Origin of the sequence: Acidocella sp., assembly GCF_035535915.1 — a bacterium.
Classification (GTDB): domain Bacteria; phylum Pseudomonadota; class Alphaproteobacteria; order Acetobacterales; family Acetobacteraceae; genus Acidocella.
This window is the reverse complement of record NZ_DATLPB010000088.1, coordinates 1-97,964: the sequence shown is the minus strand read 5'-3', so window position 1 is coordinate 97,964 and position 97,964 is coordinate 1. Positions and strand designations below refer to the sequence as shown.

The 97,964-nt window shown below is 63.3% G+C and carries 102 protein-coding genes and 2 pseudogenes; 24 read left to right on the top strand and 80 right to left on the bottom strand.

From position 1 onward, the window contains the following. Positions 1 to 214: 214 nt before the first annotated feature. From rplQ to rplK, 36 genes are all read right to left on the bottom strand, one after another. On the bottom strand, positions 215 to 640 hold the full coding sequence (rplQ, locus tag VNC39_RS11555) for a 50S ribosomal protein L17 (protein WP_325399321.1): 426 nt from the start codon (positions 638 to 640) through the stop codon (positions 215 to 217). A 21-nt stretch (positions 641 to 661) separates the two neighbouring features. Continuing rightward, positions 662 to 1,681 carry a DNA-directed RNA polymerase subunit alpha gene (locus VNC39_RS11550; protein WP_325399331.1) on the bottom strand — a complete coding sequence of 340 codons (1,020 nt, stop codon included), beginning with the start codon at positions 1,679 to 1,681 and terminating at the stop codon, positions 662 to 664. Positions 1,682 to 1,761: 80 nt separating this feature from the next. Beyond that, a complete protein-coding gene (gene rpsK, locus VNC39_RS11545) occupies positions 1,762 to 2,151 on the bottom strand; it encodes a 30S ribosomal protein S11 (RefSeq protein WP_325399319.1) in 390 nt (129 codons plus the stop codon). 39 nt (positions 2,152 to 2,190) lie between these two features. After that, the gene (gene rpsM / locus VNC39_RS11540) at positions 2,191 to 2,568 is read right to left on the bottom strand and encodes a 30S ribosomal protein S13 (RefSeq protein WP_325399317.1); all 378 of its coding nucleotides are present in this window, start codon (positions 2,566 to 2,568) and stop codon (positions 2,191 to 2,193) included. Between the two features lie 135 nt (positions 2,569 to 2,703). Further along, on the bottom strand, positions 2,704 to 3,372 hold the full coding sequence (locus VNC39_RS11535; protein WP_325399315.1) for an adenylate kinase: 669 nt from the start codon (positions 3,370 to 3,372) through the stop codon (positions 2,704 to 2,706). A gap of 11 nt (positions 3,373 to 3,383) precedes the next feature. Next, positions 3,384 to 4,721, bottom strand: a complete 1,338-nt coding sequence (gene secY, locus VNC39_RS11530) for a preprotein translocase subunit SecY (protein WP_325399313.1) — start codon at positions 4,719 to 4,721, stop codon at positions 3,384 to 3,386. A gap of 123 nt (positions 4,722 to 4,844) precedes the next feature. Continuing rightward, positions 4,845 to 5,330 (bottom strand): 50S ribosomal protein L15, encoded by a 486-nt coding sequence (rplO, locus tag VNC39_RS11525; RefSeq protein ID WP_325399311.1) that lies wholly within the window; start codon positions 5,328 to 5,330, stop codon positions 4,845 to 4,847. A 23-nt stretch (positions 5,331 to 5,353) separates the two neighbouring features. Beyond that, positions 5,354 to 5,542 (bottom strand): 50S ribosomal protein L30, encoded by a 189-nt coding sequence (gene rpmD, locus VNC39_RS11520; RefSeq protein ID WP_325399309.1) that lies wholly within the window; start codon positions 5,540 to 5,542, stop codon positions 5,354 to 5,356. Further along, positions 5,535 to 6,131, bottom strand: a complete 597-nt coding sequence (gene rpsE, locus VNC39_RS11515; protein ID WP_325399307.1) for a 30S ribosomal protein S5 — start codon at positions 6,129 to 6,131, stop codon at positions 5,535 to 5,537. The genes rpmD and rpsE overlap by 8 nt, the downstream gene beginning before the upstream one ends. 10 nt (positions 6,132 to 6,141) lie before the next feature. After that, positions 6,142 to 6,504 carry a 50S ribosomal protein L18 gene (gene rplR, locus VNC39_RS11510; protein WP_325399305.1) on the bottom strand — a complete coding sequence of 121 codons (363 nt, stop codon included), beginning with the start codon at positions 6,502 to 6,504 and terminating at the stop codon, positions 6,142 to 6,144. After that, complete coding sequence (gene rplF, locus VNC39_RS11505; RefSeq protein WP_325399303.1) at positions 6,504 to 7,037, bottom strand: 50S ribosomal protein L6; 534 nt, start codon at positions 7,035 to 7,037, stop codon at positions 6,504 to 6,506. Before rplF ends, rplR begins: the two co-directional genes overlap by 1 nt. Positions 7,038 to 7,050: 13 nt before the next feature. Further along, entirely contained in the window at positions 7,051 to 7,449 is a 399-nt protein-coding gene (gene rpsH / locus VNC39_RS11500; protein ID WP_325399301.1) for a 30S ribosomal protein S8, read from the bottom strand. 17 nt (positions 7,450 to 7,466) lie between these two features. Further along, positions 7,467 to 7,772 carry a 30S ribosomal protein S14 gene (rpsN, locus tag VNC39_RS11495; RefSeq protein ID WP_325399299.1) on the bottom strand — a complete coding sequence of 102 codons (306 nt, stop codon included), beginning with the start codon at positions 7,770 to 7,772 and terminating at the stop codon, positions 7,467 to 7,469. A gap of 69 nt (positions 7,773 to 7,841) precedes the next feature. After that, on the bottom strand, positions 7,842 to 8,402 hold the full coding sequence (gene rplE, locus VNC39_RS11490; protein WP_325399297.1) for a 50S ribosomal protein L5: 561 nt from the start codon (positions 8,400 to 8,402) through the stop codon (positions 7,842 to 7,844). Between the two features lie 10 nt (positions 8,403 to 8,412). Further along, positions 8,413 to 8,733 (bottom strand): 50S ribosomal protein L24, encoded by a 321-nt coding sequence (gene rplX / locus VNC39_RS11485; RefSeq protein WP_325399295.1) that lies wholly within the window; start codon positions 8,731 to 8,733, stop codon positions 8,413 to 8,415. A 1-nt stretch (position 8,734) separates the two neighbouring features. Continuing rightward, positions 8,735 to 9,103 (bottom strand): 50S ribosomal protein L14, encoded by a 369-nt coding sequence (gene rplN / locus VNC39_RS11480; protein ID WP_325399293.1) that lies wholly within the window; start codon positions 9,101 to 9,103, stop codon positions 8,735 to 8,737. Positions 9,104 to 9,119: 16 nt separating this feature from the next. Continuing rightward, positions 9,120 to 9,383: a 30S ribosomal protein S17 gene (gene rpsQ / locus VNC39_RS11475; RefSeq protein WP_325399292.1), complete on the bottom strand. Its 264-nt coding sequence runs from the start codon at positions 9,381 to 9,383 to the stop codon at positions 9,120 to 9,122. Between the two features lie 9 nt (positions 9,384 to 9,392). Further along, positions 9,393 to 9,599: a 50S ribosomal protein L29 gene (rpmC, locus tag VNC39_RS11470; protein ID WP_325399329.1), complete on the bottom strand. Its 207-nt coding sequence runs from the start codon at positions 9,597 to 9,599 to the stop codon at positions 9,393 to 9,395. A 1-nt stretch (position 9,600) separates the two neighbouring features. After that, positions 9,601 to 10,017, bottom strand: a complete 417-nt coding sequence (gene rplP, locus VNC39_RS11465) for a 50S ribosomal protein L16 (RefSeq protein WP_325399290.1) — start codon at positions 10,015 to 10,017, stop codon at positions 9,601 to 9,603. 13 nt (positions 10,018 to 10,030) lie between these two features. Next, positions 10,031 to 10,708: a 30S ribosomal protein S3 gene (gene rpsC, locus VNC39_RS11460; protein WP_325399288.1), complete on the bottom strand. Its 678-nt coding sequence runs from the start codon at positions 10,706 to 10,708 to the stop codon at positions 10,031 to 10,033. 1 nt (position 10,709) lies between these two features. Next, positions 10,710 to 11,159 (bottom strand): 50S ribosomal protein L22, encoded by a 450-nt coding sequence (gene rplV / locus VNC39_RS11455; RefSeq protein WP_325399286.1) that lies wholly within the window; start codon positions 11,157 to 11,159, stop codon positions 10,710 to 10,712. Between the two features lie 2 nt (positions 11,160 to 11,161). After that, the gene (gene rpsS / locus VNC39_RS11450) at positions 11,162 to 11,440 is read right to left on the bottom strand and encodes a 30S ribosomal protein S19 (protein WP_325399284.1); all 279 of its coding nucleotides are present in this window, start codon (positions 11,438 to 11,440) and stop codon (positions 11,162 to 11,164) included. Positions 11,441 to 11,443: 3 nt separating this feature from the next. Then, positions 11,444 to 12,277, bottom strand: coding sequence for a 50S ribosomal protein L2 (rplB, locus tag VNC39_RS11445; RefSeq protein ID WP_325399282.1), 834 nt, complete (start codon positions 12,275 to 12,277; stop codon positions 11,444 to 11,446). Between the two features lie 12 nt (positions 12,278 to 12,289). Continuing rightward, the gene (locus tag VNC39_RS11440) at positions 12,290 to 12,586 is read right to left on the bottom strand and encodes a 50S ribosomal protein L23 (protein WP_413788789.1); all 297 of its coding nucleotides are present in this window, start codon (positions 12,584 to 12,586) and stop codon (positions 12,290 to 12,292) included. A gap of 14 nt (positions 12,587 to 12,600) precedes the next feature. After that, the gene (gene rplD / locus VNC39_RS11435) at positions 12,601 to 13,215 is read right to left on the bottom strand and encodes a 50S ribosomal protein L4 (RefSeq protein WP_325399278.1); all 615 of its coding nucleotides are present in this window, start codon (positions 13,213 to 13,215) and stop codon (positions 12,601 to 12,603) included. A gap of 4 nt (positions 13,216 to 13,219) precedes the next feature. Beyond that, positions 13,220 to 13,894: a 50S ribosomal protein L3 gene (gene rplC / locus VNC39_RS11430; RefSeq protein WP_325399276.1), complete on the bottom strand. Its 675-nt coding sequence runs from the start codon at positions 13,892 to 13,894 to the stop codon at positions 13,220 to 13,222. Between the two features lie 8 nt (positions 13,895 to 13,902). Continuing rightward, positions 13,903 to 14,211: a 30S ribosomal protein S10 gene (rpsJ, locus tag VNC39_RS11425; RefSeq protein ID WP_048878633.1), complete on the bottom strand. Its 309-nt coding sequence runs from the start codon at positions 14,209 to 14,211 to the stop codon at positions 13,903 to 13,905. Positions 14,212 to 14,250: 39 nt separating this feature from the next. Then, positions 14,251 to 15,438 carry an elongation factor Tu gene (gene tuf / locus VNC39_RS11420; protein ID WP_325399272.1) on the bottom strand — a complete coding sequence of 396 codons (1,188 nt, stop codon included), beginning with the start codon at positions 15,436 to 15,438 and terminating at the stop codon, positions 14,251 to 14,253. 40 nt (positions 15,439 to 15,478) lie between these two features. After that, positions 15,479 to 15,955 carry a 30S ribosomal protein S7 gene (gene rpsG / locus VNC39_RS11415; protein ID WP_325399270.1) on the bottom strand — a complete coding sequence of 159 codons (477 nt, stop codon included), beginning with the start codon at positions 15,953 to 15,955 and terminating at the stop codon, positions 15,479 to 15,481. Between the two features lie 14 nt (positions 15,956 to 15,969). Continuing rightward, positions 15,970 to 16,341, bottom strand: a complete 372-nt coding sequence (gene rpsL / locus VNC39_RS11410) for a 30S ribosomal protein S12 (RefSeq protein ID WP_183265836.1) — start codon at positions 16,339 to 16,341, stop codon at positions 15,970 to 15,972. A 503-nt stretch (positions 16,342 to 16,844) separates the two neighbouring features. Further along, complete coding sequence (rpoC, locus tag VNC39_RS11405; protein ID WP_325399265.1) at positions 16,845 to 21,005, bottom strand: DNA-directed RNA polymerase subunit beta'; 4,161 nt, start codon at positions 21,003 to 21,005, stop codon at positions 16,845 to 16,847. 58 nt (positions 21,006 to 21,063) lie between these two features. After that, entirely contained in the window at positions 21,064 to 25,251 is a 4,188-nt protein-coding gene (gene rpoB, locus VNC39_RS11400) for a DNA-directed RNA polymerase subunit beta (RefSeq protein WP_325399263.1), read from the bottom strand. Positions 25,252 to 25,383: 132 nt separating this feature from the next. Beyond that, positions 25,384 to 25,767 carry a 50S ribosomal protein L7/L12 gene (gene rplL / locus VNC39_RS11395; protein ID WP_325399261.1) on the bottom strand — a complete coding sequence of 128 codons (384 nt, stop codon included), beginning with the start codon at positions 25,765 to 25,767 and terminating at the stop codon, positions 25,384 to 25,386. Between the two features lie 93 nt (positions 25,768 to 25,860). After that, positions 25,861 to 26,385: a 50S ribosomal protein L10 gene (gene rplJ, locus VNC39_RS11390; RefSeq protein WP_325399259.1), complete on the bottom strand. Its 525-nt coding sequence runs from the start codon at positions 26,383 to 26,385 to the stop codon at positions 25,861 to 25,863. Between the two features lie 297 nt (positions 26,386 to 26,682). After that, positions 26,683 to 27,375 carry a 50S ribosomal protein L1 gene (gene rplA / locus VNC39_RS11385; protein ID WP_325399257.1) on the bottom strand — a complete coding sequence of 231 codons (693 nt, stop codon included), beginning with the start codon at positions 27,373 to 27,375 and terminating at the stop codon, positions 26,683 to 26,685. Between the two features lie 4 nt (positions 27,376 to 27,379). Beyond that, positions 27,380 to 27,814 (bottom strand): 50S ribosomal protein L11, encoded by a 435-nt coding sequence (gene rplK, locus VNC39_RS11380; RefSeq protein ID WP_325399255.1) that lies wholly within the window; start codon positions 27,812 to 27,814, stop codon positions 27,380 to 27,382. Between the two features lie 160 nt (positions 27,815 to 27,974). Here rplK and pncA point away from each other — a divergent pair, with 160 nt between their 5' ends. Then, the gene (gene pncA / locus VNC39_RS11375; RefSeq protein ID WP_325399253.1) at positions 27,975 to 28,592 is read left to right on the top strand and encodes a bifunctional nicotinamidase/pyrazinamidase; all 618 of its coding nucleotides are present in this window, start codon (positions 27,975 to 27,977) and stop codon (positions 28,590 to 28,592) included. A 146-nt stretch (positions 28,593 to 28,738) separates the two neighbouring features. Here pncA and VNC39_RS11370 read toward each other — a convergent pair whose 3' ends face one another. Both VNC39_RS11370 and VNC39_RS11365 read right to left on the bottom strand, forming a co-directional pair. After that, positions 28,739 to 29,290 (bottom strand): cold-shock protein, encoded by a 552-nt coding sequence (locus VNC39_RS11370; protein WP_325399251.1) that lies wholly within the window; start codon positions 29,288 to 29,290, stop codon positions 28,739 to 28,741. A gap of 233 nt (positions 29,291 to 29,523) precedes the next feature. Continuing rightward, positions 29,524 to 30,000: a hypothetical protein gene (locus tag VNC39_RS11365; RefSeq protein WP_325399249.1), complete on the bottom strand. Its 477-nt coding sequence runs from the start codon at positions 29,998 to 30,000 to the stop codon at positions 29,524 to 29,526. Between the two features lie 135 nt (positions 30,001 to 30,135). On the opposite strand from VNC39_RS11365, the gene VNC39_RS11360 reads away from it, so the two are divergent. Continuing rightward, positions 30,136 to 31,869, top strand: a complete 1,734-nt coding sequence (locus tag VNC39_RS11360) for a DEAD/DEAH box helicase (protein ID WP_325399247.1) — start codon at positions 30,136 to 30,138, stop codon at positions 31,867 to 31,869. Positions 31,870 to 32,018: 149 nt separating this feature from the next. Here the strand turns inward: VNC39_RS11360 and lexA are convergent, their stop codons facing one another. From lexA to VNC39_RS11320, 8 genes are all read right to left on the bottom strand, one after another. Further along, positions 32,019 to 32,717: a transcriptional repressor LexA gene (gene lexA / locus VNC39_RS11355; protein WP_325399245.1), complete on the bottom strand. Its 699-nt coding sequence runs from the start codon at positions 32,715 to 32,717 to the stop codon at positions 32,019 to 32,021. A 253-nt stretch (positions 32,718 to 32,970) separates the two neighbouring features. Further along, positions 32,971 to 34,158 (bottom strand): gephyrin-like molybdotransferase Glp, encoded by a 1,188-nt coding sequence (gene glp, locus VNC39_RS11350; protein WP_325399243.1) that lies wholly within the window; start codon positions 34,156 to 34,158, stop codon positions 32,971 to 32,973. Continuing rightward, complete coding sequence (gene moaC, locus VNC39_RS11345; RefSeq protein WP_325399241.1) at positions 34,155 to 34,625, bottom strand: cyclic pyranopterin monophosphate synthase MoaC; 471 nt, start codon at positions 34,623 to 34,625, stop codon at positions 34,155 to 34,157. Before moaC ends, glp begins: the two co-directional genes overlap by 4 nt. 13 nt (positions 34,626 to 34,638) lie before the next feature. Beyond that, positions 34,639 to 35,445: an indole-3-glycerol phosphate synthase TrpC gene (gene trpC / locus VNC39_RS11340; RefSeq protein WP_325399239.1), complete on the bottom strand. Its 807-nt coding sequence runs from the start codon at positions 35,443 to 35,445 to the stop codon at positions 34,639 to 34,641. Between the two features lie 9 nt (positions 35,446 to 35,454). Then, the gene (trpD, locus tag VNC39_RS11335) at positions 35,455 to 36,468 is read right to left on the bottom strand and encodes an anthranilate phosphoribosyltransferase (protein WP_325399237.1); all 1,014 of its coding nucleotides are present in this window, start codon (positions 36,466 to 36,468) and stop codon (positions 35,455 to 35,457) included. Continuing rightward, on the bottom strand, positions 36,465 to 37,061 hold the full coding sequence (locus VNC39_RS11330; RefSeq protein WP_325399235.1) for an anthranilate synthase component II: 597 nt from the start codon (positions 37,059 to 37,061) through the stop codon (positions 36,465 to 36,467). The genes trpD and VNC39_RS11330 overlap by 4 nt, the downstream gene beginning before the upstream one ends. Further along, positions 37,061 to 38,566: an anthranilate synthase component I gene (trpE, locus tag VNC39_RS11325; RefSeq protein ID WP_325399233.1), complete on the bottom strand. Its 1,506-nt coding sequence runs from the start codon at positions 38,564 to 38,566 to the stop codon at positions 37,061 to 37,063. Before trpE ends, VNC39_RS11330 begins: the two co-directional genes overlap by 1 nt. A gap of 13 nt (positions 38,567 to 38,579) precedes the next feature. After that, on the bottom strand, positions 38,580 to 40,457 hold the full coding sequence (locus VNC39_RS11320) for a peptidylprolyl isomerase (protein ID WP_325399231.1): 1,878 nt from the start codon (positions 40,455 to 40,457) through the stop codon (positions 38,580 to 38,582). Between the two features lie 81 nt (positions 40,458 to 40,538). Here VNC39_RS11320 and VNC39_RS11315 point away from each other — a divergent pair, with 81 nt between their 5' ends. The 5 genes from VNC39_RS11315 to kdsA all read left to right on the top strand — a co-directional run bounded on the left by VNC39_RS11315 (position 40,539) and on the right by kdsA (position 44,803). Then, a complete protein-coding gene (locus VNC39_RS11315) occupies positions 40,539 to 40,907 on the top strand; it encodes a hypothetical protein (RefSeq protein ID WP_325399229.1) in 369 nt (122 codons plus the stop codon). A 200-nt stretch (positions 40,908 to 41,107) separates the two neighbouring features. Then, positions 41,108 to 41,839, top strand: coding sequence for a triose-phosphate isomerase (tpiA, locus tag VNC39_RS11310; protein WP_325399227.1), 732 nt, complete (start codon positions 41,108 to 41,110; stop codon positions 41,837 to 41,839). A gap of 36 nt (positions 41,840 to 41,875) precedes the next feature. Then, the gene (gene secG, locus VNC39_RS11305; RefSeq protein WP_325399225.1) at positions 41,876 to 42,304 is read left to right on the top strand and encodes a preprotein translocase subunit SecG; all 429 of its coding nucleotides are present in this window, start codon (positions 41,876 to 41,878) and stop codon (positions 42,302 to 42,304) included. A 52-nt stretch (positions 42,305 to 42,356) separates the two neighbouring features. Then, positions 42,357 to 43,988, top strand: a complete 1,632-nt coding sequence (locus tag VNC39_RS11300; RefSeq protein WP_325399223.1) for a CTP synthase — start codon at positions 42,357 to 42,359, stop codon at positions 43,986 to 43,988. Then, positions 43,985 to 44,803 carry a 3-deoxy-8-phosphooctulonate synthase gene (kdsA, locus tag VNC39_RS11295; protein WP_325399221.1) on the top strand — a complete coding sequence of 273 codons (819 nt, stop codon included), beginning with the start codon at positions 43,985 to 43,987 and terminating at the stop codon, positions 44,801 to 44,803. The genes VNC39_RS11300 and kdsA overlap by 4 nt, the downstream gene beginning before the upstream one ends. Positions 44,804 to 44,958: 155 nt before the next feature. Here kdsA and VNC39_RS11290 read toward each other — a convergent pair whose 3' ends face one another. The 3 genes from VNC39_RS11290 to VNC39_RS11280 are packed head-to-tail and all read right to left on the bottom strand — an operon-like array spanning position 44,959 to position 47,227. Continuing rightward, positions 44,959 to 45,786 carry a TIGR01459 family HAD-type hydrolase gene (locus VNC39_RS11290; protein WP_325399219.1) on the bottom strand — a complete coding sequence of 276 codons (828 nt, stop codon included), beginning with the start codon at positions 45,784 to 45,786 and terminating at the stop codon, positions 44,959 to 44,961. Then, positions 45,783 to 46,790, bottom strand: coding sequence for a quinone-dependent dihydroorotate dehydrogenase (locus tag VNC39_RS11285; protein WP_325399327.1), 1,008 nt, complete (start codon positions 46,788 to 46,790; stop codon positions 45,783 to 45,785). The genes VNC39_RS11290 and VNC39_RS11285 overlap by 4 nt, the downstream gene beginning before the upstream one ends. A 14-nt stretch (positions 46,791 to 46,804) precedes the next feature. Further along, a complete protein-coding gene (locus VNC39_RS11280; protein WP_325399217.1) occupies positions 46,805 to 47,227 on the bottom strand; it encodes a hypothetical protein in 423 nt (140 codons plus the stop codon). Positions 47,228 to 47,372: 145 nt separating this feature from the next. Between VNC39_RS11280 and VNC39_RS11275 the strand changes: the two genes are divergently transcribed. Further along, complete coding sequence (locus VNC39_RS11275) at positions 47,373 to 48,125, top strand: SDR family NAD(P)-dependent oxidoreductase (RefSeq protein WP_325399215.1); 753 nt, start codon at positions 47,373 to 47,375, stop codon at positions 48,123 to 48,125. A gap of 19 nt (positions 48,126 to 48,144) precedes the next feature. Here VNC39_RS11275 and VNC39_RS11270 read toward each other — a convergent pair whose 3' ends face one another. Further along, complete coding sequence (locus tag VNC39_RS11270) at positions 48,145 to 48,498, bottom strand: hypothetical protein (RefSeq protein WP_325399333.1); 354 nt, start codon at positions 48,496 to 48,498, stop codon at positions 48,145 to 48,147. Between VNC39_RS11270 and VNC39_RS11265 the strand changes: the two are divergent. After that, positions 48,386 to 48,977, top strand: a pseudogene (locus tag VNC39_RS11265) (magnesium chelatase domain-containing protein); the annotation flags it as partial. The gene VNC39_RS11270 and the pseudogene VNC39_RS11265 overlap by 113 nt on opposite strands. A gap of 118 nt (positions 48,978 to 49,095) precedes the next feature. Beyond that, positions 49,096 to 50,349: an ATP-binding protein gene (locus VNC39_RS11260; protein ID WP_325399213.1), complete on the top strand. Its 1,254-nt coding sequence runs from the start codon at positions 49,096 to 49,098 to the stop codon at positions 50,347 to 50,349. Positions 50,350 to 50,608: 259 nt separating this feature from the next. Here VNC39_RS11260 and VNC39_RS11255 read toward each other — a convergent pair whose 3' ends face one another. The 4 genes from VNC39_RS11255 to VNC39_RS11240 all read right to left on the bottom strand — a co-directional run bounded on the left by VNC39_RS11255 (position 50,609) and on the right by VNC39_RS11240 (position 54,105). Beyond that, positions 50,609 to 51,985, bottom strand: coding sequence for a hypothetical protein (locus VNC39_RS11255; protein WP_325399211.1), 1,377 nt, complete (start codon positions 51,983 to 51,985; stop codon positions 50,609 to 50,611). A gap of 207 nt (positions 51,986 to 52,192) precedes the next feature. After that, complete coding sequence (locus VNC39_RS11250) at positions 52,193 to 52,525, bottom strand: HNH endonuclease (protein WP_325399325.1); 333 nt, start codon at positions 52,523 to 52,525, stop codon at positions 52,193 to 52,195. 452 nt (positions 52,526 to 52,977) lie between these two features. Beyond that, positions 52,978 to 53,313, bottom strand: coding sequence for a hypothetical protein (locus VNC39_RS11245; protein WP_325399209.1), 336 nt, complete (start codon positions 53,311 to 53,313; stop codon positions 52,978 to 52,980). 78 nt (positions 53,314 to 53,391) lie between these two features. Next, positions 53,392 to 54,105 (bottom strand): recombinase family protein, encoded by a 714-nt coding sequence (locus tag VNC39_RS11240; RefSeq protein ID WP_325399207.1) that lies wholly within the window; start codon positions 54,103 to 54,105, stop codon positions 53,392 to 53,394. 698 nt (positions 54,106 to 54,803) lie between these two features. Between VNC39_RS11240 and VNC39_RS11235 the strand changes: the two genes are divergently transcribed. Further along, on the top strand, positions 54,804 to 55,304 hold the full coding sequence (locus VNC39_RS11235; protein WP_325399205.1) for a hypothetical protein: 501 nt from the start codon (positions 54,804 to 54,806) through the stop codon (positions 55,302 to 55,304). Positions 55,305 to 55,397: 93 nt separating this feature from the next. On the opposite strand, the gene VNC39_RS11230 is transcribed toward VNC39_RS11235, so the two are convergent. Continuing rightward, a complete protein-coding gene (locus tag VNC39_RS11230; protein WP_325399203.1) occupies positions 55,398 to 56,933 on the bottom strand; it encodes a recombinase family protein in 1,536 nt (511 codons plus the stop codon). Positions 56,934 to 56,987: 54 nt separating this feature from the next. Here VNC39_RS11230 and VNC39_RS11225 point away from each other — a divergent pair. Continuing rightward, a pseudogene (locus VNC39_RS11225) lies at positions 56,988 to 57,863 on the top strand (YifB family Mg chelatase-like AAA ATPase); the annotation flags it as partial. Positions 57,864 to 57,997: 134 nt separating this feature from the next. Here VNC39_RS11225 and VNC39_RS11220 read toward each other — a convergent pair. The 11 genes from VNC39_RS11220 to VNC39_RS11170 form a co-directional block, all read right to left on the bottom strand. After that, positions 57,998 to 58,969 (bottom strand): ABC transporter permease, encoded by a 972-nt coding sequence (locus VNC39_RS11220; protein ID WP_325399201.1) that lies wholly within the window; start codon positions 58,967 to 58,969, stop codon positions 57,998 to 58,000. Further along, positions 58,966 to 59,976, bottom strand: a complete 1,011-nt coding sequence (locus tag VNC39_RS11215) for an ABC transporter permease (RefSeq protein ID WP_325399199.1) — start codon at positions 59,974 to 59,976, stop codon at positions 58,966 to 58,968. Before VNC39_RS11215 ends, VNC39_RS11220 begins: the two co-directional genes overlap by 4 nt. Next, on the bottom strand, positions 59,966 to 61,483 hold the full coding sequence (locus tag VNC39_RS11210) for a sugar ABC transporter ATP-binding protein (protein ID WP_325399197.1): 1,518 nt from the start codon (positions 61,481 to 61,483) through the stop codon (positions 59,966 to 59,968). The genes VNC39_RS11215 and VNC39_RS11210 overlap by 11 nt, the downstream gene beginning before the upstream one ends. Before the next feature lie 5 nt (positions 61,484 to 61,488). Beyond that, entirely contained in the window at positions 61,489 to 62,589 is a 1,101-nt protein-coding gene (locus tag VNC39_RS11205; RefSeq protein ID WP_325399195.1) for a sugar ABC transporter substrate-binding protein, read from the bottom strand. 62 nt (positions 62,590 to 62,651) lie between these two features. Continuing rightward, positions 62,652 to 63,605, bottom strand: a complete 954-nt coding sequence (locus VNC39_RS11200) for a sugar-binding protein (protein WP_325399193.1) — start codon at positions 63,603 to 63,605, stop codon at positions 62,652 to 62,654. Between the two features lie 68 nt (positions 63,606 to 63,673). Continuing rightward, positions 63,674 to 64,687, bottom strand: coding sequence for an ABC transporter permease (locus tag VNC39_RS11195; protein WP_325399191.1), 1,014 nt, complete (start codon positions 64,685 to 64,687; stop codon positions 63,674 to 63,676). A 43-nt stretch (positions 64,688 to 64,730) separates the two neighbouring features. Continuing rightward, the gene (locus VNC39_RS11190; protein WP_325399189.1) at positions 64,731 to 65,471 is read right to left on the bottom strand and encodes an ATP-binding cassette domain-containing protein; all 741 of its coding nucleotides are present in this window, start codon (positions 65,469 to 65,471) and stop codon (positions 64,731 to 64,733) included. Further along, positions 65,471 to 66,544, bottom strand: coding sequence for an aldose epimerase family protein (locus tag VNC39_RS11185; protein WP_325399187.1), 1,074 nt, complete (start codon positions 66,542 to 66,544; stop codon positions 65,471 to 65,473). Before VNC39_RS11185 ends, VNC39_RS11190 begins: the two co-directional genes overlap by 1 nt. Positions 66,545 to 66,552: 8 nt before the next feature. Further along, positions 66,553 to 67,494 (bottom strand): substrate-binding domain-containing protein, encoded by a 942-nt coding sequence (locus tag VNC39_RS11180; RefSeq protein ID WP_325399185.1) that lies wholly within the window; start codon positions 67,492 to 67,494, stop codon positions 66,553 to 66,555. 114 nt (positions 67,495 to 67,608) lie between these two features. Continuing rightward, a complete protein-coding gene (locus VNC39_RS11175) occupies positions 67,609 to 68,667 on the bottom strand; it encodes an ABC transporter permease (protein ID WP_325399183.1) in 1,059 nt (352 codons plus the stop codon). Continuing rightward, the gene (locus VNC39_RS11170) at positions 68,667 to 69,476 is read right to left on the bottom strand and encodes an ATP-binding cassette domain-containing protein (RefSeq protein ID WP_325399181.1); all 810 of its coding nucleotides are present in this window, start codon (positions 69,474 to 69,476) and stop codon (positions 68,667 to 68,669) included. The genes VNC39_RS11175 and VNC39_RS11170 overlap by 1 nt, the downstream gene beginning before the upstream one ends. Before the next feature lie 383 nt (positions 69,477 to 69,859). Between VNC39_RS11170 and VNC39_RS11165 the strand changes: the two genes are divergently transcribed. The 7 genes from VNC39_RS11165 to VNC39_RS11135 all read left to right on the top strand — a co-directional run bounded on the left by VNC39_RS11165 (position 69,860) and on the right by VNC39_RS11135 (position 77,821). Then, positions 69,860 to 70,825 carry an SMP-30/gluconolactonase/LRE family protein gene (locus VNC39_RS11165; RefSeq protein WP_408840599.1) on the top strand — a complete coding sequence of 322 codons (966 nt, stop codon included), beginning with the start codon at positions 69,860 to 69,862 and terminating at the stop codon, positions 70,823 to 70,825. 191 nt (positions 70,826 to 71,016) lie between these two features. Beyond that, a complete protein-coding gene (locus VNC39_RS11160; protein WP_325399179.1) occupies positions 71,017 to 72,000 on the top strand; it encodes a LysR family transcriptional regulator in 984 nt (327 codons plus the stop codon). 198 nt (positions 72,001 to 72,198) lie between these two features. Continuing rightward, a complete protein-coding gene (locus tag VNC39_RS11155) occupies positions 72,199 to 72,969 on the top strand; it encodes an SDR family NAD(P)-dependent oxidoreductase (RefSeq protein ID WP_325399177.1) in 771 nt (256 codons plus the stop codon). 114 nt (positions 72,970 to 73,083) lie between these two features. Beyond that, positions 73,084 to 74,169 carry a sugar ABC transporter substrate-binding protein gene (locus VNC39_RS11150; RefSeq protein WP_325399175.1) on the top strand — a complete coding sequence of 362 codons (1,086 nt, stop codon included), beginning with the start codon at positions 73,084 to 73,086 and terminating at the stop codon, positions 74,167 to 74,169. A gap of 6 nt (positions 74,170 to 74,175) precedes the next feature. Further along, entirely contained in the window at positions 74,176 to 75,186 is a 1,011-nt protein-coding gene (locus VNC39_RS11145) for an ABC transporter permease (RefSeq protein ID WP_325399173.1), read from the top strand. Positions 75,187 to 75,189: 3 nt separating this feature from the next. After that, positions 75,190 to 75,951 carry an ATP-binding cassette domain-containing protein gene (locus tag VNC39_RS11140; RefSeq protein WP_325399171.1) on the top strand — a complete coding sequence of 254 codons (762 nt, stop codon included), beginning with the start codon at positions 75,190 to 75,192 and terminating at the stop codon, positions 75,949 to 75,951. A 112-nt stretch (positions 75,952 to 76,063) separates the two neighbouring features. Continuing rightward, positions 76,064 to 77,821: a carbohydrate porin gene (locus VNC39_RS11135; protein ID WP_325399169.1), complete on the top strand. Its 1,758-nt coding sequence runs from the start codon at positions 76,064 to 76,066 to the stop codon at positions 77,819 to 77,821. A gap of 1,092 nt (positions 77,822 to 78,913) precedes the next feature. Here the strand turns inward: VNC39_RS11135 and VNC39_RS11130 are convergent. Next, positions 78,914 to 79,396, bottom strand: coding sequence for an OsmC family protein (locus tag VNC39_RS11130; RefSeq protein WP_325399167.1), 483 nt, complete (start codon positions 79,394 to 79,396; stop codon positions 78,914 to 78,916). Positions 79,397 to 79,793: 397 nt separating this feature from the next. Here VNC39_RS11130 and VNC39_RS11125 point away from each other — a divergent pair, with 397 nt between their 5' ends. Together VNC39_RS11125 and VNC39_RS11120 are read left to right on the top strand one after the other, a co-directional pair. After that, entirely contained in the window at positions 79,794 to 79,979 is a 186-nt protein-coding gene (locus VNC39_RS11125; protein ID WP_325399165.1) for a hypothetical protein, read from the top strand. Between the two features lie 161 nt (positions 79,980 to 80,140). Further along, entirely contained in the window at positions 80,141 to 81,793 is a 1,653-nt protein-coding gene (locus VNC39_RS11120; protein WP_325399163.1) for an NRAMP family divalent metal transporter, read from the top strand. A gap of 143 nt (positions 81,794 to 81,936) precedes the next feature. Here the strand turns inward: VNC39_RS11120 and chrA are convergent, their stop codons facing one another. The 5 genes from chrA to VNC39_RS11095 form a co-directional block, all read right to left on the bottom strand. Then, positions 81,937 to 83,154 (bottom strand): chromate efflux transporter, encoded by a 1,218-nt coding sequence (gene chrA / locus VNC39_RS11115; RefSeq protein WP_325399161.1) that lies wholly within the window; start codon positions 83,152 to 83,154, stop codon positions 81,937 to 81,939. A gap of 162 nt (positions 83,155 to 83,316) precedes the next feature. Further along, positions 83,317 to 84,111: an N-acyl homoserine lactonase family protein gene (locus tag VNC39_RS11110; protein WP_325399159.1), complete on the bottom strand. Its 795-nt coding sequence runs from the start codon at positions 84,109 to 84,111 to the stop codon at positions 83,317 to 83,319. Beyond that, a complete protein-coding gene (locus VNC39_RS11105) occupies positions 84,108 to 85,448 on the bottom strand; it encodes an MFS transporter (RefSeq protein WP_325399157.1) in 1,341 nt (446 codons plus the stop codon). The genes VNC39_RS11110 and VNC39_RS11105 overlap by 4 nt, the downstream gene beginning before the upstream one ends. 69 nt (positions 85,449 to 85,517) lie before the next feature. After that, positions 85,518 to 86,426, bottom strand: coding sequence for an NAD(P)-dependent oxidoreductase (locus tag VNC39_RS11100; protein ID WP_325399155.1), 909 nt, complete (start codon positions 86,424 to 86,426; stop codon positions 85,518 to 85,520). Next, positions 86,423 to 86,830, bottom strand: a complete 408-nt coding sequence (locus VNC39_RS11095) for a carboxymuconolactone decarboxylase family protein (protein ID WP_325399153.1) — start codon at positions 86,828 to 86,830, stop codon at positions 86,423 to 86,425. The genes VNC39_RS11100 and VNC39_RS11095 overlap by 4 nt, the downstream gene beginning before the upstream one ends. 155 nt (positions 86,831 to 86,985) lie before the next feature. On the opposite strand from VNC39_RS11095, the gene VNC39_RS11090 reads away from it, so the two are divergent. Next, on the top strand, positions 86,986 to 87,684 hold the full coding sequence (locus VNC39_RS11090) for a GntR family transcriptional regulator (protein ID WP_325399151.1): 699 nt from the start codon (positions 86,986 to 86,988) through the stop codon (positions 87,682 to 87,684). A 165-nt stretch (positions 87,685 to 87,849) separates the two neighbouring features. Here VNC39_RS11090 and VNC39_RS11085 read toward each other — a convergent pair whose 3' ends face one another. The 5 genes from VNC39_RS11085 to VNC39_RS11065 all read right to left on the bottom strand — a co-directional run bounded on the left by VNC39_RS11085 (position 87,850) and on the right by VNC39_RS11065 (position 92,355). After that, a complete protein-coding gene (locus VNC39_RS11085) occupies positions 87,850 to 89,616 on the bottom strand; it encodes a cytochrome c biogenesis protein DipZ (protein WP_325399150.1) in 1,767 nt (588 codons plus the stop codon). Between the two features lie 9 nt (positions 89,617 to 89,625). After that, positions 89,626 to 90,354 (bottom strand): peptide-methionine (S)-S-oxide reductase MsrA, encoded by a 729-nt coding sequence (gene msrA / locus VNC39_RS11080; protein ID WP_325399148.1) that lies wholly within the window; start codon positions 90,352 to 90,354, stop codon positions 89,626 to 89,628. Positions 90,355 to 90,371: 17 nt separating this feature from the next. Next, positions 90,372 to 90,842, bottom strand: a complete 471-nt coding sequence (gene msrB, locus VNC39_RS11075; RefSeq protein WP_325399146.1) for a peptide-methionine (R)-S-oxide reductase MsrB — start codon at positions 90,840 to 90,842, stop codon at positions 90,372 to 90,374. Positions 90,843 to 91,045: 203 nt separating this feature from the next. After that, positions 91,046 to 91,834, bottom strand: a complete 789-nt coding sequence (locus VNC39_RS11070) for an anti-sigma factor family protein (RefSeq protein WP_325399144.1) — start codon at positions 91,832 to 91,834, stop codon at positions 91,046 to 91,048. After that, positions 91,831 to 92,355 (bottom strand): RNA polymerase sigma factor, encoded by a 525-nt coding sequence (locus VNC39_RS11065; protein WP_325399142.1) that lies wholly within the window; start codon positions 92,353 to 92,355, stop codon positions 91,831 to 91,833. The genes VNC39_RS11070 and VNC39_RS11065 overlap by 4 nt, the downstream gene beginning before the upstream one ends. Before the next feature lie 280 nt (positions 92,356 to 92,635). Between VNC39_RS11065 and VNC39_RS11060 the strand changes: the two genes are divergently transcribed. Beyond that, positions 92,636 to 93,292: a class I SAM-dependent methyltransferase gene (locus VNC39_RS11060; RefSeq protein WP_325399140.1), complete on the top strand. Its 657-nt coding sequence runs from the start codon at positions 92,636 to 92,638 to the stop codon at positions 93,290 to 93,292. A gap of 59 nt (positions 93,293 to 93,351) precedes the next feature. On the opposite strand, the gene VNC39_RS11055 is transcribed toward VNC39_RS11060, so the two are convergent. The 3 genes from VNC39_RS11055 to VNC39_RS11045 all read right to left on the bottom strand — a co-directional run bounded on the left by VNC39_RS11055 (position 93,352) and on the right by VNC39_RS11045 (position 96,562). Continuing rightward, entirely contained in the window at positions 93,352 to 93,927 is a 576-nt protein-coding gene (locus VNC39_RS11055) for a hypothetical protein (protein ID WP_325399138.1), read from the bottom strand. Positions 93,928 to 94,037: 110 nt separating this feature from the next. After that, positions 94,038 to 95,321, bottom strand: a complete 1,284-nt coding sequence (gene dctA / locus VNC39_RS11050; RefSeq protein WP_325399136.1) for a C4-dicarboxylate transporter DctA — start codon at positions 95,319 to 95,321, stop codon at positions 94,038 to 94,040. A gap of 77 nt (positions 95,322 to 95,398) precedes the next feature. Beyond that, a complete protein-coding gene (locus VNC39_RS11045; protein WP_325399134.1) occupies positions 95,399 to 96,562 on the bottom strand; it encodes a mandelate racemase/muconate lactonizing enzyme family protein in 1,164 nt (387 codons plus the stop codon). A 425-nt stretch (positions 96,563 to 96,987) separates the two neighbouring features. Here VNC39_RS11045 and VNC39_RS11040 point away from each other — a divergent pair. Beyond that, a partial coding sequence (locus VNC39_RS11040; RefSeq protein ID WP_325399132.1) for a HAMP domain-containing protein occupies positions 96,988 to 97,964 on the top strand: 977 nt, incomplete at its 3' end.

The window sequence follows — 97,964 nt, the reverse complement described above, 5'->3', positions numbered from 1 at the left end:
TCATCACCGCGAAGGTCACGCGGTCATAGGACAGCGCCACCGCGGATTCCTCCGGCAGTTTGCGGTCCATCTCCAGAAACCGGCCGCGCCAGGCCTTGACCTCGACATGGGTGATCGGATCGGGCGCTTTATTCATCGAATTATCCTTCCAACCGCACAAACAAAAAGGGGCAAACCTGCGTTTGCCCCTTTTTCCCTTGGCTTGTCGCCAAACTTATTCTTCCGTCTCGCTCTCGGCGGCGACTTCCGGCTTCGGCCCGCTATCCTGGCCCTTGGCGGAAACGTCGCGGTCGATCAGCTCGATCACCGCCATGTCGGCCGCATCGCCATAGCGCATGCCGGCCTTCAGCACGCGGGTGTAGCCGCCATTGCGGGTCTTGTAACGGGTGGCCAGGGCGTCGAACAGCTTGGCGACGATGGTGTCGTCGCGGAGCTGGTTATACGCTTGGCGCCGGGCGTGCAGCCCGCCGCGCTTGCCGAGCGTGATCAGCTTCTCCGCCACCGGGCGCAATTCCTTGGCCTTCGGCAGGGTGGTGGTGATCTGCTCATGCTTGATGAGCGCGACCGCCATGTTGCGGAACATGGCAGCGCGATGGGAGGAGGTGACGTTGAGTTTACGACCGCTGAGACCGTGACGCATGGTAGTTTTCCTGTTGACTCTTTAGAAGGGTTGGTCCGAGCGCTTGGCCAGTTCCTCGATATTCTCGGGCGGCCAATCGGCGACGGTCATGCCAAGGGAAAGCCCCATGGCGGTCAACACTTCCTTGATTTCGTTCAAGGATTTGCGGCCGAAATTCGGCGTCCGCAACATTTCCTGCTCGCTCTTCTGCACCAGGTCGCCGATGTAAACGATGTTGTCGTTCTTCAGGCAGTTGGCGCTGCGCACGGACAGCTCGAGCTCGTCCACCTTGCGGAGCAGATTGGGGTTGAACGGCAGCTCGACGCGCGGCTCCTCGGGGCGCAGGCGCTGCGGCTCCTCGAAATTCACGAACATGCCGAGCTGGTCCTGCAGGATGCGCGCGGCCAGGGCCACGGCGTCTTCCGGCGTGATCGCGCCGTTGGTCTCGACCTGGAGGATCAGCTTGTCATAGTCGGTGACCTGACCCACGCGGGTCTGCTCGACGCGGTAGGAGACGCGGCGCACCGGCGAATAGATCGCATCGATGGGGATCAGCCCGATCGGCGCATCTTCCGGGCGGTTGGCGGAAGCCGGCTCATAGCCGCGGCCGGCGTTCACCGTGAACTCCATGCCGAGCGTGGCGCCGTCATCGAGGGTGCACAGCACGAGGTCGGGATTCATGATCTCGATGTCATGACCGGCCTGGATCTGGCCGGCCTTGACCTCGCAGGGCCCGGTCGCGGTCAGCACCATGCGCTTCGGCCCCTCGCCATGCATGCGCACGGCCAGTTGCTTGATGTTCAGGACGATGTCGGTCACGTCCTCGCGCACGCCGGAGAGGGTCGAGAATTCATGCAGCACGCCGTCGATCCGCACCGCGGTCACGGCCGCCCCTTGCAGGGACGAGAGCAGCACACGGCGCAGCGAATTGCCGAGCGTCATGCCGAAACCGCGTTCCAGCGGCTCGGCGACGATGGTGGCCACCCGTCCCGCATCGGCGCCGAACTCGATGTCGAGTTGCTCCGGCTTAATCAGCATTTGCCAATTGCGTTGCAGCGACAAATTCGATTCTTTCAACATTCACACCTCCGGCCCGGCGATGAGCGCTCGCGGCGGGCCTCACATCTAAAATCTGTTCCGGCTCAGACGCGGCGACGCTTGCGCGGACGGCAGCCGTTATGCGGAATCGGTGTCAGGTCGCGAATCGCGGAAATCTGGAAGCCCACGGCCTGCAGAGCACGCAGCGCGCTCTCGCGTCCCGAGCCCGGGCCGCTCACCTCGATCTCGAGCATTTCCATGCCGTGCTCGCGGGCCTTGCGGCCGGCGTCTTCAGCGGCGACCTGCGCGGCATACGGCGTGGATTTGCGGCTGCCCTTGAACCCCTGGGTGCCGGCGGTCGACCAGGCGATGGTGTTGCCCTGCGCGTCCGTGATGTTGACAAACGTGTTGTTGAAGCTGGCGAGAACGTGCGCAACACCAGAGATGATGTTCTTGCGTTCTTTCTTACGGGGGCGTGAGGCGGGCTTCGCCATATCGATATTCCTGTAACTGCTGACGTGAGGAGCGAAGGATTACTTCGTGACTTTTTTCTTGCCGGCGATGGCGACGGCCTTACCCTTGCGGGTGCGGGCGTTGGTGTGGGTGCGCTGGCCGCGAACCGGCAGGCCTTTGCGATGACGCAGGCCGCGATAGCAGCCGAGATCGATCAGGCGCTTGATGTTCATCGCGGTCTCGCGGCGCAAATCGCCCTCGACGCGATAGTCACGGTCGATGAGTTCGCGCAGGCGCAGGATCTCATCCTCGGACAGCTCGTTGACCCGGCGCTCCTCCGGAATGGCGAGTGCCGTGCAAATGTCACGAGCCTTCACCGGGCCGATGCCGTAGATGTAACGAAGGCTGATCAGAACACGCTTGTTCGTGGGAATGTTTACGCCGGCAATACGCGCCACGAGGTCTCTCCTGAGGTCATAACAAGTTGCGGCGCCCCGATCGGGAGCGCCGCGAAAGCGGGTTATAGCGGTCGGTCAAACAGAGTCAATGACAATCTATCAAATTTTCGTGAGGATGACGCATTCGTCCCCACCTTACGAGGCCGCCACGACGCCGACCCGGCGCAGCACGGCTTCGATCTGTTGCGCCACGTCTTCCATCGCGGCCATGCCGTCGACGGTGTGGAGCCGGCCCTTGGCCTGGTAATAAGGCAGGATCGGCGCGGTCTGCGCGTTATAAGCGAGCAGGCGCTGGTGCACGGTCTCGGCATTGTCGTCCGCCCGGCGGGTGAACTCCGTGCTGCCGCACACGTCGCAAACGCCGGCCACGCGCGGCTGCTTGAATTTGTCATGATAGCCGGCACCGCATTTGGCGCAGGTGAAGCGGCCGCTGATGCGTTCGACCAGCGCCGCCTCGTCCACCTTCAGCTCGATCACCGCGTCGAGATCCACCGCGGCCTTGTGCAGCAGCAGGTCCAGCGCCTCCGCCTGCGGCACGGTGCGCGGGAACCCGTCGAGGATGAACCCTTTGGCGCAATCCGGCCGGCTGATCCGCTCGCCGATCATGCGGATGATCAGCTCATCGGAAACCAGCCTGCCGGCATCCATGACGCTTTTCGCCTCCAACCCGATCGGCGTACCCGCCTTCACTTCGGCCCGCAGCATGTCGCCCGTGGAAATTTGCGCCACGCCATAGCGCGTTTCCAGCAATTTCGATTGAGTGCCTTTTCCGGCACCGGGCGGGCCCAGCAGAATGAGCTGCACTTTTTGCTCCCTTATTTGCGGCTTTTGCCGCGGTTTTTGCGGATCAGCCCTTCATACTGGTGCGCCAGCAGATGCGATTGGATCTGCGCCACGGTGTCCATCGTCACCGAGACGATGATCAGCAGCGACGTCCCGCCCAGATAGAACGGCAGGGTATAATTGCTGAGCACGAATTCCGGCAGCAGGCAGACGACGCAGAGATAGGCCGCGCCGATCGTGGTGAGCCGCGTCAGCACCGTGTCGAAATATTTCGCGGTGTTGGCGCCGGGGCGGATGCCGGGAATGAACCCGCCATATTTCTTGAGATTCTCCGCCGTCTCCTCCGGGTTGAACACCACCGCGGTGTAGAAATAGGAGAAGAAGATGATCAGGGCGGCGAACAGGAGCATATAGCCCACCTGGCCGTGATTGAGCTGGTGCGCAACGAATTGCAGCCAGCCCGGCCCGCCATGCGAGAAACCGACGATGGTGGCCGGAATCAGCAGCAGGGAGCTGGCGAAAATCGGCGGAATCACGCCTGAGGTGTTCACTTTAAGCGGCATATGGGTGGAATCGCCGCCGAACATTTTCTGGCCGACCTGGCGTTTCGGATATTGCACCAGGATGCGGCGCTGGGCGCGCTCCATGAACACGACGAAGGCGATCACCGCCAGGCCGATGAGCAGGAAGGCAATGATGAACAGCGTGGACAGCGCGCCGGTGCGCCCAAGTTCAAGCAGGTTGGCGATCGCGACCGGCAGGTTGGCGACGATGCCGGCGAAAATGATCAGGCTCATGCCGTTGCCGATACCTCGGGCGGTGATCTGCTCGCCGAGCCACATCAGGAACACGGTGCCGCCGACCAGGGACACGACGCAGGTGAAGGTGAACATCGCCCCGGGGTCGATTACCGCCGAACCGAGCGTCGTCTTCAACGCGGAGAGCCCGACGGAAATGCCATAGGCCTGCACCGCCGCGATCAGCACCGTGAGGTAGCGGGTATATTGGGTGATTTTCTGGCGCCCCGAATCGCCCTCTTTCTTGAGCGCCTCGAGCGCCGGCACCGCCGCCGTCATGAGCTGGATGATGATGCTGGCGCTGATATAGGGCATCACATTCAGCGCGAAAATCGTCATGCGGCCGAGCGCGCCGCCGCTGAACGTGTTGAACATGCCAAGGATGCCGCCGCCGCTCTGCGACATCTGCTGCGCCATCACCGCAGCGTCGATACCCGGCACGGGGATATAGGTGCCCAGGCGAAAGACGATCAGCGCGCCCAAGGTGAACCAGATCCGCTTCTTCAACTCCGTGGCTTTGCCGAACGCACCTAGGTTCAAGCTCGCTGCCATCTGTTCTGCGGCCGATGCCATGCTCTGTCTCTATTTCTTCAGTTTCATGAAAAACGGCGCTTGCCGGTCGACTTCGCGCGACTGGCAAGCGCCGCTTATTCAGCGCCCATTGTGCAGGATTTTATACGGTCCAGGCAATAGGGCTCAGGCCGCCGGCGCTGCTTCCTTCACGACCAGCGTCTTCACCGAACCGCCGGCCTGCTCGACCGCGGCAACCGCCGCCGCCGAGGCGCCGGACACTTCGATGGTGAGCGCGCGGGTGATGGTGCCCTTGGCGAGCAGGCGAACACCGTCCACCTTGCCCAGACGCACCACGCCGGCCTGCGCCAGAACCGCCTCGGTGATCGGCTGCTTCGCATCCAGCTTGCCGGACTCGCACGCCGCTTCCAGCGTGCTGAGATTCAGCGGCGCGTATTCCTTGCGGTGGATGTTGTTGAAGCCGCGCTTGGGCAGACGGCGGTAGAGCGGCATCTGACCGCCCTCGAAGCCGTTCAGCGCCACGCCTTCACGCGCCTTCTGACCCTTCACACCCTTACCGGAGGTCTTGCCCTTGCCGGAGCCGATGCCGCGGCCGAGCCGCTTGGACTTCAGCCGCGCGCCGGGGTTGTCGCGAATTTCATTGAGTTTCATGACAGAACCTTACCTGAACCGGCTTACGCCAGCTCCTCTACCTTGAGCAGGTGAGCCACCTTGTTCACCATGCCGCGCACTTCCGGCGTCGCCACCGCTTCGCGGCTCTTGCCGATCTTGTTCAGCCCGAGCCCGATCAGGGTCGCCTGCTGGCCCGGCTTCTGTCCGTTGCCGGACTTCACCTGGGTGATGCGGATTTTCGTCTCAGACATCGCTCGCCTCCACCGCCGCGTCCTTGTGCGCCGCGCCGAACAGATCCGCGACCTTCTTGCCGCGGCGCGAAGCCACGAGGCGCGGGCTGGTCACGCCGCTCAGCGCCGCGAAGGTCGCCTTCACCACGTTGTGCGGGTTGCGGCTGCCGAGTGATTTCGCCACGACATCACCGATGCCCAGCGTCTCGAACACCGCGCGCAGCGGGCCGCCGGCGATGATGCCGGTACCGGCGGAAGCCGAGCGGATCACCACATGACCGGCGCCGAACTGGCCCGTGATGTCATGGTGCAGCGTGCGGCCTTCCTTCATCGGGACGCGGATCATGGTCTTCTTGGCGCGTTCGGTCGCCTTGCGGATCGCTTCGGGAACTTCGCGCGCCTTGCCGGCGCCGTAGCCGACGCGACCCTTCTGGTCACCCACCACCACGAGCGCGGCAAACGCGAACCGACGGCCGCCCTTCACCACTTTCGCCACGCGGTTGATGGTCACCAGCTTGTCGACGAGACCGTCATCGGCCTCCCGATCGCGGTCGCGCTCGCGCTCCCGGCCCCTGCCGCCACCGCCGCCTTCACGTGCTTCGCGTGCCATAATTCTGCTCCTAGAAGTCCAGGCCGCCCTCGCGGGCCGCCTCTGCCAAGGCTTTCACCCGGCCATGATAGAGATAAGACCCGCGGTCGAACACCACGGCGGTGACACCAGCGGCCTTGCAGCGCTCGGCGATCAGCTTGCCCACAGCGCCCGCGGCTTCCTTGTCGGCGCCGGTGCGCAGCGTGGTCTTGAGATCCTTGTCGAGCGTCGAGGCGGCCGCGAGCGTCCGGCCTGCCGCATCGTCGATGATCTGCGCGTAAATATGCTTGCCGGAGCGGAACACCGACAAACGCGGGCGGCCATTGGCCTTCTGCCGCAACTGATAGCGGAGACGCAGCTTGCGGCGCGTCTGCAGAGACAGATTTGTCGACATTACTTCTTCTTACCCTCTTTGCGGCGGATCGCCTCGCCCTCGAATTTCACGCCCTTGCCCTTATAGGGCTCCGGCGGACGGTAGCCGCGCAGCTCGGCGCAGACCTGACCCACGCGGCTCTTGTCCACACCTTCGACCTTGATCGCGGTCGGGCGCTCGCAGGTGATCTTGATCCCCGTCGGAATCTCGTAAACGATATCGTGCGAGAAGCCGAGATTGACCACCAGGTTCTTGCCCTGCACCGCAGCGCGGTAACCGGTGCCGGTGATCTCCAGCGTCTTCGAATAGCCGACGGACACGCCCTTCACCATGTTCGCGATGTTGGCACGGGTGGTGCCCCACATCATGCGCGCAGCGGCTTCCTGGGAGATCGGCGTGACCATGACCTTGTTGCCTTCGATCTTGGTCTCGACCTTGTCGGTCAGTTTGAGCGTGAGTTCGCCGAGCTTGCCCTTGGCGGTGAGGACATCGCCCGCCAGCGCCAGGGTGACGCCGGCCGGCACTTCAACGGGGTATTTGCCAACGCGTGACATTGCTTTCTCTCCCTTAGAAGACGCGGCAGAGAACTTCGCCGCCGACATTGGCGGCGCGGGCTTCAACATCGCTCATCACGCCGCGCGGCGTGGAGAGGATGGAGATACCCAAACCGGAATAGACGCGCGGCAGTTCCTTGATCTTGGAGTAGACGCGGCGGCCCGGACGGGACACGCGGCTGATCTCTTTGATCACCGGCTGGCCTTCACTGTATTTCAGCTCGATGCGCAGCTGGCTGACGCCGGCGCGGAGTTCCTCGCGGCTGAAGCCGCGGATGAAGCCTTCACGCTTGAGCACGTCCAGCACATTGGCGCGCAGATTGGAGGCCGGAGCCACGCACACGCTCAGGCGTGCGTGCTGGGCATTTCGGATGCGGGTGAGCATATCGCCCAGCGGATCGGACATCGACATGGTTTCGTCCTAACTCCTTACCAGCTGGCCTTGACGACACCGGGGATCTGCCCGGTGCTCGCCAGATCGCGGAACGCGATACGGCACAGCTTGAACTTGCGATAATTGCCGCGGGCGCGGCCGGTCAGCTCGCAACGCAGGCGCACGCGCACCTTGGCGCCGTTGCGCGGCAGCTGCGCCAGCTTCAGGCTCGCCTCAAAACGGTCTTCCACCGGCAGCGTGCGATCCATGATCGTCGCCTTCAGCGTCGCGCGCTTGTCCTTGTCGCGCGCCGCCATGCGTTCCCGCTTGCCGTTTCTGTTGACCTGCGATGTCTTAGCCATACTTTTGAAACCCCTCCGGAACCTGCTGGAACATCCCAGCCGTTTTCCAAACCTTCACAAACCGCCCGCTTACTTGGCGAACGGCAGATTAAACCCTTTGAGCAGCGCCTTGGCTTCGGCATCGGTCTTCGCACTGGTCACGAAGATGATGTCCATGCCGCGGATCGCGTCGACCTTGTCATAGACGATCTCAGGGAAAATGATCTGTTCCTTGAGGCCCATAGCAAAGTTGCCGCGCCCGTCGAACCCCTTATTATTGGGAATGCCACGGAAGTCGCGCACGCGCGGCAGGGCGATCGTCACCAGGCGGTCGAGGAATTCGTACATCCGCGCCTTGCGCAGCGTCACCTTGCAGCCGATCGGCAGGCCGGCGCGGATCTTGAAACCGGCGATCGCCTTCTTCGCGATCGTCTTGATCGGCTTCTGCCCGGAGATCAGCGTCAGCTCCGCCACGGCGGCGTCGAGCTTCTTCTGGTCGGCCGCGGCTTCGCCGACGCCCATGTTGATGACGATCTTTTCGAGGCTCGGCACCTCGAGCGGATTCTTATAGCTGAATTCCTTCAGCAGCTGCTCGCGCACCACATCCCGGTAGTAGGCCTGCAAGCGCGGCAGGGCTTTCGCTTCACTCATTGCGGCCTCCTCAGCCATCAATCGCCGTACCGCTCTTGCGAGCGACGCGAACTTTACGGCCACCATCGAGAACGCGGAAACCGACCTTGGTCGGCTTGTCCGTGCTCGGATCGATCAGCGCCAGTTTGGACATATGCAGAGCGGCTTCCTGCTCGACGATGCCGCCGGGCTGACCCATACCGCGCGGCTTGGTGTGGCGCTTGGCCACCGCCGCACCTTGCACGACCGCGCGCTGCTCCGTCGGCAGCACGCGCAGCACTTCGCCGCGCACGCCCTTGGAAGCGCCGGAAATCACCAGGACCTTGTCGCCCTTCTTGATACGAGCGGCCATGTTACAGCACCTCCGGCGCCAGGCTGACGATCTTCATGAACTTCTTGGCGCGCAGCTCGCGCCCCACGGGCCCGAAGATACGCGTGCCGATCGGCTCCATCTGCTTGTTGATCAGCACCGCGGCGTTGCGGTCGAAGCGGATGGCGCTGCCATCGGGACGGCGCACGGAGAACGCGGTGCGAACCACCACAGCCTGGTGCACGTCGCCCTTCTTCACCTTGCCACGCGGAATCGCATCCTTCACGGACACCACGATCACGTCGCCGACCGAAGCGGTCTTGCGCTTGGAGCCGCCGAGCACCTTGATGCACTGCACGCGGCGGGCACCCGAGTTGTCGGCGACGTCCAGATTGGACTCTACGATAATCATTCTTCTGCCCCTTCCCTCAGCCGGCCTGGCCGTCTGTGAGAGCGGAACCGTTGCGTTCGGTCACCACCCAGGTCTTGCGGCGGCTGATCGGCGCGCATTCCTCGATGCGCACCAGATCCCCCTCCACGCAAACATTCATCTCGTCATGCGCCGCATATTTCTTCGAGCGGCGAATGAACTTCTTGTACACCGGATGCATGATGCGACGCTCGACAAGGACGGTGATCGTCTTGTCCATCTTGTCGCTCACCACCCGGCCGGTCAGAACACGTTTCGGCATGGTACCCTCTTAACCCTTCACAGCCGAACGGGTCCGCTCGGCCAGAATCGTCTTCACCCGCGCAATGTCGCGCCGCACCGCACGAACGCGGCTGGTATTTTCCTGCTGCCCCGTGGCACGCTGGAAGCGCAGGTTGAACTGCTCCTTGCGCAGATCGAGGAGCATGGTGCTCAGTTCGTCCGGAGTTTTCGCCCGGATGTCGCTCGCGTTGGTCATCTCAGGCATCTCCAATCCGGGTGATGAACTTGGTCTTGATCGGGAGCTTGGCAGCACCCAGCGCCAGCGCCTCGCGGGCCAGCGGCTCGGCAACGCCGTCGATCTCGAACACGATGCGGCCGGGGTGCACGCGGGCCACCCAGAATTCCGGGCTGCCCTTGCCGGAGCCCATGCGCACTTCGGCGGGCTTGGTGGAAACCGGCAGGTCCGGGAAAATGCGGATCCACACGCGGCCGGCGCGCTTCATCGCGCGGGTGATGGCGCGACGGGCGGACTCTATCTGCCGCGCGGTCACCCGCTCCGGCTCCAGCGCCTTCAGGCCGAAGGCGCCGAAATTAAGCTGCGTATTGCCCTTGGCATTGCCGTGGATACGGCCCTTGTGAGCTTTACGAAACTTGGTACGCTTGGGGGACATCATGGTCGGTTAATCCTTAGCGCTGCGGTGCTTGCTCGGCCGCGCGCTTATCCTGCGCCAGCGGATCCTGCACCATGATTTCGCCCTTGAAGACCCAAACTTTCACGCCGCACGTGCCATAAGTCGTCTTCGCGGTGGCGGTGCCGTAATCGAGGTCGGCGCGCAGCGTATGCAGCGGCACGCGGCCTTCACGGTACCATTCGACGCGGGCAATCTCGGCGCCGCCGAGACGGCCGCCGCAGGTGATCTTGATGCCCTGCGCGCCCAGGCGCATCGCCGACTGCACGGCGCGCTTCATCGCCCGGCGGAAGGCCACGCGGCGCTCCAGCTGTTGCGCGATGTTCTCGGCCACCAGCGTCGCGTCGATCTCCGGCTTGCGGATCTCCATGATGTTGAGCGAGACATCGGCCTTGGCCATGCCCGACAGCTCCTTGCGCAGCGTGTCGATGTCCTGGCCCTTCTTGCCGATCACCACGCCCGGACGGGCGGCATAAATCGTCACGCGCGGCTTCTTCGCCGGGCGCTCGATGACCACCTTAGACACGCCGGCCTGCGCCAGCTTGGTGCGCAGATGGCTGCGCAGCTTCAGATCGTCATGCAGCAGCTTGGCGTAGTCCTTGCCGGCGTACCAGCGGCTGTCCCAGGTGCGGGTGATGCCGAGGCGCAAGCCGATCGGATTGATCTTGTGACCCATATTACGCGGCCTCCCCAGCGGATTTCGCAGTTTCAGACTTCTTATGACCCGGGCGAACATCGCGCATCGGCTTGGCCGCCGGCTCGCGCTCCTCGACCACGATCTTGAGGTGGCTGAACCACTTCTCCACGGTCGCGGAACGGCCGCGGCCACGGGCATGGAACCGCTTCATGTACATGCTGCGGCCAACCTCGGCGAGCTTGACGACGAGCTTGTCGACGTCGAGCTGGTGGTTGTTCTCGGCATTGGCGATCGCGCTTTCCAGTGTTTTCTTGACCTGCTTGGCGATGCGGCGCTTGCTGAAAGTGAGGTCGGCGAGCGCGCGCTCAGCCGGCAGGTTGCGGATGGTTTCCGCGACCAGGTTCAGCTTGCGCGGGCTGACACGCATATTGCGGGTGATCGCCTGAGCCTGGAAGTCTTCCAGACCACGGGCGGTTTTCGGTTTGCTCATGGTTAGCCCCGCTTCGCTTTCTTGTCCGCCGAGTGACCATGGAAGGTCCGGGTCGGGGAGAATTCACCAAACTTGTGGCCAACCATGTTCTCGCTCACCTGCACCGGCAGAAACTTCTTGCCGTTGTAGACACCGAAGGTCAGGCCGACGAATTGCGGCAGGATGGTCGAGCGGCGCGACCAGATCTTGATGATCTCGTTGCGGCCGGAGGCCCGGGAGGCTTCCGCCTTGCCCAACAGATACCCGTCGACGAACGGGCCTTTCCAAACAGAACGCGACATCGATCAGTCCTTCCGGCTCTTCGCGCGGCGGATGATGAGATCATCCGTACGTTTGTTGCTACGTGTCTTATAACCCTTGGTCGGCTGACCCCACGGCGTGACCGGATGACGGCCCGCGGAAGTCCGGCCCTCGCCACCGCCATGCGGGTGGTCGACCGGGTTCATCGACGTGCCGCGGTTATGCGGCTTGCGGCCCAGCCAGCGATTGCGACCGGCCTTGCCGATCTGCTCATTCTGGTGGTCGGCGTTGGACACCGCACCGATCGTCGCCATGCACTCGGCGCGCACCACGCGCAGCTCGCCGGACATCAGCTTGATCTGCGCATAGCCGCGGTCCTTGCCGACCAGCTGCGCGAAGGTGCCGGCCGAACGGGCCAGCTTGCCGCCGGCGCCGACCTTGAGCTCGATGTTATGGATGATCGTGCCCACGGGAATGGCCGAAAGCGGCATCGCGTTGCCCGGCTTGATGTCGACGCGCGCGCCCGACACCACCGGATCGCCGACCTTCAGGCGCTGCGGCGCCAGAATGTAGGACAGCTCGCCATCGGCATACTTGATCAGCGCGATGAAGGCCGTGCGGTTCGGGTCGTATTCCAGACGCTCGACGGTCGCGGCAACATCGTATTTGCGGCGCTTGAAGTCGACCAGACGGTACGCCTGCTTGTGTCCACCGCCGCGGAACCGGCTGGTGATGCGGCCGTGATTGTTGCGGCCGCCGGATGAGCTCTTACCCTCGGTGAGGCCCTTGACGGGCTTGCCCTTCCACAGCTCGCTGCGGTCGATCAGCACGGTGCCGCGAAGGCTGGCCGTGACGGGATTGAAATGTTTCAGTGCCATCGAACCGATGCCTTATGCCAGACCGGTGGTGAAATCGATGCTCTGGCCTTCCGCCAGAGTCACGAACGCCTTCTTCACGTCGGAGCGCACACCGGGGCGGCCTTTGAACCGCTTGGTCTTGCCCTTGGTGATCAGCGTGTTCACGCCGGTAACCTTCACGTTGAACAACCCCTCGACGGCCGCCTTGATCTCCAGCTTGGTGGCGTCGATCGCCACCTTGAACACGAACTGGTTCTTTTCGGAGAGCAACGTGCCCTTCTCGGTGATGTGCGGGGCGCGCACGACTTCGTACATGCGCTCCGGGGAAATCTTCACGGTGCTGCTCATGCCAGGCGCTCCTTCAAACCTTCGATGGCGGCCTTGGTGATCACCAGCACGTCATGCTGCACGATGTCGTACACATTCGCGCCGATCACCGGCAGAATATCCAGGCCATGCACGTTGCGGCTGGCAAGCAGGAATTTCTCCGCGACGGCGGTGTCGACGATCAGCGCCGAGCTCCAGCCGAACTTCTTCACCTTGGCGGCGACGTCCTTGGTCTTTTCCAGGGCGCCGACGGCATCCAGGATCACCAGCTTGCCCGCGGCGGCCTTCTGTGACAGCGCGGAAACCAGGCCGAGGCGGCGAACCTTCTTGTTCAGCGCATAGCCGTGGTCGCGCACGACCGGGCCATGCACGACGCCACCGGTGCGGAACTGCGGCGAACGCAGCGAACCCTGGCGGGCCCGGCCCGTGCCCTTCTGAGCATAGGGCTTGCGGGTGGTGCCGGAGACCTCACCCATGCCCTTGACCTTGTGCGTACCGGCGCGGCGCTTGGCCAGCTGCCAGTGAATCACGCGCGCCATGATGTCGGCGCGCGGGGTGACGCCGAAAATCTCGTCCGGCAGCTCAGCGCTGCCAGCGGCCTTCGCGTCAAAATCATAAACATCCAGTTTCATCGGCTCAGCCCTTCACCGCGGCAGGATAGGCGGCGTCAGCCGGCCGGGTTTTCTTCACAGCATCGCGCAACATTACATAGCCGCCCTTGGCGCCGGGAACCGCCCCGCGCACGAGGATGAGGTTGCGCGCCTCGTCGATGCCGGCGACCGTGAGGTTCAGCGTGGTCACGCGCTCCTGGCCGAGATGGCCGGCCATCTTCTTGTTCTTGAAGGTCTTGCCGGGGTCCTGGCGGTTACCGGTCGAACCGTGCGAACGGTGGCTGACCGACACGCCGTGGGTCGCTTCAAGACCGCGGAAGTTCCAGCGCTTCATGCCGCCGGCAAAGCCCTTACCCTTGGTAATGCCAGCCACGTCGACGAACTGGCCGACCTGGAAATGCGTCGCGGAAATAACCGCACCGGTTTCCAGCACGGCATCGTTGGCCACGCGGAACTCGACCAGCTTCTGTGCAGGCTCCACTTTCGCCTTCGCGAAATGGCCCTTCTGCGGCTTGGTCACGTTCTTCGCCTTGGCCTTGCCGATGCCCAGCTGCACCGCGGAATATCCATCGGTTTCAGCCGTGCGCGCCGCCACGACCCGCACCTCGTCGAGATGCAGCACCGTGACCGGCACGTGCGTGCCGTCATCTTTAAACAGCCGGGTCATCCCCAGCTTTTTTGCAATTACACCGGTACGCATAATTTCACCTAGATCTTGATTTCGACTTCGACGCCAGCGGCGAGGTCGAGCTTCATCAGCGCGTCCACGGTCTGCGGGGTCGGGTCAACGATATCCAGCAAGCGGCGATGGGTCCGGATTTCGAACTGTTCGCGGCTCTTCTTATCGATGTGCGGCGAACGGTTCACCGTGAACCGCTCGATATGGGTCGGCAACGGAATCGGCCCCCGCACCTGCGCACCCGTGCGCTTCGCCGTGTTGACGATGTCCTTCGTGCTGTTGTCCAGCACGCGGTGATCATACGCCTTCAAGCGAATACGGATATTTTGGTTGTCCATCTTAACTCAAACTCTTTTCACAGATACGGGGGACCGAACTTACTTCGTGATCTTGGCGACGACGCCCGAACCCACGGTGCGACCACCCTCACGGATGGCGAAACGCAGACCCTCATCCATGGCGATCGGCGCGATCAGCTCGACGTCAATCGCCACGTTGTCACCCGGCATGACCATCTCAGTGCCTTCCTGCAGGCTCACGACGCCCGTGACGTCGGTGGTGCGGAAGTAGAACTGCGGACGGTAGTTGGTGAAGAACGGGGTGTGACGGCCGCCTTCTTCCTTGGTCAGAATGTAAGCCTGGCCATGGAACTTGGTGTGCGGGGTGATCGAGCCCGGAGCCGAGAGAACCTGGCCGCGCTCGATGTCCTCGCGCTTGGTGCCACGCAGCAGCGCGCCGATGTTGTCGCCGGCTTCGCCCTGATCGAGCAGCTTACGGAACATTTCCACGCCGGTGACGGTGGTCTTGGTGGTCGCACGCAGACCGACAACCTCGACTTCGTCGCCAACCTTGATGATGCCGCGCTCGACGCGACCGGTGGCGACGGTGCCACGGCCGGAAATCGAGAACACGTCTTCAACCGGCATCAGGAACGGCTTGTCAACCGCGCGCTCCGGCTGCGGAATGTAGGCGTCGACCGCCTCCATCAGCTTCAGGACGGCCTGCTCGCCGATCTCCGGCTGCTTGTCTTCCAGGGCGCACACGGCGGAACCCTTGATGATGGGGATATTGTCGCCGTCGAAGCCGTACTTGGAGAGCAGCTCGCGGACTTCCATCTCCACCAGCTCGACCAGATCGGGGTCGGCGAGGTCCATCTTGTTCAGGAACACGACCAGCGCCGGCACGCCGACCTGACGGGCCAGCAGGATGTGCTCACGGGTCTGCGGCATCGGGCCGTCCGCGGCGGACACGACCAGGATCGCGCCGTCCATCTGCGCGGCGCCGGTGATCATGTTCTTCACGTAGTCGGCGTGGCCGGGGCAGTCCACGTGGGCATAGTGGCGGTTCGCGGTCTCGTACTCGACGTGAGCGGTGGAGATCGTAATACCGCGGGCGCGCTCTTCCGGCGCCTTGTCGATCTGGTCGTAGGCGGTGAAGGTGGCGCCGCCAACCTTCGCCAGCACCTTGGTGATCGCGGCGGTCAAGGACGTCTTGCCATGATCGACGTGGCCGATCGTGCCGATATTCAGGTGCGGCTTGGTCCGCTCAAACTTCGCTTTGGCCATTTGTTTGCTCCGTGCGGGCTAAAAACTAGAAATAACTAACTTACCAACGATAATGGCTGAAGGCCTTGTTCGCCTCGGCCATACGATGGGTGTCCTCACGCTTCTTGACCGCAGAACCGCGATTGTTCACCGCATCCTGCAACTCGTTCGAAAGCCGCTCTTCCATCGTGTGCTCGCCGCGCTTGCGGGCGGAGTCGATGATCCAGCGGATCGCCAGAGCCTGACGGCGCTCAGCGCGCACCTCCACAGGCACCTGATAGGTCGCACCACCGACGCGGCGGGACCGCACCTCAATCGCCGGCTTCACATTGTCCAGCGCCTCATGGAACAAACGCACCGGGTCGGCATTCGCCCCGCCACGCTTCTTCAGCACGTCCAGCGCGCCGTAGACGATGCCTTCGGCGGCGGATTTCTTGCCGTCATGCATCAGCACATTCATGAAGCGGCTGATCACGACATCCCCGAACTTCGCGTCCGGGAGAACTTCGCGCTTAACGGCGCGGCGGCGTCTGCTCATCTCTCTCTATCCTCTTACTTCGGCCGCTTCGCGCCATAGAGCGAACGGCGCTTGCGACGCTTCGGCAGGCCCTGCGTATCGAGCACGCCGCGCAGAATGTGATACCGCACACCCGGCAAGTCCTTGACGCGGCCGCCGCGGATCAGCACCACCGAGTGCTCCTGCAGGTTGTGGCCTTCGCCAGGAATGTAGCTCACCACCTCGAAACCATTGGTCAGGCGCACTTTGGCGACCTTACGAAGCGCCGAGTTCGGCTTCTTCGGAGTCGTCGTATAGACACGCGTGCAGACGCCGCGCTTCTGGGGGCACCCCTCGAGGGCCGGCACCTTATTCCGCTTCGGCGCGGGCTCGCGGCCTTTTGCGATCAACTGATTAATGGTCGGCATAGAACATCCTGCTTCGTGTGTTTCGCCCAGCGCCGGCATCGGCCTGCAGCGGAGTCATCCATAAAAAACGGCCGCAAGGCGGATTACTCCACCTTACGGAAATTCCTCCAGCACGCGGCCTTGGTTCCGGATCACCGGAACGGCGCCGCACGCGCCAGAATTTACGAACAACCCGCCGCCGCAAATATCGGCACTGCGAGAGCGCCTTCCTTAAGAGCGGGCTACCCCCAAGTCAAGCACTTCACGGACCCCATCGCTTGAAAAAACCCAGCCCGGACAAAAGATCATGGCTGTTTGCCGAGGGCTGCGTTCCAAACGTCAAACGGCGCCCACGGAGGGGCGCCGTTTGACGAAATAAGTAAGGAAGTGGGCGCTTTTTTGAAAAAAGCGCCGCAAAAACTTTTTTGAAACTGGGCCGGTGGCGGTGAAACCAGCACGGCCCAAGGTTAATAAAGTTTTTTTGCTACTTTTTGTTCACAAAAAGTAGCCCTTCCCTTGCTTTTCTACTCCGCCGCGAACTCCGGCTTGGCGATGGCCGGCCGCTGGCCGCCCAGAGCCTGCCGGTCGCGGCCCGCCGCCACCGAGCGCAGCCGGTTCATCACCGAGCCGGTACCGGCGGGGATGAGACGGCCGACGATGACGTTCTCCTTGAGACCGGAGAGCAGATCCATCTTGCCGGCGGTCGCCGCCTCGGTGAGCACCCGAGTCGTCTCCTGGAAGGAGGCCGCGGAGATGAAGCTCTGCGTCTGCAGGCTCGCCTTGGTGATGCCGAGCAGCACCGGCAGCGCGACCGCGCGGCGCTCGTCCTCGCCGAGCTTCTCGTTCTCGATGTCGAACTCCACCCGGTCGACCAGCTCGCCCACCAGGAAGGTGGTGTCGCCGGCTTCCGTGATCTCCACCTTCTGCAGCATCTGGCGCACGATCACTTCGATATGCTTATCGTTGATCTTCACGCCCTGCAGCCGGTAGACGTCCTGGATTTCGTTCACCAGGTAGTCGGACAGCGCCTCCACGCCGAGGACGCGGAGAATGTCGTGCGGCACGCGCGGGCCGTCGACCAGCGGGTCGCCCTTGCGGACATAGTCGCCCTCCTGCACCGAGACGTGCTTGCCCTTCGGAATCAGATACTCGGTCTCTTCCTGGGTTTCGTCGTTCTTGACGATGACCCGGCGCTTGGCCTTGTAATCCTTGCCGAATTCCACCCGCCCGTCGATTTCCGCGATGATCGCGTGATCCTTCGGACGGCGCGCCTCGAACAGCTCCGCCACGCGCGGCAGACCGCCGGTGATGTCGCGGGTCTTGGAGCCCTCGCGGGGGATACGCGCCAGCACGTCGCCGTCGGCCACCATCGCGCCCGGCTCGACCGAGAGGATCGAGTCCGGCGTGAGGAAGTAGCGGGCCTCGGCGCCGTTGGCCAGGCGCACGATCTCGCCATTGGCGTCCTTCAGCAGCAGGCGGGGACGCAGATCCGCGCCGCGCGCCGACTGCTTGTAGTCCACCACCACCTTTGAGGTGAGGCCGGTGACTTCGTCGGTGCGCTCGACCAGGGTGATGCCTTCGATGAGGTCGGCATATTCCACCATACCCGCGCGCTCGGTGATGATCGGCAGGGTGTACGGGTCCCACTCGGCCAGCTTCTGGGTCCGCGTGACCTCGGCGCCGTCATCGACCAGCAGGCGCGCGCCGTAGGGCACGCGGAAGCGGGCGCGTTCGCGCTTCGCCGCGTCGGTGATGATGACCTCGCAGTTGCGGCTCATCACCACGGGGACGCCCTGGCTGTTCTTCACCACGTTGCGGTTGCGGATGGTGATCGTGCCGTCATGGCTGGCTTCCACATTCGACTGCTCGGCGCCACGCTGCGCCGCGCCGCCGATATGGAAGGTGCGCATGGTCAGCTGCGTGCCGGGCTCGCCGATCGACTGCGCGGCGATCACGCCGACCGCCTCGCCGACATTCACCGGCGTGCCGCGGGCCAGATCGCGGCCATAGCACTTGCCGCAAACGCCGATCTTGGTGTCGCAGGTCAGCACCGAGCGGATTTTCACCGTCTCGACCCCGGCCTTCTCGATGCGCTCGGCCTGCGGCTCCTCGATCAGCGTGTTCGCCGGAACGATGACCTGGCCGGTGGCATGATCCACCACATCGGCCGCGGTGGTGCGGCCCAGCACGCGCTCGGCCAGGCTGGAGACCACCTCGCCGCCATCCATGACGGCGCTGACGGTCAGGCCGCGCTCGGTGCCGCAATCATCCTCGATGATGATGCAGTCCTGCGCCACGTCGACCAGACGGCGAGTCAGGTAACCGGAGTTCGCGGTCTTCAACGCAGTGTCCGCGAGGCCCTTGCGGGCGCCGTGGGTCGAGTTGAAGTAGTCGAGAACCGAGAGGCCTTCCTTGAAGTTGGCGATGATCGGCTGCTCGATGATCTCGCCCGAAGGCTTGGCCATCAGGCCGCGCATGCCGGCGAGCTGCGACATCTGCGCCGGCGAGCCGCGCGCGCCGGAATGGCTCATCATCCACACCGCATTGGTCGGCTTGCCGGTCTCCTGCTTGGAGATCTCCGCCATCATGGCCTTGGCGACCAGGTCCTTACAGCGCGACCAGGCGTCCACCACCTTATTGTAGCGTTCGCCGGCGGTGATCAGGCCGTCCTGATATTGCTGCTCGAACTCGCGCACTTCCGCCTGGGTCGCGGCGACGAGGCCGGCCTTGGTGTCGGGGATGCGCATATCGTCCTTGCCGAAGGAGATGCCGGCCCGCGCCGCGTGGCGGAAACCGAGGCCCATCATGCGGTCGCAGAAAATAACCGCCTCCTTCTGCCCGCAATGGCGGTACACCAGATCGATCACGTCGGAGACGTTCTTCTTGGTCAGCATGCGGTTGACCACGGAGAACGGCACGTTCGCGTTCAGCGGCAGCAACTGCCCGATCAGCATGCGGCCCGGCGTGGTCACGACGATGCTGGTCTTCTTCACGCCGTCATGGCCGACCGACAGGACCCGCGCGCGGATCTTCTGGTGCAGCTTGAGGGCGCCGGCCGAGAGCGCGAACTCGATCTCGGACACCGTGCCGAAGGCCGGGGCCTCCTCATCCTTGGCGGCGACGAATTCCGCGGTCTCCAGCGACAGGTAGTAGAGCCCGAGCACGATGTCCTGGCTGGGCACGATGATCGGCTTGCCGTTCGCGGGCGAGAGGATGTTGTTGGTCGACATCATCAGCACGCGGGCTTCGAGCTGCGCTTCGACCGAGAGCGGCACGTGCACGGCCATCTGATCGCCGTCGAAATCCGCGTTGAAGGCGGTGCAGACCAGCGGGTGCAGCTGGATCGCCTTGCCTTCGATCAGGATCGGCTCGAACGCCTGGATGCCCAGGCGGTGCAGGGTCGGGGCGCGGTTCAGCATCACCGGATGCTCGCGGATCACCTCTTCGAGAATATCCCAGACCTCGGGACGCTCCTTCTCGACCATGCGCTTGGCAGCCTTGATGGTCGTGGCCAGGCCGTATTTTTCCAGCTTGGCGTAGATGAACGGCTTGAACAGCTCGAGCGCCATCTTCTTCGGCAGGCCGCATTGGTGGAGCTTCAGCTCCGGACCCACGACGATGACCGAACGGCCGGAATAGTCGACGCGCTTGCCGAGCAGGTTCTGGCGGAACCGGCCCTGCTTGCCCTTCAGCATGTCGGAAAGCGACTTCAGCGGGCGCTTGTTGGTGCCGGTGATGGCACGGCCGCGGCGGCCGTTATCAAACAGCGCGTCCACCGATTCCTGCAGCATGCGCTTTTCGTTGCGCACGATGATGTCCGGCGCGCGCAGCTCCATCAGCCGCTTCAGGCGGTTGTTGCGGTTGATCACGCGGCGATACAGATCGTTGAGGTCGGAGGTGGCGAAGCGCCCGCCATCCAGCGGCACCAGCGGGCGCAGCTCGGGCGGGATCACCGGCACCACGTCGAGCACCATCCATTCCGGATGCGTGCCCGAATCGAGGAAGTTCTCGACCAGTTTCAGGCGCTTGACCAGCTTCTTGCGCTTGGTCTCGCTGTTGGTCTCCTTGAGCTCGGTGCGCATGCGGGCGCGGTCCTCGGCCAGGTCGATGCCGATCAGGATCTGCTTGATCGCCTCGGCGCCGATGCCGGCGCGGAACCCGTCCTCGCCGAACTCGTCCTGCTTGTTATAAAGCTCGTCCTCGGAGATGAGCTGGTGCAGCTTGAGGTCGGTCGTGCCCGGCTCGAGCACGATGTAGCTCTCGAAATACAGCACCTTCTCGACGTCTTTGAGCGTCATATCCAGCATCGTCGCGATGCGGCTCGGCAGCGACTTCAAAAACCAGATATGCGCGACCGGGGAGGCCAGCTCGATATGGCCCATGCGCTCGCGGCGCACCTTGGCGAGCGTGACTTCCACGCCGCATTTCTCGCAGATGATGCCGCGGAACTTCATCCGCTTGTACTTGCCGCACAGGCACTCGTAATCCTTGATCGGGCCGAAGATGCGGGCGCAGAACAGGCCGTCGCGCTCCGGCTTGAAGGTGCGGTAATTGATGGTTTCGGGTTTCTTGATCTCACCGTAGGACCAGCTGCGGATCTGCTCCGGAGAGGCGATCTGGATCTTGATCTGATCGAAAGTCGCCGCCTGACCGGTCTGGCCAAGGATCTTCATTAAATCGTTCATCGTTCATCACCCTTAAACTGCCGGATGCGGTGTGGGCGCCCGCACCCGGCAAAATGATTCAGGTCGCGCTCTGTTCCAGGTCGACGTTGAGGCCCAGGGATTTCAGTTCCTTGAGCAGCACGTTGAAGCTTTCGGGGATGCCGGCCTCGAAATTGTCCTGCTCGCGGACGATCGCCTCGTAGACCTTGGTGCGGCCGGAGACGTCGTCGGACTTCACGGTCAGCATTTCCTGCAGCGTGTAGGCGGCGCCGTAAGCCTCGAGCGCCCAGACCTCCATCTCGCCGAAGCGCTGGCCGCCGAACTGCGCCTTGCCGCCCAGCGGCTGCTGGGTGACGAGGCTGTACGGGCCGATCGAACGGGCATGGATCTTGTCGTCGACCAGATGGTGCAGCTTCAGCATGTACATGTAGCCGACAGTGACCTTGCGCTCGAACGGCTCGCCGGTGCGCCCGTCGATCAGGGTCGACTGGCCGGACATGTCCAGCCCGGCTTTCGCCAGCATCGCCTCGATGTCGGGGATGCGCGCGCCGTCGAACACCGGGGTGGCGATCGGCACGCCCTTGCGCAGATTGCCGCCGAGCTCGAGCAGCTCCTTGTCATCCATGCCGGCGATCTGCGCGGCATAGACTTCCTCGCCGTAGGCTTCCTTCAGCAGCTCCAGCAGCTCCTGCTTGGCGGCACCGCTGCGGCGATATTCCTCGACCGCCGCGCCAACCTGCTTGCCGAGATTGGCGCAGGCCCAGCCCAGATGCACTTCCAGGATCTGCCCGACATTCATGCGGCTCGGCACGCCGAGCGGGTTGAGCACGAGGTCGACCGGCGTGCCGTCTTCCAGGAACGGCATGTCCTCGACCGGCACAACCCGCGAGACCACACCCTTGTTGCCGTGGCGGCCGGCCATCTTGTCGCCCGGCTGCAGCTTGCGCTTCACCGCGACGAACACTTTGACCATCTTCATCACGCCGGGCAGCAGCTCGTCGCCGCGCTGCAGCTTCTCGACCTTGCTCTCGAAACGGTCCTGCAGGCGCTTCACGGCGGCATCGAATTCCCGCTTGAGGATTTCGATGTTCGCCATCACCGCGTCGTCCTGGACGACGACGTTGCGCCAGGCGCCGCGCGGATGCTCCGCCAGCACTTCGGCGGTCAGCTCGGTGCCGGCCTTGATGCCCTTGAAACCGGACCCGGCGGTCTGGCCCAGCAAGGTCTCCTGCAGGCGGTTCAGGAAGGAACGCTCCTGAATCGCGCGCTCGTCGTCGCGGTCCTTGGCCAGGCGCTCGATCTCCGCGCGCTCAATCGCCAGAGCGCGCTCGTCCTTGTCCACGCCGCGGCGGTTGAACACGCGCACATCCACCACCGTGCCGACCGTGCCGGGCGGCAGCTTGAGCGAGGTGTCACGGACGTCGGACGCCTTTTCACCGAAGATCGCGCGCAGCAGCTTCTCTTCCGGCGTCATCGGGCTCTCGCCCTTCGGCGTCACCTTGCCGACCAGAATGTCGCCCGGATTCACCTCGGCGCCGATATAGACGATGCCCGCCTCGTCGAGGTTGCGCAAAGCTTCCTCGCCGACATTGGGAATGTCGCGCGTGATCTCTTCCTGGCCGAGCTTGGTGTCGCGGGCCATGACCTCGAATTCCTCGATGTGAATCGAGGTGAAGACGTCGTCACGGGCGATCCGTTCGGAGATCAGGATGGAGTCTTCGAAATTATAGCCGTTCCAGGGCATGAACGCGCACAGCGCGTTGCGGCCCAGCGCCAATTCGCCGAGTTCGGTCGACGGGCCGTCGGCGATGATGTCGCCGGCCGCCACGCGGTCGCCCACACGCACCAGCGGCCGCTGGTTGATGCAGGTGCTCTGGTTGGAACGCATGTACTTACGCAGGCGATAGATATCGACGCCCTGGGTCGTGCCGTCCTCGGCCGTCGCCCGCACCACGATGCGCGCGCCGTCGATCTGGTCGATGATGCCGGCGCGCTTGGCGACGATGGTGGCGCCCGAATCCCGGGCCACGGCGGCCTCCATGCCGGTGCCGACGATCGGCGCGTCGGACTGGATCAGCGGCACCGCCTGGCGCTGCATGTTCGAGCCCATCAGCGCGCGGTTGGCGTCGTCGTTCTCCAGGAACGGAATCAGCGCCGCGGCCACCGAGACCAGCTGCTTCGGCGACACGTCGACCGCAGTGACGTCTTCCGGCTTGACCAGGAGGAAGTCGCCGTTGCGGCGCACCGAGACCAGATCGTCGGTAAACTTGCCGTCGGTATCCTTCTTGGCGTCGGCCTGAGCCACCGTGAGGCGCTCTTCCTCCATGGCGGAGAGATACTTCCACGAAGGCTGCACCACGCCATCCTTCACCAGCTGATACGGCGTCTCGATGAAGCCGTATTTGTTCACCTTGGCGTAGGTGGCCAGCGAGTTGATCAGCCCGATGTTCGGGCCTTCCGGCGTTTCGATCGGGCAGATGCGGCCGTAATGCGTCGGGTGCACGTCGCGCACCTCGAAGCCGGCGCGCTCGCGGGTCAGACCGCCCGGCCCGAGGGCCGAGAGACGGCGCTTATGCGTGACCTCGGAGAGCGGATTGGTCTGGTCCATGAACTGGCTGAGCTGCGAGGAGCCGAAGAACTCGCGCACCGCGGCGGCGGCGGGCTTCGCGTTGATCAGGTCATGCGGCATCACGCTGTCGATATCGACCGAGCCCATGCGCTCGCGGATCGCGCGCTCCATGCGGAGCAGGCCGACGCGGTACTGGTTCTCCATCAGCTCGCCGACCGAACGCACGCGCCGGTTGCCGAGATTATCGATGTCGTCGATCGCGCCGCGGCCGTCCTTCAGCTCGCACATGATCTTGATGGTGCGCAGAATGTCGTCCTTGCGCAGGGTGCGGACCGTGTCCGGGGCGTCCACGCCCAGGCGCATGTTCATCTTCACGCGCCCCACGGCCGACAGATCGTAGCGGTCGGCGTCAAAGAACAGCCCCCTGAACAGGGCCTCGGCGGTCTCCGAGGTCGGCGGCTCGCCGGGGCGCATGACGCGGTAAATGTCGATCAGCGCGTCCTCGCGGTTGGCGTTCTTGTCCGCCGCCAGGGTATTGCGCAGCCACGGGCCGTTGGTCTGGTCGATCGCCAGCGTCGGCAGCTCGTCGATGCCCTTGGCCTCGAGCTGCGCCAGCTTCTGCTCGGTCAGCTCATCGCCGGCCTCGGCGAAAATTTCGCCGGTCTCGGGGTCGTACATATCGACCGCGACGAAACGGCCCAGCATGTCGGTGCGGGCGACCAGCACGCTCTTGGTCTTCTCGGCGATCTTGCGCACCACGCGCGCGGTCAGTTTCTCGTCGCTCTTGGCCACGACCTCGCCGGTATCGGCGTCGACCAGATCATCGATGAGCTTCTGGTTGCGGAAGGACTCGGCCTCGAACGGCCGGGCCCATTGCCCGTTTTTCGCGGAATACACGACCTGGCCATAGAAGAAGCCCAGGATTTCCTCGGCGTCCATGCCCTTGATCTCGCCCAGCTCAAGCGCCTCGCCCTTGGCTTCGCGAGCTTCACGCAGCGCCTGGGTGGCGGCGCTGGGCAGCGCATAAAGCAGCGTGGTGGCCGGCAGCTTGCGCTTGCGGTCGATGCGCACATAAACGATGTCCTTGGCGTCGAATTCGAAATCGAGCCAGGAGCCGCGATACGGAATCACGCGCGCGGTAAAAAGATACTTGCCGGATGAGTGCGTCTTGCCGCGGTCATGATCGAAGAACACGCCCGGGCTGCGATGCATCTGCGACACGATCACGCGCTCGGTGCCGTTCACGACGAAGGTGCCGTTATCGGTCATCAGCGGCATGTCGCCCATGTATACGGGCTGCTCCTTGATGTCGCGGATCGACTTCGCGCCGGTATCCTCGTCCAGGTCCCAGACGATGAGGCGCAGAATCACCTTCAGCGGGGCGGCATAGGTCATGCCGCGCTGGATGCATTCCTCGACGTCGTATTTCGGCTCTTCCAGTTCGTAATAGACGAACTCAAGCCGGCCGCGGCCGGCGAAATCGTCGATCGGGAAGACCGATTTGAAAACTTCCTGAAGCCCGGAATTGGTGCGCGCATCCGGCTTCACATGCATCTGCAGAAACGAATCGTAGCTCGCGCGCTGCACATCGATCAGATTGGGCATCGGGGCGACTTCGGGGATCCGCCCGAAGCTTTTGCGGATACGCTTCCGTCCGGTGAAAGACCCTTTGCCAAGACCACCATTGATCGCGTTCATCGCATCACCCTCGCGTAAAAATTCAGCTCAGTCGTACTAAAAACAGCCGGCAGGCGACTACCCAAGCGGTAATCGCCTGCCCTTTAGGCGGTATGCACGTCGCGGCCCATCAGGCCGCGACGGGGAAGAAAGTTACTTGATCTCGACAGTCGCGCCCTGCTCTTCCAGCGTCTTCTTGATCGCGGCAGCCTCGTCCTTGGTCGCGTTTTCCTTGACCGTCTTCGGCGCGCCCTCGACCAGGTCCTTGGCTTCCTTCAGGCCCAGGCCGGTGATCGTGCGGATTTCCTTAATCACGTTGATCTTCTTGTCGCCGCCATTGGCGAGGATCACCGTGAACTCGGTCTGCTCGTCCGCGGCAGCGGCGGCAGCGCCGCCACCAGCCGCCGGGGCGACCGCAACGGCCACCGGCGCGGCAGCGGAAACGCCCCACTTCTCTTCCAGCAGCTTGGAGAGTTCAGCGGCTTCGAGGACGGTCAGCTTGGAAAGCTCTTCAACCAGATTAGCTAGATCAGCCATTGTAAATGTCTTTCATGTAAGTAGGCTTTGATTGGTTTTACTGCAAGCCCGCACCGCGCGGCCCTGCGTTCTGCGACAAGCTTGGCGAAGCCGTCAGGCCGCGCTGCTCTTGTTGGCATCGGCGTAAGCCGCAAAAACCCGTGCAAGCTGTCCGGCCGGAGCCTGGAGCACGCCGGCAATCCGCGTCGCCGGGGTGTTGAGCATCCCCAGCAGCTTGGCGCGCAGCGAGTCCAGCGACGGCAGTTCGGCCAGGGCTTTCACGCCGGATACATCGAGTACCTGCGTGCCCAGCGAACCACCGAGCAGAACGAACTTGTCATTGGTTTTGGCGAACTCGACGGCTGCTTTCGCGACCGCGACCGGGTCTTTCGACCAAGCGATCGCCGTCGGGCCCTTCATCATGGGCTTCAGACCGTCAAACCGGGTGCCATCGAGAGCAAGCAAAGCCAGACGATTCTTCGCAACTTTGAAGCTCGCCCCCGCCTGGCGCATCTTCCGGCGCAGATCCGTGACGTCAGCCACCGTCATCCCCTCGTTGCGGGTGACGACAACCATCGACGTCTCGGCGAACACCGTAGACAGCTCAGCGACGAATTCACGCTTCTCTATGCGATCCACATCCGTCTCCAACTTGCGACGGCACGGAAAATCCCCCGCGCCGCCAGGTTACCCAAGATGCCCGGGACCACCCCGGAACATCGCTCGCCTGTCCATCGTCAGAACCAAAGCCCTTGCATGAGCAAAGTCTTGTGGCACCTCGTCTACCGTGTGCGGGGGCAATCCCCTTCAATCCCCGACGAGGGGGAACATCCGGTCTCGGACAGGTTTCGGCAGGATTTTACCCCTGCCTGCCCGCCGCGACTTGAGGCCGCGGCGTATCTCTTCAGAACCGGCGCCCGCGGGCGCCGAGAAAAATCAGGCGTTGACGGAAGCGACGTCGACGCGAATGCCGGGGCCCATGGTCGAGGTAATGGCGACCTTCTGCAGATAGACGCCCTTGGCGCCCGACGGCTTGGCCTTCTGCACCGCATCGACCAGCGCCTTGGCATTCTCGACCAGCTTGACCTCGTCAAAGCTCGCCTTGCCGATGCCGGCATGAACGATACCCGCCTTCTCGGCGCGGAACTCGACCTGGCCGGACTTGGCGGCGCTCACCGCGCCCTTCACATCCATGGTCACGGTGCCGAGCTTGGGGTTCGGCATGAGGCCGCGCGGCCCGAGGATCTTACCCAGACGGCCGACCAGAGCCATCATGTCCGGGGTGGCGATGCAGCGATCGAACGCGATCTCGCCGGCCTGTACCTTCTCGGCCAGATCATCGGCGCCCACCACATCGGCGCCGGCGGCCAAAGCCTCTTCCGCCTTCGCGCCGCGGGCGAACACGCCGACGCGCAGGGTCTTGCCGGTGCCGTTCGGCAGCGAGATCAGGCCACGGACCATCTGGTCGGCATGACGCGGATCGATGCCCAGATTCAAGGAGATCTCGATCGTCTCGTCGAACTTCGCCTTGGCATTGGCCTTGGCCAGCGCCACGGCCTCGGTCAGGGCATAAGCCTTGTTGCGATCCACAGTGGCGCGCGCCGCGGCCAAACGCTTGTTATGTGCCATCGGATCAGCCCTCCACCACGGTGACGCCCATCGAACGGGCAGAGCCAATCAGCATGCGCACGGCAGCGTCCTCGTCATTGGCGTTCATATGAATCATCTTCGTCTTGGCGATCTCGTGCAGCTGCGCCATCGTCACCTTGCCGACCGCGGCACCCTTGCCCGGGGTGGTCGTGCCCTTGGCGATGCCCGCCGCCTTCTTCAGGAAGTAGGTGTTGGGCGGGGTCTTCATGATGAAGCTGAAGGTACGGTCGCCGAACGCGGTGATCACCACTGGCACCGGCATGCCGGGCTCCATGCCCTGCGTCGCAGCGTTGAATTCCTTCACGAACTGCATAATGTTCAGGCCACGCTGACCGAGGGCCGGACCGACCGGCGGCGAAGGATTTGCCTTGCCCGCGGGGATCTGCAGCTTGATATAGCCGACAATCTTCTTTGCCATTTCTGGCTCCTTCATCCTTTGGCAAACGCCAACGGACCGCGGTTCAACCGACCAGGCGACACCTTCGCCCGATCTCCCGCGTTCCTGAGGGGCGGAGCCTTACCCCATCGCGCGCCCCCCTGTCTAGCACCCCACCCGGTTTTTGCGCATATAAGCAGGCATGCAAAACAATACCGCTTTGCTCGTGGTCGACGTCCAGAACGATTTTTGCCGCGGCGGCGCCCTCGCCGTCCCTGAGGGCGAGGCCGTCGTGCCCCTGGTCAACCGCATCGCCCGGAAATTCGCCACCGTGGTCCTCACCCAGGACTGGCACCCGGCGGATCACACCTCGTTCGCCGCCAACCATCCGGGGGCCAAACCGTTCGAGACGGTCCCGATGCCCTATGGCGCGCAAACGCTGTGGCCGACGCATTGCGTGATGGCGAGCCCGGGGGCGGCGCTGCATCCGGCCCTCGACATTCCTCACGCGGCGACGATCCTCCGCAAAGGGCTGCAGCGCCATGTCGACAGCTATTCCGCGTTCCTCGAGGCCGACCGGGTCACCCGCACCGGGCTGGACGGGTTCTTCGCCGCGCGGGGCATCACGGACATCTATGTCGCCGGCCTGGCGACGGATTTCTGCGTCGCCTGGTCGGCCGAGGACGCGCAGAAATTCGGGTTCCGCGCCACGGTGATCGAAGATGCCTGCCGCGCCATCGACCTGAACGGGTCGCTCGAACAGGCCTGGCAGCGCCTGACGGCGGCAGGCGTCCGCCGCACTTCCTCAGGCGACTTATAACAAGGAAGGAAGTGCTACTTTTTGTGAACAAAAAGTAGCAAAAAACTTTATTAATCTGGGCCGTAGCGGTTTCAGCGCCACGGGCCCAGCCCCCAAATGAGACGGACCCGCCACAGCGAGCCCGTCTGCCATTCAATCGACGAAACTCAGTCGACGCTGATCGAGCTGACTTCCGGCCCCTTGGCGCCTTGCACGACGTTCATGCGCACGGCCTGACCTTCCTGCAGCGGCGGCAGACCGGCCTGCTCCAGCGCGGTGGCGTGCACGAACACGTCCTTGCCGCCGCTCTGCGGGCTGATGAAGCCGAACCCCTTGGTGGCATTATACCATTTCACGGTGCCGGTCATTTCCACGGCCGGGCCGGTCGCCTGCTGGCGCGGCGGGCGCGGGCCGGAACGCGGACGATCGAAACCGCCCCCGAAGCTACGCGCCGGGGCTTCGCCCTCGGTCACCGAGATCACCTGGTCGACCTGACGGCCCTTCTGGCCCTGGCCGACGCGCACCTGCAGAATGGAACCGGGCGTCACCGCCTGGTAGCCGGCGTTCTGCAGCGAGTTGGCGTGCAGAAACACGTCGCCCGAACCATCGGCCATCTCAACGAAACCAAACCCTTTGTCAGGATTGTACCATTTGACGGTGGCCTTCGCCTCGGGCGATGAGGACATCGACGTGGACCCGAACCCTGAAAAGGACGGCATGGGCGGGGTGTTGCCATAGAAATTATCGTCGTCGAAACCGCGGCGGCGGGGCCGTTGGCGGTCGTTCTTGGGGGGTCGCACTATAAAAAAAGTCCTCTGCAATCGTTCAAGGCATCCGGCCAACGCCAGATAAAGGAAGCATAGGCCAGCGTCGCACGTCCTTCAATCCCGAAATGCGGGAGGGCGCGGCGATTCGTGCCCATGCGGTCTTCAATCTTTCCAAAACATTACGATTATCCGCCGGTCGGAACCCGCAACAACATTGAGCGGTAGTCCGCATCGGAAACGAGAATGCCGGTTTCACCGCCGGCACAGGCTTGCCCGGGCGCGGTCGGCCCGCCGGCCCAGGACAGCATGACGCCGTCAGCGCGCACCGCCAGCACCGCGAAACTGCCGCCCGTCCGTGCCATATATTTGATGTCGAGCTGACAGGCGTGGCCTGGCGCGGCAAACGCGTCGGACAGGTCATGCGCCTTCATCACATTCACGCCAGCAATCCAGTTGGTGGTCCGCTCGACGGGAACGATGTCGCCGGGCATGGCCACCTGCGGCGACTGGGCGACCGCGGCGGACACCAAACGGGCCGCCGTCACGAAGGTCAACCCCAGCAACACAGTATCAAACAACCGGCGTGAGCCGAACAAGCGGCGCCATGAATTCTGGCGCGCCGCCGGCCGCGACTTGCGGGGCCGGTTGGAGAAACGCAGCATTAAAACCTCAGTAGCAACGAGGCCCATGTAACCCGTCCGGCATGAAAAGGCGATGTGGATTCCTTGCAGGGCCGATAAACGGAAAATAAAGGCACGCAGCGTTGCCGCGGGACGCTGACCGGGCTAGGAGCCGCCATGGCTTTCCCAATTAGCAATGCTGCCCTGACCCGCGCCCTCGCCGCGCGCGGCTACGATGAACCCACACCTGTGCAGCTGGCGGTCCTGCAGCCGGAAGCCGCAGACCGCGACCTGCTGGTCTCGGCGCAGACCGGCTCCGGCAAAACCGTGGCCTATGGTCTGGCCCTGGCCTCCACCGTGCTCGGCGACGCCGAGCGCCTGCCCGCGACGGTGGCGCCCCTGGTGCTGGTGATCGCCCCGACCCGCGAACTGGCGCTGCAGGTCCACGCCGAACTCACCTGGCTATATGAACAAGCCGGCGGGCGCATCGTTTCCTGCGTCGGCGGCATGAATATCCGCGTCGAGCAGCGCGAGCTCCAGCGCGGCTGCCACATGGTGGTCGGCACGCCGGGCCGGCTGCAGGACCATCTCGAGCGCGGCCATCTCAAGCTCAATGAATGCGAGGTGGTGGTGCTCGACGAGGCCGACGAGATGCTCGATCTCGGCTTCAAGGACGAGCTGGAATTCATTCTCCAGGCCGCCCCCGAGAGCCGCCGCACGCTGCTGTTCTCCGCCACCATCGCCCGCGAGATCGCGGCTTTGGCGCGCAACTACCAGCAGAACGCGCTGCGCATCGACACCGTGGCCCGCAACCAGCCGCACGCCGACATCGAATACCGCGCCATCCGCCTCTCCGGGCACGAGCTGGAAAACGGCCTGGTCAATTTGCTCCGCCTACATGAGGCGCGCGCTTTGGTGTTCTGCGCCACGCGCGACACCGTGCGGCATTTGCACGCCAGCCTGCTGGCGCGCGGCTTCAACGCCGTCGCCCTCTCCGGCGAACTCTCGCAAAGCGAGCGCAACGCCGCCTTGAGCGCGCTGCGCGACGGCCGCGCCCAGGTCTGCATCGCCACCGACGTCGCCGCCCGCGGCCTGGACCTGCCTGAGCTCGACCTCGTGATCCATGCCGAGCTGCCGACCAACAAGGCGACCATGCTGCACCGCTCCGGCCGCACCGGCCGCGCCGGGCGCAAGGGGCTGAGCCTGCTGCTGGTCCCGGCCTCGAAGCGCCGGCGCGCGGAATTGCTGCTCAGCTCGGCCAGCATCACCGCGACCTGGGAAGACCCGCCGACACCGGAACAGATCCGCGCCCGCGACCAGGAGCGCCTGCTCGCCGACGAGCGGCTTTCCCTCCCGCCCGAAGGCGATGAGCTGGTTTTGGCGCAAGAGCTGCTCGCGCGGCAAAGCCCGGAGGCCATCGCCGCCGCGCTGATCCGGCTTTACCGCGCGCGTCTGCCGGAGCCCGCACCGGTCACCATCCTGCCGCCGGAAGCGCCGCGCCGCGCCGCGCGCGAGCCGGCCGCCCCCTATGGCGGCGAGGCCGGCACCGGCAGCTGGTTCCGCGCCCCGGTCGGCCGCCGCGACAAGGCCGACCCGAAATGGCTGATCCCGCTGATCTGCCGCCAGGGCGGGGTGACGAAGCCGGAGATCGGCGCGATCCGCATTTTCGACACCGAGACGAAATTCGAAATCGCCCCGCACGCCGCCGAACGCTTCGCCGCCTCCATCGCCGCGCACAGCAACGCGGAATTGCCGCTGGAGCCCTCCACGCCGCCCGGCGCCGGCCGCGGCGGCCCGAGGCCCCATGCGCCCCGCCCCCCGCGCGCCGACAAACCGGCCCGGCCGCCGTTCGGCGGCAAGCCGAACGAACAGCAGCGCCGCCGGCAGAATAAGGCCAAGCGGGCAGGATAAAGAAGGAAGGAAGCGCTTCTTTTTGTGAACAAAAAGAAGCAAAAAAACTTTGTTTACTTTGGGCCCGTGCCGTTTCGGCGCCTCAGGCCCAGTTTCAAGAAAGTTTTTGCGCCGCTTTTTTCAAAAAGCGGCTGCTTACTCGCCTTTTCTTAGTAGTGCCGCAGCAGCGCCACCAGGCGGCCCTGGATTGCCACGCGCTCGGGCGGGAAAATCCGCGTTTCGTAGCGGACATTCGCCGGCTCCAGGGCGATCGACTGGCCACGCCGGCGCAGCCGCTTCAGCGTCACCTCGGTGCGGTCGATCAGGGCCACGACGATCTGCCCGGTCTCGGCGGTTTCGCCCTTGCGGATGATCACCGTGTCGCCGTCGAGGATCCCGGCATCGACCATGGAATCGCCTTCGACCAGCAACGCGAAATGCTCGCCCAGCCCGACCAGGCTCGCCGGCACTTCGATCTCCTCGTCATTCTCCTGCAGCGCCTCGATCGGCAGGCCGGCGGCGATGCGGCCATAAAGCGGCAAGGTCACCGCCTCGGCCGCCGCCGCGGCGCGCACGCCGGGCAGCTTGCCGGTGAAATCGCCCTGGATCACGGTCGGCGCGAATTTGGGGATTTCCCGTGTCGGCGGGTCGAGATCCTCGGAAAGCCGCACCACCTCCAAGGCCCGGGCGCGATGCTTGTGGCGCTTGAGAAACCCGCGTTCCTCCAACGCCGTGATCAGCCGATGAATGCCCGATTTGGAACGCAAATCCAGCGCCTCCTTCATTTCCTCGAAACTCGGGCTGCAGCCGGTCTGGCGCAGGTGCTTGTCGATGAACACCAGCAATTCATGTTGCTTGGTTGTTAACATTGATGTCTCCGACGCGAGAAATTCTGATAAGAACAAAGCACAAACGCGCCGATGTTCTAGTTTAGTTCTCGTTGCCGCGTCAAGCATCGCGAAAACAGAAGAAAGACAAGGGAAGCGCTACTTTTTGTGAACACAAAGTAGCAAAAAAACTTTGTTTACTCTGGGCCATGGGCTGTGTCGGCGACAAAGCCCATGGCCCAGCATAAACAAAAGTTTTTGGTGCCGCTTTTTTCAAAAAGCGGCTGCTTTCTTCCTAAAAACGTAGAATTTCCACCTCAGCCCCGGCCACCAGCGCGCCCTGGTGCGCCGGCCGGCGGATCAGCGCATCGGCGCGCGCCAGCGTGCTCAGCATGCCGGAATCCTGCACCGGGAACGGGGTGACGAGCCACCCATGTTCCCCACGCTCGAGCCCGGCGCGGACATAATCCTCGCGCCGGTCATTCGCCGCCATCGCCGCGGTCAGGCGCGCCCGCTCCGTCTCGGGCGGCTGCGCCGGCAGTCCGCTCATACGCGCGATGGCCGGGCCAAGGAACAGAACCGCGCACACATAGGCGGAGACCGGGTTGCCCGGCAGGCCGAGCAGCGGCTGGCTCTCCAGTCGGCCGAACATCAGCGGCTTGCCCGGGCGCATGGCGATTTTCCAGAAATCCAGGGCGAGGCCCCGCGCCTGGAGCCCCGGCTGGACCAGATCGTACACGCCGACGCTCGCACCCCCGGTGGTCACCAGCAGGTCGGCGCCGCGCGCCGCATCGGCCCCGGCGGCGATGGCGGCGAGATCATCGCCGGCGATCGGCAGCACCACGGGATCGCCGCCCGCCGCGGTGACGAACGCTGCCAGCATATGCGCGTTGGAACTGACGATGCCGCCCGGCCCGATCGCTTCGCCAGGCAGGGAAATCTCGTCCCCCGTGGCGAGAATGGCGATGCGCGGCCGGCGATGGACCTGCAACCAGGGATGATTGCCCGCCGCCGCGAGGCCGACATCGCGCGCCGTCAGCCGCCGCCCGGCGGCGATCAGCTCGGCGCCGGCGTGAAAATCCTGGCCGGCGCGGCGGATATGCTTCCCGGCCACACAGCTCTCGTTCACGGTGACGGTCCCGCCTGCCGCGGTGGCGTTCTCCTGCAGCAGAATCGCGTCCGCGCCCGGCGGCACAAAACTGCCGGTGAACAGGCGCACCGCCTGTCCCGCGCCGATGCTGCCCCCGAACGGGTGCCCGGCCGGCGCTTCGCCGATGATGCTGAGAGCGGCGCCCTGCACCGCATCGGCGGCGCGCACCGCATAGCCATCCATGGCCGACACGTCCGCCGGCGGCTGCGACAGCCGCGCCGCGACCGGCACGGCCAGCACGCGGCCCAGGGAGACGGCGAGCGGCACGGTCTCCCTGCCGGTGACCTGCAGCCCTTCGAGAATCTGTCGCCTGGCTTCGTCGACGCTAATCATTCCTGCGTAAAATCCCCGGATTTGCCGCCGGATTTGCGTACCACGCGCACCGCTTCGATGCGCATCGCGCGGTCCACCGCCTTGACCATATCGTAGATCGTCAGCGCCGCCACGCTCACCGCCGTGAGCGCTTCCATTTCCACCCCGGTGCGGCCGGTGGTGCGCACGGTGGCGGCGATTTCCACCGTGTCCGCGGTCACGGACAGGTCCACTGCCACCGAGGAGAGCGCGAGCGGATGGCACAGCGGGATGAGATCGGAGGTGCGCTTTGCCGCCATGATGCCGGCCAGCCGGGCCGCGGCCAGCACGTCGCCCTTAGCGGCCTGGCCCGCGCCAATCAGCGCAGCGGTCTCCGGCTGCATCACCACGCGGCCTTTGGCGGTGGCTTCACGCACGCTCTCCGCTTTCGCGGAGACATCGACCATGCGCGCCGCGCCGGTCTCGTCAATATGGGTCAGTTTGTTCATCGGGTTCCCCACGTCATGCCCCGAGCAGCTTCTGCACCGCCACGGTGACGTCGGGCTGGCGCATCAGCGACTCGCCGACCAGGAATCCCTGCACGCCGACTTTTTGCAGGCGGACGATATCCTCATAGGTCTTCACGCCCGATTCCGAGATCAGGAACCGGTCGGGAGTGCAAAAACGCGAGAGACGCTCGGTCGTCTCCAACGAGGTCACCAGCGTCTTCAGGTCGCGGTTATTGATGCCGAGCAGTTTGGTCCGCAGGCCAAGTGCGCGGCTCAGCTCGTTTTCGTCATGCACTTCCACCAGCACGTCCATGTCCAGGTCGTGCGCCAGGCTTTCCAGCTCGCGCGCCTCGTCGTCACCCAGCGCCGCCATGATCAGGAGGATGCAATCCGCCCCCATGGCGCGGCTCTCGAACACCTGCCAGGGCTCGAGGATGAAATCCTTGCGCAGCACCGGCAGCGAGACGGCGGCGCGCGCCGCCCGCAGATGATCGGGCGTCCCTTGAAAATATTTATGGTCGGTCAGTACTGACAGGCAGGAGGACCCGCCCGCCTGGTAGGCAACCGCCAGCGCCGACGGATCGAAATTTTCGCGGATCAGGCCGCCGGAGGGTGAGGCCTTCTTGATTTCGGTGATCAGGCCGGTGCGGCCGCGCACGGCGTCATCCATCAGCGCCCGGGCAAAGCCGCGCGGCTTGGGCGCCTGCACCGCCTGGGCGCGAATCGCCTCCAGGCTGGTCGCCGCCTTGCGCCGCGCCGTCTCGGCCCTGGTGTCGGCGCAGATTCTCGCCAGAATATTATCGCTCTCCGTCGCGCCCATCTTTGCCCCTTACGCCTGCGATGCCGCGCGCAACCGGTCGAGAACCCGTTTTGCGTCCCCCCGATCGATCGCGCCGGCCGCCAGCCCAACACCCTCGGCGAGACTTGTCGTGGCCCCGGCCACAATCAACGCCGCCGCCGCATTAAATAACACCGTGTCGCGGTAAACGCCGCGTCCGCCCTCGAGCAGCGTCAGCAGCGAAGCCGCATTTTCCGCCGCGTCGCTGCCGCGCAGCGCGCTCAGCGGCGCCGGCGCCAGCCCGGCATCGCCGGGCTCGAGCGTGAACTCGGTGATCTCGCCATGTTTCAGCGCCACCACTTGGCTGACCCCGGCCAGAGTCAGCTCGTCCAGCCCCTGGCTATGCACGATCCAGGCGCTCTCCGTGCCCAATTCGCTCAGCGTGCGCGCCATCGGGCGCGCCCAGGCCGGGTCGTACACGCCGATGAGCTGATGTTTCACGCCGGCGGGATTGGCCATCGGCCCGGTGAGATTGAAAATCGTCCGCGTGCCCAGCTCGACCCGCGCCTGCGCCGCGTGGCGCAAGGCCGGATGGTGGCGCGGCGCGAACAGGAACACGCACCCCGCCGCGCGCAATATGTCGGGCAGGCGCGGCAGATCCGGCTCAATGTTCACGCCCAGCGCGGCCAGAACGTCCGCGCCGCCGGCCCGCGAGGAAAGCGCACGGTTGCCGTGCTTGGCCACCGGCACGCCACAGGCCGCGAGCACGAACGTGACTGCGGTGGACACGTTGAGGCTGGCCGCCCCGTCGCCGCCGGTGCCGCACACATCCATGGCGTTCGCCGGCGCCGCCACTCTGGTCATGCGCCGGCGCATCGCCGTCACCGCTCCGGTCAACTCCGCCACGGTTTCGCCGCGGGCGCGCATCGCCATCAGCATCCCGCCGATCTGTGCCGGCGTCGCGGCACCCTCCATGATGATGCCGAACGCGTCTTCCGCCGCTGCCGCATCGAGTGTCTCGCCGCGGGCGAGCCGCGCCAGAAACGGCTTCAGCCCGTCGTTCATGCCGCCTGAGGCGGGGCGTTGCGGCCACGGGCGATGTCGAGGAAATTCTTCAGAATCTCATGCCCGTGGCTGGTGGCGATGCTCTCGGGATGAAACTGTGTGCCGAACACCGGGTAGACCGTATGGCGCAGCCCCATGATGATGCCGTCCTCGGTAAAGGCGGTCGGCACCAGAGTCTCGGGCAGCGTCGCCCGGGGCACGATCAGCGAATGGTAGCGCGTCGCCGTGAATGGGTTCGGCAGCCCCGCGAAGATATCCGTGTTGTCGTGATACACTTGGCTGGTCTTGCCGTGCATCGGCTCCTTGGCGCGGATCACCTGACCGCCGAAGGCCTGGCCGATCGCCTGATGGCCGAGGCAGACGCCGAGCAGCGGGATCTTGCCCGCCGCCGCGGTGACGAGATCGAGGCAGATCCCCGCCTCGTTGGGCGTGCAGGGCCCGGGTGAGAGCACGATGGCCTCCGGTTGCATCGCCAGCGCCTCCGCGGGCGTGAGCGTGTCATTGCGCCGCACCACGCATTCCGCGCCAAGGTCACCGAAAAAATGCACCAGATTGAAGGTGAAACTATCGTAATTGTCGATCAGCAAAATCATCAGGTGGGCTCCGGCGAGACATAGCGGGCAGCATCCTCGGCCGCACGAAACAGCGCCCGCGCCTTTTGCACGCTCTCGGCATATTCGGCCTGCGGATCGGAATCGGCGACCACGCCAACGCCGGCCTGCACATACATCGTGCCATCCTTCACCAAGGCAGTACGCAGGCCGATGCAGGTATCCATCGTGCCGTTGGCGGCAAAATAGCCGATGCAGCCGGCATAGAGGCCGCGCCGCGAAGGCTCCAGTTCCTCGATGATCTCCATGGCCCGCACTTTCGGCGCGCCGGAAAGCGTGCCGGCCGGGAAGCCCGCGATCAGCGCGTCCAGCGCGTCGTAATCGGCGCGCAGCGTTCCCTCCACGGTCGAGGAAATATGCATCACGTGCGAGAAACGCTCGATCGCGAAACTCTCCGCAACCCGCACCGAGCCGATCTCAGCAACCCGGCCGACATCGTTGCGGCCGAGATCGAGCAGCATCAGATGCTCGGCACGCTCCTTCGGGTCGGCGAGCAGATCCGCCTCCAGCGCCGCATCCTCTTTCTTGTCGGCGCCGCGCCGGCGGGTGCCGGCGAGCGGACGGATTGTCACTTTGCCGTCGCGCAGCCGCACGAGGATTTCCGGGCTGGAGCCGACCGCGACGAAACCGTCGAAATCCAGGTAGAACAGGAATGGTGCCGGATTGATGTGGCGCAGGCTCCGATACAACGCGAACGGCGGCAGCGGGAACGGCGCCTCGAAACGCTGGCTCGGCACCACCTGGAACACATCGCCCGCGCGGATATAGTTCTTCGCCGTCTCCACCACGCCCCAGAACTCTTGCTCCTCCATGTTGGAGCTTTGTTCCAGCTTGCCTTGCATCGTGCCGGTGAGCTTGGGCACCGGCCGTTCCAGTGCGGTAACCACCTCGTTCAGGCGCCGTTGCGCATTGGCATAGGCCTGTTCGGCGGAAATGCCGGCACGCGGATAGACCGGCGCGGCAATCGTCATCTCATCGGTCACGTTGTCGAAAATGATGAACAAGCCGGAGCGGACCAGGATCGCCTCGGGAATGCCGAGCACGTCCGGCTTGGTCGCCGGCAGCTTTTCCATCAGCCGCACCATGTCGTAGCCGAGATAGCCCGACAGCCCGCCGGTCATCGGCGGCAGCGTGTCCGGCACGTCCAGCCGCGTCTCTTCGACCAAGGCGCGCAGGCTGGCGATCGGCGCCACGCCGGCGGGCACGAAGGCCGCCGGGTCGGTCGCGGCGTCGCGGTTGATGAAGGCCGCGCCGTCCTCGCAGCGCCAGATCAGGTCCGGCTCCATGCCGATGACGGAATAGCGGCCGCGCACCACGCCGCCTTCGATGCTTTCCAGCAGGAACGAGAAGGGCTTGCCGTGCGCCGCCTTCAGGAACGCGGCGACGGGAGTGAGCAGATCCGCGCTATCGTGCCGCCAGACCAGCGCGCCGCGTCCGGACTCATAGGCGGCACGGAAGGCGTCAAAACGGTCGGGCACAGCATTCATGGTACGGTATCAATCACTGGTAAATTTGTGAAAAGAGCTTCTGATTAATTGTCACCTTGTCGCGTAACTGCAACCCGGCCAGGAGGCTTCCGCCGACATCATCCTGCAACGACTTCGTCATCGATTGCCGCGCTTCGTTATAATCGGCCTGGTCCTGCGCCGGAGTCGGATTCACGATTTTCGCGAGCGTGGCGACGGTGAAACCGGTATCGGTCTGCAACATCGTCGCCTGGCCGAGCTTGAGCGAAAATAGCACATTCTGCATTTGCGTGGTCGCGCCACTGGCCGGCGCGTTGCGGGTGAAGGCCGCAGAGCTGCTCACCTGATACCCCGCGGCCTGCGCCGCCGCGCCCAGCGTCTGGCCGGCATTGACGGCATGGAACAGGCCGGCCGCCTTGATCTCCGCTTCGCGCATCTGCGCATCATTGGTCCAGGCGGCCAGCACCTGGTTACGCACCTGATCGTAAGGCTGCTGCGCCGGCGGCGTGACGGCATTGACCGTGAGGGCGAAATAACCGCCATCCGGGCCGTTGACGAGCTGCGCCGGCTGGTGCGGGCGGGCGGCGAAGGCGGTTTTCAGCACCGCCGCCTGCAACGCCGCACTTCCCGGCAACGGCGCCTTATCGCCCGTCGGGGTGTCGCCGTTGGCATCCAGCGTGCCCTCCACCGCCGCCAGGCCGAGATTACCCGGCAGCCGGTCAAGCGGCGTCTGCCCCGCCAGCGCGTCCTGCAGCGCGTTCACGCTTGCCGCCACCTGGGCCTGCGCCTGCTGCAATTGCAGCTGCTGGGCGATCTGCGCCTTCAGCGTCGCCGCGTCCGGAGTGTTGGAGGCAATGTCCGTCACCTTGAAAAGATACATGCCCGCCGGCCCGGCGACCGGCCCGGTAACCTGCCCCGCGGGCGCGGCAAACACCGCCGCGGCGAGGCTCGGCGTGGGAATCTGGTTCTCCTGCGTCCGGTCGATCTCCACCGGGTTAGCGCCGAACCGCTTGGCCATCGCCTGCATCTGCGCCCAATTCGCGCCTGAGCGCCACGCCGCCTCAAGCTGCGACGAGGCGGCAAGATTGCCCACCACGATCACCTGCACGCTGCGCAGCGGCTGGCTCGGGTTGGCCGCGGCGATGCGCGCATAAGCGGCATCGACATCGGCCTGCGACACGGTTTCGTGCGCGGCGAGCAAAGCGGGCGAGAGCACGACCAGCTGGATCGTACGGTATTCCGGCGCCGTGAACTGGGCCGGATGATTGCGCCAATAACGCTGCAGCACCGCCTCGGCGGGGGCCGCCGGCCGCGGCTGCGCGGCGACCGGGATCTGCACCATGTCCGCGAAACGCTGCTCGGAGATGAAGTGGAAAATCCGGTTCACCAGCTCCTGCGGCGCCGCGGCGCCGGAGACCAGGGGGGCCACCAACTGCTGCCCGGCGATTTCCGCTGTGAGATCGTGCACAAACTGATCCGGCGTGGTGTTGTTCTGCTCCAGAACCTGGGCGAATTTTTGTTTGTCAAACACGCCGTTGGTCTGGAAAGCGGGGATCTGGCCCACCTGCTGGCGCACCACCGCATCCGGCACCGTCACGCCGAGCCGCTTCTCCTCGAGCCCCAGAACCCGCTCACGCAGCACGCCGCTCAGCGCGGTCTCGGCCAGTTGCTCACGCGCCGCCACGTCCGGCTGCCCCTGGCCCGATTGTTGCGCCCGGGCCAAAGCCGCCTGATAGGCTTGTTGCACAACAGAAATGTCCACCTTCTGCCCCGCGACCTCGGCCACCGCCGTGTTGCTGCCGATCATGGTCACCACGTTGGAGATGCCCCAGAACACGAACACCAACACGAGCAGCGCGAAAAATATCCGCGCGATCCAGTTTTCCAGCAGTTTGCGAACCGAGACCAGCATGCGCTCTCTTTACCCCAAATCGTCGCCTCTATAGCTAGACCACCAGGATCGGGCAATTGCGAGACAAGGAAGGGCCTGAGCATGCGCGTATCGCCGACCGACTATGCCGACGCGACCCGCGTCGCCACCTGGATGGTCGCCGGGCTGTATTTCGCCGCCGGCCTCGTCATCGGCGTCTCGACCCGCGGCTTCGCCCAGCAAGGCGGTGCGCACCTGCTGGCGCTGCTGCTCGCGCTGCTGCTCTGCAACGCCATCATCTGGGGATTCCAGCGCCTCTCCTTGCCGCGCATCGAGCGACAATTGCAGCAGGCGATCGCGGCGCGCAGCGGCCCCGGTTTCGCGCGGCAGATCATCCGCCGCGAAATGGCGAAAATCCTCCAGCCGGTGGGCGGCATCGCCTTCACCATCGGTTTTCTTACCGAAATCATCGTGGTGCTGCTCTGGCGGTAGGAAACAAGTAAGTAAGCGCTACTTTTTGTGAACAAAAAGTAGCAAAAAAACTTTGCTAACTTTGGACCGCGCTGGTTTCACCGGCACGGGCCCAGCATAACAAAAGTTTTTTGCGCCGCTTTTTTTCAAAAAAGCGGCCTCTTCCTTCTCCAACAAGGAATGCTCTAGAGCGACGGGAGCACTCTTAAAGGAACCAAAGCATGCGGCAGCTCATCGCGGGTAACTGGAAAATGCACGGCAAGCTGGCGGACATCGCCGCCTATGCGGCGGCGCTGCTGCAGGCGCCCGGCCATGTCGACCTGGCGATCTGCCCGCCTTTCCCGCTGCTCGACCGCTTTGCCGGGGCGCTCAACGGCGGCGCCGTCGCGCTCGGCGCGCAGGACTGCCACGCCCAACCCCAGGGCGCCCATACCGGCGACGTTTCCGCCGCCATGCTCAAAGAAGCCGGCGCGGTCTATGTGATCCTCGGCCATTCAGAGCGGCGGGAAAATCATGGCGAGACGAATGCCGTGGTCTGCGCGAAAACGGCAACCGCGCTGGCCGCCGGGCTGACCCCGATCGTCTGCGTCGGCGAGACCCTGGCCGAGCGCGAGGCGGGCGCGGCTGAAGACGTGGTGCGCACCCAGCTGCGCCACAGCCTGCCCCATGATTTTTCCGGCGTGATCGCCTACGAGCCGGTCTGGGCCATCGGCACCGGCAAGACCCCGACCGAGGCCGATGTGGCGGCGATGCACGGCGCCATCCGCGCCGCCCTGGTCGCGCAACTCGGCGCCGGCGGCGCCGGCATTAAAATTCTCTATGGCGGCTCGGTGAAGCCGGGCAACGCCGCCAGCCTGCTGGCCCTGCCCGAGGTGGGCGGCGCGCTGGTCGGCGGCGCCAGCCTGAAGGCCGATGATTTCTTGGCCATTGCTGCCGGCGCGCGAGGCGTCTAGAAGCCAGCGGACAGTTTTACAGGGTCTCGGTCTCGGATGATTGAAGTTCTTCTCGTGCTCCACGTGTTCGTCACCATCGCGCTGATCGGCGTGGTGCTGATCCAACGCAGTGAGGGCGGCGGCCTCGGCCTCGGCGCCAGCCAGGGCATGGGCAACTTCATGACCGGGCGGGGTACGGCGAATCTTCTGACCCGCGCCACCGCGATCCTCGGCACCCTGTTCTTCGCGCTCTCGCTGGGCTTGGCCGTGCTTTACCACAACAGCGCCAGCACCGGCGCGGCGGCGATCCTCAATAGCGGGCCGACCGTGCCCGCGCCCGTCGCCCCGCCCGGCCCGGCGCCGTTGCCGCAGACCCCGGCCGACGCGCTGCCCGCGCCCGCCGCCCCGGCGGCGCCGACCGGCGGACCGGCCGTCCCCGCGCCTTCCGTCCCCGCACCCCCGCTTCCAGGGCATAGCGGACAATAATTCCCCTCGCCCCACGTTTTTTTCTACGATTCATGATGTATGAACGGATTCCATGACGCGGTTCGTATTCATCACCGGCGGCGTGGTATCGTCTCTCGGTAAAGGCATTGCCTCGGCGGCGCTGGGCGCCCTGTTGCAGGCCCGTGGTTACTCGGTCCGGCTGCGCAAGCTGGACCCCTATCTCAACGTCGACCCCGGCACGATGAGCCCTTACCAGCATGGCGAGGTGTTCGTGACCGATGACGGCGCGGAGACCGATCTCGATCTCGGCCATTATGAGCGCTTCACCGGGGTCGCCGCCAACAAGCTGGACAATGCGACCACCGGCAAGATCTATTCCGAGGTCATCGCCAAGGAACGGCGCGGCGACTATCTCGGCGCCACGGTGCAGGTGATCCCGCACATCACCGACGCCATCAAGGAAACGGTGCTGCGCGACTCGGCTTCGTTCGATTTCGTCCTGGTGGAAATCGGCGGCACGGTCGGCGACATCGAAAGCCTGCCCTTCCTCGAAGCGATCCGCCAGCTCGGCAACGAGCTGACCACGGAACGCGCGATGTTCGTGCATCTGACACTGGTGCCCTATATCCAGTCGGCCGGCGAGCTGAAGACCAAGCCGACGCAGCATTCGGTGAAAGAGCTGCAGAATGTCGGCATCCAGCCGCATATGCTGATCTGCCGGTGCGACCGGCCGATCCCCGACAATGAGCGGCGCAAGATCGCCAGCTTCTGCAATGTGCGCACCGAGGCCGTGGTGCCGGCGCTGGACGTCAACACGATTTATGCCGTGCCGATCTCCTACCACGAGGCCGGCATGGACCGCGAAGTGCTGCGGCATTTCAACCTGCCCTTCGAGAGCCAGCCCGATTTGTCCGGCTGGCGCCGCATCGTCAATACCGTGGTTGCGCCGGAAGGCGAGGTGCGGATCGCCGTGGTCGGCAAATACACCAACCTGCTGGACAGCTATAAATCGCTGGCCGAGGCGCTGGCGCATGGCGGCATCGCCAACAAGGTGAAGGTGCGGCTCGAGTGGATGGACTCGGAAGTGTTCGAGCAGCCCGACACTGTGCAGCAGCTCGACGGCGTGGACGGCATTCTGGTGCCGGGCGGTTTCGGCGAGCGCGGCACCCAGGGCAAGATCGAGGCGGTGCGCTTCGCCCGCGAGCGCAAGGTGCCGTTCCTCGGCATCTGCCTCGGCATGCAGATGGCGGTGATCGAGGCGGCGCGGAACCTGGCTGGGCTGCGCGGCGCCTCCTCCACCGAATTCGGCCCCTGCGAGATCCCCGTGGTCGGCCTGCTGACCGAATGGGCGCGCGGCAACGACATTGAGCGCCGTCATGCCGGCGGCAATCTTGGCGGCACGATGCGCCTCGGCGCCTTCCCCGCCGTCCTCGCCCAGGAATCGCTGGTCCGCGCCGTCTATGGCGGAGCTGCGGAAATTTCCGAGCGCCATCGCCACCGCTACGAGGTGAACGTCCATTACCGCGAGCAGCTCGAAGCCACCGGCCTGCGCTTCTCCGGCCTGTCGCCCGACGGCGTGCTGCCGGAGATCGTCGAATATGCGGACCATCCGTGGTTCATCGGCGTGCAGTTCCACCCCGAGCTGAAATCCAAGCCGTTCGCGCCGCATCCGCTGTTTGAAGGCTTCATCGCCGCCGCGGTGCACCAGTCGAGGCTGGTATGAAGCGCGTCACGGTCGGCGGTCTCACGATCGCCAACGACCTGCCCTTCACCCTGATCGCCGGCCCCTGCCAGATCGAGTCGCGCGCACACACGCTGGAGGTGGCGGGCGCGCTGGCCGAGATGGCCCAAAGGCTCGGCATCGGCGTGATCTACAAATCCAGCTACGACAAGGCCAACCGCACCTCGGCCAACGCCGCGCGCGGCATCGGCATGGCGCAGGGGCTGGAAATCCTCGCCGAGGTGCGGCAGCGCTTCGGCCTCCCGGTGCTGACCGACGTGCATGACGCCGCGCAATGCGCCCCCGTCGCGCAGGCCGTGGACGTGCTGCAGATCCCGGCCTTCCTCTGCCGCCAGACGGACCTGCTGCTCGCCGCCGGCGAGACGGGCCGCGCCATCAACGTGAAAAAGGGCCAGTTCCTGGCGCCGTGGGACATGAAGAATGTCGCCGCGAAAATCGCCAGCACCGGCAACGAGAACATCCTGCTCTGCGAGCGCGGCGCGAGCTTCGGCTACAACACGCTGGTGAGCGACATGCGCTCCCTCCCGATCATGGCCGAAACCTCCTACCCCGTGGTGTTCGACGCCACACATTCGGTGCAGCAGCCGGGCGGCCAGGGCACCTCGAGCGGCGGCGACCGGCGCTTCGCCCCGGTACTGGCCCGCGCCGCTTTGGCGGTGGGCTGCGCCGCTGTCTTCATCGAATGCCACCCGGACCCGGACCGCGCGCCCTCCGACGGGCCGAACATGATCCCCCTGCGCGAGATGCCGGCGCTGATCGAACGGCTGATGGCGTTTGATCGGTTAGCGAAGGCGTAGGCAAGGCAAGAAAGCGCTACTTTTTGTGAACAAAAAGTAGCAAAAAAACTTTGTTATGCTGGGTCATGGGCGGTGTCAGCGCTAACGCCCATGATCCAGCATAAATAAAAGTTTTTGCGGCGCTTTTTTCAAAAAGCGCCTGCTTGCTTCCTTGCTTACCAAACCAACCCCGGCAAAATCGCCGTTGGCGTAATCCCCGCCATTTCCGCCTCTTGCGGCGCTTCCTCGGGCCGCAGCGCGTGGATGCCCGAGAGCACCCAGCATGCGTCGATCCGGGCCGCTTTGGCGCCGGCCATGTCGGTGCGCAGCGAATCGCCCACCGCCAGGGTTCTGCGCCGTTCCGTGCCGAGCAGCGCCAGGGTGGGAGCGTAGATCGCCGGGTCGGGTTTGCCGCGCTGGATGACTTTGCCGCCGGCCGATTCGTATATTTCCGCGAGCAGCCCAGCGCAGATGATGCGTTGCCCGTCGCGGATCACTTCCAGGTCCGGATTGGCGCAGACCATCGGTTTCTCGTGCTTCAACCCTTCATCGAGCACCGGCTGGTACACCGAGGGGTCCTGCGGGCCGAGAATGTCGTCGGGCCCGGTGTTGAGGATGAAATCCGCCGCCGCCGGGCTGCTCGCCTCGCGCAAGGGCAGCGTGTCGAATAGCCCGCGGTCGCGCGGCGGCCCGAGATGGTAGAGCGTGTTGCCGAGGGCGGCGAACTCATCGGTACGGTCGCGCAGCGCCTGATACACCGCCTCGCCGCTCGACATGATGGCGTCGTAGAAGTCCCGGGTGATGCCCATGTCGGCCAGCGCCTCGGCGATCTTGTCCGCCCGGCGCGGCGCGTTGGAGAGGAACACCACGCGTTTGCCCGCGCCCCTCAGCCGGGCCAGACAATCCAGCACGCCGGGATAGGGTTTGACGCCGTCATGCACGACGCCCCAGAGATCGACGATGAACCCGTCATAATCTACGCTCAAGCGCCCGAAGCCGCTCATGCCCCTGCCCCCACCGCATCCTGGATGTGCGGGAACCCGCGGGCGCGCAGCAATTGCGCGAGGCCTGTTTTAAGCTTCGGAATCATCGGCGGCCCCTGATAGGCGAATCCGGTATAGACCTGCACCAGGCTGGCCCCGGCGAGGATTTTCGCCAGCGCGTCCTCGGCCGTGAAAATCCCGCCCACGCCGATCAGCATGAGTTTCTTGCCCGCCAGCCGGTAGGCCTGCGCCAGCATGGCGGTGGAGGGCGCCAGCAAGGGCGCGCCGGAAAGGCCGCCGGCCTCGGTTCGCGCCGCGCCGCGCAGCGTGTCAGGCCGGGCGATGGTGGTGTTGGAAACGATCAGCCCGCTCACCTTGCGCGCCAGGCACACGCCGATCACCGCCTCGAGCCCTTCCGGCGCGAGGTCGGGGGCGATTTTCACGAAGATGGGCTTGTCCGTGACGATGGCGCTTAAGATTCCGGAAAGCCGCGCCTCGCCTTGCAGGTCCCGCAAGCCCGGCGTGTTGGGCGAGGAAATGTTCACGGTCACATAATCGGCGAAGGGTGAAACGGCGGAGACCAAAGCCGGGTAATCCCGTTCCGGGTCCGCGCCTTCCTTGTTGATGCCGACATTCGCCCCCAACGCCACTAGGCCGCGATCGATCCCGCGCAGATTGGCGAGGTAGGCGTCGATCCCGCCATTGTTGAAGCCCATGCGGTTGATGACCGCTTTGTCCTCGGGCAGGCGGAACAGACGCGGGCGCGGATTGCCTGCCTGCGGCCGCGGCGTGACGGTGCCGGCCTCGACGAAGCCGAAGCCCAGCCGCCCCAGCGCGTTCACCGCCACGGCGTTCTTGTCGAACCCGGCGGCGAGGCCGATGGGGTTGCGCAGCGTCCGGCCGAAAGCCTGCACCGCCAGGATCGGATCGTCCGGCGTGCGATCGAATCCGCCGAAGCCCGCGCGCAGGCCGCGCAACGCCAGATCATGCGCGGTCTCCGGGTCGAGCCGCCGCATGAGCGGCATCAGGAGCGGGAAGATCACTTCACGTAAACGAGGATGCCGGCATCCAGACCGGCGGTCCTCGCCGTGAGGCTGACACGGTCGACGGGCACGCCATCGGCGACAATGGACTTGGCCACGGCGGCGGCGGTGCCGGCCAGGCCGGACAGAGCCTCGGCGCTCTGCTCCGGCGAGGGCGCCACGGGCGTCTGCGCCTCGACCTCGAACTGCGCCGTCGGCTTGATCGCCAGGGCCTGTTTCACCGCGTTCTGCACCGGCTGGGCGAAATCCTGCGTGCCCGGCAGGATCGTCACCAGCGGAATGCGGCCGGAAAAGGCCTGCGTCGCGTTGACCGAGGCGGTATCCGCGCCGGCGGGCTTGGCGGCGAATGTCTGACGGCCCGGCAAGGCACAGGCAGACAGGGCGAGCAAAAGCAGGCAGGGGGTCCAGGTCCAGCGCATGCATGGGATGTAGCCATGTGCGGCTTGCACGGCAACCGCCCGGCCGGACAATTGATTCCGCGCACACCTCTGAAGACCAGCGGAACGCGTCTTGCGCCGCGAGGCTATGAGCTTAATTGACACACGCATCTATCTGGAGAGGTTCATGAAAACGATTCTCGTCACCGGCGCCACCGCCGGCTTCGGCGCCGCCTTCGCCCGCCGCTTCGTCAAGGATGGCCACCGCGTCATCGCCACCGGCCGCCGCGAGGACCGCCTGGCCGAGCTGAAGAAGGAACTGGGCGACAAAGTGCATATCGCCAAACTGGACGTGACCGACGAGAAGGCCGTCGCCGGCTTCCTCGACACGCTGCCGGCGGACTGGCGCGAGATCGACGTGCTGGTGAACAATGCCGGCCTCGCCCTTGGCCTCTCCCCCGCCTGGGATGCGGACCTCAAGGACTGGGACACGATGATCGCCACCAACATCTCCGGCCTGGTGCACATGACCCGCGCCATCCTGCCCGGCATGGTCGCGCGCAACCGCGGCACGATCATCAATCTCGGCTCGATCGCCGGCAACTACCCCTACCCGGGCGGACATGTGTACGGCGCCACCAAGGCGTTCGTGCAGCAATTCTCGCTCAATCTGCGGGCCGACCTCGCGGGCAAGAATATCCGCGTGACCGACATCCAGCCCGGCCTGGTCGGCGGCTCGGAATTCAGCGCCGTGCGCTTCGGCGGCGACAAGGAAAAGGCGGCCTCCGTCTATGCCGGCACCACCCCGCTGATGCCCGAGGACATCGCCGAGGCCGCATCCTGGATCGTGGCACTGCCGGAGCATATGAACATCAACCGCATCGAAATGATGCCGACCTGCCAGGCCAGCGCCGGCCTCGCGGTGAAGCGCAGCAGCTAAGACAAGAAAAGAGTAAGCGCTACTTTTTGTGAACAAAAAGTAGCAAAAAAACTTTGTTAACTTGGGCCGTGCTGGTTTCAACGCCGCCGGCCCAGAGTAACAAAAGTTTTTTGCGCCGCTTTTTTTCAAAAAAGCGGCTGCTTTCTTTCCACGTAGACAATAGGCCCGCCAAATTATAACCTTTCCGTAACAATCTACGGTGGGTTATGGCCATTGCACGTGCAAACAGTTTCGCTTTCGCCGGCATCGAGGCGCAGCCGGTGGAAGTGCAGGTGCAGATCGCCAGCGGCCTGCCGAATTTTCTGATGGTCGGCCTGCCGGACAAGGCGGTGGGCGAAGCGCGGGAGCGGGTGCGCGCCGCGCTCACCGCCATGGGGGCTGGCTTTGCCGCCCAAGCGTGTCCTGGTGAATCTCGCGCCCGCCGATGTGCTGAAGGAGGGCAGCCATTTCGACCTGCCGGTGGCGCTCGCGGTGCTGGCGGCGATGGATGTGCTGCCGGCCGAGGAGCTGGCGCAGTTCGCCGCGCTGGGCGAATTGTCGCTGGACGGGCGGATCAATCCGGTGGCCGGAGTGCTGCCCGCCTCCATCGCCGCCGCCGCCCGCGAGCTGGGGCTGATCTGCCCGGAAGCGCAGGGGCCGGAAGCCGGCTGGGCGGGGGATATCACCATCCTGGCCGCGCCCGACCTGCTCTGCCTCATCAACCATTTCCGCGGCACGCAATTGCTCTCGGCGCCGCCCGCGGGGCAGCTCGGGCTCGAGCGCACGGCGCCGGACCTCGCGGATGTGCGCGGCATGGAAACGGCGCGGCGGGCCCTGGAAGTGGCCGCGGCGGGCGGGCATAATTTGCTCCTTGTTAGATCGTGAAGACCAACACGTTGGCCAGCCCCGCGCCTGACCTTGCGACTCGTAATGATATCTGCGCGGAATATCCGGGGCGGTAGTGGGCGCTGTCTAATCGGGGACATTCAAGGTGGCGATTAAAAATTTAGACGAAACGACATTTAAGCAGATCCTGAAAGAGAACCTAACCCCCGCCCAGGCGATTTCCAGTCCGGAACATCTAAAGGGACGAGCCCAGAACCTTAGGCAGATCGACCGGGCATTCAATTCCGCAGGCAAGCATATATTCATCTACGGAGACCGGGGTGTCGGTAAAACGTCCTTGGCCCAGACTGCTGCGTTTTTACACCAGTCGGCGGACGCAGAGCCAATCTTGCTAACGTGTGGGGCAGCGCCGTTTCTTACGACGGTCCGCGACGCTGTTCGGCAAGCATTACCATTGGGCGGGAGGATCAAGCAAAAAAAGACGGAGCACCGCGTCAAGGCGAGCGTGGGCGGTTTTGGATACGATTGGGCAGCCAACATTTCGAATGGTGACGTACCACCGATTGAGACCGTCAACGATGCGATTCAGCTGCTCAAATACGTGGGCGAGGCCCACTCCGCTGAGCCGGTCATAATTTTCGATGAGTTTGATCAAATGGTGGATAACGAGCAGCGTAAATGCTGCGCGGAAGTGATTAAGCAGGTATCTGATCAAAATCTGAATGTTCGCTTTATATTCTGCGGGATCGGGAACAGCCTGGAAAATTTGATCGGTGTTCATCTCTCTACTGGACGCTATCTTTCTCCGATCCACCTGGAGCGGCTAACGCACGACGCCCGTTGGGAGATCATAAACGCTGCGGCCAACGCGCTTGGCGTCAAAGTCAGCCACGGGCATCTTGTCCGGATTGGGCAAATCAGCGACGGCTTTCCGTCCTACATTCACCTAATCGGAGAGCAGCTCTTTTGGAGCATGTTCGATGACGAGGACTTGGTTGACGTTTGCACGCAGAAGCATTTTGAGAGCGGCGTATCTCAAGCCGTGGCGGAAGCTGAGACGACGCTCAAAATGATCTATGACAATGCGGTGCAGAAGTACCTGGACGATTATGAGGAGGTCCTGTGGGCGGTAGCGGATCACCAACTCCTCCGTCGGCAGACGACAGACATCTACGAAAAATCCTATCTGCGTATAATGGCTGAGCGCTATCCGCGCCAACCACTAGTGAAGCATAACTTTTCACTCCGTTTGAACGCCCTCAAGTCCGCACGGCACGGTCAGATCATCGTTGGGACGGGTGCGGGCTGGTACGAGTTTCGCGAAAATATAGTGCGCGGTTACGTGCGTTTGCGGGCTGAGAAAGAGGGGGTACAACTTGGCGTGGAGGGATATGCCTAATGCGCCCCTCCCGCCGCGCGACACAAAGAAGACATGTCGCGCGGCGTAACAGGCACTCAGGTCATAGGCGGGCGGCGGCTCCGTGGTCCAGGTACGCACGCGCCCTCGCTGGGCATTCATAATGAGCCGCGCCACTGTCTCCGCTCGGTAGGACGACTCAGGAGAGTCATACAGCCTCCCCACAGAGCCTCCGCTAGTCACCCACCAGAAGACGCCGCCACGGGTCCAGGCGAGTCTCTGTGAGTCTGTGGAGGGCATGTCATGCGGCGCACCCTCCGACACTCCGCGTCGTCCGGATGATTGCCCTCGCGACGGTCCTGTAGCCGTCTCTCAGCGCCACCTCGGCCATCCCAGCAGCTGCGACGGGAACCAGCAGGCCGTCATGGATGGGCACCACCGGTAGCAGTTCCGCCCACAGCGTCCGCATGGCGTGGGTCAGGCACTGCGCCTCGATGTTCTGAAGGCGAAGCGCAACGCGGTCAGAAGGAACCCGGAGAAGCTCAGAGAGGTGGCGTAGGTAGGGGTGAGTTGAGACCAGCGCGGATGAGATCTCGGCCCAGCTCACCGTCGCATCGTCCTCCATCTCCTTTGGCCATGTCCGCCGCAGTTTGCCGCTGCCGAGCATAACCGTCGCTGCCGCTTTGACCACGTCGCGGTCGAACGCAGCGAGCGGCCCGAGCTGGTACGGGTCGCCCGGCAGTTCCGCCACACCGGCCAGCGCGGCGACTATGGAGAGCTGCGAGCCGCTCGCGTCCAGCTCACAGACTGGCTGGCCGTCGATCAGGATATCTAGCCGCTCTTCTCCAGACATCTGCTGGACAGGAGAATCGCCAGGGATTGTCCAGCGCCCTCCGAAGCTCCAGTTGCCCCGGAAGGTGCGGCGCAGCGATGGCGGGCGGCAGTTGGACCATGAGGGAGCCGCAAGCAGCTGGTTTGCCAGCCTCACCTCCGCCGTGAGCTGCTTGTATGTGTCGTCGCTCCGAGGAACGCGGATGGACTGCCCGCCGTTCATCTTCGATTTGCCCGTCTTGAATTGCTTCAGCTCCACGGGTGTCTTGATGACCTCGGCCTTCGCCGGAAAGCGGGTGGTAAACGCGCTCTTCACGGTCTCGGCGGTGATGCCGTAGGACGCTGCCAGACCTACGAGCGTCTCCGTGGCTTCATACCGGCTCGCCAAGCCTGTCCAGGCTTGGCTAGCGCTGAAACCGTCGTGATGCTCGTAGCGGACGCCTGGGTGATGCCGCAGGTAGCCCAGAGCGGCCAGCCCATCGAGCGCGGCGAGTGCTGCTGAGTATCCGACGTCGCCGCCGTAGGCGTCCTCGCTGCGGCTCCGGAAGACGGCATTGCCACGTCTCAGCGCGGGCTTCAGCACGCCCCCGACAACAGCCGCTACCGCTTCGCCAAGATACCTGCGCTCCTTCTGGCCCCGAGGTCTGAGGCGCTGCTCCTGGGCGGCCACATCGGCTGTCAGACGCTCCACGAGCGCCTTGGCGGCGGCGTCACGGGGCGTAGAGACCAGCATCATAAATTCGGCTTGATGTAGTCGCGGAGCCAAACTTCTCGAATCTCCGCTGGTTACGTGAGACGCCGCAAGATTTACCTTAAGATCATCTTTAAGATGCTGTAGGTCGGTCATTCAGTCCCTGCTGGTCCACCCTGAGCGGTGAACGATTGTAGATAATCCATACCGTAGGGGGGCATGCAGACCTCTTGAAGAGTCCTGCAGCTGCTTACAGTCGTGTGTAGCGGTGATCTGCATGACCCGGCGTGTGAGACGTAGAGCCTCTCCTGGCCATACAGATCCACTTAGCGGCTACAGCCCAGTCTGCGCCGCCCCCGACCTTCAATCGTGCGTTTGCTTCGCCCTCTTCCGATCATCCCGGCACACCTTCTCAATGGTACTCCGGCTAACGCTTAACCTATAGGCGATTTCCTGCTGCGTCATGCCATTGGCGTTCCACTCGACAACTGTAGCCTTTACTGAGTCCGTGAGATCTGCAGACGGAATCCCGCGTCTTCCACGCGCATCTCTGTCTTTAACATTCTCCGCCGACGTACCAAGCTCCAAGTGCTCCGGATTTACGCAGAGGGGAACGTCGCATCGATGGCGAACGACGAACCCTTCGGGGATAGGCCCACGGAAGATTTCGTAGGAGGCTCTATGCGCGCGCTGCATCTTTCCATCCAGCTTAAACGCCCCATACCCGTTCCCGGACTTCCCTCTTGTCCAGATCAAACAGTGTCCGAGGTCTTCTGTCGGCGGAACCCCGTCGCCGTCGGGTTGATGGTCGGCACTATCGCCACGGAGATTCCGGAGGAAAGCCGCCTGCGCTTCGGCTGACTCATTTTCCGCAGTGTCGCTGTCGGTTCCCAGGCGCACCTTATCGAGGAACCGCTCCACGGTACTGCCATCAGCGCCTCGGTCGGCGGCGAGTTTGCGTAGGTCGTCAGCGACGGCGGGTGGCAAAGTCAAAGCATCTTCAGCACTGGTCTGCATGGTCGGTCTTTCTGTTCGGGGCATCATCAAGGCGTCCAGCGCCTGTACTGTGGTGCTCGTCGTTGCGCTACCACTCAGACGTCGCAACGCCGCTCGCCGTGGAGACACTAAGCCTTCACCGCCGGACGGACTCACTGAGCGACTACAGCCCAGTCAGCGCCGCGCTGCTCCCTGCAGAACCGCAAGGCATCGCTGAGGCTGTTCGTGGTCATCGTGCGGGTCTCGGGGCATGCCAGCTCCTGCACGACAAACCTTCCGCCGTCCGCGTCCTTCCAGATCATGAAGAGCATCTCGCCGCCATCGCGCAGGTTCTGGACCCTGTGCGGTATCTCCAGCACCTCGTCGCAGCCTTCATGTTCCTCGCCGATGCTGAGGGGCAACCCAATGTCAGCAGCAAGCCCCAAGGCCGTCTCAAGCTCTTCGATGGTGAAGGGTTGGCCCCACTGGGGGTCATCAAGTTTCGTCAAGGCAAGTCTCCATTGTTTAGTTTTATGTCTTCACTTAGCGTCGTTGCGCAATAAGATATCTCTACGTTATGTGTAGGATTATACCGCTCGGCCAGTCCATCGCTGCCTGCCTTCAGCCTCATTGAGCGTTCCTGCGGTGGCCTGCAGCCGTAGCCAGACAGAGCGCACTGCAGCCGCTGACCATTGCCCGCCCCGTGGAGTCCTGATGCCCGCCGCAACCATCTGCGCGGCCACCTGCCGCAGGCTCTGACCGGCCTCGATGCCTGCCTTAATCATCGGCCCAACGAGCGCCGCGTAGTCACGCGCTGCGTCGGCGTTAGCTGCTGCGCCGAGCCGTCCATCAGGCAGGTGACCACGGAAGCCGCCCATTGCCACCCCACGCGCCTTAGCCGCCGCCAAGGCAGCTTTGGTCCGCTCGCTGATCAGCTCACGCTCTCGCTGGGCCATCAGGGCCATCAGACCCACGCTGAAGTTATCGGCACTCGGGATATCCAAGGCTCTGAATGCCGTCCCAGCCCGCTGCAGACCCAACAGGAAGTGCGCATCCCGGCTCAGACGGTCCAGCTTAGCGATGAGCAGCGTAGCGCCCGTGCGCTGACACGAAAGCAGCGCCTCAGCCAGCTTTGGCCGGTCTGACCGCTTACCGGATTCCACCTCGATGACCTCGCCTAGCAACACCGCGCCGTCCTTCAGGAACGCTGCGACCGCTGCACGCTGCGCTTCAAGTCCCAAGCCGGACCTGCCCTGCCGTTCTGTGCTAACCCGAAGGTAGGAAACATACCTGCCCGTCATCGCGCCGCCCCTGTGCTGCCGTACGAAGACCGTCTCCGTTCGGTGACAGTGTTCATACGGCGGAACGAATCAGCGCAGGTGAGTCGAAATGGAATCGGTGTGATTCGCCAAACGCATGACTCGATGGCGGGCGCTGGCATGCTTCCTGCCGTGGCATCACCCGTACTTTTTTGCGGGGTCACACGATAAAGGGAACCAATCGGATCGGTCCCCTTGTCATCGCGTCAGCGGCTCACCGTGACCATGACGCCAGCCGCTAAGCATTCCGCACAGCACACACTGTGTAGTCATCCAGCGTCGCATGTGATGATTGTTGCTGACTTATCAGTCACTTATCGCGATCGTTTGGTGTCATCACGATTCGTTTTGATTGATCGTTTGATTTGACGCGACGTGACGCGAATTGATCAGACCAAAATCACGGGCACCGGGCAGCAATCCACAGCCATTTCAAAAAAGTCGGCTTCGGGTTGTTAATTATCGTCGTCCTCTCCCACTCTCGGTGTGACGCAAAGTCCCGCTGAATTCTGACCTACCGGGCGGTGGGCCGGGGGCGGTCTGGTGGACGGCCAGGGGCGTCATCGAGCACCGGCAGTGTGCTAGGTGGCCTATCACTTCTCAGAACGCAACGATTTGATTACCCTACGATCTTGGCAGAGAGTCGCCCGCCGTCGAAACACCAACGTGAGGAAAGTCCAATGAGAGTGTCACAATTGGCTGTAGCATTGACAGCAATCTTGGTGATGAGCCCGAGTGCGGGCGCTAATGCTCGGACACCGGACATTGCGTCCGCTATCACCGTAATCAATTCCGCAATCCAGTCTCTGCAGCAAAAGCCGAATCAATTTTATCTTCAGGTGAACTGCGTTGGGGTTGAAGCCATATCAAACGGAAGTGGAACAGGGCTTAGCGTTACCGCTACAGGGGGCGGACCAGGCTCGCGAACCACGGGATTGGTCGTCACGGCAGGTGGCGGTCAATGCACGGCAGACCAAAATGCTGTGAACAATGCGGTCGATCAGCAGTCTGAAAAAGCTGTACAGATACTCGAGCAAATCAAGTCGGGGCTTCAAGCGCCTAAAATCGACAAGCCCACAATCACCTCCGAGCTTAAGGATTTCACAACGACGTACGTCGCCCCCGTCCTGCAGTCAGTCATTTCGGCAGTAGTCCTGAAGGCATTACACCTGCCCGCATAAGGTGCGTCAGTAGCGTTACCGTCCGCCTCTCCCTATGGCTTCGGCAAGCCGTTGCAACGATTCCCGCGCAGCCGCAGACCATCCAGTTCCCGGTCAGTCGAAGTCTTCGGGCCACCCATACATGATCCGGCTCTCGCCGCCGTGCTTCCACTCGAACTCAATCATGCCGGAGCCCCTGTTGGGGGTCACTCGGGCCAACAGGACGCGCAGAGCCGCATTGATCCTCGTCCGGTCCAGCGGGGCGGTGCGCGCAGCTTCCCTTAGTTCCTCAAGCCGCGCCGTAAATCCGAACCCCATCGCCACCGCTCGACGATCTTGCAGGGTCCGCTGTTCCGCCTTCAGTTCCGCGTGCTGGGCTTCCAGAGACCGCATACGCTCCACCAGGGTCTCAACGGCCCCGCCTCGGCCCGTCACGGCATCAGCGAGCGTTTCGAGGTCGTCCGTGATAATGCCAAGCACCGTATCGATCTCTTCCAGCCGCGCATCGAGTCCTTCGGCTCGGGGCGTCGGGCACTCGGCAATGATCTCATCAATGCGGGCAAGCGTGTTGCCCTCAACGGCTGGGTAGGGGATAGCCTTATAAGCGCATCCAGCGCCGCCCTTGGCCTTGGTGCAGACCAAATAGGACCAGCGGCCTTTGGTCGCTCGAGTCATTGCCCCTTGGCACGTCGGGCACCTCAGCAGGCCTCCAAAGATGTTTGCCACCGGGCGCTTCGCATGGACGCCCCGCCTGGGCGCATGGGTCCCGTCTCGCATCTGCTGCACCCGGTCAAAGGTATCTGCCGAAACGATGGCGGGGTAATAGTTGGGCACAGGGTCCAGCGCCTTGCGGGTCTTCTTAGCGCCGTCATGCATCAGCCGGTGCGGCGTCATGGTCCCGACAGTCGCCGCGTTGCTGAGGATCTTCACGACGTAGCTTCGGTGCCATTGCGAACTCTGGCGACCTCCACCGCCGAACACCGGAACGCCTTGTTCATTCAGACGCCGCGCAATGCTGTTCTGGCCGACGCCTGCCAGCGCCTCGTTGAAGATGCGGGAGACGATGGCTGATCGGTCCGGGATCACCTCAAAGCGGCCTGTCGCCTTGTCCAGACGAAGCCACCCAGGGCAGCGTGAGGTCAGCGGCTTTTCAGTGGCCTTCTCCCGCTTCGCCGCCCACGCTGCTGCCACACGACGGCTTTTGGTCTCGCTCTCCTCGTTCGCCCTGATCAGCGTCAACAGGGCGATCATCAGGGCCGTGGGGTCTCTGTCGAGGTTATCGGCTGAATACCGCCGTTCATCATTCAGCGTGACGAGCACAACCCCGGATTCGACAATCTCATCGAGCAGCCGAAACGCTCGACGCGCCGCCTGCCTGGAGATCCGGTCCAGGCTCTCAACCAAGAGGAACGACCCGCTTGGCACCAAACCAGAACTGACGGCCTCCAAGAAGTCGGCAAGCCGTCCCGTCTCAGCGTTGGTACCACGGAATGCCGATACTCCCAGGTCTCGGAAGGTCAACTCCGCGTCAAGTTCCAGGCCGTGACGCTGGGCATATCCCGCAGCGAGTGCCGCCTGCCTCCTCTGGCTGTCACCCTTGGCTTGCTCTGGCGTCGAAAAGCGCAGGTAAGAATAGGCGCGTGGCGGCATGGCGACCTCTCGGATAACGGGTATCCGCCACTACCGCCTTGGTCTCCAGATGCCAATAGGCTGATGATCGGCCCGCCCGGCGGCGGCAAATCGATGCTGGCGGAGCGCCTGCCCGGCCTGCTGCCGGACCTTACCCCGCGCGAGGCGCTGGAGGTCAGCATGGTGCATTCGGTGGCGGGGCTGCTGGACGGCGGAAGGCTGGTCATGCGCCCGCCTTTCCGCGCGCCGCACCATTCGGCGAGCATGGCGGCGATCAGCGGTGGCGGCAACCGCGCCAGGCCGGGCGAAGTGTCGCTCGCGCATCGCGGCGTGCTGTTCATGGACGAAATGCCGGAATTTCCCCGCGCCACGCTGGAGGCTTTGCGCCAGCCGCTGGAGGCCGGGCAGACCACTGTCTCCCGCGCCGCCGCCCATGTGACCTACCCGGCGCGCTTCCAGCTGATCGGGGCTCTCAACCCCTGCCGCTGCGGCTATCTGGGCGATGCGGCGCGCGAATGCGGCCGCGCGCCCCGCTGCGGCGAGGATTACCAGAGCCGGCTGAGCGGACCGCTGCTGGACCGGATCGACCTTGTCATCGAAATCACCCCGCTCAGCCCCAAGGAGCTGAGCTGGGCCCCTCCGGGCGAGGCCAGCGCCGTTGTCGCGGCGCGCGTGGCGGCGGCGCGGGCGCAGCAACGCCAACGCTATGGCGAGGCGGGACCGGCCACAAATGCGGAGGCGCCGGGCGATTTCTTGCGCCTCACGCCGGAGGCGAAAGATTTTCTGGAAAAAGCCGCGACGCAACTGCGCCTCTCGGCACGCGGCTTTACCCGCGCCATGCGCGTCGGCCGCACCATCGCCGACCTCGCCGGCCGGGCGGAAGTGCAAAAGAGCCACGTCGCGGAGGCTCTGGCCTATCGGCATAAGGTGAAGAAAGTGGCCGCTTTTTGAAAAAAGCGGCGCAAAAACTTTTGTTATGCTGGACCATGGGCGTTGTCACCGACGCAGCCCATGGCCCAGCGTAAACAAAGTTTTTTTGCTACTTTTTGTTCACAAAAAGTAGCGCTTCCTTCCTTTTATCTTTTCTAACTTCCCGCCTCTTCCCGCCCATAAAGCAGCAACAGCATCAGGATAATCACGCCGTAAGTGATGCTCCTGCCATAGTCCGGCATGTTCATGGTGAGCAGCACGCTGACCAGCGTGACCAATGTCACGGCCCCGGCCGCCGCGCCGACATAGCTGCCGCGGCCGCCGAGAATATACACCCCGCCGATGACCACCGCAGCGATGGACTGGAAGAGATACGGGTCGCCCATGCCGAGCGAGGCCTGGCCGCCGAAGCCGACCAGGATGATGCCCGCCAGCGCGGAGAACAGCCCGCTCAGCGCGTAGAGCGTGACCGTGATGGCGCTGACATTCACCCCCGCGAGGTAGCTGGCGCGCGGATTGGTGCCGACGGCGTAGGTCGCCCGGCCGAACATGGTGAGCGACAGGACGAAGGAGACGATCAGGATCACGGCCAGCCACAGATACAAGGCCATGGGGATGCCCAGCAGACGGTCATGCACGGCCTGCTGGATGAGCGGCGGCGCGTAGGAGGCGCAGGCGCTGCAGGTCATGCCGCCGCTCAGGCCGAGCGTCAGCCCCTGCATGATGCCGTTCATGGCGAGCGTCATGACGACCGCCGGCACGCCCAGCAGGGCGATGCCCAGCCCGTTGACCATGCCGGCGAGCGCGCCCATGCCGAGGGTGAGCAGCAGCGCGTAGGGCGCCCGGATGTTTTCGCCCAGCGAACTCGTGACCAGCAGAATGGCCGCGGCGTTGAGGATCCACGGCACGGAGAGATCGATGCCGCCGATGAGAATCACGAAGGTCTGGCCCGCGGCCACCAGGCCGACGAAGCTCGCCACGACCAGAACCGCTTCGACACTGGCCAGGCCGGCGAAGCCCGGACGAAGTACGTTGCCAACGGCGAACAGTAGGATTGCCGCGCCGCACGCGTAAAGCACGCGGCGCCGCCCGACCGTGAGCCATTGCCGCATTGCCATGACGCTCATGCGCGCCTCCGTGCCAAATAACCGATGCCGGACGCGGCCACCACCGCGATCAACAGGAACACGCCTTCGAAGAAGCTTTCATAAAGCTGGTTCACATGCGCAAAGAACAGGAGGTTGGCGATCATGATGGTGATGAACGCGCCGATGATGCCGCCGACAGCGCTGCCGCGACCGCCGAACAGGCTGACCCCGCCGAGCACGATGGCGACGATCGAGCGCAGCGTGAAACTGTCGCCGGTGGTCGCATCGCCGCCGGTGGCCGACGCGGCGAGAAACAGCCCGCCGGCCGCCGCCAGCATGCCGGCCAGAACATAGGCCATGACCCGCGCACGGACCACGTTGATGCCGTTGCTGCTGGCGGCCATCGGGTCGTTGCCGATGGCGAGGATGGCCACGCCCAGCGAACTGCGGCGGAAGGCCCACCACAGCGCGCCGAGCAGCGCGATATAGACGAGCGACCAGGGGGCGTTGGGATTGGCCAGGATGTTCGTATAGATTTGCGGAACGCTGCCGCCCGGCTGCGGCAGGATGCGGATGGCGATGCCCTGGAAGATCGACAAAGTCGCCAACGTCACCAGGATCGGCTGCAAACGCCCGACCGCGACCAGCAACCCGTTCACCAGCCCCGCCGCGGCGCCGATCAGCAGAACCATCACCGTCACCAGGCTCATGCTGGCGGGCGTGTCGCGCAAGGTGACGGCGGCGATCGCGTTGCTCATGTCGATGATGCCGCCGACGGAAAGATCGATCCCCCTGGTCAGCACCACCAGGGTTTGCCCGGCCGCCGCAGCGGCGAGCGGCATGGTGTCGTTGACCGTGGTGGTGATTTCGAACCCGCCCGGCAGATGATGCTGGGTGAGGAGGAAGATCGCGACATACAGCACGAGGCTGACGATCAGCATCGTCAGCGCCAGCAGCACGGGCGCGTTCTGCGTCAACCCGTGCGTGAGCGCGCGGCGGCGCGGTTTCGCGATGGCGGGACGATCGGCGAGCGCTTCAGACGGCATGATGGTCTCGCACCGAAGCCGCGACGATCCGCTCCGCCGTAAGCGCCGCGCCGCTCAGCTCCGCCGCCACCCGCCCCTCGCGCAGCACCAGCACGCGATGGGCGAGATGCGCCAGTTCCTCGGCTTCCGACGAATAGAACAGAATCGCCTTGCCCTGCCCGGCCAGCCGCATCATCAGATCGTAGATCTCGTGCTTGGTCGCGACATCCACGCCGCGCGTCACATCATAGAGCAGCAGAATCTGGCAATCGGTCAAAAGCCAGCGGCCGAGCAGGACTTTCTGCTGGTTGCCGCCGGAGAGCGTGCCCACCGGCGCGCCGAGTCCGCCCGAGCGAATTCTCAAGCGGTCGACCATTTGCCGGCACAGAGCCTGTTCCCGCCGCCGGCCGATCACCCCAAAGCGCGACACGCGGCGCAGCACCGACAAAGTCAAATTCTCGCGAATGCCGATCGAGAGCAGCAGGCCTTCGGATTTGCGGTCTTCGGGGACCAGGGCAATGCCGGCGCGGATGGCGGCGCGCGGGCGGCGCAGGCGGACGGGCCTGCCATTGAGCGTGACCGTGCCGCCGGCGGCGCGCGCCGCGCCGAACAGCATGAAGAACAATTCGCGATGGCCATGGCCGGCCAGGCCGCCGACGCCGAGGATCTCGCCTTTGTGCAGCGTGAGAGAGACGCCGGAGATTCCGGTACCCGCCAGGCCTTTGACCTCAAGCGTCGGCGTCGGCGCCAGCAACAGGCTGCGTGCCGGATAAAGCGCATCGACGCGACGGTCCGTCATCAGCGTCACCGCATGGTCCTCATCGAGTTCCGTATAGGTTCCAACCTCTCTGCCGGCGCGAAACACCGTGATCCGGTCCGCGATGTTGCGGATTTCGTGCCAGCGGTGAGAGGTGAAGACGATGCTGGTGCCGGCCGCGCGGAGCCGGCGGATCTGCCTGAACAGCCATTCCACCTCCCGTTCGACCAGCGACGATGTCGGCTCATCGAGAAACAGGATTTTTGCATCCTGCGTGATGGCCCGGGCAATTTCCACGACCTGGCGCTCGGCGAGCGAGATATCCTCCACCAGGGCCCGCGGGTCGATGTAGGTGATTCCGAGCCCGTTCAGCAGCGCATCGGCGGCGCGTTCCGTGCCGGCGCGATCGATCAGTTTGAACCGGTTGCGCACCGGCCGCCCGAACAGCAGGTTTTCGGCGACGGTCATCGCCGGCAGCAAGGTCAGTTCCTGGAACACCGTCCAGGCCCCGGCGCGATGCGCATCATGGGGGCCGGCGAACGACATGTTTTCGCCCATCACGCGCACCGTGCCGGACTCGGGGCGCACCCGGCCGCCCAGCACCTTGATCAGCGTGCTCTTGCCGGCCCCATTCTCGCCGACCAGCGCGTGCACCTCGCCGGGCAGCGCGCTGAACGTGGCATTGTTCAGCGCGCGCACCCCGCCATAGGAGCGGCTCAGGCCGATCCCCTCAACCGCGGGAACGAGATCGGCCGCCACCGTTTGCAGCATCGCGGTCACACCAGCGGCAGATTCACGTCGAGCGTCCCGCTGGCCGTGCCGTTCAGCGCCGCCCCGACGGGAAGTTTCACGATCGCGTTCGGGCCGCTCCCGGTAAAATCAGCAAAAAAACTGTCGGGCAGATCCGGAAAGACCGTCTCGCCCACTTTCACCTGGTCGCTGGTGACGATGGTCAGTGGCACGTCGATATTCTGCTTCGGATAGGATTTGTTCAGCACGCGCCGCGCCAGTTCGAGCGAGACCACGGACAGGAAGGGCGGCGAACCGATGGAAATGCCATCAACCTTGTGGCCCATATAGCCGATCATGAATTTGCGGAATCCGTTTTCGCACTCGCCCGCCGTCGGCGGCAAAGGCCGGTCAGCCGCGATGAAGGCCTTCAGCACGCCGTCCGTTCCGCCCTGACACCAGATGCCGTCGATCTGCGGCAAAGACGGCAGCACCGCGGCGGCGTTGCGTTCGGCAGTCGAGGAATCCCACATGCCGGTGAAGCGGTTGACGATCTTGATGCCGGGGTAAGTCTTCCAGACATCGTCGGCACCTCTGTTGCGGTCCTCGTCGACCTGCGTGCCGGCGACGCCCGTCACCATGATGACATTTCCCCGGCCGTTCAGTTTCTTTGCCAGCCACAAGGCCAGCGTCCGGCCGAGCTGGTACTGGCTGATATTCACTTTCAGCACCGAAGGCTCGGTCACCGCGCTGTCGAACGCCACGACAACGATGCCCCGCGCCGTCGCCTGCCGCAATATCCCGTTCAACCCGACGGGAGAGGCGGCATCGATCAGGATCGCGTCCACTTCGGACGCGATGAGGTTGGAGATTTGCTGCGATTGCTCGGTGACATTGTTGCCCGAATTATACCAGGACCCCTCAACCTGGCTGGCATAGGGCTCCATCTGGAGCGCGGCCTTATAGACATTCTCCATCTCGAGCCGCCATTTATTGCCGATATATGAGTTGGACAGCGCAATCTTGACTTTCGGCGCATCGGCCGCGTGGGCCATGTGCAGCCCGGGAAAAACCAGTCCCGCACCGGTGGCCGTGACAGCCATGCCGGCGGATTGCAGCAGGCGGCGCCGCTTGATTATTGAGACCATCGTTTCTTCCACTCCCTTAACGCCTCTTTGGGCAGGCCCGAATGCCGGGCCTGCCACGAGAATCAGTTCGTCATGAATTGCGCGACATTGTCTTTGGTGACGATATCCAGCCCGACATACTGGATCGGGGCCACCGTCTTGCCATGGGCGAGCGCCAGCAGAATCTGCATCGCCTTCGCGCCCATCGCATAAGGCTGCTGGCCCACCAAAGCGGCCACCTCGCCTTTTTTCAGCTCATCCAGTTCGGCCGGCAGCGTGTCGGCCGAGACGATGGTGAGCTTGCCGCCATCGATCGCCGCCTTATGGGCCTGATAGAAGGACGTGTAGGCGTTCTCGGTGAACAAGGGCCAGCCGCCCACCATCACCACCGCCGAAAGACCGGGATTGGCGGTGGCGAGATCGTTCAGTTGCTGCATGCCGAGCGCGCTGTCGTCATTGCAGAAGGTCGGCGACCCGCCGACTTCGGTCCAGCCCGCCGCTTTGAGGACCGCGCGCGCGCCCTCCACCCGCAGGTTCAAATTCTGCGCCGCCGGGCCACCCGAGATGATCGCATAAGAACCGGGCGTGGGGTGAGCCTTGATGAGCTGCTCCGCGAGGGTTTTGCCCAAGGTGGCATTGTCCGTGCCGACATAGGCCTGGCGCGCCGAATTCGGGGCGTCGGCATCGAACGTGATCACCGGGATGCCGGACTGGCGGGCACGGGCGATCACGCGCTGGATCGAGCCCTCATCAGCAACCGAGATCGCGATGCCGCTGACGCCACGCGTGATCAGATCCTCCACGGTCTGCACCTCGGCCGCCGCATCCTGCGTCACCGGCCCGGTATAGGTGCATTTGACGTTGCCGAGCTTCTTGGCTTCGGCCATGCAGCCATCGCGCGCCAGGTCGAAATACGGATTGTTCAGGGATTTCGGCACGATCGCGAAGTCATAGGTTTTGGCCTTGGCCTGGCCTGGCGCCAGCAAAGACGTTGTAACGAGCGCCGCGGCGCAGGTCGTGAGAAGCCATGTCTTCATCGTTGCGTCCTCCGTTTTTATTTTGTTTGTTATTTTTCTGTCGTTTTTAATATGAAGAATCACGCGGGTTAGCGGCCGGCACGACTGCGCAGGCGGTCCACACATACCGCCGCGATGATGATTGCGCCAACAAAACTATCTTGCCAGTAAGTGTTCACCCGTGCCAGCACGAGGCCGTTGCGAATTACCTCGATCAGGGCAGACCCGACAATGGCGCCCAACGGGCCGCCGACGCCGCCGAGCAGATTGGCGCCGCCGATGACCGAAGCGGCGATGATGTGCAGCTCATAGCCCTCGGCAAGATTGGCGGGCACCGAGCCGAGCCAGCCGCCGAGCAAAATGCCGGCGACCGCTGCCGACATGCCCGAGACGACATAGACGCCGATCTTGATCTGGGTGACCGGCACGCCGGTGAGCGCCGCCGCCCGCTCATTGCCGCCGATGGCAAACACGTAGCGGCCGCGCGCGGTGTGGTGCAGCAGCATTCCCATCAACAGACCGAGGCCGACCAGATAGAACAACGGCACCGGCAGCCCGAACAGCACGCCATCGGAAAGGCGAAAGAACAGCTGGCTGTCGGCACCGTTGATATCGACGCCCTGGCCGCTGGTGATTGCATAACACAGGCCGCGGATGATGCTGAGCATGCCGAGCGTGGTGACGAACGGCGCCAACCCCACTTGCGCGATGAAAAACCCGTTGACCAGGCCGATCAGCCCGCCCACCCCCATGCCCCCGAGCACCGAGAGCGTCATCACCGCACCCGGTATCGCGGCCAGGGACGTCGCGCCGAGACCATGAAACAGCAAGGCGGTGATGATCGCCGAAAGCGCCATGGCCGAGCCGACGGACAAATCGATGCCGCCGGTAATGATCACCACCGTCGCGCCCAACGCCGCGATGCCGAGATAGGAGAAATTCGTCAGCACATTGCTGAGATTGCCGATGGTGAGAAATTCCGGCGAGATGATGGACATCGCCAGACTGAGCAGCACCAGCGCCAGCGCCACATAGCCGGTCTGCGACGCCAGGATCCCGCGCGAGTGCCATACAACCGGACGGACATTGGTAAAATCGCTCATCGGCGCTCCGTTCTCGGCTGTTTGGTCGATGACGTGACACGCATCATGCGGCCTCCACCGCACCGGTGATCAGGCCGGTGACTTCCTGCGGCGAGGAGTGCGCGATGTTTTTGTTGGCGACGACCCGGCCGCGCCGCATCACCACCACACGGTCGCAAACCTCGAACACGTCGGGCATGCGGTGGCTGATGAGCAGAACGGCGATGCCCGCCTCGCGCAAGCGGCCGATCAGCGCCAGAACTTCGGCGATCTGCCGCACGCTGATCGCCGCCGTGGGCTCGTCCATCATGATCAGCTTGGCGTTGGCCAGGCGCGTGCGCGCGATGGCCACCGCCTGGCGCTGCCCGCCCGACATGCGGCGCACCAGTTCGCCCGCGCGCGTCTCGCTCTTCAGCTCCCGGAACAGTTCCACGGCGCGGCGCTCCATCGCCGCATGGTCAAGGAGCCGGACCGGGCCGATCTGGCGGTGCAGTTCGCGGCCGAGGAAAATATTGGCGGCGGCGCTGAGATTATCGGCCAGCGCGAGATCCTGGTGGACCACCTCGATCCCCGCGCTCCTTGCATTCACCGGCGCCTGAAAGCGCACATCGCTTCCCGCGAAACGCATCGTGCCCTCGCTCGGCGGAAACACGCCGGCGACGATTTTGACGAGCGTGGATTTCCCCGCGCCATTATCGCCCATCAGGCCGACGATCTCGCCGGGCTCGATCGAAAAGCTGACATTGCTCAGCGCCTGGACCGCACCATAGGACTTGCCGATGTTGTGCAATTCAAGGAGCGCCATCAGACCCCGCCCTCCGCAAAGGAATGATCCGTCAGGAAACGAAAAACCGTCACGCTGTCGAAGGCCTCTCCGGGCCGCAGCACCACGCTCGGAAAATCCGGGCGATTGGGGCTGTCGGGGTAATGTTGTGTCTCGAGCGTGAAGGCGCTGTGCGGAGTCTCGCCGCCACGAACGACATTGCGCGTGTAGATCTGCAGCCCCGGCTCGGTGGTCAGGCATTCCAGAACCCGGCCGCTCGCCGGATCGCGGACCCGGGCTGCGAGCTGCGGCCCCTCGATGTTGCCGGCCTTGGCCAACACCCAGTTATGGTCGAAGCCTCTTGCCCGACGGATCTGCTCGTGGCCGGCAGACATCGGCGTGCCGATTCGCGCCTCGGTCCGGAAATCGAATGGCGTTCCCGTGACGGAGGCCAACCCTGCCAGCGGAATCAGCTGTTCATCGACCGGCGTGTAAAGCGCCGCGTTCACCATGAGGCGGTGGTCGTCAATCCCGTTGCCGGAGGCGATGCCGGAGAGATTGAAATACAAATGATGGGTGAGGTTGACGATGGTCGGTTTGTCGGTCGTGGCGTGATAGCGGATGATGAATTCATTCGCGTCGGTCACCTTGTACGTGACGGTGACATCGAGCGTTCCGGGATACCCCTCCTCGCCCTCCGGGCTGACATAACGCAGCGTGGCGCCCTGGCCGTCGCCGTCATCCTGCATCGGCGTAACCGTCCAGAGCCGGCGGTCGAAGCCGCATGCCCCGCCATGCAATGTATTGCCCCCATCATTGAGGGTGAGGCGATGCGTTCGCCCGTCGAGGTGAAACTGTCCGCCGGCAATGCGGTTGGCGTAACGCCCGATCAGCGCCCCGACATAACGCCCCGCCGCCGCCTCGTATTCCGCCAGGCTGCCATAACCGAGCACGACATTGGCCAGGCGCCCGGCGCGGTCCGGTGTGCGAATCTCCGTGACGATGCCACCCTGATTCAGGAATTCGACGGCCAGGCCGCCTCGGCCCCGCAGCGTGTGGCGCTGTCCCGGCATGCCCGCGCCGACAAGACGGCGTTCACCGTCATCCTGCCGCATCGCCGCTTTCAACGAATGCCACGCTGGATCAGGGGAATGAGCCCGCCGATGCTCGCCGGCGTTTCCACCCCCGCGCCGGTATTGATGTTCAGGCCGCTGAAATGATAGGCGGCCGACAACACGCATTGGGTGACCGGCAGGAAGCCCTGGAGATAAAGCTGCTGATCCAGCGTCGCGGTAATATAATGGCTCTGCAACCCGGCGATGGTCGCCGGCGCCAGATCGATCCCGCCCACGAGAATCTGCCCGGGCTTTTTGCCGGTGATCTTCAAGGCCTGCGGAATGAAGGCGGTCACGCCGCCATGTTGCGTGCCGATGGCGCGCAGTTTCGGATGCGCTTCGATGAAGGCGACGAGGATCGGCACGGCGAGCGACGGATCGGCATCCACCTGCGGCGAAATGTCCAGCGTGGTGACTTTCACACCGGCCTTCGTCAGCGTGTCGCGCAAGCCGCGGTCAGATTGGCTGCGTTCCGTCTCGTTGAATACGCCGTATTCCAGGGCTTCATCGCCGGGCTTGAGCCCGGCATTCAGCAGCGCCTGCGCGGTGATTTCCCCACCAACATAGAGATTGACCCCGGCATACCCATCGCCGCCGCCCACATAGCTTTTGGCCGCGGCAGGCAACGGCGTATTGCCGACCGTGACGATGATGCCCTCGCTCTCCGCTTGCTTGATGAGCGGGTCGAACGCGGCGTCGCCCGGATGCCCCATGATGGCGATGCAGGTGGGATGCGCCGCGAGCGCCTGGCGGAATTGCGTGAGCATCATCTCGGGACTCCACGCGGAGAATTGCTCGACGATTTTGATGCCGAAAGCATGAGCGGCATCCGCCGCCCCCAGTTCCCGCCCCAAAGTGGCACCATCGCCGGGGTTGCCCCCCATCTGCATGTAAATGCTCATGCCGGCGCCGAGCTTGCCGGGTGTGGTCGGCTGAACGGCCGACGCCATGGAGGCCCCGCCGGCCCCCAACAAGCTCAATCCCAGAAGCCATAAGTGCCGTGCGCGCATCGTGTTTTTTCCTTTTTTTCGTCTGCGACGAGACATGGTCATGAAGGCGATGTGTCAGCCGGGCCCGCGTCGTCCAAAGCGCTGCCAACGGCCGGTCATGCCGGCAAACGCGCGCAGCCGGGTCGGCGACTCGACCACCAGATGCAGGATGACCGCGACGACGAAAATCACACCTTCGATCGCCTGGACCCAGAACCCGGCGATACCTGTCGCCACGATCCCGGCTTCCAGCATGCCGATGATGAACGTACCGAAGAATGTGCCGACCATGGTGGCCGTGCCGCCGAAAACCGAGGTGCCGCCGATGAAGACGCCCGCCAACGCCGGCAGCAGATAGCCCTGCCCCTGCGTTGCGAAATAATTCAAATTTTCCAAGGTTAGCAACATGGCCGCGAAACCGCCCAACAAGCCCATGAGGGTGAATAATTTCACCGTCTCCCACGCGATGTTGATGCCGGCCACCTTCGCCACGTTGCGGTTATCGCCCATGAACAGAATATGTTCGCCGAACCGGTGGCGGTTCAGAATGAACCACATCAGCACCGTGAGCCCCGCCGCCCAGACCGCCTGCATCGGAATCGCGCCGAACAAAGTCCCGGCGAACACCGCATAGAGCGAGCCGCCCGCCAGCTGCTGCAAGGCGTCCGACATGCCGCCCGACAGAATCGAGGCCACGCCGGCCCAGAAAAACTGCGTGCCGATGGTGGTGATGATCGACGGCACCCCGACGAAGCCGATCAGCACGCCATTGGTGAAGCCGACCAACGCGCCGCCCGCCATGGCGAGCAGAAACCCGAGCCACGCATTGCCCGTCACCCCCACGGCCCAGGCAAAGAGGAAGCCCGAGAAAGCCAGGACCGACGGAAAGGACAGGTCGATCTCGCCGGCGGCAACCACCATCGTCAACCCGGCAGCCAAGACCAACATCGGCGGCACGGTGGTGAGGAAAGAAAGATAAATCGGCCACCGCAAAAAGACGCCGGGGGCCGCGACCATGAAGAGGCCCGTCAGCAGAAGCAGCACCACGATAATCGGCAACCCTTCGATCTGCGCCAGCCTGCGCCAATGTCCGAGCCGCTTGCCGAGGCCGCCGGTCGGGAGCACGCTCTCCATCACCGCCCTTCCCTTCCGGAGGGCAGGCGATGCTGCAGGTCGATCAGGAATTTCGTAAGATCTTCCAGGCTGATGTCGCCGGGTTTGATGTTCGCCACGAGGCGCCCGCGATCGAGCACGAGCAGGCGGTCCGCCAGTTCATGCACATGTGCCAGATTATGTTCGATATAGATGCAGGCCCGGCCTGAGTCCTTGATGGAGCGTACGAAATCGAGAACCTTGCGGACCTCGCTGATGGCCAGCGCCACGGTGGGCTCGTCCAGGACGATCAGGTCCGCGTCGAAATGCATCGCCCGGCCAATTGCCACCCCCTGCCGCTCACCGCCAGAAAGTTTCGAAACCGCGGAATTCGCGTCGATGCCGACACCGCGAAAACCCAGCCTTTGGCTTAAAAGATCGTTGGCAACACGGCGTTCTTCGTCGACCTTGATAAAGCCGAACCGGTTGGTGATCTGCCGGCCGACAAAAATATTTCGCCAGAGCGGTTGTTTGTCGCCGAGTGATTTTTCCTGATATACTGTTTCAAATCGTAACCGGTGCGCTTCATGCACCGAATAGCGCGCCCAATCCACTTCCGCATCGCGGACGAAGAGCCGCCCGGAGGTGGGACGCACAACACCGGTCAGAACCTTGATCAAGGTCGATTTTCCGGCGCCATTGTCGCCGATCAGGCCGACAATCTCGTTCCGGCCGATCGCCAGGTCGATATCGGATAGCGCGCGGATGTTGCCGTAGGACAGAGAAATCCCTTCGGCACGCACGATGTGCTGGTAAGTACGCGCCAAACCGTCGCGCACAATTTCAACCAAGGACGCGCGCGCCCCTGAACGAAAACCAAAACTCGGCCAACGACATGTTACCTTCCCTCGTCTTTGTTTTCTAACGTTCTTGAACGAGTGGGCGCACGAAGCCTATGATTGACTACGGAGCGCAGCGATATCTGTCAAATACCAATTTTTAGCCGATTGATATTTATTCTGATATTGTATATAACCCCGGCTATCGACAAAATTCCTGCGTTTTCAGACAGATGGATTTAGACGCGGCTTCCGGGGCGATTTCCGCACTTGTCTGGTTCCCGACGCCGGATTATACGAATAAACATAAAAATTTACTGAGACGCACAAAAGCGCGTTAGTGTCGCCGAAATCACTGGGGATACAACCAATGAACAAAAAGAAGAGTTGCGGTTGTGATTAGCGAGTCGTCTCTACCTCTGGGTCCACTGCCGGGAACACGCTATCCCGATGAGCGAATCGAATCGTTCGACAAAAGCTTCCCGCGCCAGGGAAACGCAGGGATCGAGCGCATCGCCACGGGATTCCGATGGGCGGAAGGTCCGGTTTATTTTCGTGATGGCGGCTATTTGCTCTGGAGCGACATTCCGAACAACCGGATCATGAGATGGCTCGAGGATGACGGCCATGTCAGCGAATTTCGCCGCGGCGCGAATTACGCCAACGGCAACACACGCGATCTCGAGGGCCGGCTGATCAGCTGCGAGCATGATGCGCGCCGCGTGACACGCACGGAACTCGACGGCACGATCACGATTTTGATCGACCGCTTCGAGGGGCGCCTCTTGAATGCGCCCAATGATGTTGTCGTCGCTTCCGATGGTGCCATCTGGTTTACCGATCCCGGCTATGGGATCGACGGAGATTATGAAGGCCATAAGGCCTCGCCTGAATTGCCCACCAATGTCTACCGGCTCGATCCGCACAGCGGAGAGGTCCGGGTGGTGGCGGATGATTTTGTCCGGCCCAACGGGCTGGCCTTTTCACCGGATGGGACACGGCTCTATGTCGTCGATTCCGGGCTCACGCATGGCGGCCCCTCGCATATACGCAGCTTCGAGGTCAGCGGGGGCAGGCTGCGCAACGGCCGTGTTTTTGCCGAGGATTTCGCACCCGGCATCACGGACGGTCTTCGCGTCGACATCGATGGAAATGTCTGGTGCAGCATGGGGTGGGCCGACCCGCGTGAGGATGGCGTCAGGTGCTATAGCCCCGAGGGCGTTCTCTTGGGCAAAATCCACTTACCGGAAAGCTGCGCCAATCTCTGTTTCGGCGGCCGCAAGCGCAATCGCCTGTTCATGACCGCCAGTACATCCGTTTACGCCTTATATGTCGACACGAAAGGGGCGATGCTCCCGTAGCGCATATGTCACCGCGCTCCGCGCAGTCGCCTGTTGGATTACGCCCACAAAACACCAAAAATAACAAACTCGCGCGCGTTTTCTCAGAACCACTCGAAACGCCCGGGCCGTAAGCCAGGGGCACCCCGGGCATGGCGACCGACCATGGTGGTATGCCACACTGAGGACCGCGCCCGTGATCGGGGACATCCATGACACAGCAGATGCAAAACGACCGACTCCTGAAGTCACGCCTGAAAATCCGCCATCTTCGCCTGATCACCGCACTCGATGAATACAAGAATTTGCATCGCGCGGCCGAAAGCATGTGCATTCCCCAGCCCGCCGCCTCGAAGCTTCTGGCCGAAATCGAATCCATCTTTGGTCAGACGCTCTTCATTCGCCATGCGCGGGGCCTTACGCCCAATCTGCAGGGCGAAGTCATGGTCCGCAATGCCCATGTTGCGCTCCGCACCTTGCTGCTCGCCAATGAGGAAATGTCCGCCCTGTCTCAGGGCCATGCCGGAATTGTCACGGTCGGGACCGTGGTGGCGCCGATGGTCGAGCTGCTGGCGGAAGCCATCGAGCGCGTCAAAGCGCAGCACCCAAAGTTGAAAATATCGATCGATCTGGATGTCAGCGATGTCCTGGCGCACAAGCTGCTCGACGGAAAGCTCGATTTCAGCCTGGCGCGGCTGCCCTACGGCCAAGACCCGGCACCGTTCCTGTATCATGAGCTGTGGGGCGAAGGCATTCACTTCCTGTGCAGCGACACTCATCCTTTGACGAAAAAAAGAAATCTGGTTCTTTCCGATCTCTCTGCCTGGCCATGGGTGCTGCAGCCGCCGGGATCGCCGTTGCGAACCGCTCTTGAACGCGAGTTCTCCGCGGCCGGCGTGGTGTTGAATGAAAATGTTGTCAACTCCACATCCGCGCTGGCGGCGTTGATCATGGTGGATCGGTCAACCTATATCACCGCCCTCGAGTGGCGCGTGGCGCGGCTACTGTCGGGGCTCGGTCGCTTTCGCGTACTCACGACAAATCGGAAAATTTCCTTGGAACCCTTTGGGTTATTGCAATTAGCTGGGCGAACGCTGTCGCCCGGAGCTGCCATGCTCTACGACACGATTCTCGAGCTTGCACAGGCCACGGGACTCCCGCACCGCACTTTAGAAGCCGGTTCGATATCGAATTAGATATCTAAGTGTATAAATTTCGTATTTGACCGTTATCAAAAAGCCATCTTAAGAACTTCAATTAACGTTAGTCTTTCTGAAAACGATTTAGGGAAACGCAATGTCATCCAAGGAGTTGCCTGCTGGCGAACGGCCGCGCCGCGGCCCCGCCTGCATGTCTCACCCACGGCACACAAACAAGGCTGATGGGAGGCAAGCATGAGCGAATCTTCCGCGACCTATCCAAGCCTGCGCAACCGGGTTGTGTTCATTACCGGCGGCGGCAGCGGAATTGGCGCCGCGCTCAGCCAGGCTTTCGCCCGGCATGGCGCGAAGGTCGCCTTCGTCGATATTGCCCTGGACGAATCGCGCGCTCTGGTCGACTCCATCGCGGCGACGACCGGGAATGCGCCGTTGTTCCTGCCGTGCGACATTCGCGATATCACGGCGTTGCGCAAAGCGGTGGACGAGATCCGCGCCAAGCTGGGGCCAATCGAAGTTCTTGTGAACAACGCGGCCAACGACGAGCGGCATCCGATTGAAAATGTCACGCCAGAATATTGGGACAACCGCATGGAAGTGAATCTGCGGCCGATGTTCTTTGCCGTGCAAGCTGTAATTCCCGACATGCGCGCCAAGCGGCAAGGGTCCATCGTCAATTTCGGGTCAGTGAGCTGGAAAAAAGCCCAGGGCGGCATGCCCGCTTATACGGCCGCGAAAGCCGCCATTCATGGCCTGACGCGCGGGCTGGCGCGGGACCTGGGGGGCGACAATATCCGCGTCAACACGCTGGTGCCGGGTTGGGTGATGACGCAACGGCAGCTTTCTCTCTGGCTTACCCCGGAGGCCGACGCCGCGCGAGCACGAGAACAGTGTTTGCCATTGCGCGTATTGCCGGAACATATCGCCGCCATGGCCTTGTTCCTGGCGGCCGACGACAGCGTGGCCTGCTCGGCCCAGGAATTTATCGTCGACGGCGGATGGACCTGAAAAGCCGCAGCAACGGCACGGCATGATTTCCGCTCGCGATTAAAAACGGCCGCAAGCCGCGGTGAAAAGCGGCGCGGCAACAGAACAACAAATAACAAAAGGGAATGGGACGCCATGATCAACGACGACGCCAAATCGACTGAGCTCGCCATCAAGCGGCGCTTGCTGATGCAGGGAGGTGCGGGCCTTCTTGCCGCCGTCGGCGCCTTGGGCGGGCTGGCCAAACCGGCGCAGGCGCAAGCACCGGGCGGCCCCTTTCCCGCCCACAAAAGATGGCGCCTGGTTTTCGTCAATCACGTCACCACCAATCCATTTTTCGTCGCCACGCAATACGGCATTCAAGACGCGTGTGCACTGTTTGGTTGCGACTATCAATGGACCGGCTCGGAGAACGCGGTGGTCGGCGAAATGGTCAACTCCATGAATGCGGCCATCGCGAGCGGCGCGGATGCGCTGGCGGTCTCGATCGTGGACCCGACGGCGTTCAACGGCCCCGTCACCGCGGCACTGCGCGCGGGCATTCCCACTTTCTCTTACAACGCCGACTCACCGGCCACCAGCGGCAACCAGCGTCTCGCCTATATCGGGCAGGATCTGTTCCGCTCCGGTTACATGATGGGGAGCCGGATCGTCGATCTGGTCGGCACCGGCCATGTCGCCTTGTTCATCGCCACGCCGGGCCAGCTCAACATCCAACCGCGCATCGACGGCGCGATCGCGGCGATCAAGGCCTCAGGCAAGCCGATTACTTATGAGGCGATCGCCACCGGCGCGACCATCGACGAGGAAATCCCCAAAGTCAAAGCCTATTATCTCGGCAATCCGAATGTCAAAGGCATGTTCGCGGTCGACGCGGGCTCGACCCAGTCCGTGGGGCAAACGATTCAGGAATTTGGTCTCACGGCCAAGGGCATCCATGGCGGCGGCTTCGACCTGCTGCCTCGGAGCCTCGAATATATCAGCCAGGGGAATTTGGATTTCGCCATCGACCAGCAGCCTTATCTGCAGGGATTTTACACGGTCATGGAAATGGTCATGTTCCTGGCCTCCGGCGGGCTGGTCGGACCGGCCGACATCAATACCGGCCTGGAATTCGTCACCAAGGATTCGGTTGGCCCTTATCTCACCACCGCCACCCGCTATGAAGGCAAAAGTTCGAAAGAAGCCATCATATCGCGTTCCGGGCCCATTGCGAGCTAACGCACCATGGCCAGCAGCAGAACGGCCGTCGCCGTAAAACCCCCGTCACCAGGCAAACACCCGGCCCTCCGGGCACTCGGCATCACGCTGCGTGCTCCGGAAGCCGGCGTGGCGATCGTGTCCGTCATCCTGGCGATCGCATTCGGCGTGATGCGTCCGGCATTTTTGTCGAATGCGAATCTCGAAACCGTTAGCCAGTTCGTCGCACCCTGGGCCATTCTCGCCTGCGGCGAGATCATGTTGCTGATCTGCGGCGAGGTTGACCTGTCCGTCGGCCAGGTCTTTGCCATGGCACCGTTCGTCATGAATTTCGCCTATATGGCGGGCCTGCCGTTTCTGCTCGCTCTGGTCGTGGCGCTCGGCGTATGCGCCTTTCTGGGCTTTTGCATCGGCATGATTTCTGTCGTTCTCCGCGTGCCGTCCTTCATTACGACATTGGGCGCTCTGCTCTTGTTCAATGGATTGACGCTGACGCTGAGCGGCGCGTTTCCTGTCAACACACCAAACACGCCGTTTGCACCGCTGTTCGGCGGGTGGCAGTACAGCGAAATCGCCTGGGCTGTCCTCATCGCGCTGCTCATGCACGGGCTGCTGCGCCATACCAGCTGGGGCCTGCATACCGTAGCGGTCGGCGGCAATGCCACCGGCGCGGCCGAAGCCGGCATCCATGTGCGCCGCGTGAAAATCGGCAATTTCATCCTGTGCAGCACGCTGGGCGGTTTCGCGGGGATCATCAACGCTTTCCACGTGACCTCGATCGATCCGAATGCCGGCGGGTCGAACGTGATGTTTCTGGCGATTGCCTCATCCGTGATCGGCGGAACATCGCTCTTGGGCGGCTCCGGGACGGTTCTGGGCGGTCTGGCCGGCGCGGCGGTTCTGGGCATCCTGCAAGACGGCTTCACGCTTCTTGGCGTCAATGCTTTCGCCTTCGACATCATCACCGGCGCCGCCATTCTTCTCACCATGATCGCCAACGTCCAATTCGCGGATTTGCGGCGGAAAAGGCGCATATAAGCCATGGAAACAAACACCCTGACTCTGGAAGCCAAGAACCTCACCAAGAGCTTCGGGCAAACGCAGGTGCTGAAAGGCATTTCCCTGAACGTGGCGCGCGGCGAAATGCTCGGCATCCTTGGCGACAACGGCGCCGGAAAATCGACGCTGATGAAAATCCTCTCCGGATTCCAGCAGCAGACATCCGGCGATTTGCTGGTCGACGGGAAGCCGACTCGTCTGCTCTCGGTCGACCACGCACGGTCGTTCGGGATCGAATGCGTCTACCAGGATCTCGCGCTGGTCAATTCGCTCTCAGTTTACCACAACATGTTTCTCAACCGGGAAATCAAGCGCGGCTGGCCGATTTCGCTCCTCGACCATCGCGCCATGCGTGAGCGCGCGGCCGCGGCGTTGGATGAGATCGGCGTCAGCGTTCCCTCGATGGATGTGGAAGTCGGCACTCTTTCAGGCGGGCAGAAGCAGGCGATCGCGATCGCCCGGGCCGTGGCCTCGAATGCACGGATTTTGTTGCTCGACGAACCTCTGGCCGCCATGGGCGCCAGAGAAGCAAGCCTGATCATCGCCCTGATCGAGCGGCTCAAAGCCCGGGGCGATATCTCGATGATCATGATCGCGCATAACTACGTCCAGACCCTGGACGTGGCGGACCGGATCATGATGGTCCAGCGCGGCATATGCACGTTCGCAGGCCACTCCGCCAACACGTCGGTTACGGAGTTGCTGGACATTGTGCGCCGTGAATATCGCGAAGACGCCGCATGATATGGGAGTAATCCCAGAAGACGAGGAGACCGCATAAGAAAAACACCCGGTTTTCGACAGGCAATCGGGCTGCTCGAAGTTGTCCATAAGAAAAATCAAGAAGGAAATCAGGATGAGCTCGACTCTGGCACGCAAGACATTATCGGCTTGGCTTTTGAGTTCGGTGGGGATGGCAAGTTTGTCGCTGGCGCTGGCCCACCCGGTGGCGGCCCAAACGGCGACCGAGAACGGGACCACCGTCAATTTGCAACCCGCGCCGATCCAGGAGCTCGGGCAGACACTGGCCGACAACGGCATTACGGTTTCAAGCCGGTATAATGGTGAATTTGCCGCCAACCCATCCGGCGGCGAGCGGCAAGGCGCGGATTTCACCGGCGAATTGAACCTCGGTGCGGATTTTGACCTCGATCGCCTGGTCGGATTGCAAGGCGGCACGATCCACACGCTGTTCACCGCCCGCGCGGGCAATAATCTCGCCAGCAAGGCGATCAACAACAGCGTCTCCGTTCAGCAGATTTTCGGCGGCGGCCAGACCTATCAGCTGACGATCTTCACGTACGAACAAAAACTGTTCAACGATGCGGTCGATTTCACGGTCGGCCGGACGGATATCTTCGACAGCTTCGTGACGTCGCCGTTTTATTGCGACTTCCAGAGCAATGCTGCTTGCGGCAACCCCAGTTACGCGGGCAAGGCAGGCGGCATCGAATCATCGTACTATCCCGTGGCCGTCTGGGGTGGCCTCGTGCAATTCAATGTGACACCCAATATTTATTTAAAGACGGGCCTCTACCAAGGCGCGCCCAACATCAATCCGGTGGCGGGCCATGGCTTCAACTGGTCTTTCAACCACTCCGATGGCGCGCAAGGCGCGGCGGAAGTGGGTTACGCAACGAGCCGGCCGGGTGCCGCGCAACCTGACCAATATGATGCCGGCATTGTCGTGTCGCGCACACATTTCGCAGCGCCCTGGTTTAATGCGGAATCTCCGGAACAATTCGGGCAGAACTTCGTTTATGCCCAGGCGCAAAAGATGCTCTACCAGCCGGTGGCAAACGCCCCGCAAGGGCTCTACGCTTTCGCGGTGGGCATGGTCGGCACCCAAGGATCGAAGCAACAGGCTAATTATTCGGTGGAAGCCGGCGCGATCTATGAGGGGATCTTTCCCAGCCGTCCGCTGGACTATGTCGGCCTGATGGTGAACGAGGTTCATTATAACAACCGGTTCCTCAATTTTCTCCATCAGGAGCGCATCGCCGAAGGCGGAACGCAGAACCCGAACGCGAATCTGGTCATGATGGAATTGAACTACACCGCTCAGGTCACGCGCTGGCTTAATTTCACGCCGAACATCCAATATATCGTGAATCCGGATGGTCTCGGCGGGCTCGCTTATCCTACAACCAACCAGCACAATGCTCTGGTTCTGGGCTTGCAGTTCCAGGTCGACGTGGCCAATCTCTTCGGCCTGGCCCCAACGGCGGCGCCCCCTGCAGTGCCTGGCGCGGTGGCCCCCGTGGCCGCGCCTGCTCCGGCACCGGCGAATACTTATCTGGTATTCTTTGACTGGGATAAGTACAATCTCACGCCACGCGCTGTCGAGATCATCGGCAACGCTGCCACCGACAGCCGGTCGCAATCCGTCACGACGATTAACGTTTCCGGTTACACGGATACGTCCGGTTTGGCGGTTTACAACCAGAAGCTCTCAGTCCGCCGCGCCAAGGCCGTTGCGGCGCAGCTGATCAGCGACGGCGTGCCGGCGTCCGAGATCGAGATTCATGGCTACGGCGAGACGCATTTGCTGGTCCCGACTGGGCCGGGCGTTCGCGAGCCTCAGAATCGGCGCGTCGAGATCATCCTGCACTAACGCGCCCGCGTTGGACCGCCAGCCGCGCGTTAGCACGACTGGCGGCATGGCGCTTTGCGGCGCGGCACGAGCCCCCGGTTCCACAGCTGCGGAGCATCGGAAACTTTCAATGTTCGGTAGAAAGTGAGTCTATCGACCGGCGCCGTAACGTTTCGTGCCACCGATACGCGCAGACGAGCTCTGCATTTTGCCTCTTTAGCCTGCGATCGATCGCGGGCTAAAGATCGTTGGCTCGGCAATTGACATGTCGAGCTGACAAGGCTCAGCAGATGAAAAAGTTCTTAAGCTCTTTACTATTGGTTGCGAGTGTTGTTGTCAGCACTCCCGTGGCAAATGCCGGGACATGGTCAAGTGACCAATCGGCGATGTCCAACCGCCTGTCTCAATGGTATTATCACGGCGCCTGCAAGGGAATGACGCCGGCACAAGCGACGAGCTGCGCCGGCAATAATCGCTGGACATACCATATCGGGCCTTGAGCGCGCGGCCGGCCGGAACCGGCGGGACCGCCAGGACCCGGTCGTGCAACCGCGATCTCTGCGCCATAAACGAAGAGCGAGCGCTTGTCCGGCGCCATCCTTTGGGTGGTGTCCGGCGGAGCGCGGCGCAGACGATCCAAGACCCCGCCGCCTGCGGGTCGGCGTTGCCGCACGCCCTGATCAGCACCGCAAAACGCCCGGTATCCTTGCGGGTCCCTTGTGTGACCCGGTCAAAAATTGGTGATCACGACAACGGCTTCCAAGCGACGGCTTCGCCCGTGAGTAGAAAGCCTGTTGGCGCTCCGGCACCGCGGGACGCAGCCGAAATACTCGCTGCAGGCCTCCAGGAAACATTGTCGTACGAACCGTGACGGCAAGGAGTCGGCGTTATTCGCGCTCATTTTTGCCCTAAATATTTTTAGGGACGTGACGTGACATTCTTAAATACGTCATGTTGCGGCATCGCTAACAGCGCCGTCATCCGCGGCAACATCTGCACAAAATCGAAAACGCGACCATGGCAAAGGCGTTCACCGCGTTCAATCACGCTATCCCATGCGAGGGCGAACTCCAGGGCGCCGCGCTTGCCGCGATCGTCCGAAGGTTCGAGACATCAGGAAGCCGCTTCCCGTAGGATGACCGGCTCCTGCGTGACCGGAAAATTGACCGACCGCGCGATGAAGCACATCGCGTGGGCGCGGTGGTGAAGGGCGCGCGCCCGGTCTGCATCGGCGCCGGCCGCGATCGTGACGCGCGGACGCAGGGTCACGGAAGCGAACTGCCCCGCCCCGCTTGCCTCTTCAACCATGAGTCCCTCAGCATCGTCCTCATAGGAAATGACGACCACCCCGGCTTCGGCGCACAGACTCAAATACCAGAGCTTGTGACAGGCTGACAGCGACGCCACCAGCAGCTCCTCCGGGTTCCAACGGCTGGGATCGCCCCGGAAGGCCGGATCCGATGATCCGCTGATCGGTTGTTTCCCGGCCACCTCTATGAGATGAGCCCGCTCGTAGCCGCGATGCGTGACCGTCCCCTCTCCCCTATTGCCGGTCCATACCACCCGTACCGCATACCGGTGCTGCTTCTTCGCCATGCTGCCTCTCCCTCCGCCCAATAAGTATGAATGGCCCATAGACCTCGTGAACGCACCGCAATCGGGCATGAACGATATGCGCCGCCGACGATGATGAACAGGCCTCCTGCCCTCACCCTGTCTTGACTTGAAACATGCCGAGTTCTAGGGGCCGTGACGGCCAGAGGGCATTACACCCTTGGCCAATCACGGTCATCACGCAAAGAAGGATCACATGAACCCGCGATCTAGCAGCGAGCCCACGGAGGGCGATAGTCGGCGCTTTGCGCTGATCGTCTCGCCGCTGTGTGGCTTTGGCGCCGGGGATTGCCCCGTGACCGCGAGGGATCCAGCCCGCTGATCCGTCCGGCCCCGGCCTCCCTGGCTTGAGCAACAGCTTTAGCAATAGGAGGCCTGAATGGCCGAGGTTTTGAAATTCACCCCACGCCGTTTGCGTGCTGAAATGCCGGAATTCGGCCGGAGCGTTGCGGCACCCGGCAATGACAGCCTGCGCAATCTGCACCGCCACCGCCTATGTGCGGTTTGGCGGCAGGATGCGAATGGCCGCCTGTTCATGCAGTGGATGATCGACACCGCGACCTGACGCCCCGTCACGTCGCCGACACCGAAATCATCATGCCGATGAGAGGCTCGGCGAACCGCGCGCCGCCGCATGAAGTGCGGCCCGGCCGGGCGCTCTCCGCTTTCATCCGTTTGATTGTCGTTACAAATAAAAAGGCGCAGCCGCGCCATGGAACACGATAAATGAGCCAGATCACCAAGACCCCAACCGAGCCGGCGGTCGCCGTTCTCGACCAGGCCCATCTGGGCGACATCCGCGGTGCCTTCGGCACCATTGCCAAAGGCGATATCGCCCCGCGCGGCACCTGGAAGACCCGCCTCGTCACCTTGGCCGCCATCATCGGGCCCGGCCTGATCGTCATGACCGGCGATAACGATGCCGGCGCCTTCAGCACCTACAGCCAGGCCGGCCAGAATTACGGCTATTCGCTGCTCTGGACGCTGTTGCTCATGTTGCCGGTGCTCTACGTCAACCAGGAGATGGTGATCCGGCTCGGTGCGGTAAGCGGCGTTGGCCATGCCCGCCTCATTCTCGAGCGTTTCGGCAAATTCTGGGGCGCGTTCAGCGTCATCGATCTTTTCCTGCTGAACGCGCTGACCATCGTCTCGGAATTCATCGGCATCAATCTTGGTCTGCAATATCTCGGCGTGCCGAAGATCGCGGGCGTGTTCGTCGCCGCCGTTGTCATCATCGGTGCCGCCAGCACAGGGGATTTCCGCAAGTTCGAGCGCTTCGCGATGTGCCTGATCGCCTTCAGCTTTCTGCTGGTGCCGCTCTTTGTTTTGGTGCACCCCCCTCTCGGCGCCGTGGCGAACGGCTTCTTCCTGCCACAGATGCCGCATGTCCCGTCCAACGGCGTGGCCGCCGTTCTGCTGCTGGTGATCGGCATCATCGGCACCACGCTGGCCCCCTGGCAGCTCTTCTTCCAGCAGAGCTATGTCGTCGATAAGCGCATCACGCCGCGCTTTATCCGCTATTCGCGCGTGGATCTCGTGATCGGCTTTTTCATCGTGATCGGCGGCGCCGTGGCGCTGATGACGACCGCGGCCACAATCTTCGCGCACCACCCGGAATTCGGCAATTTCACCGACGATCTCGGCATCGCGGACGGGCTGCAGAAATATGTCGGCCGGCTGCCGGCGGTGTTGTTCGCATTGGCGCTGATCGATGCCAGCATCATCGGCGCCTCCGCCGTGTCGCTCGCCACGGCCTATGCGATCTCGGACGTTTTCAAGGCCAACCATTCGCTGCACCGCAAACCAAAGGAGGCAAAGTTCTTCTACGTCATCTATGGCGGTCTGCTGTTCGGCGCCGCGGCGCTGGTGCTCACCCCGGGCGTGCCGCTCGGGCTCATCACCAACGCCGTGCAGGGCCTCGCCGGCGTGCTGCTGCCGAGCGCCACGGTGTTCCTGCTGCTGCTTTGCAATGACCAGGCGGTGCTTGGGCCCTGGGTGAATGGGCGCTTCATCAACCTCCTCACCGGCATCGTCATCGCGGTCATGCTGCTGCTCTCGGTCATCCTCACGGCATCTGTGGTGTATCCCTCGATCACAGGCACCCAGATCATCGCGACCTTAAGTGCCGGTGGCGTCTTTGCCCTCATTGTCGTGCTCATGATGTTCGCGATGCGGCGGGGGAACGGCACTGCGAAGGCGCCCCCGATCGATCGTTCCAACCAGGATGAATGGCGCATGCCGCCCCTCGACAAGCTGCCGCCCGGCGGCTTCACCCCGGCGACGCGGGTCTGGATGATGGCGCTGCGCGGTTATCTCTTTCTGGCCGGCGGCCTGGTGATCGCGCGCATTATCGAACTTGCACTAACGGGGGCGCCTTGAAGAAAGAAAGCAGCCGCTTTTTGAAAAAAGCGGCGCAAAAACTTTTGTTATGCTGGGCCATAGGCGTTGTCGCCGACACAGCCCATGACCCAGCATAATAAAGATTTTTTGCTACTTTTTGTTCACAAAAAGTAGCGCTTCCTTTACGCGCTCAAAACAACGCCAGCCACCGCACACAGCGCCACCACGAGCAGCGGCGGCGCGCGCCACGCCACGAGCAGCACAAAGGCCGCTGCGGCGATCGCGAAATCGGCGGGATTCTGTACAGCACTGGTCCAGACAGGGCTGTAAAGCGCCGCGCCGAGCAAACCCACAACAGCGGCATTGGTCCCATGCATGGCCGCTTTCGCCGCCGGGTGCAGGGACAAAGCATGCCAGAACCGCAAGGCCCCGAGAAGACAGAGGATGCCGGGGATGAAAATCGCGACCAGGGCGATGAGCGCGCCGAGGATGCCCCCGGGCGCCACGCCGGCGACCGCCCCAAGATAAGCCGCGAATGTGAATAACGGGCCGGGCACCGCCTGCGCCGCGCCATATCCCGCCAGGAAACTGTTATCGGACACCCAGCCCGGCACTACGACGGCATTGCGCAGCAAGGGCAGCACGACATGCCCCCCGCCGAACACCAAAGCGCCGGAGCGGTAGAACGCATCGAACAGCGCCATGGCGCCGGCCCGCATCGGCACGAAGGAAACGGCCAGCAGCAGGAAGAAGGCGACAAGGCAGACCGCGCCGAATCGCGGCGAAACCGGTATGACGAGCCGGTCTGTCTGCGGACCGGCCTCGCCGCGGCATAACAGCCACCCGGCAATGCCACCGGCGAGGATCGTGCCGAGCTGGAAGATCGACCACGGCGCGATCAGCATCACGACCAGGGCGATGGTGGCGATCGAGGCGCGGATGCGATCGGGGCAAAGCGTCCGCGCCATGCCCATCACGGCCTGCGCCACGATCGCCACGGCGACCAGCTTGAGCCCGTGCAGCAACCCGGCGCCGGCATGGGAGCTGGCAATGCTGCCCGCCCCATAGGCGAACAGCACGAGGATGGCTGCCGAGGGCAGGGTAAAGCCGGTCCAGGCCGCCAGGCCGCCCAGCAGGCCGCCGCGCAGGAGACCGATGGCAAAGCCGGTCTGGCTGGAGGCGGGCCCGGGTAGGAACTGCGCCAGGGCCACGAGATCGGTATAGGCCTGCTCCGTGAGCCATTGCCGCCGCTGCACGAACTCAGCCCGGAAATAGCCGAGATGCGCGATCGGGCCGCCAAAGCAGGTGCAGCCCAGCCTCAGAAAAATCAGCAGAATTTCCAGAGGTTCCGCGATCGCAGAGGAGGACGGCGCAGGCTGATCGGATGCTGACTTGGACATAAAGGAAAGATAGCGGAAGTGGGCGCTTTTTGAAAAAAGCGCCGCAAAAACTTTTTTTATGCTGGGCCTCAGGCTGTGTCGGCGCCAACGCCCATGGCCCAGCATAACAAAGTTTTTTTGCTACTTTTTGTTCACAAAAAGTAGCGCTTTCTTGTGCTTGCCTTACGCCACCCGCACGGCAAAATCGCCGATCGCCGGAAAGCGCCGCATCACCTCCGGGTCATGTCCGGGCACCACCACCGTACCCGGCTGCGCCGCCAGGCCGCGCAGGATTTCCAGGCTGCGATACATCGCGATCAGATCGGTAAAGACGTTGAACGGGCGATCATGCGCCAGTTCGTCGTAATAATGCGTGACGTCGGAGGAGAGAATGACATTCCCCTCCGGCCGCTCGACGATGACCGCGAGCTGTCCCGGCGCGTGGCCGGGCAACTCGCGCAGCACGATTTTTTCGATCGAACGGTCTTCATGGTCGATCGGGGTCACGCGCCCTTGCGCGGCCAATTGCAGAATGAAGCGGTTATCATCTTCATCCATGACGTTCGCGAGCATCGGCCGGTGCGCGACATCGCTGCCGATGAAGGCAAGCTCCGTGCGCGACATCAGGATCTGCGCATTCGGAAACAGATCGAGATTGCCGGTATGGTCCCAGTGCGCATGGGTGAGAATCAGCCGTTTCACCGCGGCGGGGTCGATGCCGAGCTGCGCCAGCGCCTGCGCCGGCGCCATCGTCATTTGCCGCCGCCGCCTTTCACCGGCGGCGGCGCTGAACCCCGTGTCGATGACGATGGTCTCCTGCGCATTGCGCAGGATCCAGAAGAAATAGTCCATCTGCAACGGCCCGTCAGCTTCGCCATACTGACCGTAATTGAGATAGACTCCTCCCTTGGTCGTCGCCCGCGTCCCGTAACGGACCGCGATTACCTCCCAGGGAGAGCTCTTGCGGTGTTCGCTCAAAAATCCACATCCTTGGTTTCGGGCCCCAGCGCCGCGCCGATGGTGCCGATGATGCCGCCCAGGCACATCAGGACCGCCGACGCGGCCAACGGCGGAACCACCGCGCCGAGCCAGTTCAGATAGAAGGCGTAGAACGAGGGAATGATCACCGACAGGCTGTAACCGACACCAAATCCGGTGGCACGAACATCGGTGACGAAACGCTCATTGATGTAAGCGAGGAGCATGCCCCACGGCGCCGTCACCAGGACCGACAGCAGGCACACCAGCACGACGATGACGGGGAACGACAGACCTTTCGACGTGTCCAGGAAGTAGAGCAGAGCGGAACCGAACACCGCGATCACCGGCCCGAGGATGATGAACCAGCGACGCCGGCCGATTTTCTGCCCGATCATGCCGGAGCCCACATAGCTGAAGCACACCAGCCCATAGGAGAGAATCAGCGTGAAGGTCAGCTGGTATTTCTGAAGATGCAGAATATGCGGCAGCAACACGGAAGGCAGGAAGAACGCGATGAGATTCTGCGTCAGCCAGAAGCCGGTCATCATCACGAAAACCTGGAGCAGGCTGCGCCCGCTCTTGCCGAACACGAGATCCGAAAGCGGCACCTTCTCCGCTTCCGTCGCGGTCTCGGTTTTCCAGATTTCCGACTCGGACACCCGGAAGACGTAGTAGAGCGCCATCCCGCCGGCCAACACGCCGCCGATCACGAAGGGAATCCGCCAGCCGATTTCCGCGTAGGGCGAGTGAAGGCCGTTCAGCGGGAACAGCGCGAACATCACCACCGCCACCAGGTTGATCAGCACATAGGCGGCCGGGAAGCCGGCAAGGACCAGCCCGCCGACGAAACCGCGCTGGTCCTTCTCGGCATATTCGATCGCAAGCGGCACCGCGCCGGTGTAACCGCCGCCGAGGAAGATGCCGTCGACGAAGCGCAGCAGCACCAGCAGAATGAACGATGAAATGCCGATGCTCTCATAGCCCGGCAGCAGGGCGATCACGAAGGTGACGATGCCGAACCCGCTCATCGAGTAGATGGATGCCATCCGCCGGCCGATCCGGTCCGCGATCATCCCAAACAGCACGGCGCCGACCGGGCGGCCGAGCAAAGTGGTGACGAAAATGAGGGAGTTGAGCGCGGTCTCCAGCCCAGCCGACAAATGCAGCGGACGGAAAAACCCCAGCACCGGCACCAGCACGACGACCGGCAAATAGATGTCGAAAAAATCGATTACTTCCGAGAAAAACGCCCCGCGGATCGCGGACTTGCGACGTTGTTCAAGCGTATCCGTAAAGACCGTCGGCGCCCCGACAGCATCCAATCTAGCACTCATGGCGTTTCCCTTTTTACTATACACCAATCGGGGCCCGCCTTGCGGCGAGCCCCTTTCGTCGTCTTCGCCTTATTCCCCGGCAGGGGTCTCAAGAATTTGGCCGGCCAGGCTCTCGCTGAACCGGGCTATTTCCGTGTGGTCCTTGCCATGCCCGAGACTGGCCGATGCGGCCAGCCACAATTCGCGGCACAATCCGGCAAACGGCGTTGCCACAGCGCCGTCTTTCCCGACTTCGAGGGCGATGCCGAGATCCTTCGCCATCAGGTCCAGTCCGAAATTGCTGTTGAACTGCCGCGACAGGACGAACTGCTTGAACTTCTTCTGCGTGCTGTTGTTCATGCCGGTGGAGGCATTCAGCACATCGACCATTTTCTCCGGGCTCAGGCCGAAGGACTTGCCGATCAGCAGCGCCTCGATGCCGATCAGGAAGCCGCCGGCGGACACGAGATTGTTGAGGGCTTTCATCGCCTGACCGGCGCCGATCGCGCCCACTTCCGTGATCGTCGTGCCCATCGCGCGCAGCAACGGATCCGCGCGCCGCAGGGCGTCGGCCTCACCGCCTGTCATGATCGCCAGCTCGCCCGTCTTCGCGCGCGACACACCGCCGGACACCGGCGCGTCGATCATCGCCACGCCCTGGCCGGCGAGGTCTTCGGCCAGGCGCTTGGTGACGCTGGGGATGCCGGAGCTCATCTCGACGACCAGCGCACCGCTCTTCAGCAGGGGTTTGATCTGCCCGATCACGTCCGAAACGTACTGGCTGGTCGGCAGAATGGTGATGACGGCATCGGCATTCTCGGCGGCCGCTTTGGCGTCCTTCGCCGCGACACCGCCAACCTGGGCGGCGAAAGCTTCCGCCCGCCCGGGCACGGCATCGCACACGGCCACATTGAACGAGGCCGCCACCAGGCGCGCTGCCATCGGCCAACCCATGTTACCAATGCCGACAAAGGCGACCTTTTTGAAGGCGCCGCTCATACCGGCTTGCCTTCGGAATCGATGGCGCCTTCCTTCACCAGCACCTCATGCGCCGCCTTGAAGGCGTTCAGCCCGGACGGAATGCCGGAATAAGCCGTGGCGTGGATCAGCACGGCCTTGATCTCGGCAACCGTGACGCCGTTATTGAGCGCGCCTTTGACATGCAGCTTCAGTTCGCCGGCATGACCGGTCGCGGTCAGCATGGCCAGGTTCAGCAGGCTGCGCGTCTTGCGGTCCAGTGTCGGGTCGCCCCAGGCCCAGCCCCACGCCCAGGACGTGGTGGCGCGCTGGAAGGCCATCATGAAATCGTCGGCCTTCTCCATCGAGGCGTCGACATACTCTGCGCCCAGCACCGCACGGCGGATGGGCAAACCTTTATCGAATAGCGCTTTATCGTCTGACATTTGGAGCTCCTGGCGTGTGGGGTCGTTTGGCCGACCCATAACCATCATATTGTCAGACAATTTATCGATCCCTAATCGTCTGTCAATATGCACAGCTCCGCTCTATGATATAGGGTGGAACGTATAATAATTGATGACATTCATCGGTGAGGGTCATGCAGCATTCCCTAAAAATCGTCCCCCAGCCTGTGCGGCGCCAAGTGGAAGATGCCTTGCGGGAAGCCATTGTCACGGGGCGCTTCCTGCCCAATGACCATCTGCCGGACCGCATCCTGTGCGAGACGTTCGGCACCAGCCGGAGCGTCGTGCGCGAGGCGGTGAGGTTGCTTGAGGCGGAAGGACTGATCGTCGTCTATCCTAACCGCGGCCCCTTCGTGGCACCGCTTTCGGCGGCGGAAGCCCGCGAAATCTATGAAGTCAGGGCGGCGTTGGAACCCCTCGCGGGCGAGGGTTTTGCACGCCACGCCACCCCGGCACAGCAGGCCGCATTGCGCGCCGTGTACGAGGAAATGCGTGATCACGGCGCGACCGAGACGCGGCAAGCCCTGCTCGACATGAAACGGCGCTTCTACGATATTCTGAGCCAGGGCTGCGGCAACGCTTATGCGGCGCGCATGCTGGAACGGCTTCTTTGCCGCAACGCACAATTGCGCGCCACCTCCCTTTCCTGCCCCGACCGTCTTCCCCACACCCTTGCGGAGATGGGCGAAATCGTCGCGGCGGTGGAAAACCGCGACCCAGCCGCCGCCGCGGCGGCGTGCCGCCGGCATGTCGAACGTGCCGCCGAGGTCGCGCTCGCCATTTTGGTGGACGCGGAGAAGGAGGCTTCTTTTTGCGAACAAAAAGAAGCCTAACAAAATGTTGGTGAGCATCGTGCGCTGGGCCTGAGGCGTTGAACCGCACGGGCCCAAAATAAACAAAGTTTTTTTGCTACTTTTTGTTCACAAAAAGTGGCGCTTCCTTTCCTCGTTTTTTCCTTTCGGAAGGCAAGGCCGGCGGCGACGCGGCGGGGCCGCGGCTCAGCCGAAGGTGAAGGCATAGGCGTCCACCCCCGGATCCAGGAAGCGGATGGAAAATACGTGGTCGGCGACGGGACCGGTCAAACGCACAAGCTGATAGAGGCGTTGTGCCGTCACGGTGCCATTGCCGGCCGCGTCGATATCCGCGCCACGGTCGGACCCGGGCGCGTGGCCGTCGATCAGGACCTGGAAACGGACCGGTTTGCCGTTCCGGGCGGGGCCAAGCACGAGGTTCAGGTCCCGCGCGTGAAAGCGGAAAGTGATCCCACCGCCCGGCTGGTCGAGGACCGCATCCTCCGCGCCGACTCGCCAGTTTCCGGCCAGCGCCCATTGGTTCAACGCCAGCGCCGCCGGGGCGGTATAATCATGGGGTTGATCGGGAACGGCGCCCCCCGGTGAGACGAAATCGGTGGCGCGCTCCGTGCCGATATAGGTTTCCGGCGAGGCGATGTCGGCCACGTCGGCGGCTTCCTCGATCCCGCCGCCCGTGACGGCGACGATCCCGGTAGGAACCGCCTTGTCGCCCGCTTCGCGCAACAGCTCCTGGATCACGCGCTCGGACGCGCCGTAGCCGCCCTCGCCGAACTGGTGGTAGCGGATATGGCCCTGCGCATCGATGAAATAATCCGCCGGCCAATATTCATTGTTGAAGCCGCGCCAGATCGCATAATGATTGTCGATCGCCACCGGGTAATCGATGCCGAATTTCTTGATCGCCGCGCGGACATTGTCGCTGTTGCGTTCGAAAGCGAATTCCGGCGCGTGCACGCCGATGACGATCAAGCCCTGGTCCCGGTATTTTTGCGCCCACGCCTCGACATAAGGCAGGGAGCGCAGGCAGTTGATGCAGGAATAGGTCCAGAAATCGACCAGCACGACATGGCCCTTCAGCCCCTGCGCGGTCAGTGGCGGGCTGTTCAGCCAGGCCACGGCGCCGGCCAGCGGTGGCAGATCGCCTTCGATGGGCAGCACCGGCTGCTGGGGTTCGGTCGCGGCCGCCATTATCGTGGAATCGGCGCTCATGGTCGGCGCGGCCGGCTTGGCCGGAGTCAATTGGTCGAGCAGGCCCTGCTCGATGCCGTTGGTGCCGGCGACCGACACGCGCGTGAGCAGGCCGGTGTCGAGGCCGAGGGCGATCATGACGACCCCGGCGAAGACCGCAACGCCGAGGCCGCGGCGAATCCATTCGCCGGCGCCCAGTGAGCGCTTCATGGCGGCGAAGACCCGGCCACCCACGAGCAGCGCGACAGCGAGAGAGGTCGCCGCACCCGCGGCATAGCTGAGCAGCAGCAGCGAGGTGCTGAGGCTCGCCCCATTCAAGGCCGCGCCCGTCAGCAGCAGCCCCAGGATCGGCCCCGCACAAGGGGCCCAAAGCAGCCCGGTCGCGGCGCCCAGCAGCAGCGACGAGGCGAACGAAGCACTCTCATTTTCGCTGGAGGTTCGCCGCGACAAATGCGCCCCCACGGCCACCAGCGGCCGGGTCAAACGGTCAGCCAGATGGGGCAGGAGCAGGGTAACGCCAAAAATCGCCATCAGGACCAGCGCGGCGAGCCTGCCAAAATAATTGGCCTGGACGATCCACCCCCCGCCGATGGCGGCGAGCGAGGCAATGGCTGTGAACGTGACCGCCATCCCGATCAGGATCGGCAGACCGGAGCGCACGAAGGGCCGGTCCGAGCGCGCGAACACGAAAGGAAGCACCGGCAGAATGCAGGGGCTGAGGATCGTGAGCACGCCGCCAAGATAAGCGACCAGGATCAGCAGCATGAGAAGCCTTCAGCTATCAGTGTGGGTGACGAGCACCGGATCGGACATGAATTCGTCCGGAAACACTTTCTTCAGGGCGGCCAGTTTCGGCAGATCGAAGGTGGCGATGTAGGGGCTGTCCGGATGGAACGCCAAATAGTTCTGATGATAATCCTCGGCCGGATAAAAGCCGGTATCCTTGCCGATTTCGGTGACGATCGCGCGCGGAAAAACGTGCGCCTGGCCAAGCTGCGCGATATAGGCTTGCGCGATGGCCGCCTGCTCCGGCGTGGTCGCGAAGATTTCCGACCGGTATTGCGGCCCTTCATCCGGGTATTGCCGGTTGCGCTGGGTCGGGTCCGTGGTGACGGAGAAATAGATCTGCAGGAGCCGGCCGAAGGTCACGATTCGCGGATCGTAGGTGATCCGCACGGATTCCGCGTGCCCCGTGGTGCCGGTGCTGACAATCTCGTACTGAGCGGTCGCCGCGCTGCCGCCATCGTAACCGGCGACCGCGTTGGTCACGCCGCGGACATGCTGGAAGACGCCTTGCACGCCCCAGAAACAGCCACCGGCCAGGATCAGCGTTTCCGTGCCGGCGGTCTTCACGGTTTCGTCCAAGGCGGGCGCGGGCACACGCTGGTCAAGATCGGCCCCGCGCGCCGCGCCGATGCCAAACCCATTGGCGAGGCCAAGGACCGCGACGGCCGCCACCGCACATACCGACGCCGGGAGCAGATGATTTTTATGACGTAGCATCCTGATGTCTCCGCTGATCAAGCCGGCTGGAATGAAAGGGCGGCGCCGTTCATGCAGTAACGCAAGCCTGTGGGCGGCGGGCCATCGGGAAACACATGGCCCAGATGGCCGCCACAACGCGCGCAGTGAACCTCGGTGCGCTCCACGCCGAAACTCGTATCCAGGCGTTCGCCGATCGCGCCGGGCAGCGGCTGCCAAAAGCTCGGCCAACCGGTGTGGCTATCATACTTCGTTGCCGAAGAGTACGCATTCTGGCCGCACCCCAGGCAGCTATAAGTGCCCGCCCGCGTCTCCCGGTCCAGCGGACTCGAATAAGGGAATTCCGTGCCTTGTTGCCGCAAGATCTCATAGGCCGCGGGGCTGAGCAGCTTGCGCCACTCGGCATCGGTATGGGTGACGGGAAAATTGGCCGTTGCTGCCGTTTCCGCTTCCGCGACATGAGGCCGCGGCCATAGCGCGACTGCGCCGACGCCGGCCAATATTGTCATTCCAAGCAAATCTCTCCGGCGCGGCATGGTGGTTTCCTCCTCAAAATGGGCGCCGCCCTGGTGCAAACGAGGTGTCCGTCACCGGACCGGCGCTCTCACCCTATGATGACACCGGCGCGGGCCATTTTATTCCCGATGGTTCCGAAATGTCCGCACCATGCGCGGAAACCGCCCCGCCGATTCACCGGCGGGCTTCAGCCCCTTCAAATGACCGATTTCTCCTGCTGCCGGACCGCATTCGCGATGGGATGGAGAAGTTCGGCGGGGGCAACACCGACCAGGCTGAAACCGGTGCCCCGGCTGGCCCAGGTGAAGCCCTGGAGATCGCCAAAGCTGTGCGCCGCCATCCGGGTGTTCATGTCCATGGCCATCGGCCGCATCAGCACGGCAAGGCGCTGGCCCTGGTCGTTGCTGTACATCAGGAGGCCGGCCGGCCCGTGAGGAGTCGCGACCACCCGGCCGCCCATGAAGACATAGCCAGCCGCCGTGAGATCGGGAACCGCGACCGTCCGGCCGATGCGCGAGGCGATCCAGTTGACCAGCTCCGCCTTGTCCACCGCGCCAAACTCCACGGAATGCGCGCGATCCGTCCCGAAGACGCTGAACGTATAGGCGGCCTCATGGGCCAGAGCCGCAATGCCATTGTTTTCCGGCACTTCCGACATCTGGCCGCGCATTGACCAGCCGCCAATGCCACCGGCGACCAGCAAAAGGACGGCGGCCGCCATCGAGCGCCAGGAACGCCATTCGCCGGACCGCCGCCGCGCATCCATCAAATGGCGGAGATTCAAATGCGGCGGGATCGGCTCATCGGCGATCGGCGCGGCGGCCGCACGGAGCGCGTCCCGCTGGCGTTGAAAGGCCGCGACCTGCGCGGCCACCTCGGGATGCGTATCGAGATAGGCCTGCACCTCGCTACGCCGCGCCCCATCCAACACTTCATCGACAAAGCCATGGAGATCGTCTTCCGAGATCGGACGGGGGGGGATCATTGAATTCTCCGCAGATAGGGGCGGTCGGATACGGGTTTCGCCTGCTCTTCGACAAGCTTGAGAAGCCGCGCGCGGGCGCGGGCGAGGCGGGACATCACGGTGCCGATCGGAATATCGAGAATGCGCGCGGCATCGGCGTAGCTGACATCTTCGACGGACACGAGGAGCAGCACGCTGCGCTGGTCGTCCGGAAGCTGCGCAACCGCCGCCAGGACATCGGCGTGCCGCAGCGCATCCTCCTGGGTCGACGACACCATTATGTCGGACTCGTTGGCGTCATCCAGCGGCAGCTCCTGCCGCCGGCGCGCGCGGCGGAGATGGTTGACCGCCAGATTATGCAGGATGGTGAACAGCCAGGTCCGCGGGTTGCCGTCTACCCGCCGCTGATGCCACCGGCTGATCGCCCGCTCCAGGGTATCCTGAACCAGATCGTCGGCGGCTCCCGCGTCGCGCACGAAAGTGCGGGCATAGCGCCGCAAGGCGGGGATGATGGGCTCAATGAGCTCCGCCATTTCAGCCATCGTGACATCCTCTCGAACCGCCATCGGCATGCAACAACATGGTCATCCCCGCGCCAGAGAAGGTCTGGCGTTATAGGGAAGACAATCCTGCCTGTCATTTATTCCCGGCGCGGCGTTTTTCCTCGGCAGATTCAACCCGCCTGCGGGTCACAGCCGGCAGCCCTTCATTTTTCAGGGAATTTTGTTGGAAAAGCCGTAGCGCGCCCCTGTGAGGCGCTCGATATGACAGACAGATTGCCTTATCTGCCGCCATGACGAAAGAACGAAGATCTGGTATGCTGTGGCAGATTTATCCAAATTGTCGGAACTGATTCAGGTGACTCCGAGCAAGCAGACTCATTGGGAAAACGTCTATACTGCCAAAGGGGAAGACGAGGTCAGCTGGTTTCAGGAAACGCCGGCCCCGTCCCTTGAATTGCTCGAACGCGTCGGCGTGAAGCCAGCGGCGGCACTGATCGATGTCGGTGGCGGCGCCTCCCGTTTGGTCGATTGCCTTCTCGCACGGGGGTTTGGGAACATCACCGTCCTGGATTTGTCGGCAGCCGCACTTGCGGCGGCACGCATGCGCCTTGGCAGGACAGGCGACAAAGTGAAGTGGATCGTCGCCGACGCGGCGGAATGGCGCTCGGATGAAACCTATGACCTTTGGCATGACCGGGCCGCTTTCCATTTTCTGACCCAAGCACAAGACCAACAGGCCTATATTCGGCGGCTGAAGCAGTCTCTCCGGCGCGGCGGGCACGTAATCATCGGCACTTTCGCGCCGGACGGTCCCGCGACATGCAGCGGCCTGCCGGTCGCGCGACACAACGCCGAAAGCCTTTCAACCCTTCTCGGCGACGATTTCGTTCTGGCCGATACCCGACGCCACGAGCACACGACGCCATGGAAATCCGTTCAGAAATTTCAGTTCAGCACGTTCCATTATGCCGAATAAACCAAGATTTACGAACCATGGAATGCCGGCAACTGCACATCTCAGCATGAGCAAGGAGGCTAAAGATCGATGACCCCCATGTTCATCGAATTCACCTGTTCGAGAAACGTCACGAATGTGACCTTGGCGGGAAGGCTGATAATGTTCGTGTAGTAAAAAGTTTGTGCGGCGGCAGCCAAATGAACGATGGGGACATTGGTGATCTGACTGAGATTGGGGCCGCCAATCCACCAATTATTTCTTGATCTCCCGCTGTGACCTTGCGCCAACACGATCTTTTCGCCCACATAGTGCCGGCCTTTATGGTCAAAGCTCATCGTGCCGATAAAAGCGAAATTCAGCTCTCCGGGCAACGTGTCATAGCTTGCGCACCCAATGGCGGAGCCCGGCTTTATCTGCGCCTTAAACCACTCAGCAACATCTTTCGAAGCTTTTCGCCCCGCCTTGACCGTGAGCGTGCAGCCTTTGTTACCACAATCGATCTTGGTAATTCCATGCCACGTCCCAGCCTGGTTGGCAGTAATCGAATGATCGGTAATGTCGAACTTCATATTCGACAGACCGACCATGTTGAACGTGAACTCGTTTTCCCTCGCCACCGCGAGGGTGCCGACGTCATCGTCTTCCTGATCCATTCAACGCCTTCCTGAAATTGTTTATGGCAGTCATTACAGGATCGGTATAACGAAAACGGCGGAATTCACAAAGAGTGCGCGCAGGGCGGATATCCGCCCTGCGCGCGCCTTTAACGCTGCGTGACGATGTTTCCGGCGCGGCTACGGTCGAAGGCTTTCTCCCACTGCGCCACCACGATCGTGCCCAGGCTGTTGCCGATGACGTTGAGTACCGCGCGCGGCGGGTTCACGAAGCGGTCGACGCCCAAAATCAGCACGATGCCCGCGAGCGGGATCGCGTTCATCGCCGCCAGCGTCGCCGCCAGGGTCACGAAGCCCGCCCCGCTCACCCCCGCCGACCCTTTCGAGGTCAGCATCAGCACCAGCAGGACGACCACCTGTTGCGAGATGGTGAGCGGCGTGCCGGTGGCCTGGGCGATGAACAAAGCGGCCAGCGAGAGATAAATCGCCGTGCCGTCGGCATTGAAGGTGATGCCGGTGGGGATGACCAGGCCGACCACCGAACGCTGGCAGCCGATCGCTTCCATTTTCTGCATCACCTGTGGCAGCACTGCCTCGGACGATGAGGTGCTGAAAACGATCAGCAATTCCTCTTTCAAGTAGGAGAGCAGCGCCAGCAGCCGCACCCCGGCAAAATGCGCCACGATGCCGAGCACGACGAACACGAACACGGCGCTGGTGGCATACACCGCCAGCACGAACTCACCGAGCTGCACGACGCTGCCGATACCGTATTTGCCGATGGTGAAGGCCATGCCGCCAAAGGCCGCGAGCGGCGCCAGATACATCACGATGCGCACCATGCCGAACAGCGCCTGCACCAGCTCGTCGAGCACGTCGACCAGCCGGCTTGCGCGGTCTTTCATTTGCGCCAGAACGACACCAAACAGCACGGCAAAGAAGATCACCTGCAGCATGTTGTTGCGCGCGAACGCATCGGTGATGCTGGATGGAATAATGCCCATGATGAAGCTGACCACGGTGATCTGCCCGGCGACATGAGCGTAGCTGGCGACCGCGCCGGCATTGAGCGAATGCGGGTCGATATGCATCCCCGCCCCCGGCCGCAGGATGTCCGCGACGAGTCCGCCCATGATCAGCGAAATCGTCGACAGCACCTCGAAATAAAGGATCGCCTTGATCCCGACCCGGCCGACCTCGGAAAGATCGCCCATCCGGGCGATGCCGACCACGACGGTGATGAAGATCACCGGCGCCAGCAACATGCGAATGAGTTTCACAAACCCGTCCGCCAGCGCTTGCGTACCTGCCGCCTCATGCGGCCAGACCACGCCGACAATGACGCCGAGCACGGCGGCAATCAGCACCTGCAACCACAGCGGCCCCAGCGTAAAACCCGAGCGCGTCCGCGCCGACACTACATCCGATGCCATATTTATTTCCTTATTTGCATTCCTGGGCGTTCTGAATCGAAGAATCCGGCGCCCATGATGGGCGCCGGACCGGGAGCTTAGTCGCTCAGGCTCTTCATCTCCTTATAGAGATCGCTCTTGCCTTCGAAACCGATGCCCGGCAGCGGCGGCAGCGTGACATGGCCGTTCTCCACCCGTACCCCGTCCGGGAAACCGCCATAAGGCTGGAACAGATCCGGATAGGATTCGTTGCCGCCGAGGCCGAGGCCGGCGGCGATGGCCAGCGACATCTGGTGCCCGCCATGCGGAATGCAACGCGAGGGCGACCAACCATACTCTTCGAGCATTTTCAGCGTGCGCTTGTATTCGACCAGGCCATAGGACAGCGCGCAGTCGAATTGCAGCCAGTCGCGGTCCTTGCGCATGCCGCCATAGCGGATCAGGTTGCGCGCATCCTGCATCGAGAACAGGTTCTCGCCGGTCGCCATCGGCTTGGCGTAATGCTGCGCCAGCTCCGCCTGCAATTCGTAATCCAGCGGATCGCCCGCCTCTTCGTACCAGAACAGGTCGTAAGCCGAGAGCCCCTTGGCATAGGCCACCGCGGTCGCGGTGTCGAAGCGGCCATTGGCGTCCACGGCCAGCTGGCAGCCGGACGGCAGCATGCTCAGCACGGCCTCGATGCGCTTGATGTCATCGGCCAGCGAGGCGCCGCCGATCTTCATCTTCACCACGGTGTAGCCACGGTCGAGATAGCTCTGCATCTCGGCCCGCAGCTTCTCGATATCCTTGCCCGGGTAATAATAGCCGCCCGCGGCGTACACGAAGACGCGCGGATTCGCCTTGCGCCCATGATCGTCCGCCAGCATCTGGAACAGCGGCTTGCCGGCGATTTTGGCGGTCGCATCCCAGATCGCCATGTCCATCGTACCGATCGCCACCGACCGCTCGCCGTGGCCGCCCGGCTTTTCGTTCTTGAACATCGTCGCCCAGATCGCGTCCGGGTTGAGATTATCGCCCGCCGCGTTAAGCAGCGTTTCCGGCTTGGCTTCCATGATCCGAGGGATGAAGCGCTCGCGCATCAGCGCGCCCTGGCCATAGCGGCCGTTCGAATTGAAGCCGTAGCCCACCACGGGCTTGCCATCGCGGACCACGTCGGTGATCACGGCAACCAGGCTCAGCGTCATTTTGCTGAAATCGATATAGGCATTGGCGATGGCCGATGAAATCGGCACGGTGCGCTCACGGATTTCGACGATACGCAATGGTCTCTCCTCAGTTTATTCTGCGGTGCTGGCCGCTTATTTGGCATCCAGTGGAGGCGGCCGGCCCGCGCGCACTTAGGAACATCTCGGCTGACTTATCAAGCGCCGCGCCGCGACAAAAAGCGCGCAAGTTCAATATCCTGAACTTCAGTTCAGAGAAAACCAAATTCGCTCTGTTGCCGATTCTATCATTTCGATAAATCAGATAACAAAACGCGTCGCCGCTTGGTGTCGGTTCGGCGCGCCGGTTCCGCAAGAGAAATGTTCGGGCCGCGACATATTTGCGTGTTGTCAGCGTCACAACCTAAGGTTATTAACAAACACAACCAAAACATCTTTCTTAACAAGAATGACAGTTTCTTGAAGATTGTTTGGCTGCGTCTCCCTTCGGCTGTCTCGCCTGTTTCAATACCAGAGAGGATACCGTGAAACACCTACCGACCGTCACGAAGTTTCTTGCCATTCTTGGCGTATTTGGCCTGTTTGTCATCGGCTCCACGATCTACGTGACGACCGAGATGCGCGGGCTAACGGCCGGTTTCGAGCACGTCAACGCCACCGCCGGGACAGCCGCCCTCGATATTACCACGGCGAACCAGGCTCTGGACGGGGCCGAGGCTGACATCGAGTGGCTGCTCATCGACACCACCAATTCGGGCATTCAAGGCGCGCTCGGCAAGCTGGCGACCAATCGCAAGAAATTTGACGCTCTCATGGTTGGCGCGGAGAAAGCCGTTCCCCAGCAGGCCGACGTGCTCACGTCATTGCAAACGCGGGGCGATACCCTGCTGAACGCATCCTGCGCGCAATCGATCAAGCTCGGGGCGGCGGCGGCGACACCGGCTGAGGTTACCGCGTCCCAGAAGGAGTTCCTGAGCCATTGCCTGCCCGGCTTTCCATCATTGATCAACGATCTGGCCGCCGTGCGCGATAGCTCGCGCAAGCAGGTCGGCAATGACCAAGCCATTCTGGATTCCGCTGCCGGGAAGACGATTTTCACAACGTTCGCCCTGGTTTTGGTGAGCCTGATCGTGATCCTGGTTTGTGGATTTTTCGTGGTTCAGGCCTGGATCGTTTCGCCGATCAAGGGGCTGCAGAAGACGATGGGCGACCTTGCAGGCGGCAATCTGCGGGCAGTCGTTGCTGGCATCGAGCGCCGGGACGAGATCGGCGGCATGGCCCGGGCCGTGCAGATTTTCAAAGATGCCGGGCTGGAGAAGCAGCGGCTGGAGGAAGACGCCAAGGCGGCTGCCGCTCAAATGGACGCGGAGCGCGTGGCCAACGAGGCGGCGCGTGCCGAGACGGCGGCGCAACAGCGCCGGGTGGTGGACTCGGTGGCGGCGGGTCTGGTGAAGCTCTCCGGCGGCGATCTGATGTTCCGCCTGACGGAAGCGTTCTCGGC

Excerpts from the sequence above, each read along its gene's own strand:
- VNC39_RS11220 (WP_325399201.1), bottom strand. The coding sequence starts at position 58,969 with ATGAGCGTCATGGCAATGCGGCAATGGCTCACGGTCGGGCGGCGCCGC.
- rplK (WP_325399255.1), bottom strand. The coding sequence starts at position 27,814 with ATGGCAAAGAAGATTGTCGGCTATATCAAGCTGCAGATCCCCGCGGGC.
- VNC39_RS11095 (WP_325399153.1), bottom strand. The coding sequence starts at position 86,830 with ATGTCAGACGATAAAGCGCTATTCGATAAAGGTTTGCCCATCCGCCGT.
- rpoC (WP_325399265.1), bottom strand. The coding sequence starts at position 21,005 with ATGAACGATTTAATGAAGATCCTTGGCCAGACCGGTCAGGCGGCGACT.
- rplE (WP_325399297.1), bottom strand. The coding sequence starts at position 8,402 with ATGAGTGAAGCGAAAGCCCTGCCGCGCTTGCAGGCCTACTACCGGGAT.
- VNC39_RS11125 (WP_325399165.1), top strand. The coding sequence starts at position 79,794 with ATGGCCGAGGTTTTGAAATTCACCCCACGCCGTTTGCGTGCTGAAATG.
- VNC39_RS11085 (WP_325399150.1), bottom strand. The coding sequence starts at position 89,616 with ATGCTGCTGATCCTGGTCGCTTATCTTGGCGGCGTGCTCACGATCCTC.
- secY (WP_325399313.1), bottom strand. The coding sequence starts at position 4,721 with ATGGCATCGGCCGCAGAACAGATGGCAGCGAGCTTGAACCTAGGTGCG.
- VNC39_RS11100 (WP_325399155.1), bottom strand. The coding sequence starts at position 86,426 with ATGAGCGGCGCCTTCAAAAAGGTCGCCTTTGTCGGCATTGGTAACATG.
- VNC39_RS11370 (WP_325399251.1), bottom strand. The coding sequence starts at position 29,290 with ATGCCGTCCTTTTCAGGGTTCGGGTCCACGTCGATGTCCTCATCGCCC.
- dctA (WP_325399136.1), bottom strand. The coding sequence starts at position 95,321 with ATGGCATCGGATGTAGTGTCGGCGCGGACGCGCTCGGGTTTTACGCTG.
- VNC39_RS11185 (WP_325399187.1), bottom strand. The coding sequence starts at position 66,544 with ATGCGGCAGGATGACGGTGAACGCCGTCTTGTCGGCGCGGGCATGCCG.
- trpD (WP_325399237.1), bottom strand. The coding sequence starts at position 36,468 with ATGAACGACGGGCTGAAGCCGTTTCTGGCGCGGCTCGCCCGCGGCGAG.
- VNC39_RS11055 (WP_325399138.1), bottom strand. The coding sequence starts at position 93,927 with ATGGATCAGGAAGACGATGACGTCGGCACCCTCGCGGTGGCGAGGGAA.
- pncA (WP_325399253.1), top strand. The coding sequence starts at position 27,975 with ATGCAAAACAATACCGCTTTGCTCGTGGTCGACGTCCAGAACGATTTT.
- VNC39_RS11250 (WP_325399325.1), bottom strand. The coding sequence starts at position 52,525 with ATGCAGCGCGCGCATAGAGCCTCCTACGAAATCTTCCGTGGGCCTATC.
- VNC39_RS11210 (WP_325399197.1), bottom strand. The coding sequence starts at position 61,483 with ATGCTGCAAACGGTGGCGGCCGATCTCGTTCCCGCGGTTGAGGGGATC.
- VNC39_RS11215 (WP_325399199.1), bottom strand. The coding sequence starts at position 59,976 with ATGCCGTCTGAAGCGCTCGCCGATCGTCCCGCCATCGCGAAACCGCGC.
- chrA (WP_325399161.1), bottom strand. The coding sequence starts at position 83,154 with ATGTCCAAGTCAGCATCCGATCAGCCTGCGCCGTCCTCCTCTGCGATC.
- VNC39_RS11155 (WP_325399177.1), top strand. The coding sequence starts at position 72,199 with ATGAGCGAATCTTCCGCGACCTATCCAAGCCTGCGCAACCGGGTTGTG.
- VNC39_RS11200 (WP_325399193.1), bottom strand. The coding sequence starts at position 63,605 with ATGAAGACATGGCTTCTCACGACCTGCGCCGCGGCGCTCGTTACAACG.
- VNC39_RS11180 (WP_325399185.1), bottom strand. The coding sequence starts at position 67,494 with ATGGCGTCGGCCGTTCAGCCGACCACACCCGGCAAGCTCGGCGCCGGC.
- rplX (WP_325399295.1), bottom strand. The coding sequence starts at position 8,733 with ATGGCCGCTCGTATCAAGAAGGGCGACAAGGTCCTGGTGATTTCCGGC.
- rplN (WP_325399293.1), bottom strand. The coding sequence starts at position 9,103 with ATGATTATCGTAGAGTCCAATCTGGACGTCGCCGACAACTCGGGTGCC.
- VNC39_RS11320 (WP_325399231.1), bottom strand. The coding sequence starts at position 40,457 with ATGCTGGTCTCGGTTCGCAAACTGCTGGAAAACTGGATCGCGCGGATA.
- rplL (WP_325399261.1), bottom strand. The coding sequence starts at position 25,767 with ATGGCTGATCTAGCTAATCTGGTTGAAGAGCTTTCCAAGCTGACCGTC.
- rpsK (WP_325399319.1), bottom strand. The coding sequence starts at position 2,151 with ATGGCGAAGCCCGCCTCACGCCCCCGTAAGAAAGAACGCAAGAACATC.
- VNC39_RS11130 (WP_325399167.1), bottom strand. The coding sequence starts at position 79,396 with ATGGCGAAGAAGCAGCACCGGTATGCGGTACGGGTGGTATGGACCGGC.
- VNC39_RS11300 (WP_325399223.1), top strand. The coding sequence starts at position 42,357 with ATGACGCGGTTCGTATTCATCACCGGCGGCGTGGTATCGTCTCTCGGT.
- VNC39_RS11365 (WP_325399249.1), bottom strand. The coding sequence starts at position 30,000 with ATGCTGCGTTTCTCCAACCGGCCCCGCAAGTCGCGGCCGGCGGCGCGC.
- tpiA (WP_325399227.1), top strand. The coding sequence starts at position 41,108 with ATGCGGCAGCTCATCGCGGGTAACTGGAAAATGCACGGCAAGCTGGCG.
- trpC (WP_325399239.1), bottom strand. The coding sequence starts at position 35,445 with ATGGGCGCGACGGAGAGCGATAATATTCTGGCGAGAATCTGCGCCGAC.
- rpsQ (WP_325399292.1), bottom strand. The coding sequence starts at position 9,383 with ATGCCGAAACGTGTTCTGACCGGCCGGGTGGTGAGCGACAAGATGGAC.
- VNC39_RS11285 (WP_325399327.1), bottom strand. The coding sequence starts at position 46,790 with ATGCCGCTCATGCGGCGGCTCGACCCGGAGACCGCGCATGATCTGGCG.
- rpsC (WP_325399288.1), bottom strand. The coding sequence starts at position 10,708 with ATGGGTCACAAGATCAATCCGATCGGCTTGCGCCTCGGCATCACCCGC.
- VNC39_RS11360 (WP_325399247.1), top strand. The coding sequence starts at position 30,136 with ATGGCTTTCCCAATTAGCAATGCTGCCCTGACCCGCGCCCTCGCCGCG.
- VNC39_RS11205 (WP_325399195.1), bottom strand. The coding sequence starts at position 62,589 with ATGGTCTCAATAATCAAGCGGCGCCGCCTGCTGCAATCCGCCGGCATG.
- VNC39_RS11240 (WP_325399207.1), bottom strand. The coding sequence starts at position 54,105 with ATGACGGGCAGGTATGTTTCCTACCTTCGGGTTAGCACAGAACGGCAG.
- VNC39_RS11105 (WP_325399157.1), bottom strand. The coding sequence starts at position 85,448 with ATGAGTGCTAGATTGGATGCTGTCGGGGCGCCGACGGTCTTTACGGAT.
- rplO (WP_325399311.1), bottom strand. The coding sequence starts at position 5,330 with ATGAAACTCAATGAAATTCGCGACAACCCCGGCGCGCGGCTGAAGTCC.
- VNC39_RS11120 (WP_325399163.1), top strand. The coding sequence starts at position 80,141 with ATGAGCCAGATCACCAAGACCCCAACCGAGCCGGCGGTCGCCGTTCTC.
- VNC39_RS11235 (WP_325399205.1), top strand. The coding sequence starts at position 54,804 with ATGAGAGTGTCACAATTGGCTGTAGCATTGACAGCAATCTTGGTGATG.
- glp (WP_325399243.1), bottom strand. The coding sequence starts at position 34,158 with ATGATTAGCGTCGACGAAGCCAGGCGACAGATTCTCGAAGGGCTGCAG.
- rpsJ (WP_048878633.1), bottom strand. The coding sequence starts at position 14,211 with ATGGACAACCAAAATATCCGTATTCGCTTGAAGGCGTATGATCACCGC.
- rpmD (WP_325399309.1), bottom strand. The coding sequence starts at position 5,542 with ATGTCTGAGACGAAAATCCGCATCACCCAGGTGAAGTCCGGCAACGGA.
- rplB (WP_325399282.1), bottom strand. The coding sequence starts at position 12,277 with ATGGCACTGAAACATTTCAATCCCGTCACGGCCAGCCTTCGCGGCACC.
- VNC39_RS11330 (WP_325399235.1), bottom strand. The coding sequence starts at position 37,061 with ATGATTTTGCTGATCGACAATTACGATAGTTTCACCTTCAATCTGGTG.
- VNC39_RS11160 (WP_325399179.1), top strand. The coding sequence starts at position 71,017 with ATGACACAGCAGATGCAAAACGACCGACTCCTGAAGTCACGCCTGAAA.
- msrA (WP_325399148.1), bottom strand. The coding sequence starts at position 90,354 with ATGCTACGTCATAAAAATCATCTGCTCCCGGCGTCGGTATGTGCGGTG.
- VNC39_RS11140 (WP_325399171.1), top strand. The coding sequence starts at position 75,190 with ATGGAAACAAACACCCTGACTCTGGAAGCCAAGAACCTCACCAAGAGC.
- VNC39_RS11280 (WP_325399217.1), bottom strand. The coding sequence starts at position 47,227 with ATGCGCTGGACCTGGACCCCCTGCCTGCTTTTGCTCGCCCTGTCTGCC.
- rpmC (WP_325399329.1), bottom strand. The coding sequence starts at position 9,599 with ATGACCAACGCGAGCGACATCCGGGCGAAAACTCCGGACGAACTGAGC.
- VNC39_RS11255 (WP_325399211.1), bottom strand. The coding sequence starts at position 51,985 with ATGACCGACCTACAGCATCTTAAAGATGATCTTAAGGTAAATCTTGCG.
- rpsH (WP_325399301.1), bottom strand. The coding sequence starts at position 7,449 with ATGTCGATGTCCGATCCGCTGGGCGATATGCTCACCCGCATCCGAAAT.
- rpsN (WP_325399299.1), bottom strand. The coding sequence starts at position 7,772 with ATGGCTAAGACATCGCAGGTCAACAGAAACGGCAAGCGGGAACGCATG.
- rplP (WP_325399290.1), bottom strand. The coding sequence starts at position 10,017 with ATGATGTCCCCCAAGCGTACCAAGTTTCGTAAAGCTCACAAGGGCCGT.
- secG (WP_325399225.1), top strand. The coding sequence starts at position 41,876 with ATGATTGAAGTTCTTCTCGTGCTCCACGTGTTCGTCACCATCGCGCTG.
- VNC39_RS11275 (WP_325399215.1), top strand. The coding sequence starts at position 47,373 with ATGAAAACGATTCTCGTCACCGGCGCCACCGCCGGCTTCGGCGCCGCC.
- VNC39_RS11230 (WP_325399203.1), bottom strand. The coding sequence starts at position 56,933 with ATGCCGCCACGCGCCTATTCTTACCTGCGCTTTTCGACGCCAGAGCAA.
- rplD (WP_325399278.1), bottom strand. The coding sequence starts at position 13,215 with ATGAAACTGGATGTTTATGATTTTGACGCGAAGGCCGCTGGCAGCGCT.
- rplQ (WP_325399321.1), bottom strand. The coding sequence starts at position 640 with ATGCGTCACGGTCTCAGCGGTCGTAAACTCAACGTCACCTCCTCCCAT.
- VNC39_RS11070 (WP_325399144.1), bottom strand. The coding sequence starts at position 91,834 with ATGATCCCCCCCCGTCCGATCTCGGAAGACGATCTCCATGGCTTTGTC.
- moaC (WP_325399241.1), bottom strand. The coding sequence starts at position 34,625 with ATGAACAAACTGACCCATATTGACGAGACCGGCGCGGCGCGCATGGTC.
- VNC39_RS11065 (WP_325399142.1), bottom strand. The coding sequence starts at position 92,355 with ATGGCTGAAATGGCGGAGCTCATTGAGCCCATCATCCCCGCCTTGCGG.
- rplV (WP_325399286.1), bottom strand. The coding sequence starts at position 11,159 with ATGAGCAAACCGAAAACCGCCCGTGGTCTGGAAGACTTCCAGGCTCAG.
- rpsE (WP_325399307.1), bottom strand. The coding sequence starts at position 6,131 with ATGGCACGCGAAGCACGTGAAGGCGGCGGTGGCGGCAGGGGCCGGGAG.
- VNC39_RS11150 (WP_325399175.1), top strand. The coding sequence starts at position 73,084 with ATGATCAACGACGACGCCAAATCGACTGAGCTCGCCATCAAGCGGCGC.
- VNC39_RS11195 (WP_325399191.1), bottom strand. The coding sequence starts at position 64,687 with ATGAGCGATTTTACCAATGTCCGTCCGGTTGTATGGCACTCGCGCGGG.
- msrB (WP_325399146.1), bottom strand. The coding sequence starts at position 90,842 with ATGACAATATTGGCCGGCGTCGGCGCAGTCGCGCTATGGCCGCGGCCT.
- VNC39_RS11190 (WP_325399189.1), bottom strand. The coding sequence starts at position 65,471 with ATGGCGCTCCTTGAATTGCACAACATCGGCAAGTCCTATGGTGCGGTC.
- rplC (WP_325399276.1), bottom strand. The coding sequence starts at position 13,894 with ATGCGTACCGGTGTAATTGCAAAAAAGCTGGGGATGACCCGGCTGTTT.
- rpsG (WP_325399270.1), bottom strand. The coding sequence starts at position 15,955 with ATGAGCAGACGCCGCCGCGCCGTTAAGCGCGAAGTTCTCCCGGACGCG.
- rplF (WP_325399303.1), bottom strand. The coding sequence starts at position 7,037 with ATGTCACGCGTTGGCAAATACCCCGTTGAAGTGCCGGCCGGCGTCACC.
- VNC39_RS11135 (WP_325399169.1), top strand. The coding sequence starts at position 76,064 with ATGAGCTCGACTCTGGCACGCAAGACATTATCGGCTTGGCTTTTGAGT.
- kdsA (WP_325399221.1), top strand. The coding sequence starts at position 43,985 with ATGAAGCGCGTCACGGTCGGCGGTCTCACGATCGCCAACGACCTGCCC.
- rplR (WP_325399305.1), bottom strand. The coding sequence starts at position 6,504 with ATGTCGACAAATCTGTCTCTGCAGACGCGCCGCAAGCTGCGTCTCCGC.
- VNC39_RS11290 (WP_325399219.1), bottom strand. The coding sequence starts at position 45,786 with ATGAGCGGCTTCGGGCGCTTGAGCGTAGATTATGACGGGTTCATCGTC.
- rplA (WP_325399257.1), bottom strand. The coding sequence starts at position 27,375 with ATGGCACATAACAAGCGTTTGGCCGCGGCGCGCGCCACTGTGGATCGC.
- VNC39_RS11145 (WP_325399173.1), top strand. The coding sequence starts at position 74,176 with ATGGCCAGCAGCAGAACGGCCGTCGCCGTAAAACCCCCGTCACCAGGC.
- rpsL (WP_183265836.1), bottom strand. The coding sequence starts at position 16,341 with ATGCCGACCATTAATCAGTTGATCGCAAAAGGCCGCGAGCCCGCGCCG.
- trpE (WP_325399233.1), bottom strand. The coding sequence starts at position 38,566 with ATGAATGCTGTGCCCGACCGTTTTGACGCCTTCCGTGCCGCCTATGAG.
- VNC39_RS11090 (WP_325399151.1), top strand. The coding sequence starts at position 86,986 with ATGCAGCATTCCCTAAAAATCGTCCCCCAGCCTGTGCGGCGCCAAGTG.
- VNC39_RS11315 (WP_325399229.1), top strand. The coding sequence starts at position 40,539 with ATGCGCGTATCGCCGACCGACTATGCCGACGCGACCCGCGTCGCCACC.
- rpoB (WP_325399263.1), bottom strand. The coding sequence starts at position 25,251 with ATGAACGCGATCAATGGTGGTCTTGGCAAAGGGTCTTTCACCGGACGG.
- VNC39_RS11270 (WP_325399333.1), bottom strand. The coding sequence starts at position 48,498 with ATGGCGGTGAGCGCGGCGCGCACCCGCTCCCGCGCTTCGCCCACCGCC.
- tuf (WP_325399272.1), bottom strand. The coding sequence starts at position 15,438 with ATGGCCAAAGCGAAGTTTGAGCGGACCAAGCCGCACCTGAATATCGGC.
- rpsS (WP_325399284.1), bottom strand. The coding sequence starts at position 11,440 with ATGTCGCGTTCTGTTTGGAAAGGCCCGTTCGTCGACGGGTATCTGTTG.
- lexA (WP_325399245.1), bottom strand. The coding sequence starts at position 32,717 with ATGTTAACAACCAAGCAACATGAATTGCTGGTGTTCATCGACAAGCAC.
- VNC39_RS11175 (WP_325399183.1), bottom strand. The coding sequence starts at position 68,667 with ATGGAGAGCGTGCTCCCGACCGGCGGCCTCGGCAAGCGGCTCGGACAT.